Source organism: Streptomyces yerevanensis (assembly GCF_000716805.1).
Lineage (GTDB): Bacteria > Actinomycetota > Actinomycetes > Streptomycetales > Streptomycetaceae > Streptomyces > Streptomyces flaveus.
This window is the reverse complement of the sequence record NZ_JNWJ01000016.1, coordinates 55,939-168,559: the sequence shown is the minus strand read 5'-3', so window position 1 is coordinate 168,559 and position 112,621 is coordinate 55,939. Positions and strand designations below refer to the sequence as shown.

Annotated in this window: 105 protein-coding genes, 8 tRNA genes, 1 other RNA gene and 5 pseudogenes; 52 read left to right on the top strand and 67 right to left on the bottom strand. The window is 68.4% G+C overall.

What is annotated here, in order from left to right; genetic code table 11:
- Positions 1-31: 31 nt before the first annotated feature.
- The 9 genes from OP79_RS19330 (at position 32) to OP79_RS19290 (ending at position 10,848) form a co-directional block, all read left to right on the top strand.
- Complete coding sequence (locus OP79_RS19330) at positions 32-916, top strand: DUF2797 domain-containing protein (protein ID WP_033321516.1); 885 nt, start codon at positions 32-34, stop codon at positions 914-916.
- A gap of 43 nt (positions 917-959) precedes the next feature.
- Positions 960-1,310, top strand: a complete 351-nt coding sequence (locus tag OP79_RS19325; RefSeq protein ID WP_033321481.1) for an antibiotic biosynthesis monooxygenase family protein — start codon at positions 960-962, stop codon at positions 1,308-1,310.
- Positions 1,285-2,262: an amidohydrolase family protein gene (locus OP79_RS19320; protein WP_078491885.1), complete on the top strand. Its 978-nt coding sequence runs from the start codon at positions 1,285-1,287 to the stop codon at positions 2,260-2,262. The genes OP79_RS19325 and OP79_RS19320 overlap by 26 nt, the downstream gene beginning before the upstream one ends.
- 165 nt (positions 2,263-2,427) lie before the next feature.
- The gene (locus tag OP79_RS19315; RefSeq protein ID WP_033321480.1) at positions 2,428-3,168 is read left to right on the top strand and encodes a response regulator transcription factor; all 741 of its coding nucleotides are present in this window, start codon (positions 2,428-2,430) and stop codon (positions 3,166-3,168) included.
- Positions 3,165-4,733 carry a HAMP domain-containing sensor histidine kinase gene (locus OP79_RS19310; RefSeq protein ID WP_051744740.1) on the top strand — a complete coding sequence of 523 codons (1,569 nt, stop codon included), beginning with the start codon at positions 3,165-3,167 and terminating at the stop codon, positions 4,731-4,733. Before OP79_RS19315 ends, OP79_RS19310 begins: the two co-directional genes overlap by 4 nt.
- A 50-nt stretch (positions 4,734-4,783) precedes the next feature.
- Positions 4,784-6,211, top strand: a complete 1,428-nt coding sequence (locus OP79_RS19305; protein WP_033321478.1) for a bifunctional glycosyltransferase family 2/GtrA family protein — start codon at positions 4,784-4,786, stop codon at positions 6,209-6,211.
- Entirely contained in the window at positions 6,208-8,328 is a 2,121-nt protein-coding gene (locus tag OP79_RS19300) for an ArnT family glycosyltransferase (protein WP_033321477.1), read from the top strand. The genes OP79_RS19305 and OP79_RS19300 overlap by 4 nt, the downstream gene beginning before the upstream one ends.
- A 158-nt stretch (positions 8,329-8,486) precedes the next feature.
- Positions 8,487-9,989, top strand: a complete 1,503-nt coding sequence (locus tag OP79_RS19295) for a DHA2 family efflux MFS transporter permease subunit (protein WP_033321514.1) — start codon at positions 8,487-8,489, stop codon at positions 9,987-9,989.
- A gap of 124 nt (positions 9,990-10,113) precedes the next feature.
- A complete protein-coding gene (locus OP79_RS19290) occupies positions 10,114-10,848 on the top strand; it encodes a TetR/AcrR family transcriptional regulator (RefSeq protein WP_078491884.1) in 735 nt (244 codons plus the stop codon).
- A 328-nt stretch (positions 10,849-11,176) separates the two neighbouring features.
- Here OP79_RS19290 and OP79_RS19285 read toward each other — a convergent pair whose 3' ends face one another.
- Positions 11,177-11,647 carry a PPOX class F420-dependent oxidoreductase gene (locus tag OP79_RS19285; RefSeq protein WP_033321476.1) on the bottom strand — a complete coding sequence of 157 codons (471 nt, stop codon included), beginning with the start codon at positions 11,645-11,647 and terminating at the stop codon, positions 11,177-11,179.
- Positions 11,648-11,717: 70 nt separating this feature from the next.
- Here OP79_RS19285 and OP79_RS19280 point away from each other — a divergent pair, with 70 nt between their 5' ends.
- A complete protein-coding gene (locus OP79_RS19280; protein ID WP_051744739.1) occupies positions 11,718-12,107 on the top strand; it encodes a hypothetical protein in 390 nt (129 codons plus the stop codon).
- Between the two features lie 95 nt (positions 12,108-12,202).
- On the opposite strand, the gene OP79_RS19275 is transcribed toward OP79_RS19280, so the two are convergent.
- Together OP79_RS19275 and OP79_RS19270 are read right to left on the bottom strand one after the other, a co-directional pair.
- Positions 12,203-14,614: an MFS transporter gene (locus tag OP79_RS19275; protein ID WP_033321511.1), complete on the bottom strand. Its 2,412-nt coding sequence runs from the start codon at positions 14,612-14,614 to the stop codon at positions 12,203-12,205.
- Between the two features lie 101 nt (positions 14,615-14,715).
- Positions 14,716-15,180, bottom strand: coding sequence for a MarR family winged helix-turn-helix transcriptional regulator (locus OP79_RS19270; RefSeq protein ID WP_033321475.1), 465 nt, complete (start codon positions 15,178-15,180; stop codon positions 14,716-14,718).
- 260 nt (positions 15,181-15,440) lie between these two features.
- Between OP79_RS19270 and OP79_RS19265 the strand changes: the two genes are divergently transcribed.
- Positions 15,441-15,635: a hypothetical protein gene (locus tag OP79_RS19265; protein ID WP_033321474.1), complete on the top strand. Its 195-nt coding sequence runs from the start codon at positions 15,441-15,443 to the stop codon at positions 15,633-15,635.
- 61 nt (positions 15,636-15,696) lie between these two features.
- Here the strand turns inward: OP79_RS19265 and OP79_RS19260 are convergent, their stop codons facing one another.
- On the bottom strand, positions 15,697-16,473 hold the full coding sequence (locus tag OP79_RS19260; protein ID WP_033321473.1) for a hypothetical protein: 777 nt from the start codon (positions 16,471-16,473) through the stop codon (positions 15,697-15,699).
- A 206-nt stretch (positions 16,474-16,679) separates the two neighbouring features.
- On the opposite strand from OP79_RS19260, the gene OP79_RS19255 reads away from it, so the two are divergent.
- On the top strand, positions 16,680-17,582 hold the full coding sequence (locus OP79_RS19255; RefSeq protein WP_033321472.1) for a S1 family serine peptidase: 903 nt from the start codon (positions 16,680-16,682) through the stop codon (positions 17,580-17,582).
- A 162-nt stretch (positions 17,583-17,744) separates the two neighbouring features.
- Here the strand turns inward: OP79_RS19255 and OP79_RS19250 are convergent, their stop codons facing one another.
- From OP79_RS19250 to OP79_RS57060, 7 genes are all read right to left on the bottom strand, one after another.
- Positions 17,745-18,653, bottom strand: a complete 909-nt coding sequence (locus tag OP79_RS19250) for an RNA polymerase sigma factor SigF (RefSeq protein WP_033321471.1) — start codon at positions 18,651-18,653, stop codon at positions 17,745-17,747.
- A 244-nt stretch (positions 18,654-18,897) separates the two neighbouring features.
- The gene (locus tag OP79_RS19245) at positions 18,898-19,749 is read right to left on the bottom strand and encodes an RNA polymerase sigma factor SigF (protein WP_078491883.1); all 852 of its coding nucleotides are present in this window, start codon (positions 19,747-19,749) and stop codon (positions 18,898-18,900) included.
- 200 nt (positions 19,750-19,949) lie between these two features.
- Positions 19,950-20,129 carry a hypothetical protein gene (locus OP79_RS19240; RefSeq protein ID WP_033321470.1) on the bottom strand — a complete coding sequence of 60 codons (180 nt, stop codon included), beginning with the start codon at positions 20,127-20,129 and terminating at the stop codon, positions 19,950-19,952.
- 172 nt (positions 20,130-20,301) lie between these two features.
- Positions 20,302-20,386: transfer RNA gene (locus OP79_RS19235), tRNA-Ser, on the bottom strand.
- 73 nt (positions 20,387-20,459) lie between these two features.
- Positions 20,460-20,891 carry a tRNA adenosine(34) deaminase TadA gene (tadA, locus tag OP79_RS19230; RefSeq protein WP_033321469.1) on the bottom strand — a complete coding sequence of 144 codons (432 nt, stop codon included), beginning with the start codon at positions 20,889-20,891 and terminating at the stop codon, positions 20,460-20,462.
- A gap of 47 nt (positions 20,892-20,938) precedes the next feature.
- The gene (locus tag OP79_RS19225) at positions 20,939-21,487 is read right to left on the bottom strand and encodes a tRNA adenosine deaminase-associated protein (protein ID WP_033321468.1); all 549 of its coding nucleotides are present in this window, start codon (positions 21,485-21,487) and stop codon (positions 20,939-20,941) included.
- A 330-nt stretch (positions 21,488-21,817) separates the two neighbouring features.
- A complete protein-coding gene (locus OP79_RS57060) occupies positions 21,818-22,003 on the bottom strand; it encodes a hypothetical protein (protein ID WP_078491890.1) in 186 nt (61 codons plus the stop codon).
- Positions 22,004-22,573: 570 nt separating this feature from the next.
- Here OP79_RS57060 and upp point away from each other — a divergent pair.
- A complete protein-coding gene (upp, locus tag OP79_RS19220; RefSeq protein ID WP_033321467.1) occupies positions 22,574-23,209 on the top strand; it encodes a uracil phosphoribosyltransferase in 636 nt (211 codons plus the stop codon).
- Between the two features lie 45 nt (positions 23,210-23,254).
- On the opposite strand, the gene OP79_RS19215 is transcribed toward upp, so the two are convergent.
- From OP79_RS19215 to OP79_RS19205, 3 genes are all read right to left on the bottom strand, one after another.
- The gene (locus tag OP79_RS19215) at positions 23,255-23,902 is read right to left on the bottom strand and encodes a LytR C-terminal domain-containing protein (RefSeq protein ID WP_245685374.1); all 648 of its coding nucleotides are present in this window, start codon (positions 23,900-23,902) and stop codon (positions 23,255-23,257) included.
- A gap of 102 nt (positions 23,903-24,004) precedes the next feature.
- A complete protein-coding gene (locus OP79_RS19210; protein ID WP_003999914.1) occupies positions 24,005-24,301 on the bottom strand; it encodes a type II toxin-antitoxin system VapB family antitoxin in 297 nt (98 codons plus the stop codon).
- Positions 24,302-24,498: 197 nt separating this feature from the next.
- Positions 24,499-25,236 (bottom strand): siderophore-interacting protein, encoded by a 738-nt coding sequence (locus tag OP79_RS19205; protein WP_033321465.1) that lies wholly within the window; start codon positions 25,234-25,236, stop codon positions 24,499-24,501.
- 71 nt (positions 25,237-25,307) lie between these two features.
- Between OP79_RS19205 and OP79_RS19200 the strand changes: the two genes are divergently transcribed.
- The 5 genes from OP79_RS19200 (at position 25,308) to OP79_RS19180 (ending at position 31,356) form a co-directional block, all read left to right on the top strand.
- Positions 25,308-27,419 (top strand): penicillin acylase family protein, encoded by a 2,112-nt coding sequence (locus OP79_RS19200; RefSeq protein WP_425428582.1) that lies wholly within the window; start codon positions 25,308-25,310, stop codon positions 27,417-27,419.
- Positions 27,409-28,017 (top strand): GNAT family N-acetyltransferase, encoded by a 609-nt coding sequence (locus OP79_RS19195; RefSeq protein ID WP_033321464.1) that lies wholly within the window; start codon positions 27,409-27,411, stop codon positions 28,015-28,017. Before OP79_RS19200 ends, OP79_RS19195 begins: the two co-directional genes overlap by 11 nt.
- A gap of 87 nt (positions 28,018-28,104) precedes the next feature.
- The gene (locus OP79_RS19190; RefSeq protein ID WP_033321508.1) at positions 28,105-28,584 is read left to right on the top strand and encodes a cupin domain-containing protein; all 480 of its coding nucleotides are present in this window, start codon (positions 28,105-28,107) and stop codon (positions 28,582-28,584) included.
- Positions 28,581-29,360, top strand: coding sequence for an SDR family NAD(P)-dependent oxidoreductase (locus OP79_RS19185; protein ID WP_033321463.1), 780 nt, complete (start codon positions 28,581-28,583; stop codon positions 29,358-29,360). The genes OP79_RS19190 and OP79_RS19185 overlap by 4 nt, the downstream gene beginning before the upstream one ends.
- A 136-nt stretch (positions 29,361-29,496) precedes the next feature.
- Entirely contained in the window at positions 29,497-31,356 is a 1,860-nt protein-coding gene (locus OP79_RS19180; RefSeq protein WP_245685376.1) for a copper resistance CopC/CopD family protein, read from the top strand.
- 35 nt (positions 31,357-31,391) lie between these two features.
- Here OP79_RS19180 and OP79_RS19175 read toward each other — a convergent pair whose 3' ends face one another.
- Positions 31,392-33,686 carry a DNA polymerase III subunit gamma and tau gene (locus OP79_RS19175; RefSeq protein WP_033321506.1) on the bottom strand — a complete coding sequence of 765 codons (2,295 nt, stop codon included), beginning with the start codon at positions 33,684-33,686 and terminating at the stop codon, positions 31,392-31,394.
- Between the two features lie 93 nt (positions 33,687-33,779).
- Positions 33,780-33,878, bottom strand: an RNA gene (ffs, locus tag OP79_RS51035) — signal recognition particle sRNA small type.
- 71 nt (positions 33,879-33,949) lie between these two features.
- Here ffs and OP79_RS19170 point away from each other — a divergent pair.
- Positions 33,950-34,037: transfer RNA gene (locus OP79_RS19170), tRNA-Ser, on the top strand.
- Between the two features lie 304 nt (positions 34,038-34,341).
- Here the strand turns inward: OP79_RS19170 and OP79_RS19165 are convergent.
- The 17 genes and pseudogenes from OP79_RS19165 to OP79_RS49770 all read right to left on the bottom strand — a co-directional run bounded on the left by OP79_RS19165 (position 34,342) and on the right by OP79_RS49770 (position 46,956).
- On the bottom strand, positions 34,342-35,925 hold the full coding sequence (locus tag OP79_RS19165; RefSeq protein ID WP_033321462.1) for a hypothetical protein: 1,584 nt from the start codon (positions 35,923-35,925) through the stop codon (positions 34,342-34,344).
- 467 nt (positions 35,926-36,392) lie between these two features.
- Positions 36,393-37,307 carry a CU044_5270 family protein gene (locus OP79_RS19160; protein ID WP_033321461.1) on the bottom strand — a complete coding sequence of 305 codons (915 nt, stop codon included), beginning with the start codon at positions 37,305-37,307 and terminating at the stop codon, positions 36,393-36,395.
- Complete coding sequence (locus tag OP79_RS19155; RefSeq protein ID WP_051744738.1) at positions 37,304-37,918, bottom strand: RNA polymerase sigma factor; 615 nt, start codon at positions 37,916-37,918, stop codon at positions 37,304-37,306. The genes OP79_RS19160 and OP79_RS19155 overlap by 4 nt, the downstream gene beginning before the upstream one ends.
- Before the next feature lie 149 nt (positions 37,919-38,067).
- Positions 38,068-39,306, bottom strand: a complete 1,239-nt coding sequence (locus tag OP79_RS19150; RefSeq protein ID WP_033321460.1) for a tyrosine-type recombinase/integrase — start codon at positions 39,304-39,306, stop codon at positions 38,068-38,070.
- A 10-nt stretch (positions 39,307-39,316) separates the two neighbouring features.
- Complete coding sequence (locus tag OP79_RS19145) at positions 39,317-39,550, bottom strand: excisionase family DNA-binding protein (RefSeq protein ID WP_033321459.1); 234 nt, start codon at positions 39,548-39,550, stop codon at positions 39,317-39,319.
- Entirely contained in the window at positions 39,543-40,847 is a 1,305-nt protein-coding gene (locus tag OP79_RS19140) for a replication initiator (RefSeq protein ID WP_033321458.1), read from the bottom strand. Before OP79_RS19140 ends, OP79_RS19145 begins: the two co-directional genes overlap by 8 nt.
- A gap of 132 nt (positions 40,848-40,979) precedes the next feature.
- The gene (locus tag OP79_RS19135; RefSeq protein ID WP_033321457.1) at positions 40,980-41,237 is read right to left on the bottom strand and encodes a hypothetical protein; all 258 of its coding nucleotides are present in this window, start codon (positions 41,235-41,237) and stop codon (positions 40,980-40,982) included.
- Between the two features lie 14 nt (positions 41,238-41,251).
- The gene (locus tag OP79_RS19130; protein ID WP_033321456.1) at positions 41,252-41,446 is read right to left on the bottom strand and encodes a hypothetical protein; all 195 of its coding nucleotides are present in this window, start codon (positions 41,444-41,446) and stop codon (positions 41,252-41,254) included.
- 9 nt (positions 41,447-41,455) lie between these two features.
- Entirely contained in the window at positions 41,456-41,647 is a 192-nt protein-coding gene (locus OP79_RS19125; protein WP_033321455.1) for a mobile element transfer protein, read from the bottom strand.
- Positions 41,647-41,856: an RING finger protein gene (locus tag OP79_RS19120; RefSeq protein WP_033321454.1), complete on the bottom strand. Its 210-nt coding sequence runs from the start codon at positions 41,854-41,856 to the stop codon at positions 41,647-41,649. Before OP79_RS19120 ends, OP79_RS19125 begins: the two co-directional genes overlap by 1 nt.
- Positions 41,857-41,874: 18 nt before the next feature.
- Positions 41,875-42,486, bottom strand: coding sequence for a DUF2637 domain-containing protein (locus tag OP79_RS19115; protein ID WP_033321453.1), 612 nt, complete (start codon positions 42,484-42,486; stop codon positions 41,875-41,877).
- Positions 42,486-42,746, bottom strand: coding sequence for a hypothetical protein (locus OP79_RS19110; protein ID WP_033321452.1), 261 nt, complete (start codon positions 42,744-42,746; stop codon positions 42,486-42,488). Before OP79_RS19110 ends, OP79_RS19115 begins: the two co-directional genes overlap by 1 nt.
- Before the next feature lie 81 nt (positions 42,747-42,827).
- Positions 42,828-44,200 (bottom strand): annotated as a pseudogene (locus OP79_RS49775) (FtsK/SpoIIIE domain-containing protein).
- A gap of 5 nt (positions 44,201-44,205) precedes the next feature.
- Positions 44,206-44,556, bottom strand: coding sequence for an SCO3933 family regulatory protein (locus tag OP79_RS19100; protein ID WP_033321451.1), 351 nt, complete (start codon positions 44,554-44,556; stop codon positions 44,206-44,208).
- A gap of 123 nt (positions 44,557-44,679) precedes the next feature.
- Positions 44,680-45,408, bottom strand: coding sequence for a GntR family transcriptional regulator (locus tag OP79_RS19095; RefSeq protein ID WP_033321450.1), 729 nt, complete (start codon positions 45,406-45,408; stop codon positions 44,680-44,682).
- Between the two features lie 62 nt (positions 45,409-45,470).
- Entirely contained in the window at positions 45,471-45,935 is a 465-nt protein-coding gene (locus tag OP79_RS19090; protein WP_033321449.1) for an ATP-binding protein, read from the bottom strand.
- A 280-nt stretch (positions 45,936-46,215) separates the two neighbouring features.
- Positions 46,216-46,956, bottom strand: a pseudogene (locus OP79_RS49770) (GntR family transcriptional regulator).
- An 83-nt stretch (positions 46,957-47,039) separates the two neighbouring features.
- On the opposite strand from OP79_RS49770, the gene OP79_RS19080 reads away from it, so the two are divergent.
- A complete protein-coding gene (locus OP79_RS19080) occupies positions 47,040-48,131 on the top strand; it encodes a DUF1152 domain-containing protein (protein ID WP_078491882.1) in 1,092 nt (363 codons plus the stop codon).
- Between the two features lie 24 nt (positions 48,132-48,155).
- On the opposite strand, the gene OP79_RS53985 is transcribed toward OP79_RS19080, so the two are convergent.
- Positions 48,156-48,707 (bottom strand): RICIN domain-containing protein, encoded by a 552-nt coding sequence (locus tag OP79_RS53985; protein WP_157857331.1) that lies wholly within the window; start codon positions 48,705-48,707, stop codon positions 48,156-48,158.
- A 454-nt stretch (positions 48,708-49,161) separates the two neighbouring features.
- Positions 49,162-49,881: a type II toxin-antitoxin system Phd/YefM family antitoxin gene (locus tag OP79_RS51850; RefSeq protein ID WP_078491881.1), complete on the bottom strand. Its 720-nt coding sequence runs from the start codon at positions 49,879-49,881 to the stop codon at positions 49,162-49,164.
- 955 nt (positions 49,882-50,836) lie between these two features.
- Between OP79_RS51850 and OP79_RS19075 the strand changes: the two genes are divergently transcribed.
- Positions 50,837-51,184, top strand: coding sequence for a hypothetical protein (locus OP79_RS19075; RefSeq protein ID WP_245685373.1), 348 nt, complete (start codon positions 50,837-50,839; stop codon positions 51,182-51,184).
- Between the two features lie 452 nt (positions 51,185-51,636).
- On the opposite strand, the gene OP79_RS19070 is transcribed toward OP79_RS19075, so the two are convergent.
- The 5 genes from OP79_RS19070 to OP79_RS19050 form a co-directional block, all read right to left on the bottom strand.
- Positions 51,637-52,137, bottom strand: a complete 501-nt coding sequence (locus tag OP79_RS19070; RefSeq protein ID WP_033321448.1) for a YfbM family protein — start codon at positions 52,135-52,137, stop codon at positions 51,637-51,639.
- A gap of 389 nt (positions 52,138-52,526) precedes the next feature.
- Positions 52,527-53,441, bottom strand: coding sequence for an LLM class flavin-dependent oxidoreductase (locus OP79_RS19065; RefSeq protein ID WP_033321447.1), 915 nt, complete (start codon positions 53,439-53,441; stop codon positions 52,527-52,529).
- A gap of 46 nt (positions 53,442-53,487) precedes the next feature.
- Positions 53,488-54,480, bottom strand: a complete 993-nt coding sequence (locus OP79_RS19060; protein ID WP_033321446.1) for an aldo/keto reductase — start codon at positions 54,478-54,480, stop codon at positions 53,488-53,490.
- 13 nt (positions 54,481-54,493) lie between these two features.
- Positions 54,494-55,588: an NAD(P)/FAD-dependent oxidoreductase gene (locus OP79_RS19055; protein WP_033321445.1), complete on the bottom strand. Its 1,095-nt coding sequence runs from the start codon at positions 55,586-55,588 to the stop codon at positions 54,494-54,496.
- Positions 55,589-55,692: 104 nt separating this feature from the next.
- Positions 55,693-56,151, bottom strand: a complete 459-nt coding sequence (locus OP79_RS19050) for a MarR family winged helix-turn-helix transcriptional regulator (protein ID WP_033321502.1) — start codon at positions 56,149-56,151, stop codon at positions 55,693-55,695.
- A 191-nt stretch (positions 56,152-56,342) separates the two neighbouring features.
- Here OP79_RS19050 and OP79_RS19045 point away from each other — a divergent pair, with 191 nt between their 5' ends.
- The 3 genes and pseudogenes from OP79_RS19045 to OP79_RS19040 form a co-directional block, all read left to right on the top strand.
- Positions 56,343-56,816, top strand: a complete 474-nt coding sequence (locus OP79_RS19045) for a hypothetical protein (RefSeq protein ID WP_033321444.1) — start codon at positions 56,343-56,345, stop codon at positions 56,814-56,816.
- A complete protein-coding gene (locus OP79_RS58870) occupies positions 56,767-56,868 on the top strand; it encodes a WYL domain-containing protein (protein WP_483855334.1) in 102 nt (33 codons plus the stop codon). The genes OP79_RS19045 and OP79_RS58870 overlap by 50 nt, the downstream gene beginning before the upstream one ends.
- Before the next feature lie 31 nt (positions 56,869-56,899).
- A pseudogene (locus OP79_RS19040) lies at positions 56,900-57,079 on the top strand (ATP-binding protein); the annotation flags it as partial.
- Between the two features lie 123 nt (positions 57,080-57,202).
- Here the strand turns inward: OP79_RS19040 and OP79_RS19035 are convergent.
- Positions 57,203-59,680: a SpoIIE family protein phosphatase gene (locus OP79_RS19035; protein WP_033321442.1), complete on the bottom strand. Its 2,478-nt coding sequence runs from the start codon at positions 59,678-59,680 to the stop codon at positions 57,203-57,205.
- A 768-nt stretch (positions 59,681-60,448) separates the two neighbouring features.
- On the opposite strand from OP79_RS19035, the gene OP79_RS55300 reads away from it, so the two are divergent.
- The 3 genes from OP79_RS55300 (at position 60,449) to OP79_RS19025 (ending at position 64,473) form a co-directional block, all read left to right on the top strand.
- Positions 60,449-61,918: a P-loop ATPase, Sll1717 family gene (locus OP79_RS55300; RefSeq protein ID WP_157857330.1), complete on the top strand. Its 1,470-nt coding sequence runs from the start codon at positions 60,449-60,451 to the stop codon at positions 61,916-61,918.
- Positions 61,919-62,113: 195 nt separating this feature from the next.
- The gene (locus OP79_RS19030) at positions 62,114-63,208 is read left to right on the top strand and encodes a hypothetical protein (protein WP_157857329.1); all 1,095 of its coding nucleotides are present in this window, start codon (positions 62,114-62,116) and stop codon (positions 63,206-63,208) included.
- Positions 63,209-63,561: 353 nt separating this feature from the next.
- Positions 63,562-64,473, top strand: a complete 912-nt coding sequence (locus tag OP79_RS19025; protein ID WP_033321501.1) for an exonuclease domain-containing protein — start codon at positions 63,562-63,564, stop codon at positions 64,471-64,473.
- 550 nt (positions 64,474-65,023) lie between these two features.
- Here OP79_RS19025 and OP79_RS55295 read toward each other — a convergent pair.
- Entirely contained in the window at positions 65,024-65,848 is an 825-nt protein-coding gene (locus OP79_RS55295) for an ATP-binding protein (protein WP_063741947.1), read from the bottom strand.
- 596 nt (positions 65,849-66,444) lie between these two features.
- Here OP79_RS55295 and OP79_RS19015 point away from each other — a divergent pair.
- Together OP79_RS19015 and OP79_RS19010 are read left to right on the top strand one after the other, a co-directional pair.
- A complete protein-coding gene (locus OP79_RS19015; RefSeq protein WP_033321440.1) occupies positions 66,445-67,287 on the top strand; it encodes a helix-turn-helix domain-containing protein in 843 nt (280 codons plus the stop codon).
- A complete protein-coding gene (locus OP79_RS19010; RefSeq protein ID WP_033321439.1) occupies positions 67,284-67,505 on the top strand; it encodes a DUF397 domain-containing protein in 222 nt (73 codons plus the stop codon). The genes OP79_RS19015 and OP79_RS19010 overlap by 4 nt, the downstream gene beginning before the upstream one ends.
- Before the next feature lie 178 nt (positions 67,506-67,683).
- Here OP79_RS19010 and OP79_RS19005 read toward each other — a convergent pair whose 3' ends face one another.
- The 4 genes from OP79_RS19005 to OP79_RS51840 form a co-directional block, all read right to left on the bottom strand.
- Positions 67,684-68,151, bottom strand: coding sequence for a hypothetical protein (locus OP79_RS19005; RefSeq protein ID WP_033321438.1), 468 nt, complete (start codon positions 68,149-68,151; stop codon positions 67,684-67,686).
- 2 nt (positions 68,152-68,153) lie between these two features.
- On the bottom strand, positions 68,154-68,654 hold the full coding sequence (locus OP79_RS19000; RefSeq protein WP_245685372.1) for a hypothetical protein: 501 nt from the start codon (positions 68,652-68,654) through the stop codon (positions 68,154-68,156).
- A 101-nt stretch (positions 68,655-68,755) separates the two neighbouring features.
- A complete protein-coding gene (locus OP79_RS18995; RefSeq protein WP_211270823.1) occupies positions 68,756-69,142 on the bottom strand; it encodes a hypothetical protein in 387 nt (128 codons plus the stop codon).
- A 5-nt stretch (positions 69,143-69,147) separates the two neighbouring features.
- Positions 69,148-69,360, bottom strand: coding sequence for a type II toxin-antitoxin system HicA family toxin (locus tag OP79_RS51840; RefSeq protein ID WP_211270822.1), 213 nt, complete (start codon positions 69,358-69,360; stop codon positions 69,148-69,150).
- A 512-nt stretch (positions 69,361-69,872) separates the two neighbouring features.
- Between OP79_RS51840 and OP79_RS18990 the strand changes: the two genes are divergently transcribed.
- On the top strand, positions 69,873-71,426 hold the full coding sequence (locus tag OP79_RS18990) for a TerD family protein (RefSeq protein ID WP_245685371.1): 1,554 nt from the start codon (positions 69,873-69,875) through the stop codon (positions 71,424-71,426).
- A 96-nt stretch (positions 71,427-71,522) separates the two neighbouring features.
- On the opposite strand, the gene OP79_RS18985 is transcribed toward OP79_RS18990, so the two are convergent.
- Positions 71,523-71,804 carry a type II toxin-antitoxin system RelE family toxin gene (locus OP79_RS18985; protein WP_033321435.1) on the bottom strand — a complete coding sequence of 94 codons (282 nt, stop codon included), beginning with the start codon at positions 71,802-71,804 and terminating at the stop codon, positions 71,523-71,525.
- Positions 71,805-71,807: 3 nt separating this feature from the next.
- Positions 71,808-72,065 carry a type II toxin-antitoxin system Phd/YefM family antitoxin gene (locus OP79_RS18980; protein ID WP_211270827.1) on the bottom strand — a complete coding sequence of 86 codons (258 nt, stop codon included), beginning with the start codon at positions 72,063-72,065 and terminating at the stop codon, positions 71,808-71,810.
- Between the two features lie 367 nt (positions 72,066-72,432).
- On the opposite strand from OP79_RS18980, the gene OP79_RS18975 reads away from it, so the two are divergent.
- Together OP79_RS18975 and OP79_RS18970 are read left to right on the top strand one after the other, a co-directional pair.
- Positions 72,433-73,518, top strand: coding sequence for a hypothetical protein (locus tag OP79_RS18975; protein WP_033321434.1), 1,086 nt, complete (start codon positions 72,433-72,435; stop codon positions 73,516-73,518).
- Between the two features lie 71 nt (positions 73,519-73,589).
- Complete coding sequence (locus OP79_RS18970) at positions 73,590-74,483, top strand: phosphorothioated DNA-binding restriction endonuclease (protein WP_033321433.1); 894 nt, start codon at positions 73,590-73,592, stop codon at positions 74,481-74,483.
- A gap of 95 nt (positions 74,484-74,578) precedes the next feature.
- Here OP79_RS18970 and OP79_RS18965 read toward each other — a convergent pair whose 3' ends face one another.
- Together OP79_RS18965 and OP79_RS18960 are read right to left on the bottom strand one after the other, a co-directional pair.
- On the bottom strand, positions 74,579-75,652 hold the full coding sequence (locus tag OP79_RS18965; RefSeq protein WP_033321432.1) for an esterase-like activity of phytase family protein: 1,074 nt from the start codon (positions 75,650-75,652) through the stop codon (positions 74,579-74,581).
- Positions 75,653-76,003: 351 nt separating this feature from the next.
- Positions 76,004-76,360 (bottom strand): hypothetical protein, encoded by a 357-nt coding sequence (locus OP79_RS18960; RefSeq protein WP_157857327.1) that lies wholly within the window; start codon positions 76,358-76,360, stop codon positions 76,004-76,006.
- A gap of 35 nt (positions 76,361-76,395) precedes the next feature.
- On the opposite strand from OP79_RS18960, the gene OP79_RS18955 reads away from it, so the two are divergent.
- From OP79_RS18955 to OP79_RS18920, 8 genes are all read left to right on the top strand, one after another.
- On the top strand, positions 76,396-78,294 hold the full coding sequence (locus OP79_RS18955; RefSeq protein ID WP_245685370.1) for a tetratricopeptide repeat protein: 1,899 nt from the start codon (positions 76,396-76,398) through the stop codon (positions 78,292-78,294).
- Positions 78,295-78,346: 52 nt separating this feature from the next.
- Positions 78,347-78,760, top strand: coding sequence for a DUF6153 family protein (locus OP79_RS18950; RefSeq protein ID WP_211270821.1), 414 nt, complete (start codon positions 78,347-78,349; stop codon positions 78,758-78,760).
- Between the two features lie 118 nt (positions 78,761-78,878).
- Positions 78,879-79,529, top strand: coding sequence for a DUF305 domain-containing protein (locus OP79_RS18945; protein ID WP_033321430.1), 651 nt, complete (start codon positions 78,879-78,881; stop codon positions 79,527-79,529).
- Positions 79,530-79,782: 253 nt separating this feature from the next.
- Positions 79,783-80,286 (top strand): DUF4396 domain-containing protein, encoded by a 504-nt coding sequence (locus OP79_RS18940; RefSeq protein ID WP_033321495.1) that lies wholly within the window; start codon positions 79,783-79,785, stop codon positions 80,284-80,286.
- Between the two features lie 67 nt (positions 80,287-80,353).
- Positions 80,354-81,607: a phosphoribosylamine--glycine ligase gene (gene purD / locus OP79_RS18935; RefSeq protein ID WP_033321429.1), complete on the top strand. Its 1,254-nt coding sequence runs from the start codon at positions 80,354-80,356 to the stop codon at positions 81,605-81,607.
- 281 nt (positions 81,608-81,888) lie between these two features.
- A complete protein-coding gene (locus OP79_RS18930) occupies positions 81,889-83,808 on the top strand; it encodes a M48 family metalloprotease (protein WP_033321428.1) in 1,920 nt (639 codons plus the stop codon).
- Positions 83,809-84,458: 650 nt separating this feature from the next.
- Positions 84,459-85,985 carry a N,N-dimethylformamidase beta subunit family domain-containing protein gene (locus OP79_RS18925; RefSeq protein ID WP_033321427.1) on the top strand — a complete coding sequence of 509 codons (1,527 nt, stop codon included), beginning with the start codon at positions 84,459-84,461 and terminating at the stop codon, positions 85,983-85,985.
- Positions 85,986-86,115: 130 nt separating this feature from the next.
- Entirely contained in the window at positions 86,116-87,015 is a 900-nt protein-coding gene (locus OP79_RS18920; protein WP_033321426.1) for a phosphoribosylaminoimidazolesuccinocarboxamide synthase, read from the top strand.
- A 60-nt stretch (positions 87,016-87,075) separates the two neighbouring features.
- Here OP79_RS18920 and OP79_RS18915 read toward each other — a convergent pair.
- The 8 genes from OP79_RS18915 to OP79_RS18880 form a co-directional block, all read right to left on the bottom strand.
- Positions 87,076-87,148 (bottom strand) — tRNA-Gly (locus OP79_RS18915).
- 23 nt (positions 87,149-87,171) lie between these two features.
- Entirely contained in the window at positions 87,172-87,792 is a 621-nt protein-coding gene (locus tag OP79_RS18910; protein WP_033321425.1) for a response regulator transcription factor, read from the bottom strand.
- Positions 87,789-89,087 carry a sensor histidine kinase gene (locus OP79_RS18905; RefSeq protein WP_033321494.1) on the bottom strand — a complete coding sequence of 433 codons (1,299 nt, stop codon included), beginning with the start codon at positions 89,085-89,087 and terminating at the stop codon, positions 87,789-87,791. Before OP79_RS18905 ends, OP79_RS18910 begins: the two co-directional genes overlap by 4 nt.
- Before the next feature lie 32 nt (positions 89,088-89,119).
- The gene (locus OP79_RS18900; RefSeq protein WP_051744734.1) at positions 89,120-89,929 is read right to left on the bottom strand and encodes an ABC transporter permease; all 810 of its coding nucleotides are present in this window, start codon (positions 89,927-89,929) and stop codon (positions 89,120-89,122) included.
- Positions 89,926-90,900, bottom strand: a complete 975-nt coding sequence (locus OP79_RS18895; protein ID WP_033321424.1) for an ABC transporter ATP-binding protein — start codon at positions 90,898-90,900, stop codon at positions 89,926-89,928. The genes OP79_RS18900 and OP79_RS18895 overlap by 4 nt, the downstream gene beginning before the upstream one ends.
- 157 nt (positions 90,901-91,057) lie before the next feature.
- A tRNA-Gly gene (locus OP79_RS18890) sits at positions 91,058-91,133 on the bottom strand.
- A gap of 79 nt (positions 91,134-91,212) precedes the next feature.
- Positions 91,213-91,284: transfer RNA gene (locus tag OP79_RS18885), tRNA-Gly, on the bottom strand.
- 157 nt (positions 91,285-91,441) lie between these two features.
- Positions 91,442-91,759, bottom strand: a complete 318-nt coding sequence (locus OP79_RS18880; protein ID WP_033321492.1) for a histone-like nucleoid-structuring protein Lsr2 — start codon at positions 91,757-91,759, stop codon at positions 91,442-91,444.
- Positions 91,760-92,116: 357 nt separating this feature from the next.
- Here OP79_RS18880 and purS point away from each other — a divergent pair, with 357 nt between their 5' ends.
- From purS to purL, 3 genes are read left to right on the top strand one after another with little or no spacing between them, the layout of a single operon-like run.
- Positions 92,117-92,383, top strand: coding sequence for a phosphoribosylformylglycinamidine synthase subunit PurS (gene purS / locus OP79_RS18875; RefSeq protein ID WP_033321423.1), 267 nt, complete (start codon positions 92,117-92,119; stop codon positions 92,381-92,383).
- Entirely contained in the window at positions 92,380-93,060 is a 681-nt protein-coding gene (gene purQ, locus OP79_RS18870) for a phosphoribosylformylglycinamidine synthase subunit PurQ (RefSeq protein ID WP_033321422.1), read from the top strand. Before purS ends, purQ begins: the two co-directional genes overlap by 4 nt.
- Complete coding sequence (purL, locus tag OP79_RS18865; protein WP_033321421.1) at positions 93,057-95,315, top strand: phosphoribosylformylglycinamidine synthase subunit PurL; 2,259 nt, start codon at positions 93,057-93,059, stop codon at positions 95,313-95,315. Before purQ ends, purL begins: the two co-directional genes overlap by 4 nt.
- 54 nt (positions 95,316-95,369) lie before the next feature.
- Here purL and OP79_RS18860 read toward each other — a convergent pair whose 3' ends face one another.
- On the bottom strand, positions 95,370-95,954 hold the full coding sequence (locus OP79_RS18860) for a Uma2 family endonuclease (protein WP_033321420.1): 585 nt from the start codon (positions 95,952-95,954) through the stop codon (positions 95,370-95,372).
- A 69-nt stretch (positions 95,955-96,023) separates the two neighbouring features.
- On the opposite strand from OP79_RS18860, the pseudogene OP79_RS49765 reads away from it, so the two are divergent.
- The 5 genes and pseudogenes from OP79_RS49765 (at position 96,024) to purM (ending at position 101,243) form a co-directional block, all read left to right on the top strand.
- Positions 96,024-96,834, top strand: a pseudogene (locus tag OP79_RS49765) (M23 family metallopeptidase).
- Between the two features lie 10 nt (positions 96,835-96,844).
- Positions 96,845-97,648 (top strand): maleylpyruvate isomerase family mycothiol-dependent enzyme, encoded by an 804-nt coding sequence (locus tag OP79_RS18850; protein WP_033321419.1) that lies wholly within the window; start codon positions 96,845-96,847, stop codon positions 97,646-97,648.
- Positions 97,649-97,722: 74 nt separating this feature from the next.
- The gene (locus OP79_RS18845; protein WP_033321418.1) at positions 97,723-98,538 is read left to right on the top strand and encodes an META domain-containing protein; all 816 of its coding nucleotides are present in this window, start codon (positions 97,723-97,725) and stop codon (positions 98,536-98,538) included.
- 61 nt (positions 98,539-98,599) lie between these two features.
- Positions 98,600-100,126 (top strand): amidophosphoribosyltransferase, encoded by a 1,527-nt coding sequence (gene purF / locus OP79_RS18840; protein WP_033321417.1) that lies wholly within the window; start codon positions 98,600-98,602, stop codon positions 100,124-100,126.
- A gap of 46 nt (positions 100,127-100,172) precedes the next feature.
- Positions 100,173-101,243 (top strand): phosphoribosylformylglycinamidine cyclo-ligase, encoded by a 1,071-nt coding sequence (gene purM, locus OP79_RS18835; protein ID WP_033321416.1) that lies wholly within the window; start codon positions 100,173-100,175, stop codon positions 101,241-101,243.
- A 221-nt stretch (positions 101,244-101,464) separates the two neighbouring features.
- On the opposite strand, the gene OP79_RS18830 is transcribed toward purM, so the two are convergent.
- Both OP79_RS18830 and OP79_RS18825 read right to left on the bottom strand, forming a co-directional pair.
- Positions 101,465-101,719, bottom strand: coding sequence for a DUF3073 domain-containing protein (locus OP79_RS18830; RefSeq protein ID WP_033321415.1), 255 nt, complete (start codon positions 101,717-101,719; stop codon positions 101,465-101,467).
- A gap of 278 nt (positions 101,720-101,997) precedes the next feature.
- The gene (locus tag OP79_RS18825) at positions 101,998-103,080 is read right to left on the bottom strand and encodes a Leu/Phe/Val dehydrogenase (protein ID WP_033321414.1); all 1,083 of its coding nucleotides are present in this window, start codon (positions 103,078-103,080) and stop codon (positions 101,998-102,000) included.
- Positions 103,081-103,313: 233 nt separating this feature from the next.
- Between OP79_RS18825 and OP79_RS18820 the strand changes: the two genes are divergently transcribed.
- Together OP79_RS18820 and bldC are read left to right on the top strand one after the other, a co-directional pair.
- Positions 103,314-104,156, top strand: coding sequence for a DUF8083 family protein (locus tag OP79_RS18820; protein ID WP_033321413.1), 843 nt, complete (start codon positions 103,314-103,316; stop codon positions 104,154-104,156).
- A gap of 445 nt (positions 104,157-104,601) precedes the next feature.
- On the top strand, positions 104,602-104,808 hold the full coding sequence (bldC, locus tag OP79_RS18815; RefSeq protein WP_033321412.1) for a developmental transcriptional regulator BldC: 207 nt from the start codon (positions 104,602-104,604) through the stop codon (positions 104,806-104,808).
- A gap of 428 nt (positions 104,809-105,236) precedes the next feature.
- Here the strand turns inward: bldC and OP79_RS18810 are convergent, their stop codons facing one another.
- The 6 genes from OP79_RS18810 to OP79_RS18785 form a co-directional block, all read right to left on the bottom strand.
- Positions 105,237-105,434 (bottom strand): DUF6274 family protein, encoded by a 198-nt coding sequence (locus OP79_RS18810; protein WP_033321411.1) that lies wholly within the window; start codon positions 105,432-105,434, stop codon positions 105,237-105,239.
- A gap of 681 nt (positions 105,435-106,115) precedes the next feature.
- Positions 106,116-106,190, bottom strand: a tRNA-Asp gene (locus tag OP79_RS18805).
- A gap of 94 nt (positions 106,191-106,284) precedes the next feature.
- Positions 106,285-110,274 carry an ATP-dependent RNA helicase HrpA gene (gene hrpA, locus OP79_RS18800; RefSeq protein WP_033321410.1) on the bottom strand — a complete coding sequence of 1,330 codons (3,990 nt, stop codon included), beginning with the start codon at positions 110,272-110,274 and terminating at the stop codon, positions 106,285-106,287.
- Between the two features lie 76 nt (positions 110,275-110,350).
- Positions 110,351-110,427: transfer RNA gene (locus tag OP79_RS18795), tRNA-Phe, on the bottom strand.
- A gap of 21 nt (positions 110,428-110,448) precedes the next feature.
- Positions 110,449-110,523 (bottom strand) — tRNA-Asp (locus OP79_RS18790).
- A 315-nt stretch (positions 110,524-110,838) separates the two neighbouring features.
- Positions 110,839-111,609 (bottom strand): SDR family NAD(P)-dependent oxidoreductase, encoded by a 771-nt coding sequence (locus OP79_RS18785; RefSeq protein ID WP_033321409.1) that lies wholly within the window; start codon positions 111,607-111,609, stop codon positions 110,839-110,841.
- 137 nt (positions 111,610-111,746) lie between these two features.
- Between OP79_RS18785 and OP79_RS18780 the strand changes: the two genes are divergently transcribed.
- Entirely contained in the window at positions 111,747-112,250 is a 504-nt protein-coding gene (locus OP79_RS18780) for a MarR family winged helix-turn-helix transcriptional regulator (protein WP_078491876.1), read from the top strand.
- 33 nt (positions 112,251-112,283) lie between these two features.
- Positions 112,284-112,490, top strand: a pseudogene (locus OP79_RS51835) (winged helix-turn-helix domain-containing protein); the annotation flags it as partial.
- Positions 112,491-112,621 lie beyond the last annotated feature (131 nt).

Sequence of the window (112,621 nt, the reverse complement as noted above, 5' to 3'; positions counted from 1 at the left end):
CTTGTCAGTGGTGCGCTCTACGCTTTCGGTGATGGCACAGGTGTGGAGATGTACGGGGCTGCGGTGGGGTGTCGACGGGCCTGTGCTCGGGTGGGGTGGTGGGCGGAGGAGTGCGTTGGTGCGGGGGAAGCGGGTGGCGTTCGCGGTGGTCGACGGGGGTGCGCGGACTTGCGTGGGGGCGCGGGGGAACAGTTGTGCGGTGCTGGCTGTCGTGTCGGGGCGGAGTGTTGGGGCGCAGTGTGAGGAGTGTGCGCGGCTGGAGCGGGCGCACTCCGTTGCCGCCGATACCGTCGCCGGTGATCCGCGGCCGTATCACGTGTATCTCGCGTGGTTCGGGAGCGGGATGGTCAAGGTGGGGATCACGGCTGTGGAGAGGGGGGAGGCGAGGCTGCTTGAGCAGGGGGCCGTGGTGTTCAGCTGGCTCGGGCGGGGGCCGCTGATGGCGGCTCGGCGGAGTGAGGAGCTGTTGCGTACGGCGTTGGGGGTGCCGGATCGGATCGCGTACGACGCCAAGCGGGCCGTGCGCAGTGCGTTGCCGGAGGCGGTGGTGCGGGCGGGCGAGGTCGAGGCGCTGCATGCGAAGGCCGTGGGGCTCGGTGGGTGGCCGGAGTCCCTGGAGCGGATGCCGTTCGTGGCTGTCGATCATGCCGGGGTGTTCGGGCTTGAAGGATTGCCGCCGGCGGTGGGGGCGGTCAGCGAGCTCGTGGCGGGAGGCGTCGTGACGGGGGAGCTGGTGGCTGCCGCCGGGCCCGATCTGCATCTGGCCGGCGAGCGTGGGGTTGTCGTGCTGGATACGCGGCTGATGAAGGGGTGGGAGGTGAGTGCCGTCGGTCAGGGTGAAACGGCCGGTGCGGTGACGGTGCCCGTGCGGAGGTTCGGCGGTCTGCAGAACGGGCTGCAGGACGGGCTCTTCTGAAAGGCGCTGGACGTGGGCAGGCCTCAGCCCGAGAGTGGGTGACATGAGCGATCAACCCCTTGCGCCTGTCGCCGCGCATGAACCGCCGTACTACGCCGTCGTGTTCACCTCTGTGCGGACCGAGGGGGACAACGGGTACGGCGAGACAGCCGAGCGGATGGAGGAGCTGGTGAAGGAGATCCCGGGATTTCTCGGGATGGACTCGGCGCGGACACCGGGCGGGCTCGGGATCACCGTCGGGTACTTCCGGGATGCCGAGGCCATCGAGGAGTGGCGCGGCGACATGGAGCACCGGGCGGCGCAGAAGCAGGGGCGGGAGAGCTGGTACGAGAGTTACACCGTCCATGTCGCCAGGGTCGAGCGAAGCCATGGGTTCCGGCGTGGGCAGGGCTGAGGGGGAAGGCGGGACGGCACCGCCTCAACACGGAGGTGCCGAGGCCCGGTCCGCTCCAGACGGTGTTGGTGTCCGTCCGCCTCAAGAAGGCGCCGAAGTCCGGCAGTTCTGGGAAGGGCTCGGACTGCCCGGGCTCGTCGACGTCCACACGCACTTCATGCCCGAGCGTGTCCTGCGCAAGGTCTGGGAGTACTTCGACGCGGTCGGTCCACTGACCGGCCTCGACTGGCCCATCACCTACCGGGGCGAGGAGGGTGAACGGGCCGCCCTGCTCCGGCAGTTCGGCGTGCGTGCGTTCACCGCCATGCTCTACCCGCACAAGCCGGGCATGGCTGAGTGGCTGAATCAGTGGGCCGTCGACTTCGCCCGCCGGACCCCTGACTGTCTGCATACGGCGACCCTGTTCCCGGAGCCGGGCGTGGCGGCGTATGTGCGGAGGGCGGTGGCCGAAGGGGCGCGGGTTTTCAAGGCGCACGTCCAGGTGGGTGCGTACGACCCGGCCGATGAACTCCTCGATGCGGCCTGGGGGTTGCTCGCCGAAGCCGGGATACCCGTCGTGATCCACTGCGGGTCCGGGCCCGCGCCCGGCAAACACACCGGGCCGGAGCCGATCCGGCGGGTGCTCGCCCGGCACCCCCGGCTGCGGCTCGTCGTCGCACACATGGGCATGCCGGAGTACGAGGACTTCCTGGGCCTCGCCGAGCGGTACGGCGAGGTGCGGCTGGACACGACGATGGCGTTCACGGACTTCAGCGAAGGGTTCGCGCCTTTCCCGCGCCGGGCGCTGCCCCGGCTGGATGACCTCGGCGAGCGGATCCTGCTCGGCTCCGACTTCCCGAACATCCCGTACGCGTACGTCCATCAACTCCACGCACTGGAGCGGCTCGGGCTCGGGGACGACTGGCTGAGGGCGGTCTGTTACGGGAACGGGGCGCGGCTCTTCGGGCTGTGAGCGTCGCTTCTCGTCCGGCAGTCCGACTCCATCAGACCCGGGGCACATCACCTCGCGTCCGACAAGATCCGCCCAGGCGTTCCCTGAGTGGCTCCTGTGTGTTTCTCAGGAAATTCACAGGTTCCGCCAAGTGAGTTCTCAGAGGCACCCAGCAATGTGTTGGCTATGACCACGACCTCGCCCCAGGGGCGCACCGAACTGCTGAGGCCGGACGGGAGCCCCGTCCGCGTGCTTGTGGTGGACGACGAGCAGTCGATCACCGAACTGTTGTCCATGGCCCTGCGTTACGAAGGCTGGCAGATCCGCAGCGCGGGTGACGGGACAGGGGCGGTGCAGACCGCCCGGGAGTTCCGGCCCGATGCCGTGGTGCTCGACATGATGCTGCCCGACATGGACGGGCTGGCCGTGCTGGGCCGCCTGCGGCGCGAGCTGCCCGACGTTCCCGTCCTCTTCCTGACGGCGAAGGACGCCCTCGAGGACCGTATCGCCGGGCTGACCGCGGGTGGCGACGACTACGTCACCAAGCCGTTCAGCCTGGAGGAAGTCGTCGCGCGGCTGCGCGGGCTGATCCGCCGCTCCGGTGCCGCCGACCGGCGTTCCGACTCCACGCTCGTCGTCGGGGATCTCACCCTGGACGAGGACAGCCACGAGGTGTCGCGTGCCGGGCAGAACATCCACCTCACCGCCACCGAGTTCGAGCTGCTGCGCTTCCTCATGCGCAACCCGCGCCGGGTGCTCAGCAAGGCGCAGATCCTCGACCGCGTGTGGTCGTACGACTTCGGCGGCCAGGCCAACGTCGTCGAGCTCTACATCTCCTACCTGCGCCGGAAGATAGACGCCGGGCGCGAGCCGATGATCCACACGCGGCGCGGAGCTGGTTACCTGATCAAGCCCGCCGCCTCATGAGCGGACGACGACAGCTGCGGAAGCAGCGGCGCCGACAGCCTCGGACGCTGCGGACGCGGCTTGTCGTCTCCGCGGTGGCGCTCATCGCGGTGGTGGCCGCTGTGATCGGCACGGTGACGACCATCGCGATGGGGCAGCGGCTGAACGACCAGCTGAACGACACGGTCACGGAGGTCGCGAACCGCGCTGGCGGCCCGCCGCAGATGGCCAACGACCCGAACTTCCGTCGGCCCGAGGACCCGCTCGACTTCGTCACGAGAGGCCCGCAGGAACTCGGCACGATCGGCGCCGAGGTCGACGGGAACGGTCAGATCTCGAGTGCGATCCGCAGCGCGGAGTCGACGAACAGCATCGACGGTAAGCCCAAAGCAATTGAGCTCACCGACACGCAGCAGTCCGAGCTCGCCCGCGTTCCGCGCGACGAGAAGAAGCACACGATCACCCTGACTGACCTGGGTGAATACCGCGTGCAGTACACGACGGGGGGCCCGAAGGGCGACTTCTACGTCGCCGTGCCCACCGAGTCCGTCACAGAGACCCTCAACACCCTCATCCTCGTAGAGGTCAGTGTCACCGCCGCCGGCCTTGTCGCCGCTGGCCTCGCCGGATCCGCCCTGGTCACCGTCGCCCTCCGCCCCCTCCGCCGAGTAGCCGCCACCGCCACCCGAGTCTCCGAACTCCCCCTCCACAGCGGCGAGGTGACCCTCAACGAGCGCGTCCCCGAGTCCGAGACCGACCCCCACACGGAGGTCGGGCAGGTCGGCGCCGCCCTCAACCGCATGCTCGACCACGTCCACGGAGCGCTGCACGCGCGCCAGGAGAGCGAGACGCGGGTACGGCAGTTCGTCGCGGACGCCAGCCATGAGCTGCGTACGCCCCTCGCGTCCATCCGTGGATACGCCGAACTCACCAGACGCGGAAGGGAAGAGACCGGCCCCGACACCCGCCACGCGCTCGGCCGGATCGAGTCCGAGGCCGGGCGGATGACCGGACTCGTCGAGGACCTGCTGCTGCTTGCGCGGCTCGACGCCGGACGGCCCCTCTCCTACGAGCACACCGACCTGTCCCCGCTGGTCGTGGACGCCGTGAGCGATGCGCGCGCGGCCGGGCGCGAGCACAACTGGCGGCTCGAGCTGCCGGACGAACCCGCGCTCGTGCAGGCCGACGCCGCCCGTATCCAGCAGGTCATGGTGAACCTCTTCGCGAACGCCCGTACGCACACCCCGCCCGGCACCACGGTGACCGCACGCGTGCACCGGCGGGGTTCCTGGGTGTGTCTGGACGTGCAGGACGACGGGCCCGGCATTCCGCCGGGTCTGCTGCCGCGTGTCTTCGAGCGGTTCGCGCGGGGCGACTCTTCGCGTTCGCGTGCCTCCGGGTCCACCGGTCTCGGGCTCGCCATCGTGCAGGCCGTCGTGGCCGCACACGATGGTGCGGTGACCGTGGACAGCGTGCCGGGACGGACCGTCTTTACCGTGCATCTGCCCGCGCTGGCCGCCGAAGCGCCCCATTCTCATGAGGCCTTCATTTCGGAAACAAATTCGCAAACGTACTCACAGGCGTAGCACAGCACCACCACACGGGTACGACAGGGCGCTTGACGACAGTCGTCGTCATGCGAACCGAACCTTCTCCCGGCTCCTTGCCGGCGCGGGAGCACCTCCCGGCCGGGAATGCCGGTACGCCTGTCCTGGACGTAGTGATCCCCGTCTACAACGAGGAGAAGGACCTCCAGCCGTGCGTGCGCCGACTGCACGAGCATCTCGCGCGCACCTTCCCGTACTCGTTCCGCATCACCATCGCGGACAACGCCTCGACGGACACCACCCCGCTGGTGGCGGCGCGGCTGGAGGCGGAGATCGGAGAGGTCAGGGCCTTCCGCCTGGAGCAGAAGGGCCGCGGCCGGGCCCTGCGGGCCGTGTGGTCCGCCTCGGACGCCCCCGTCCTCGCCTATATGGACGTCGACCTCTCCACCGACCTCAACGCGCTGCTCCCGCTGGTGGCCCCACTGATCTCGGGCCACTCCGACCTCGCGATCGGCTCGCGCCTGGCCCGCTCCTCGCGGGTGGTGCGCGGTGCCAAGCGGGAGTTCATATCCCGTACGTACAACCTGATCCTGCGGGGCTCGCTGCAGGCCCGCTTCTCCGACGCCCAGTGCGGCTTCAAGGCGATCCGGCGGGAAGTGGCTCACGTGCTGCTGCCGCTTGTCGAGGACACCGGCTGGTTCTTCGACACCGAGATGCTGGTGCTTGCCGAGCGGGCAGGACTGCGCATCCACGAGGTGCCGGTCGACTGGGTCGACGACCCGGACTCGACCGTGCACCTCGTGAAGACCGCGACCGACGACCTGTTGGGCGTGTGGCGCGTCGGGCGCGCCCTCGCCACCGGCTCGCTGCCGCTCGACCGGCTCGCCCGGCCGTTCGGTGACGATCCGCGCGACCGCGAACTGACCGGTGTACCGACGGGACTCGCCCGCCAGCTCGTCGGGTTCTGCGTCGTGGGCGCTCTGTCCACGTTGTTCTATCTGCTGCTCTACAGCGGCTTCCGTACGTTCACGGGGTCGCAGTTCGCCAACGCGCTGGCCCTGCTGGTCTCGGCGGTCGCCAACACGGCGGCCAACCGGCGCCTCACCTTCGGCGTCCGCGGCAGCGAGCGGGCGATGCAGCACCAGGCGCAGGGCCTGGTCGTCTTCGGCATCGGCCTCGCCCTGACCAGCGGCTCGCTCGCCGCCCTGAACGCGGCGACGACCGAACCCGCGCACTCCACCGAACTGGCGGTGCTGATCGCAGCCAACCTCGCGGCGACGGTGCTGCGGTTCCTGCTCTTCCGGGCGTGGGTGTTCCCGGACCGGGGCGACGACTCGGCGTCGACGGTCATGGCCTCGCACAACCCGGCCTCGCCCGTCTACGCGACGGCGACTCACGCTCCGTACGACAGCTCTCCGTACGGCAACGCTCCGTACGACAACCGAACCTGGGGGGACGCGACCATGCAGATGCAGCCGGTGCGCCCGAACGATCACGATCCGAGGGACGCACGATGACGACGACTCAGCCAACTGCCGTGCAGGAACCGGTCGTTCCGGTGGAGCCTGCCGCGGCCCCCGAGGACGGCAGCCCCAAGCAGCCCTTCGTACGCCGCCTGTGGCGCGGGCGGCCCGAGGACCACCGCTGGGTGCGGCCCGCGTTCCTCGGCACGCTGCTGCTGATCGGCGCGCTCTACACCTGGAACCTCACGGCCTCCGGGTACGCCAACTCCTTCTACTCCGCGGCAGTTCAGGCGGGCAGCCAGTCCTGGAAGGCGTTCTTCTTCGGCTCGCTCGACTCGGCCAACGCCATCACCGTCGACAAGCCCCCGGCCTCCCTGTGGCCGATGGCGCTGTCGGTGCGGCTGCTGGGCCTGAACTCCTTCGCGATCCTGTTCCCGCAGGTGCTGATGGCCGTCGCCACGGCGGGTGTGCTGTACGGGGCCGTGCGCCGCCGGTTCGGTGCCGTGGCCGGCCTCATCACCATGGCGGTCTTCGCGCTCACGCCCGTCGCCGCGTTGATGTTCCGCTTCAACAACCCGGACGCGATGCTCGCGCTTCTGATGGCCGTCACGGTCTACTGCGTGCTGCGCGCCATGGAGAAGGCGCAGACGAAGTGGCTGGTGTGGGCGGGTGCCGCGGTCGGCCTCGCCTTCCTGGTGAAGACCCTCCAGGCTTTCCTGATCCTCCCGCCCCTCGCGCTGATCTACGTACTCTTCGCACCGACGACCCTGCGCAGGCGCATCGGCCAGGTCCTCATCGCGGGCCTTTCGATGGTCGTCGCGGGCGGCTGGTGGGTCGCGATCGTCGAACTGTGGCCGGCTTCCTCGCGTCCGTACATCGGCGGCTCGCAGAACAACTCCTTCCTTGAACTGACCTTCGGCTACAACGGACTCGGCCGCATCAACGGCGAGGAGACCGGCAGCGTCGGCGGCGGGGGTGGCGGCTGGGGCGAGACCGGCTGGGACCGCATGTTCAGTTCGAACATCGGCGGTCAGATCTCCTGGCTGATCCCGGCGGCGCTGATCCTGTGCGTCGCGGCCGTGGTCCTTCTGCGCAAGGCCGGGCGTACGGACACGGCCCGCGCCGCGTTCCTAGCCTGGGGCGGCTCGCTGCTGATCACCATGGCGATCTTCAGCTTCATGCAGGGCATCTTCCACGAGTACTACACCGTCGCCCTGGCCCCCTACATCGCGCCGCTGATCGGCATGGGCGCGGTCGTGCTCTGGGAGGAGCGCGGCAAGCTGTGGGCCTCGCTCACGCTGGCGGGCGCGATGACGGCGACGGCGGCGTGGGGGTACGTCCTCCTCAACCGTTCCTCCGACTACCTGCCGTGGCTGAAGTGGCTGGTCCTGGTCGGTGGTCTGGCCGCCGCGCTCGGCCTGGTCTTCGTGAACAAGCTCGGTCGCCGACTGGCCATGGGCGTCGTGGGGCTGAGCTTCGTCACCGCGCTCGCGGGCCCGGCGGCGTACAGCCTCAGCACGTTGAACGAGGGGCACTCCGGCTCGATCGTCACGGCCGGTCCGACCGTCGCGGGTGCCCGCGGTGGCCCCGGCGGCGGCATGGGCCGCGGTCCCGGCGGGGGCGGTATGCCCGGCCAGAACCAGCAGGGCCAGCAGAACGGCAACGGTCGGACGGGCCAGCCGCCGACCGGCGGTTTCCCGGGCGGCGGCATGCCCGGCGGCGGCCAGAACCAGCAGGGGCAGCAAGGCATGCCAGGTGGTCAGGGCGACGGCGGAGGCATGGCCGGCGGTGGCGGCATGGGCGGACTGCTCAACGGCGCGACCGTCAGCGACGAGGCCAAGGAGCTGCTGGAGAAGAACTCCGGTGACTACACCTGGGCCGCTGCGGCCATCGGCGCCCAGAACGCCGCGAGCTACCAGCTCTCCACCGGCGACCCGGTGATGGCGATCGGCGGCTTCAACGGCAGCGACCCGTCACCCACGCTGGCCGAGTTCAAGCAGTACGTGGCGGACGGCAAGGTCCACTACTTCATCGCAGGCGGCGGCATGGGCGGCGGCAACGACAGCTCCGGCACCGCGTCGCAGATCAGCGAGTGGGCGCAGGAGAACTTCAAGGAGGTGACGGCGGGTTCGTCCACCTTCTACGACCTGACGCAGCCGACGAGTAGCTGACGATCAGCCGACGAGCAGCTGACGGTCTGAGGAGGTCCCGCGAGGGCGGTGACCGAGGCGAGAGTGTCTCGGTCACCGCCCTTTCGTGTTGTACGGCGTATGGGAGTTGTTCTACGGTGTACAGCGACAACCTCCCGTACGCCGTAGAAGGGGCACCCATGACGGCCGCGACGACCGCCGAGACCGCCCAGGCACCTCCTCAAGGCCACCCCCAGCGTTGGCTGATCCTCACTGTGATCATGCTCGCCCAGCTCACCGTGATCCTCGACAACACCGTCCTGAACGTCGCGATCCCTTCCCTCACGGACGAGTTGGGCGCGAGCACCGCGGACATCCAGTGGATGATCAACGCGTACTCGCTCGTGCAGTCCGGACTGCTGCTGACGGCGGGCAGCGCCGCCGACCGTTACGGCCGCAGGAAGATGCTCGCCGCGGGCCTCGTCCTCTTCGGTACGGGCTCGCTCTGGGCGGCCTTCGCACAGTCGTCCGCGCAGCTCATCGCCGCCCGTGCGGGCATGGGCATCGGTGGCGCGCTGCTGATGACCACGACGCTCGCGGTCGTCGTGCAGATCTTCGACGACACCGAGCGCGTGAAGGCGATCGGCATCTGGTCGACCACCAGCTCCCTCGGTTTTGCGGCCGGTCCGCTGCTCGGCGGATTCATGCTGGACCACTTCTGGTGGGGATCGCTCTTCCTGATCAACATCCCCGTTGCGCTGATCGGCCTCGCCGCGGTCATCAGGCTGGTGCCCGAGTCCAAGAACCCGCAGGGCGACCGCCCCGACCTCCTGGGCGCGCTGCTCTCGACGATCGGTATGGCCTCGGTGGTCTACGGGATCATCTCCGGGCCCGAGCACGGCTGGGCGTCGGCGCAGGTGCTGGTGGCCGCGGCCGTCGGCGTACTGGTCCTCGGCGCGTTCGTGCTCTGGGAGCTGCACATTCCCTACCCCATGCTGGACATGCACTTCTTCCGCAACCAGCGCTTCATCGGCGCCGTGGCGGGCGCGATCCTGGTCGCCTTCGGCCTCAGCGGCTCCCTCTTCCTTCTCACCCAGCACCTCCAGTTCGTCCTCGGTTACGAGCCGTTGGAAGCGGGCCTGCGGCTGGCGCCGCTCGCCGTGACCGTCGTGGCCCTGAACCTCACGGCCGTCGGCGCGAAGCTGCACGCCAAGCTCGGCACACCCGTGACGATCGCGGCCGGTATGAGCATGCTCGCCGGAGGCCTCGCGGTGATCGCGCTGCTGGGCGGCGACGACTACAACGGCATGCTGGCGGGCCTCGTCATCATGGGCGCGGGCATCTCGCTCGCCATGCCCGCCATGGCCAACGCGATCATGAGCGCCATCCCGCCGGAGAAGGCGGGTGTGGGCGCGGGCATCAACGGCACGCTCGCCGAGTTCGGCAACGGCCTCGGCGTCGCGGTCCTCGGCGCGGTCCTCAACGCCCGCTTCGCCGCGCTGATCCCGGTCGCCGCGGCCTCGCTTCCGGCCGCGCTCGCCTCCGCGGAATCGGCGGGCGAGCGGACGCGGATCATGGACGCCTTCTCCTCCGGGCTTGAGACCAGTCAGCTGGTGGGGGCGGTTGCCGTACTCCTCGGAGGGCTGCTGGCGGCCGAGTTGCTGCGGCGCGCTGAGCGAGCGGACTCCGCGGTGGCCGCGTAACGATGTCCCGTGGAGGCACGCATAGCATCAGGGCGACAGCGATACGCGCTGATACGTGCTGTGTATCTCGTACGCGTTGGGTAGCTCGTACGCGCTGTGTATCGAGCTCCGAGGAAGGTGCGCCATGGTGAGGGCAGCCGACCGGGCCGAACGTCCGGCGCGGACCAGCGTCTGGCTTGAGGGCAGGCAGCGGGCGGCCCGGGGCGGTCAGCCGTCCGGGCTCGACCGCGACCGGATCATCCAGATGACGGTGCGGCTCCTCGATGCCGAGGGACTGGCCAAGTTCTCCATGCGCCGGCTGGCCGCCGAGCTGAACGTGACGGCGATGTCGGTGTACTGGTACGTGGACACCAAGGACGACCTGCTCGAACTCGCCCTCGACTCGGTCTACGGCGAACTCGAGCTGCCCGACCCGGAGTCGGGCGAGGACTGGCGCGACCAGCTGCGCGCGCTCGCGAGTGGGTACCGGGTGCTGCTGGTGCGCCACCCCTGGGTGTCGCCGCTCATCGGCAGTTTCCTCAACATCGGCCCGCACTCGATGGAGTTCTCGCTGTGCGTGCAGCATGTGATGCGCAATACGGGGCTGCCGGCGCACGGGCAGATGGGTGCGATCAATGCCGTCTACCAGTTCGTGTACGGGTTCGGGACGATCGAGGGACACTTCGTGCAGCGGTGCGCCGCCGCGGGCATGTCGCAGGACGAGTACTTCCACCAGGCCATGAGCACGATCCGCGCCGTTCCCCGCGCCCCTGGGGTGGGTGGGGGGTGCGGGGTCGTGGGCCGGTGCGTCAGCCCGTCGCAGGGCGGGCATACGACCCTGGCCTGGTACACGGCCCTGGTCCTCCGAGACCGGACCTAAGCGACGGGCATACGACGCACCGGCCCACGCCCCCTCCCGCCGGAGGGAAACTGCGGGAAGTCGGGGGTGCGGGCTTTCCCGGGGCGCGGACTTGCTCAGGGCGCGAACTTTTCTGGGGGCGCGGGCAGTCGCAGGCTTTTCAGGGGCGCGGGGCTGTATCCGATTTGCGGCTCCGCCGCGTGGGCGCGACCAGCCACAACGCACCCGCAGCCGCGACACGACATGTCACCCCACCTCCTGGCGGGGGGCCTGGGGGCGCAGCCCCCCCACGCGGCGGAGCCGCAAATTGATACAGCCGGGAAGGGGCGGGGCTGGGGAAAGAAACCCCCTACTCCTGCGGAGCCAGCCGCGCAGGGAAGCCGCCGGTCGCGACCGGCCCCCACCGCTCCGGGGTGACCCGGATGATGGACTTGCCCTGCTTGAGCATCGCGGAGCGGTACTCGTCCCAGTCCGGGTGCTCGCCCGCGATGTTGCGGTAGTACTCCACGAGGGGCTCGACCGAGTCCGGTGGGTCGATGACCTCGGCTGTGCCGTCGATCTGGACCCAGGGCCCGTTCCAGTCGTCGCTCAGGACGATGAGGCTGACCCGCTCGTCGCGCTTGGCGTTGCGAGTCTTGGCGCGCTCGGGGTAGGTCGAGACGACGATACGGCCCGCGTCGTCGACACCGCAGGTCAGCGGAGAGCCTTGAGGGCTTCCGTCGGTCCGCCGCGTCAGCAGGATGGCGCGGTGGCGGGGGCGTACGAAGTCCAGCAGATCGTCGAGGGAGACGGAGGTGTTCGTCGCTATGTTCGGTGCCATGGGGGCAGCCTAGGGTGAACGGAGGTCGAACGCCTGACGCGTGGGGCGGCAGAGCCCTACCCTGACGGACATGGCAGCCGACGACCTCAACCCCGACGAGCAGTGGCCGCTGCCGCCCGCCTGGATGTGGGACTGCGCCGAGTGCGTCCGGCTTTACGAGGCGATGAAGCACGTCCAGGCGGTCATCGCCGGACTGCACGCCACCGAGGGGTACGACGTCGACTGGGACTTCACGGACAGCGTCGTGGGCACGCAGATCAGCCTCAGCCGGCATCTCGCCGACGCCCACCCGCAGGAGCTTCCCGACTGGGACCCCGCCTGCGCGACCTGTGCGAGCCACCAGCAGGCCCTCGCCAGAACGGACCGCGCGCCCGACCTGCGAGCCGGAACCGTCATGGTGGCCGAGGAACACCGGGCCCGCCACCTGTTCGCCCCACCCCGCATGGTCGGCCTGATGTGACGGGGCTGCGCAGCGCGGTGAACCGGCCCGTGGGGCGCGCCTGAAGCTCAGGATGCGCGCCCCATGGGCCGTGGCTTTCCACCTACTCGTTCGAACTACTCGCCGGGATGGCCGAGTTCGATGTCGTGGTCGTCGACACCGCGCCCGTTCACGGTCAGCGCCGTGGCCACCGGCGGGTAACCCGTCGCGATGACGGTGTACTCCCCGCTGTCCAGATCGGCGAAGGCATACGCCCCGTCCTCCCCGGTCGTGGCGGAGGCGACCACGTTGCCCGCCGCGTCGACGAGCGTGACCCGGGCATCGGCGAGGGGCCCGTGCGGCGCCCGTACGGTGCCCCGCAGCCGGACGCCCGCCGTCAGGTCGACCTCGACACGGGTGACACCCGTGCCGCCGACCTCGACCGGCAGCGCGGCCGGCCGGTGACCCGCCGCGTTCACCGCGACGGTCACGGTGCCCGGGACCAGATCGGCGAAGTCGAACTCGCCCTGCTCGCCGGTGTTTCCGGTGGCCAGCACATCGCCGCGTACGTCCGTGACGACAACCATGGCGTCCTTGACGGGCGTACCGGTCTCGGCGTCCCGCACCACACCGCCGAGCCCGCTCGTACCGCTCACGAGGATGTCGTACGACACCGGCTCGTCGTTCACGACGATCGTCGAGGCCTGCGGCTGGAACCCGTCGGCAGAGGCGATCAGGACGTACGACCCCGACCCCGGCGCGTCCAGCGCATAACCACCGTCCGCGCGCGTGACCGAGCGGCCCAACTGCCGTCCCCCGAGGGAGATCAGCGTGACGGCGGCGCGAGCGACGGGCGCGCTCTCGGCACCGCGTACGTGGCCGCGTACAGAAATGCCGCCAGGAATGCCACCCCCCAAGCCGCCGGACTCCCCGGCGTCGACTGCCGTGGCAACCGGGCTCTCCTGCTTGACCGGAGCCGAAGCCGCGACCTCGCCGGCAGCCGGAACCCCGCCCTTCTCCCCGCCGCCGCCGGCGGCCTGTGCCGGCCCGACCCTGGTCCGCAGCGGGACCTCCTTGATGAAGAGGCAGACGACGAGGGCGAGCAGCGCGACCGGTGAGACGTAGAAGAAGACGTCCGCGATGCCGTGGCCGTAGGCGCTCTCCACGAGCGTGCGGACCGGGCCGGGCAGCGAGTCGACGTCCGGGATGCTGCTGGAGGTGCTGGAACCGGTGAGCGCGGACGCGTACTTCGGGTCGAGGGCGGACGCTCCGTCCTTGATGTAGTCCGTGATCCGGTGGCTCAGGACCGCGCCGAGCGCGGAGACGCCCACCGCACTGCCCAGCGAACGGAAGAAGTTCACCGTGGAGCTGGCGGCGCCGAGGTCGCTGGGTTCCACCTGGTTCTGCGTGCACAGCACCAGGTTCTGCATCATCATGCCGACACCGAGACCCAGCAGAGCCATGAAGACCGACACCCTCCAGTACGGGGTGTCGTACCGGATGGTGCCCAGCAGCCCGAGCCCGGCGGTCAGCAGCACCGCGCCGGCGAGGAGCCAGCCCTTCCACCGGCCGGTCCGGGAGATGAACTGGCCGGAGATGGTCGAAGCGAGAGCGAGACCGGCGATCATCGGGATGGTCATGACGCCGGACATGGTCGGCGACTCGTCGCGGGCCAGCTGGAAATACTGGCTGAAGAAGATCACGCCCACGTACATGGCGATGCCGACGAACAGGGCGGCGATGGAAGCCAGCGTGATGGTGCGGTTGCGGAACAGCCGCAGCGGGATGATCGGCTCGCGCGCCTTCGTCTCGACGAGGACGAAGATCGCCAAGAGCGCGAGCGTGCCGCCGACCATCGCGTACGTCTGCATGGACACCCAGTCGTACTTGTCCCCGGCGAAGGTCACCCAGACCAGCAGCAGGCAGACCGCGGCGGTGATGAAGAAGGCACCGGCCCAGTCGACCTTGGCCTCACGCTTGAGGACCGGAAGGTGCAGGGTCTTCTGCAGCACGATCAGGGCTATCACGGCGAAGGGCACGCCGACGTAGAAGGTCCAGCGCCAGCCGAGCCAGCTGGTGTCGGTGATGACGCCGCCGATCAGCGGGCCGCCGACCATCGCGGTGGCGAAGGTGGCGCCGAGGTAGCCGCTGTAGCGGCCGCGCTCACGCGGGGCGATCATCGCCGCCATGATGATCTGGGCCAGCGAGGTCAGGCCACCCATGCCGATGCCCTGGACCGCGCGCCACGCGATGAGCATGCCCGGGTTCTGCGACAGGCCCGCCGCCGCCGAACCGCCCACGAAGATGACGAGGGCCAGCTGGACCAGCAGTTTCTTGGAGAAGAGATCGGCGAGCTTGCCCCACAGTGGGGTGGACGCCGTCATCGTCAGGAGCGACGCGGTCACGACCCAGGTGTAGGCGCTCTGCCCGCCGCCGAGGTCGTTGATGATGTCGGGCAGGGCGTTGGAGACGATCGTCGACGACAGGATCGCGACGAACATACCGAGCAGCAGCCCGGTCAGCGCCTCCATGATCTGCCGGTGCGTCATCGGAGCGCCGTCGGGGGAGCCGCCTGATGAGTGCTTGGCGTGAGAGCCCCGCACACCGGTCGGTGCGGTCGTAGCCATGGGCTTCCTTTTCTTACGTTTCGTCATGTCACGTCTGGTGCAGGGGTGGACGCGGCCGGCCGGCAGTCGTCGAAGCTCGCACGCAGTCGTCCGAGCAGGGAGTTGAGCTGCTCGACCTCGTCGTCGGACCAGTCCCCCAGGTAGTGGGCGAGCGTCCGTGTGTACCGCTCGGCGATCTCGGCGAGCATGTCCCGCCCCGCGGGAGTGAGCCGCAGGATGCGCGACCGCTTGTCGGCGGGATCGGGGGACCGGTCGATCCACCCGCGTCCCGCGACATGAGCGACGTGCCGACTGGTCACCGACATATCGATGGCCAGCAGCTCCGCCAGCCGGCTCATCCGCATCTCCCCGTGCCGCTCCACCAACGCGAGCACGGCAGCGGCCCCCGCAGGACACTCCTGCGGCAACACCCGCCCGAGCCCCCGCTTCACAGCCCCGATGGCACTGAGCTGCCGGGCCAGCTCCTCGTACTGCTCTTGAGCGGCCATCACACTCTCCTTCGTTGCTCTAGGCAACCATAGAAGTATGTGGTTGCTACAGGCAAATGAAAGAGGGTGGGGCGGCCCTAAAACCTTGGCAAAGCACCTCCAGCCCGTCCGGCGTTTGAGGACGAGGCCGTTCAGGCCGACAGAGGGGGGGCCGGGGGCGAAGCCCCCGTGACGGCGACACCGAGTCAGGGTGACCAGCACCAGCAGACGGCACCCCCAGCACTTGGGCAAGCCGGAGGCATTCGCTAGGGTCCAGGGCCATGGCAAACACCCAGGGCCCCCAGGGCAACAACGACCCCGCGGGCAGCACCCAGATGTTCCGCGCCTTCGTCGACGAGGGTCCGCAGGGCCGCCGCCAGCAGGCAGCCTCGGCAGGCCCCCGTATCGGCGTGATCGTAGGCGTGATCGTGGCCGTCGCGATCGTGGCCGGCGTGGCCTGGCTCGCGTTCATGTAACTCGGGTACGGCGCTGACTCCCGTACGCCAGTAGGTCCCGTAACTCCCGTACGCCGGAGCCCTACTCCCACCGCACGGACACGTCACGCGTTTCGATGTGCATGCCCAGCGGCACGCGCCACGCGTCCACGCACACCGTCCAGGTCTTCTCCTTCCGCGCACCGGCGCCGACCGGTGCGGGAAGCTTCTCGGCCGACTTGATCGTCGCCCAGTCGATGCCGAGCGCGTCGATGATGTGCGTCTCGAAGGTCACCGTGCCCGAACGCACCGCGCTGCCACCGGTGTTGTGGAAGTCGAGGGTGACCTTTTCGCACCAGCGCTTGTCGGTGGGTTCGCGCTCGGGGGCGCTCACGTTCAGCGCCGCGGGCGCATCGGGCGCCGTACCGCTGCCGCCCTCGCCCGCAGACGACGAAGGCGCCGGGCTCTCTTCCGTACGTTCCCCCGCGGGCCCTTCCGTACGACCGGAGCCGCCCTCGTTCCCGGGCGCGCCCCGACCCGCGGAGGCGGAAGGACCAGGCGCCGGTTCCGTGCCCGGCTCCTGAGCTCCACCGGGACCAGTGCCATCGGTCGCACCCTCCGAATTCCCGCCTCCCCCGGCGCCCTCGGAGCCCGGCGCCCTGTCCAGCGGCACCATCGACACCTCCCCCGTGGGATTCGCCGCCGAACCGGAAGCCGGAGGCGAACCACCGGCCGCCCCGACCGCGACGTACCCGTCGTCACCGCTCCCGCCGCCCCCGCACGCGGCGAGCACCCCGCCCAGACACACCACGACCGCCGCCGCGGCACCGGCCACGGCGGCCCGGCGGTCACGTATCCAAGTCACCGTCACCTGACGCATCGCGCCAGTTTGACTGACGGTACGTCAGATAGAAAGAGACGGATGGGCATCGAGTGATCCCGCGAGTGAACCTCCGCCCCGCGTATCCCGTCTGACAGAACGCCATGCCACTTCCGTCGGGTGACTCCCTTGCGGTTCAGGCAAGTTGGGACGCGAGGGAGCGTCCGGCCGGGGTGGTTCGTTCAGCGTTTTGGAGACACCCCCACATGCGTCTTTCCCCCCATTCCCTCACTCGCAGAACAGCGGCCCGCCGCATCACCACCGCCGCACTCGCGGCCGGTGCCGCACTCGGGCTCGCTGTCACGTCCGTCGGAACGGCCCACGCCGCGGATTCGGCGGACCGCGGCCGCCCGGGCACCCGCATCATCGGCGGCACCGAACAGCCCGACGGCAAGCACCCGTTCATGGCGGCACTGCTGCAGAAGGGCACCGGCAACCCCCACGACCGGCAGTTCTGCGGCGGCAGCCTGCTGGAGCCCGGCATCGTGATGACGGCCGCGCACTGCGTCGAGGGTACGAAGCCCAAGGAGATCGAGACCGTCGTCGGCCGGACCGTGCTGTCGAACAAGAACCAGGGCGAGCTGCGGAATGTCGCCGAGATAGTCGTCCACCCCCGCTACGCCAAGGGCGAGGGGGCGTACGACCTGGCGCTTCTGATGCTGGAGGAGCCCGTCGAGGGTGTCGCCCCGGTCAACCTGCCGACCGCGGGCACGGACGCGCTGATCCGTCCGGGCGCCAAGGCCACCGTCATCGGCTGGGGCAACACCAACACCGAGGTGACGAACTATCCGGACCGGTTGCGCGCGGTGGACGTGCCGATCGTGTCGCACATCGAGTGCAAGGCGTCGTACCCGCAGTACGACACGAAGGTCAACATGTGCGCCGGCGTCGAGGGCAAGGACTCCTGCCAGGGCGACAGCGGCGGGCCCATCTTCCGCAAGCTGCAAGGGCGCAAGGGCGTGTTCCAGATCGGCATCACGTCGTACGGCGACGGGTGCGCGGCGCAGGGGGCTCCCGGCGTGTACACGTACACCGGGTCCGCGAAGCTGTGGGACACGCTGGAGGAGTCGGCGGCGGGTAAGCGGGCCATGCGCCTGCTCGGTCGCTGAGAGGACGGGGAATGCGGGTCGTTCGTAGGCTGCGGGCCGTCTGTGGCTGGTCGCGCCCACGCGGCGGAACCGCAAATTGATACAGCCCCGCGCTCCTAAAAGCCGTTCCCCGGTGGCCCCTTTCGAGGGGCCACCGGGGAACGGCCGGGACTTCCAAGCCCTCTAGTCCGAGATGAGCCCCTCGCGCAGCTGCGACAGCGTCCGCGTAAGCAGCCGGGAGACGTGCATCTGCGAGATGCCGACCTCCTCGCCGATCTGCGACTGCGTCATGTTCGCGAAGAAGCGGAGCATGATGATCTGCCGCTCACGGGGCGGGAGTTTGGCGAGCAGGGGCTTGAGGGACTCGCGGTACTCGACACCCTCCAGGGCCGTGTCCTCGTAGCCGAGGCGGTCCGCGAGGGAGCCTTCGCCGCCGTCGTCCTCGGGGGCCGGGGAGTCGAGCGAGGACGCCGTGTACGCGTTGCCGACCGCCAGGCCGTCGACCACGTCCTCCTCGGACACGCCCAGTACGGCGGCGAGTTCGGGCACCGTCGGGGAGCGGTCCAGCTTCTGGGAGAGCTCGTCGCTCGCCTTCGTCAGCGCGAGCCGCAGCTCCTGGAGCCGGCGCGGAACGCGGACCGACCACGAGGTGTCGCGGAAGAAGCGCTTGATCTCGCCCACGACCGTCGGCATCGCGAACGTCGGGAATTCCACGCCCCGTTCGCAGTCGAAGCGGTCGATCGCCTTGATCAGGCCGATGGTGCCGACCTGGACGATGTCCTCCATGGGCTCGTTACGGCTGCGGAAGCGGGCTGCCGCGTAGCGCACGAGCGGGAGGTTGAGCTCGATGAGGGTGTCTCGGACGTAGGCGCGCTCCGGGCTGTTCGCGTCCAGTGCGGCCAGCCGCAGGAACAGGGAGCGGGACAGGGTGCGGGTGTCGATGGCTTCCGAGGTCCTGGGGGCCGGGGCCGGAAGGGCCGGGGGAACCGGCGGCACATCGACAGCCGGTACATCGACACTGTGAAGCACGTCGGGTGCGGACTCGCTCTGCGCGAGTGTGAGCACCTTCGAGCTGCCCTGATCTGCGGACATGCCACCCCCTTTGGGTCGCGGACGGACGCGGCGGACGTTCCCGTCGAAGGAACGCAGCCTCCACCTGAATACCGGAGGCAGAGCTGCGGCAAACGCGCTTCCGGAAGAATGTCACATGTCGGCAACACGCTGTAGTGACTTGTCGACACCGAGGGGGTCAATCGGCCCTGGATAAAGAGGGTATGGCCATTTTTCACCACAGAACTGTCGGGAAATAGCCTTAAGGGTGATTCGCTCCGGCGGGTCACGCCTCGATCCTGTTTGCGGATCGCAGGCGGGCGAAGCTCCGGGCGAGCAGCCTTGACACATGCATCTGGGAGACGCCCAGTTCGTCACTGATCTGCGACTGCGTGAGATTGCTGTAGTAGCGCAACAGCAGGATCCGCTGCTCCCGTTCCGGGAGTTGGACCAGGAGGTGGCGTACGAGATCGCGGTGCTCGACTCCGTCAAGGGCCGGGTCCTCATAGCCGAGCCGGTCGAGCAGGCCCGGCGACCCGTCACCCTCCTGGGCCGCCTCCAGGGAGGTCGCGTGGTACGAGCGTCCGGCCTCGAGACAGGCCAGCACCTCCTCCTCCGCGATCCGCAGCCGCTCGGCGATCTCGGCGGTGGTGGGCGAACGCCCGAAGGCCGTCGTGAGGTCCTCGGTCGCGCTGTTCACCTGCACCCACAGTTCGTGCAGCCGGCGCGGTACGTGCACGGTGCGGACGTTGTCGCGGAAGTACCGCTTGATCTCGCCGACGACGGTCGGCATCGCGAAGGTCGGGAACTGCACGCCCCGGTCCGGGTCGAAGCGGTCGATCGCGTTGATCAGCCCGATCGTGCCCACTTGGACGACGTCCTCCATGGGCTCGTTGCGACTGCGGAAGCGAGCGGCGGCGTAGCGCACGAGCGGCAGATTGGCCTCGATGAGCGCGCTGCGTACGCGGTGGTGCTCGGGCGTGCCCGGCCGCAGCTGCTTCAGCTCGCCGAAGAGCACCTGGGTGAGCGCCCGGGTGTCGGCACTGCGACGTTTCTCGGGGGCGGGAGCAGGCGCCGGGACCTCTTCCTGGGGCGGCGCAGTACTGGCCGACACGGTCAACGCCACCTCTTTGTCCATCAACTCACACAGGTCATGCAACTCTTCCGTCAAAAGCGGTCATAGCATCACAAGACATGTCCAGTGTGTGCAAGCACTGCAAAGGGTGGTGTTGATTGCAGATTGGGCCATAAGGCGCATTTCGGCCCCACACCATTCCGATACGGGGCTGTACGGGGCGTCGTATGGCTGACCTTGGGGCTCAGTTCTCGGCCCCTGGCTCAGTCCTTGGCGCCATTGGCGAGCCACGTCATGAAGTCGCCGACGGCCTGAGCGGCGTTCGAAATGCCCTCGAACCCTATTTGGACATAGTCGGCGGCCTTGCCCGGGTCGGTGATGATCACGTACAGCACGAAGACCACGAGCACATAGATGGCGATCTTCTTCGAATTCACCGCCACCGCGGCCTCCCCTGTTGACCTGCTGCCCCACCGGGCCCCGTGTTTGCCGGCGGTGAGTGTAACTCGGTCACTTGTCCTATCACCGTTCTTGCCTTCGACGCGTCTCCCCACACACCCCGCACGCACTCCGCACACACGAAGGGCCCCGTCACTCGACGGGGCCCTTCCGAAGCGGTAGCGGAGGGATTTGAACCCTCGGTGACTTGCGCCACACTCGCTTTCGAGGCGAGCTCCTTCGGCCGCTCGGACACGCTACCGAGAGAGATCCTAGCCCACATGGGGTCGTGCGCTGAAATCCGTATTCGGCCGCCGGTACGCGGGCGGGCCGGTTCAGCGGTCGCGGAAGAAGTCGGTGAGCAAGCGGGCGCACTCCTCGTCGAGTACGCCGCCGATCACTTCGGGACGGTGGTTGAGGCGCCGGTCGCGTACGACGTCCCAGAGGGAGCCGGTCGCGCCGGCCTTCTCGTCGCGGGCGCCGTAGACCAGGCGGTCCACGCGGGACTGCACGATCGCGCCCGCGCACATCGTGCAGGGTTCGAGGGTCACGACGAGCGTGCAGTCCGTCAGCCGCCACCGGCCGAGCTCGGCGGCGGCGCGGCGGATGGCGAGCACCTCGGCGTGCGCCGTGGGATCGCCGGTGGCCTCGCGTTCGTTGTGTCCGGTGGCGAGCACCGTCGTGCCGTCCGCGGACAGCACGACGGCGCCGACGGGGACGTCCCCGCCCCGGACGGCCAGTTCGGCCTCGTCCAGGGCGAGCCGCATCGCGGCCCGCCAGCGGTCGCGTACGGGGTCGTGCGCCTCCTGAGCGTTCAGCGGACGGTCTCCAGGACCTCCGCCGCGCCCAGGACTTCGGCGATCTCGTTCAGTGCGTCGTTGCTTTCCAGGGCGAGCAGTTCCTTCTCGTCCACGCCCAGGTCGGCGAGGACTTCGCGGTCTCCGATGGGGCCGGCAGGCACGGCCTCGCCCGAAGCGGTGCCGCCGACGTCGTCATCGTCGTCGTCGGAATCGGTCTCGGGATCACCGTCCTCCGTGCCGTCGAGGTCGAGGGAGTCCAGGTCCGGGACGTCGTCGCCGGGCTCCCTTCCGAGCAGTTCGTCCGTGAGCAGGATCTCGCCGTACGAGCTGCGGGCTGCTGCGGCGGCGTCCGAGACGTAGATACGAGGGTCCTCCTCGCCATCCACGCGGACGACGCCGAACCATGCGTCCTCCTGCTCGATGAGCACGAGCACCGTGTCGTCCTCGGTCGAGGCTTCGCGGGCCAGGTCGGCCAGATCCGACAGGGTCTCCACATCGTCGAGCTCTGTGTCGCTCGCTTCCCACCCGTCTTCGGTGCGCGCGAGCAGTGCGGCGAAGTACACCGTGACTCTCCCACTGGTCATAGGCGTGCCGGTTGGGGATCCCCCCGGCGGAGGTTGCGGACGGGGAGTGCTGCGCCGAGCCCCGCCCACTCGGAATCGTGGCAGAAACAGAGCGTTCAGGAGAGGTCTTCGGCTCGCTGTGTCACGGTCGCGTCTTCACGGCCGTACGCGTGGCCCCTCACCTGGGCGCTCGGCGCCCGCCGTCAGCGGGATCGTACGCCGAGGAGAGCTCCGTGACGCAACGCCTGTCCGGTGCCGACCCGTACGCCCCACCAGTGGCGCTCCGTTGTGCTGTGTACGGGCCTGTACGCGTCTGGCGTGGCCCACCGCCTACCAACGGAACGTGCGCATTCGCATGGCGTGTCGCAACCGTGCCGTCTTGGCCCGCCGCGGCTGCACCCGATCCCGCAATTCCCGCGCCTCGGCAAGGTCCCGCAAGAACTGCGCCCGCCGCCGACGCCGCTCGGCATCACTTTCAGCCACGCCGCCCACGCCTTCGGCGGCGCCCGGGTCCAGCGAGCCTCCGGCGACCGTTTCCGGCGAGCCTGGCGGGCCCGTCGGGGAATTTCCGGCGGTGGTGTCGTACGGGTCGCTCCGCGCGGCGGCCCTCCTCGGGGCCCGCTGAGGAGGGCTTCCGGGGCGGGTCCTGCGCGGAGTCTCCTGCGGAGGGCTTGCGGGGCCGGTCCTGCGCGGCGCGGCGGCGGAGGACCCGTCGGCCTTTCGCTGTGCGAGCGCGGGGCCGGCGGTTTCGCGTGGCACGGACGCTTCAGAATTTTTCTGCGGCGTCGGCCAACTGGGGGTTCTGCGCGGGGCGGAGCTGCCCGCCGGCTCTCCCGCGGTTCCCTGACCGGAGGTCTCCCGCAGGGCGGAGCTGCCCGCCGTCCCCGGGGTCCCCCGACCGGAGGCCCCCCGCAGCGCGGCGCTGTTCATGGGCCCCCGGCGTCGGTCGGAGGCCGCCTGGTTCTGTTCCCCGTTTCGCATAGGTCACCATCCCAGTCCGTCCCTGCCACCTTCCCCCTGATGGGCGGTTTGATGCCGGTACGGGTTTGCGGGGGCGTGGGCGTGGGGCCCGGATACCCTGGTCGCATGCGTCTTCACGTCGTCGACCACCCTCTGGTCGCACATAAGCTCACCACGCTGCGCGACAGGCGCACCGACTCCCCGACCTTCCGGCGGCTGGCCGACGAGCTGGTCACTCTGCTCGCCTACGAGGCCACCCGTGACGTGCGTACCGAACAGGTGGACATCGTGACCCCGGTGGCCGGGACCACCGGCGTCAAGCTGTCCCACCCGCGCCCCCTCGTCGTACCGATCCTGCGGGCCGGCCTCGGCATGCTCGACGGCATGGTGCGCCTGCTGCCGACCGCCGAGGTGGGCTTCCTGGGCATGATCCGCAACGAGGAGACGCTCCAGGCGTCCACGTACGCGAACCGCATGCCGGAAGACCTCTCCGGCCGCCAGGTGTACGTACTCGACCCCATGCTCGCCACCGGCGGCACCCTCGTCGCGGCCATCCAGGAACTGATCAAGCGCGGCGCCGACGACGTGACCGCCGTGGTGCTCCTGGCCGCCCCGGAGGGCGTCGAGGTCATGGAACGCGAGCTGGCCGGCACGCCGGTGACCGTCGTGACGGGGTCCATCGACGAGCGGCTCAACGAGCACGGCTACATCGTGCCGGGGCTCGGAGACGCGGGGGACCGGATGTACGGGTCCGCCGAGTAGTGCCGAGTGGCCGAACCGGGCCGAAGGCCCGTTTGACCTGAGCGGCTAACAGCCCTGCTTCGTCTGTGACGGCGTAGGCGTCGGCTTGGCCAGCGTCGTCATGGCCTTGTCGGCGTCCGCCTTCTTCGCCAGCGCCTTGAAGCCGGTGCCGATGATGAGGTCGACCTCGGCGGGCTTCGTACGGGTGTCGGTCTTCAGCTGGGCGCCGGCCAGCTGGGTGCGGAGTACGGGAAGCGCTGCGTCCGTGGCCGCCGCGGCACCGAGCAGCATCCCAGGACCCTTGACCTTCTTGTCGTACTCCTTCGTCGCGTTGCCCACCTCGCCGATCTTGAAGCCGCGCTTCTTGAGTTCGTCCGCGGTGCTCTTGGCGAGGCCGCTGCGGGGCGTGGCGTTGAGGACGTTCACGGTGATCTGGCCGGGCTTGGGGAGGGCTCTGACCGGCTGCTGCGAGGCGGACGGTGACGGCGAGGGCGTGCAGTCCGGTGCCGTGCCGACCGCCCCGGCCTTGTCGCCACCGCCTGTGAACACGTCGATGAGCTGCACTGTCCCCCAGCCGAGCAGACCGAGGGCGGTGGCGGAGCCGACGACCGCGAACACGAGCTTGCGGCGCCCGCGGTTGCTGCGCATCCGCGGGTACTTGTCCCCCGTGATCTTGTACTGGCCGCCCATCCCAGGGGGAGTCAGCATGCTCATGAGCGCAGCGTAGTGCGCCCGGGTGGCTATGCCTACTAGACGATCATTGTCTGGCGCTCAGCCCAACCCGAAAGGCCCAACGGGCGCACAAAGGGGGCGTGCTCAGTCGAGCTCGAGGACGCGGGCGTGCAGCACCTGGCGCTGCTGGAGCGCGGCGCGGACGGCTCTGTGCAGGCCGTCCTCCAGGTACAGATCGCCCTGCCACTTCACGACATGCGCGAAGAGGTCGCCGTAGAACGTCGAGTCCTCGGCGAGCAGCGTTTCCAGGTCGAGCTGGCCCTTGGTCGTCACCAGCTGATCGAGGCGGACCGGGCGCGGCGCGACATCCGCCCACTGCCGGGTGCTTTCCCGGCCGTGGTCGGGGTACGGCCGGCCGTTTCCGATGCGCTTGAAGATCACACGGAAAGCCTACCGGTCATGACCTTCCGGGCGCAGCCAAGGCGCGGTAGTGGAGCACGGAAATTACGCAGCAAAGCAGTACGAAAGGGTAATTCCGCGAGGTCGGCTTGGTGTGTTCCTACCGAGCGGGTCACGGACAAACCAGAAAAACAACGCGTACCGCACGAGGAAGACGGCAGCCCTTCGTCGCCTTACGCTCACCCTTCCCGCCAGTATCCCAACGCGTGCACCCGCTGCTTGGGTACCGACAGCTCCTTGCGGACGTACGCGGCGAGTGAGCGTGTCGTTGCCGTGTCCGAGGCGATCCAGACGTACGTCTCGGCCGGGTCCCGGTCCTTGAGGAGGTCGGGGAGGGACGCGCGTACCCGGGAGACGAGTTCGGCGCCGGAGCCCAGGCGCGGCACCGTGCGCAGGTCGTGGCGGGACGGGTCCAGGCGTAGCGGAAGGCCGTCCAGGGAGTCGTACGGCATCTCGAGCCAGACCGTGGCGGGGGCCGAACCCACCGCGTCCATGAGGGAGTTGAGCGCGGGCAGCGATGCCGGGTCGCCGATCGCGAAGACGTGCGAGGGCGCGGGCTCGGGCCATTGGAAGCCCGTGCCCTGGAGCGTCGCCTCGATGGTGTCCCCGGGCTTCGCCGCCCGCGCCCAGTCACTGGCGCACCCCTCGTGGAGTGCGAACTCGAGGCTGAAGGTGCCTGCCTCCGGATCCGGGTCGACGAGCGTGTAGGCGCGCTGGTGCGGCTTGCCCGCATTGTCGAACCACAGCCGCACCCACATCGTCGGGTGGACGCCGGTCGCGGCGAGCATCCCGCCGTCGGTGAGGTGGAGCCGGCGGTAGTGCTCGGTGACCTGCTCGGCCCCGGTGACCGTGAACACGAAGTCCTTGCCCCGGAACAGCTTGAGGACCGCGCCCTCCCAGCCGTGACCCTGCCCCATGGTGCCCACCCTCCGTACGACTCCGACCAGTCGTAGTTAGGGTAGCCTAACCTAAAAACTGTGGAGGACCTGTGGACGCCGGAGAGCACCTGAGCCCGGGAACGTATCGCGACCCCTGGGGGATCCCGCACCTGCGGGCGGACAGCGCACGCGAACTCGCCTTCGCGCAGGGACGTAACGCCGCCGCCGACCGTGCCTGGCAGCTCGAGGTCGAGCGGCACCGGGCGCAGGGCACCTCGGCCGCGTTCCTCGGCGCCGACGCCCTCCCCTGGGACCGGTTCGCGAGACAGGTCCGGCTCGACGACACCGCGAGGCGCTGTTTCGCGGCCCTGGAGAGACGTGACCCCGAGACGGCCGCCTGGGTCCGGGCGTACGTCGACGGGGTCAACGAGGGCCTGGCCGAAGGGGCGTCCCGGACGCAGGAGTTCACGGCGACCGGCCTCACGCCCGGCCGCTGGGAACCGTGGAGTCCGCTGGGTGTCTGGCTCGCCGTCCACATCCTGTTCGCCGGGTTCCCCGCCAAGCTGTGGCGGGAGGAGGTCGGGCGCCGGCTGGGGACGGAGGCGGTGGGGCTGTTCGCGGCGGACGGGCCCGGTACGTCCGGCAGCAATGGGTGGCTGGTGACGGGCGAGCGCACCGTCGACGGCCGGCCGGTCATCGCGGGCGATCCCCACCGGTTCATCGAAGCGCCCGGTATCTATCAGCAAGTCCATCTGTCCTGCCCGGAGTTCGATGTGGTCGGGCTCGCGGTGCCCGGCGTTCCGGGTATCGCGCATTTCGGGCATACGGGCACGGTGGCGTGGGCGATCACCAATGCGATGGCCGACTATCAGGACCTGTACCGGGAGCGGCTGCGCAGGTCCGGGGAACGGGTGGAGGCGCTCGGTCCGGACGGGGAGTGGCGGGCCGCGTACGGGCATGTGGAGACGGTCGAGGTGGCGGGCGGTGACCCCGTCGAGGTCGAGGTCGTCGAGACCGGGCGCGGGCCCGTCATCATCGGCGACAGTGACAGTCAGGGGCCCGTCAGCCTGCGTTACCCGCCGCGTGTCACCGAGGACCTCGGCTTCAGTGCGCTGCTCCCCCTGCTCCGGGCTCGCCAAGTCGCGGACGTGGACCGGGCGTTCGACGACTGGGCCGAGCCCGTGAACGTCGTGCTGGCCGCCGACACCGAGGGCGGACTGCTGCACCGGGTGGCGGGCCGCGTGCCGCTCAGGGACGAGCGGAACGGGATCCGGATCGTTCCCGCCTGGGAGCCCGGCCATGAGTGGCGCGGCTGGTACGCCCCCATGCCGCGCGGCACGTTCGACGACGGCATCGCCGTGATGGCGAACCAGCGCGGCCCCGCGACGCCGCTCGGCGTCGAGTTCGCCGCCCCGCACCGGGCGGCCCGCCTGCGCCATCTCCTCGAGGAGAGGAAGGACTGGTCGGTCGAGGACATGGGTGCCCTCCACATGGACACCCATCTCGCCTCCGCGAAGGCCCTGTTGGACCACCTCACCGCCCTCGACGACCTCACCCCCGATGCCACCGCCCTCCGTGACCGGCTCCTGCGCTGGGACCTCCACATGGAGTCCGACAGCACGGGGGCGGCGACATACGCGGCCGTGCGCAGCGCCGTCGTACGACGCCTCGCCGCACACCCGGCCCTGGCCTGCCTGACCGGGCTGCCCCCGGCCCACCCCGAGGTCTTCCGCCCCTGGCTCGCCCTCGTCCCGCGCATCGGCTACGCCCTCGAAAGCCTCCTCACCGCACGGGAGTTGTACGGCATCGACCGCGCCGAAGTCGTACGGGCGGCCGTGGAGGAGGTGGCCGCGGACGCCCCGCAGGGCACCTGGGGCGACACTCATCGCCTGGACGCGTGGCGCGCACTTCCGCTGAGCGAGTCGGCGGCGGACGGCGGCGGACCCGCGCTCTCCGGCGATCACGACTGCGTGCTGTGCACCTCCTCGGTCCCCGGGATCACCGACCGTGCGGCCCGTGGTCCCGCCGCCCGTTACGTATGGGACGTCGCCTGCCGTGAGAACAGCCGCTGGGCCGTCCCGTTCGGTGCGTCGGGTGTTCCGGGTTCACCGCACGAGCGTGACCAACTCCCCTTGTGGCTCACGGGAGATCTGGCCCCCGTGATCACCGACTTCGCTCAGCTGACCAAGGAGAGAGATGGATTGGGGAACGATGACGACTGAGGCGTACGGGCATGGCCGCCGGCCCGTTCATGAGCAGACCGTGGACGGACTGGGCACGGTGCGCGTGCTGCGGGTGGAGCCGAAGGCCGACCTCGACGTGATCCATGGCTGGGTGACCGCGGAACGGGCGCGGTTCTGGGGGATGGGCGGGTTCAGCAGGGAGCGGGTGCTTCAGACGTACGAGCTGCTGGACTCGCTCGATACGCATCACGCGTTTCTGGCGGTTCTGGACGGTGCGCCGGCGGCGCTCTTCCAGACGTACGAGCCGACGGCCGACCGGGTCAGTGAGTGCTACGAGGTCGAGCCGGGGGACATCGGTATTCACCTGCTGATAGCTCCCGCTCGTGATGGTGATGGTGACCGGGCGGGGTACTCCTCCGGTCTCATCGGCGTCTTCGCCGCGTATGTGCTGGTCGGGCTCGGGCGGAGGCGGGTCGTGGTCGAGCCCGACGTGCGCAATGTGAAGGTGATCGAGCGGCTGATGCGACAGGGGTTCGAGCTCGGGCCCGAGGTGGTGCTGCCTGAGATCGATCTGCCGGAGGTGTACCTGCCGGAGAAGCGGGCCCGACTCGCCTTTCTCCTGCCAGGGCGCATCTGACGGGGCGCGGGTGAGCCGGGGGCGAGTTGGCGGGTTGGGGATGCGTCGGTAGGGCCTGTGGGGCATGGTCGGTGGGTGGCTCATGACATCACTCCTGAAGACCTTGTCGCTCACTATCAGTTGGAGCCGATCCCCAAGGAGGGCGGGCGGTTCCGGGAGACCTGGGCCGGGCCCGATCGGGGGGACGGGCGGCCCGAGGGGACCGCGATCGTTGTGCTGTTGACCTCGGAGCCGGGGGATTTCTCGGCGCTGCACCGGCTTCCCACCGACGAGGTGTGGCACTTCTATCTCGGTGATCCGCTGGAGATGCTGCTGCTCGACCCGGACGGTACGTCTCGCACGGTCGTGCTCGGTCCCGATGTGCTCGGCGGGCAGTACGTCCAGTTCACCGTGCCCGCGGGGACCTGGATGGGCGCGCGGGTGGTGGCGGGCGGCGCCTGGTCGTTCTTCGGGTGCACGATGGCGCCCGGGTTCACCTACGGCGGGTACGAGCACGGGGACGCGGCCGAGCTGACCGCGCGGTACCCGGCGGAGGCGGTGCGGATCTCCGCGCTGAGCCGGCCGTGAGCGGGCTGCTCGACGGGCAGGTGGCGTTGGTGACCGGGGCCTCGGGCGGCATCGGGCGGGGGATCGCGTTGCGGTTCGCCGAGGCGGGGGCGGCGGTGGCCGTTCACTACCGTACGGACGCGAAGGGGGCCCGCGAGGTCGTCGGGCTCATCAAGGACTCGGGCGGCAGCGCGATCGCCCTGCACGCCGAGCTGACCGTCGAGGCCGGGTGCCACCGTCTGGTGCGCGAGGCCGCGAACTGGGGCGGCGGCACCCTGACGGCACTGGTCGACAACGCGGGCGTACAGCCGGTCCAGGAACTGCCCGGCATGACCGTGACCGACTGGCGGGCGGTGGTCGACGCGAACCTGTCGAGCGTGTTCGCGTGCACACAGGCCGCGGTGGAAGTGATGCGGGAGGGCAACGGCAGGGACGGGAGCGGCGGGAGCATCACCCACATCGCCTCCATCGAGGCCACGCACCCCGCCCCGCTGCACGCCCACTACTCCGCGTCCAAGGCGGCCGTCGTCATGCACGCACGGTCGGCGGCCCTGGAGTACGGTCCGTACGGGATCCGCGTCAACACCGTCTCACCAGGCTTGATCGACCGCGAAGGCCTTGCGGAGGCCTGGCCGGACGGCGTACGGCGCTGGCAACAGGCCGTCCCCACCGGCCGGTTGGGCCGCCCGGAGGACGTCGGTGACGCCTGCGTGTTCCTCGCCTCCCCGATGGCCTCGTGGATCACGGGACACGACCTGGTCGTGGACGGCGGGGTGTCGGCGCGACCGACGTGGTGAGGACGGGCGGGGGCGCGCGGGCGCGGTGTTGAGCACGGTGCTGCGTACATTCGTATCCCCCATCAGGGGCCATCAGGGCTTGATACGCAGCAGGGGGCAAGGGAGAGGAAGAGGCAACGTGGGCCGAATACCGCGGATGGCGGCGCCGCGCCGGGCGGTGGCCCTCGTCCTGATGCTGGGCACCCTGCTCCTGCTGGGCGGTGCCACCACCGCGTCCGCGCACTCCTCCGTGCGCGACACCGACCCCCGCGAGGGCACCGTCCTCAAGACCGCCCCGAAGCAGGTCACCATGACCTTCACCGAGTCGGTCGGTATCTCCGACGACTCGATCCGGGTCCTCAGCCCCGACAACCGGCGCATGAACGCGGGTCCCGCCGAGCACGCCGGGGGCTCCGACACCGTGCGCGTACGGCTCCAGGACGATCTGCCGGACGGTACGTTCACCGTGGCCTGGCGGGTGGTCTCGGCGGACAGCCATCCCATCTCGGGCGCGTTCACGTTCTCCGTCGGCGCACCCTCCGAGACCACCGCGAACGCCTCCGCCGAGCCCGCCGTGAACCCCGCCTCGGGTCTGCTCTACGACATGGCCCGGTACGCCGCGTACACCGCCGTGGCGCTGCTCATCGGCGCGGCCACCTTCGTCCTCGCCTGCCGCCCGCCCGCCGTCGACCCCCTCCGGAGACTCTTCCGCGTCGCCTGGTGGACCCTGCTTCTGTCCACGGTCGCGCTGCTGTTCCTGCGCGGCCCGTACGCCCGCGGCACCGGCCCCGCGACCCTCTTCGACCTCTCCCTCCTTGAGGACACGCTGAGCGGCAGGCCGGGGTGGGCGCTGCTGGCGAGGCTGGTGCTGGTGGGGGTGGCGGGGGTCTTCCTCGTACGAGTGGTGGGGCGTGAGTCACAGGGGGAAGAGCGGCCGAAGCCTGCCGTCCTCGCCTCGGGCGGGGTGCTCGCCGTGGCGCTGACCGTCACCTGGGCCGCCGCCGAGCACGCGTCCGCGGGGATCCAGGTTCCCGTGGCGATCGTCTCCTCCGTACTGCATCTGCTGGCGATGGCGGTCTGGATGGGCGGCCTCGCGGCGCTGCTCACCACGCTGTACCGAGCCGAGACACCGCCCTCGGCGGCGTCGGTGGCGCGCTTCTCGGGGCTCGCGTTCGCGTCCGTGATGGTCCTGGTGGTCACGGGTGTCTACCAGTCCTGGCGGGGGCTCGGCTCCTGGGAGGCGCTCACCGGTACGTCGTACGGGCGGCTCCTGGCCGCCAAGGTGTGCGCGGTGGTGCTGCTGTTGGGGGCGGCGGCGTATTCGCGTCGCTGGACGGCGGGGCTGCTCGCGGCACAAGAGCCGGTGCGGGTGCGGGAGTTGGAGGCTGTGGGGGCGCGTACGGGGGGCGGGGGTGCCGGTGCCTCGACAGGGGCGGCGTCCGACCCCGATGACCCCAGGGGCAATGGGTCAGGGGATTCCGGTGTGCCTGACGGGACCGACGAGCCTGCCGGACCCGACGAGGTCCCGCCCCGTCACCGGGCCCTGCGCCGTTCCGTGCTGGCCGAAGTCGTCGTGGGCGTAGCGGTGTTGCTGCTCACGACGGTTCTCACCGGCACCCAGCCGGGGCGGGCAGCCACCGAGACCCAGAACGCACCGACCGCTCCGACCGGTCAGCCCACCACCTCGATGACCCTGATCCCCTTCGACGTCGGCACCCCGAACGGCAAGGGCAAGGTCCAGATCGTCCTGGAACCGGGTCGGGTCAACGAGAACACGGTCCAGGCGATCGTCATAGGCCCCGACGGCGTCGCCACGGTCCCCGAACTCCGCCTCACCTTCACCCTGGCCGCCGAGAAGATCGGCCCCATCGACGCCGAACTCACCGACCAGGGCGGCTACTGGGGCACCAACTCCCTCAACCTCCCCCTCCCCGGCACCTGGACCATGAACGTCACGGTCCGCACCTCGGACATCGACCAGGTGACGGTGTCGAAGAAGGTGCAGATCTCGCCCTGAGCGGGCGACAGCCTGCGTCTGCCTACTACTCGCTATTACTCGTTCGAGATCTCCTCCACCACCGTGGCCCCCAGCTCCCGCACGATCAGCTCATACCCCGACAACGCCGACTCGTCGAGGTCGGGATCGTCGTCCTCCGGGACGTCGTCCTCCGGGGAGACGGGCGGTGGCTCCGGAGCTGATGGGCGCGATGTCTGCGGAGGTGTCGGTGCGGGCGCCGGAGCAGGGCCGGCCGGAGCCCGGTGGGTGCTGGACCCGGGCGCCGGGGCGGCGGGTTGCTGTGGAGTGGAGGGCCTGGACGCGGGCGGAGGGGCGGCGCTTCCGGAGCCGTAGCCACCACCGCCGATGCCGGGCCCGGCCGATGGTGGAGGCGCCGCCGGACCCCCTGCCGTATCGAGGCTCGCCTCGATCTTCCAGTGCACGTTGAACTGCTCGGCCAACGCCTGGCGCAGCACATCCTCACTGCCGCTGCTCAGGAAGTTGTCGCGCGCCCCCGCGTTGACGAAGCCGAGCTGGAGCGTCGTACCGTCGAAACCCGTGACCTGCGCGTTCTGACTGAGCAGGATCCACGTGAATCGGCGCCGGTTCTTCACCGCGTCAAGGATGTTCGGCCACAGCATGCGGGGGTCGGGCCCACCGCTCGCGGGAGCGGAAGGGGCGGCAGGAGCGGGCGGAGCGGGAGGGCCCGCAGCAGCCGGAGCAGTGGGAGATGGCGATGCGGCCGGAGTCCGCCCTCCGCCCGCGGGCGCCGCCGTGGGCCACCCACCGGGACGGCGACCGCTGCCCGCAGCCGTCGCGGTGGGCCAGGCACCGGGCGCTTCCCCGGCGGCAGGAGCGGGCGGGGATGCGGCCGGGGGAGCTCCCGCCGGCGCCTGAGCGGGCGGCTGCTGCTCAGGGGACGGCGCGACGGGCGCAGCCGGAGGCCGGGCGGCGGCGGCCTGAGCCGGCCCGGCGGAGCCTGCCTGCTGTGCTCCCCCAGCCGCCCCACCAGCACCGGAGCCTGAAGCCCCGGCCCCCCGCACCGCCGCCCGAGCCGCCTCTGCCCCGCTCCCCTGCGGAGCAGAAGGCACCGCCGCCGAGCCGCCCTGCGCACCCCCGTGAACCGCGCCCCCATGCACCTCGGGCCCGGGCACGTACCCCATGGCAGGCCCGGCCCCCGCCCCCGTGAAGTTGACTCCCCGCTCCAACCGGTCGAGCCGAGCCATGACGGACCGCTCATCGCCGTACGCCGCGGGCAGCAGCACCCGTGCGCAGATCAACTCGAGCTGAAGCCGGGGCGCGGTGGCCCCCCTCATCTCCGTAAGCCCGTCATTGACGATGTCGGCGGCCCGGCTCAGCTCGGCCGCGCCGAAGACCCCGGCCTGGGCCTGCATCCGCTCCACGACATCGGCGGGCGCATCGATGAGCCCCTTCTCGGCGGCATCCGGCACCGCCGCCAGAATCACCAGGTCCCTGAGCCGCTCCAGCAGATCGGCGACGAACCGCCGCGGATCGTTACCCCCCTCGATCACCCGGTCCACGACCTCGAAGGCAGCAGCTCCGTCCCCCGCCGCGAAGGCCTCGACGACGGAGTCGAGCAACGACCCGTCCGTATAGCCCAGCAGCGAGGTCGCCATGGCATACGTCACACCGTCCGCACCGACCGCGGCCAGCAGCTGATCCATGACGGACATGGAGTCACGTACGGACCCGGCCCCGGCCCGCACAACAAGCGGAAGGACCCCGTCCTCGACGGGAACCTCCTCACGCCCGCAGACCTCGGCCAGATACTCCCTCAGGGTCCCCGGCGGCACGAGCCGGAACGGGTAGTGGTGCGTCCGCGACCGGATGGTCCCGATGACCTTCTCGGGCTCGGTCGTGGCGAAGATGAACTTGAGGTGCTCCGGCGGCTCCTCGACCACCTTCAGCAGGGCGTTGAAGCCCGCCGAGGTGACCATGTGCGCCTCGTCGATGATGTAGATCTTGTACCGACTGCTGGCCGGCCCGAAGAAGGCCTTCTCCCGCAGGTCACGGGCGTCGTCCACACCGCCGTGCGAGGCGGCGTCGATCTCGATGACGTCGATGGACCCCGGCCCGTTCCTGGCCAGGTCCCGGCAGGACTGGCACTCCCCGCAGGGCGTGGGCGTCGGCCCCTGCTCGCAGTTCAGACAGCGGGCCAGGATGCGCGCGCTGGTCGTCTTTCCGCACCCGCGCGGCCCGCTGAACAGGTACGCGTGATTGACCCGGTTGTTCCGCAGCGCCTGCTGCAGCGGGTCGGTTACATGCTCCTGCCCGATGACCTCGGCGAACGACTCCGGGCGATAACGGCGGTACAGCGCGAGAGACGACACGCATACGAGGTTATAGGCGCCCACTGACAACCCGGACCGCCCGCGGGACAACCCCGTCGCCAGGCCCGTACGTACCCCGGTATGTGTCCCCGGAACGCAAGCGCCCCCCACGCACCCGCCAGAGCCAACCTACCCTTGCTGCCTTCCGGCCCTGGGGGAGTTCAGTCAGATAGCGCCGCGTGAGGGGCTCCGCACAGGGTACAGGATCTGACCGGCACGAACGAGTTCGCGACCACTCCCCGGCGTCCTGTAATGTTTCCGACGGAGGATTCGCCTAGAGGCCTAGGGCGCACGCTTGGAAAGCGTGTTGGGGGCAACCCCTCACGAGTTCGAATCTCGTATCCTCCGCCAGTGCCTCACCGGGCACGATGTCGAAGGGCCCCACCGCTTGCGGTGGGGCCCTTCGACGGTCTCCGTCTCATTTTCCGTCTCAGTTGGCTTTCCGTCTCAGTCGGTCGTCCTCAGCTTGAGTTTTAACCTTCTTCGCGGCGTTGCCTGCCACGAAACGACCGACACTCCCACGTGGGCAGCGCCTGCGCTCGCCCCTCTCCATGAGCGGCATGCGGTTTCGGAACACCGGCGGTGTGAAGCCTCGTTGCGTCGGTGTTTCACAACTCGTTCTTCGCAGAGCGCAGGGGTCAACCAGGAGCTTCCTCTACGCCGGCGGCCTTACCCGTCGGCCGTCCGTCTTCAATAGTTGGCGGATCGTTTCCAAGTCCAGCGCCGGGTTCGCAGCCGCAGCGTGGGCCAGCTCCTCGTCGTCGAGGAGTACTGCCAGCCGGGGTTGCGGAAGATTCGGGTGGCGCGTCGCTGCTGCCCTCACGTCATATTCCGGGTCCTGGGTGAGCCGCTCCACGGCTTCCGGCTCAGTTTCGGGGTCGCGTGTGGCCAAGGCCCGGACCTCAGAGTCCTCGTGGTCGGCGAAGGCGGCCAGTCCGTTGGTCGGGAAGTTCGGCCGGGTGGTGAGGTGGCTGCGCTCGGGGCCGGTGTACTCGAGGAAGCTGCGCAGCAGAAGTGGCGCGGGGGCCTCTGGATGGTTTTGGGCCAGCAGGACGCGTACGCCGAGGTCGTCGTCGGCCGCCAGGCGTGCGACGAGGTCCGGTGGCAGCAGGTGGTCCCTGGCTGCCTGCCGACGCAGCAGTGGGTGGTTGGAGAGTGCGTTTCGGCGGACGGTCTTGGGATCCCGGAGCACCTCGAGCGCAGGGTGGAAGACGAAGGGCTGGTCCATGGGGACCTGGTAGTCGATCTGGGCCCGTTCCTCCTCGCTCAGCGCGGGGTGGACGGACACGGCCAGCCGGACGCCGGGGTGGGGGTCCGTCGCCAGCGCGCGGCGCTCGGCTGGTCCCAGGTCCGCGCGGTACGCAACCTTCGTGCGCACACCCGGGTCCGGATCGGCGACGAGTGCGCGGCGCTCGGCGGATCCGAGGTCTGCGCGGTGCGCGATCAGGCCCCGTATTTGCGGAACCGGGTCGGCGGCCAGGAGGCCCACTACGTCGCGAGGGAGGGAGGGGTTGACGGCGATCATCGCCTTGTCCTCCTTGCCGACGGACCTGGCAAGGACGCCGTCTACTACAGCTCTGCTGAGGGCGTGGTGGAGCAGCGTGTCGGTACGGGCGTGGCACGGTCGGTCAGGGAGCGCGCTCTCCACCCACGCCGGATCCTCATAGCGCGCATGCCGCTGCGCTGTCTCCCGGACCCCGTCGTCGGGGTCTGTGAGCAGTGCGGCTCGCATGTCTGTGGACAGTGATGCCCAGCTGCCGACTCCCCAACGGCGGACCTTCGCGATCGGATGTGTGGGCATGGATCGGCGCAGCCTGGTGGAGACCTGCTGGTAAAAGAGACCGCCCAGGAGTTCGTCGTCATACGTGCTGATCATGTGGACGACGGCCTCGTCGGGCAGGGGCCTGGGCTGGGCGGGGGCCGCCACCCGCGGTCCCTCGGCGAGGTGGGCGCGGACGAACCACTCGGGATCGTCCAGCAGTCGAACTCGCTGGGCCGGATCGACATGGGGGTTACGGGCGAAGAAGCTGCGGGTGTAGGTGTCCGGGTGCTCGATCACCGCGTCGACGACTGCGTCGGGCAGGATCCGATCCCGGCACAGCACCATCCGTACGGCAAGCGGAGCGTCAGAGAGCAGCCGCAGGAGGATGCTCTCCGGCACGGACGGGTTGAGAGCCAGCCCGGCGAGCCGACGGGTGGGGAGATCGGCGTCCGCCCAGATCTGCTCAGGCGTAGGCATGCTTTGTACCCCAAAGTGTCAACCGGCCTAGTGAAGACTTGGTCCACGACCCTACCCGCCTTGCACAGCGACGGGCCGAGCGTTGGGTAGCGCCGTCCGGGGCCCGCCCAGACGGTCGCGCGCTGGCGAGGCGGGCTTCCCGAGTCCGCCGCGGATGGAATGCATGCCATGCGAACTGCAGAGTTCACCTCAAGTGGGCCTGGTCGGCGCCGAACCGTAGTCGCCGAGGTTAAAACTCAAGCTCAGAACCTGTTTCTGAACCCTTCGTAGATCAGTCTGTGGCCGGGGCCGTCGGGTTGGCATGTGAGGCGTTCGGCCACCGAACGCGTTGGGCCCCAGCCGCCTCCTGCCCGGCGAGGACCCAACGGTGTCTTTCGTCAAGCCGCTGTCACCGGGCTTCACGTTCCTGACGTGGCGATGGCTTCGGTGTTACCTCCAGCCTGCCCGGTCGAGGGTTTCGTGCCTTCCTAGGGACGCTGCCCCGGCTTGTCGACGACAGCTCGCTCGGTGATCGCGCTGGACCCGGTGAGTTCGCCCTTCTTCTGCCCGTCCGGGAGGTCTTCAACGGCGACGACGCGCTCTCCCAGGAATTGCTTCGTCTTCTTGTCGAAGAGCAGCTCTTGGCGCTCTCCGTCGTTGACGCGTGCGACGGCCACGCCGTGGCGCCCCGCCGCGTCGACCGCGTCCGGGATGACGACAACCCCGGGAATCCTGGCTGCCGCCCGGTAGAGAGCCGCGCTCTGAGCGGGCGGCATCAAGGTCTCGAACGAAAGATCACCGACCTGCATGAAGGCGTTCTGGTCCGCGCTCTCGCCGCTGTCGCCCCCGTCACTGACCCGGTGGAGCCACTTCAGCATCTTGTCGGGGTCGGTCGGCAGGGTTTGCAGGTTCCGGTAGTTGGTGGCGGCCTCGTCCGGTGGCTCGGGCTTCAGGGTCTCCTCGTGGTCAAGCTCGCGGAGCAGTCCCGTGTGCAAGCCATCCACCGAAAGCCAGATCTCCCGGTCGTGAATGGGAGCCAGCTTCGCCTTCTTGCCGTCCTCGTGCCTGGTGTAGGCCACCCTGCTCTCGACGTACACGAATTGATCGTCACGGATGTTGCCGGGAACCTTCTCACCCTCGGCCGCCAATGCGATGTCCTCCAGCAACGCCACGGCCTCCTTTGTCGGCGATTGCGCGCTCGCGCCCCCGCCGGATGGCGGGAGGAACGCGAAGGTGACAGCGGCCGCGGTGGCGACGGCCGCCGCTGCGAACGCGGGCCGCAGCCACTTCTTGCGTACAGAAGCCTGCTCGGGCGTCTCGCTCTGCCGGATCTCGGTCATCAGATGCTCCTTGAGGAGTTCGTGACGGCCCGGCGGAAGGCTTTTCTCGGGAAGCTCAGTCATCGGTTCCCCTCCTTGATGGGCCTGACCGCAGTGGTGCGGTCATCTCTCATCTGTCCGCGCCCGGCAGGCGGTTCCATATATTTCGCGAGTTTTGTTCTTGCTCGGGAGAGCCGCGACCGTACGGTTCCGACAGGCACCCCGAGCGCCTCGGCCGCCGCCGCGTAGTCGAGCCCCGCCCAGACGCAGATGGCCAGAACTTCCCGATCGGCCCTGCGTAGCTCGGACAGCGCGGTCCGTACGAGAGCCAGCTGAGCCGAGTCGTCGAGGCGCCCGGCGATCTCGTCGGCGAAGTCCCGCTCGACCTCACCCCGGGGCAGTCGTGCGACGGCGGCCGCGTGCCGTCGCGCCGCCCGGCGCGTGTTGCGCGTGACGTTGGTGGCGATCCCGAGCAGCCAGGGCCGCAGCGAGCCACCTTCCTCATTGACCTTCTCGCGCAGGCGCCAGGCGTCCAGGAAGGTCAGCGACACGACATCTTCAGCCTGCGCCCAGTTCCCCGTAAGCCGGAACGCGTGGTTGTAGACGGAACGTGCGTACGCGTCGAAGAGCTCGCCGAAAGCGCCTTGGTCCCCCGTGCTGATGCGTTTCCGCAGAGTCGTATCCACACCTTCCATCTGTCCGTACGACGAAAGCCGGTTCCAGTGACTCACGTCACAGGGGGTCGGTTTTCACCGTCATACCTCGTGGAGATCAGAGCGGTATGCAGGTCGGTGCCGAACTCAAGCAGCCGGCGCAGGTGGGAAAGATGCTGAGTGCCAGGCACTCAGTCAGCCGTCGGCGGCTCCCAGAGCGCGTCTCCGACTTGCTGTGCGACCTTCCGGAGCATCGGGCCGGTGATGTGCATGTACCGGGCGCGCATCCTTGCCGCTCCCCCAGGCTCCCAGCCCATGATCGAGTCGACCACGACGTCCGGAACGCCGAGGAGGAGAAGGACGGTCGCTGCGGTGTGGCGAGCGTCATGGAGACGGCCGTCCCGTACGCCCGCGTCCCGAAGCAGCTGCTTCCAGACGTGATAGTCGGTGTTGGGGCTCAGTGGCCCGCCCGTCGGCGAGGCAAAGACGTATCCCTTGCCCTCCCAGTCGGCACCAGCCGCGATCCGTTCCTTCTCCTGCTCCTCCTGGTGCTGACGGAGGAGCTTGATCAGCGGATCGGGCAGACCAATCGTCCGCCGTCCGGCGCGGGACTTGGTCGACTTGTGCTCTCGGCGGACCTGCTCACGCTTGGGGCAGTAGCCAGCCTTCCGCCCGCAGGGGTCGTCTCCACAGCCGTGCGCGTACTTTGGCCGGAGCCGGTTCTTGCGGATGCGGACGTACCCCGCATCCAGATCGGTGTCCTCCCAGTGCAGCCCCAGCGCCTCCCCTTGCCGCAGACCGAGGGCAAGGGCGACGACCCAGCGCGCGCTGTTGCGGAGCTTGGCCGCCTCGACGAGGACGCTCTGAACCTCCTCGATCGTGTACGGCTCAATGTCCTCCTCTTCGAGGCGCGGAGCCTTGGCGATCTCGGCGACGTTGGTCGGGACGTGCCCGCGCCGTACCGCCTCACCGAGGGCGACCCGGACAGTGCGGTGGACATGGTGAGCGGTGCCGGCCGAACTGCCCGCCTTCTGCATCCGCTGGTAGAAGCGCTCCAGGTGCTCGGGCTCCAGCCGCTCAAGCCGGTGGGCGCCCAGGCCGGGCACGATGTGAACCCGTACGTCTACCTCGTATCCGTCGTACGTGTTCTCGGAGACGTACGGCTTGGCGATGTTCTCCACCCAGTGCTCAAGCCAGCTCTGGACCGTCCAGCCCTTGCCCGGCTTCCGCAGTTTCTTGGCATCCCGCGCCCGTTCCATCTCACGGACGGCCTTGGTCACTTCGGCCTTGGTCTTCCGCTCGATGTGACGGCGGTCCGGCTTGCCGTCATCACGAACGCCGACCGTCACCCGACCGTGCCATTTCCCGTCCTTGCCGAGGTAGATGGACGAGGCCCCGTTGGGTTGGCGAGTGCGTTTCTCCTCTGTCATGGCCGCCCCCTCAGGCCGCTTCGGTGGGACGAGAGCGGAGCTTGGTGACGTACGAGCGCAGCGCCTCAAGAGGAACGCGGCGAAGACGACCGACTGTCACCGACTCGATCTCGCCCGCGAGGACGAGCTTGAAGCACGTCGTACGGCCGATGCGGAGCCGTCGGGCAGCTTCTTCGACGGTCAGGAGCACCGAGGAAGGGTCGGCAGTCTCCACGACAGGGGAGGCGGCTCGCGGTTCAGCCATGGGTCGGTTCTCCTTCCGTTCCGGGGGCGGATTCGAGGGAGGCGGCGAGCCAGGATTCGCCTGCGCTGAGGCCCGTTCCGGCGAAGACCCAGTGGGCGAGGACGAGCGTGGTTTCGCCGTCCTGCGGTGCAGCCGGGGCAACCTGGGCGCGGCGCCATTCGGCGCGGGCGTCGCGGAGGGCGCCGAGGGTGGTGGAGTAGCGGCGGGACTTGGTGGAAAAGTGGCCGCGGAATCCGAGCATGTGGGCCCAGGCGCGGAGCCGGAGGTCTGCCAGCTCGGGGCGTGCGCCGAGGTCCCAGGCAGTGCGGATCATGCGACGGGCATGGTCGGTGATCCGGGCTTGCGCCAGCTCGGCGAGGAAGCGGATCGGCCGGTCCAGGGTGCCGGTCGCCGTCTCGGCGCCCTTGGTGGCGTACTTGGCGATGTACGCGGCCACCGCCCGTTCGGTCAGCTCCTGGCCGTCGTCGAAGTCGGCGGAGCGGATCGGGCGGACGTCGAGTTGACGGCCGAAGGCGAAGGTGTGCGCCCGGCTGTCGATCACTGGCCCGTCCACGCGCGCGGCGATGGCGGCGGCGCGGATGGCGTCGGTCAGCAGCTCGGCGGTGGCCCAGGCCGGGGGTGAGGTGTCGCCACCTTCTGGGCCGTCGATGCGGATGACCGCGTGGAAGTGAACGGCGCCGCGTTTCTGGTACTCGGCCACCTTGGCGAAGGAGATGCGCGAGTGCTCGCGGAAGGCACGTTGGGTGAGCCCTGCGCGCTTGGCAACCTCACGGCGGAGGTAGATGGAGAAGCGGCGCCACAGGGCCCCGGCGTGTGCGTTCCAGAGCACGGCGGCTTCGTAGTCGTACGTGTCGGGGTCGAGGGGTGTGCCGAGAGCCGCATCCTCCTGGTCGTGGTGGACGCCGCAGCGGCAGCCGCGCCCGCCGGAGGGGCGGTTGTGGACGGGGCCGAAGCCGGGGGCGGTGAAGGTGGCGAACACGCGCGGGTGGGTGCCGACTTGTTCGGGAGTGCCTTTGCCGCCGCGCAGTCCGGCGGTGATCAGGTGGTAGGTGTCTCGGCGGTACGTTTCGGCGCAGGCCGCACAGCGGGTGGCGCGGCGGTTGTTGCAGCGGACGAGGAGGTGACCGGCCGGGAGGGTGGCCGAGTCCAGGTGGTGCAGGACGCGGCCGATCTCGCCGGTTGCCGTGTTGACCTCGTACTCCGTGCGGTGGCCGTCGAGGCGTACGGGGCGGGTGCAGCCGCCCAGGCCGGAGAGTTGGCTGGCCAGCTCGGGCATGGTGCCGAGGGAGGCCAGCATGGAGAGTTCCGCCAGCGGGGGCGGAGTCTGCCGGGTGATGATGGGAATTCCTTTCGGCTGTTTCGGCGGTTGGGAGGGACGGCCCCGGGGCGGCGGGATGCTTGGCGGCGTTGTTGCCGCCCCGGCGGCCGGTCAGCGGTGGTTCGTGCTGCTGACGAGCGAGCGCAGTACGACGGCGGCGATGGCCACGGAGATGGCCGTGACGGCGACGGCCGCCAGGAGCGCGGTGAGTACGACGCTGACGACGACCACGGCGGCGACCGCGCCGACACCGACGCCCACGTACGGCGCGACCGGACGGCCGGCAGGAGCAGCCGGGGCGTGGTCCTGCTGAGTGGTGGTGATGGTCGTCGGCATGGGCGGGGCGTCGGGCAGCTTGGGACGGAACACGGCGGGACTCCTTGTCAGTCGTGGTTGCCGTTGACGACGTCGACACCGCTGCGGGTGCCGGACTCGATCGCGGGGGCGAGGAAGGTGTGCGAGAGCCAGAAGCCGAACAGCGCGATCACGACGGCGACCCAGAGGCGGACGCCGAGGAACTTGATCGCGGCCCAGGCGACGACGCCCAGGACGAAGACGAGCGGCAGCGATACGGTCACGGGATCTCCTCAGCGGACGCGGCAGCGGTGGGTGCGGGCGGCCAGTTCGGCGGCGGCGCGGCTGTCGTAGTCCGTCGAGAAACCGCACCGTGGAGCCGTACAGGCGGCGGTGTGCTTCTCGCGGCCCCGGCCGTCGTAGTAGGTGGCGACCTGGACAGGGCCGATGCGGACGACCCTGCGGAAGCGGGGATTGGCGGGCATCAGAGGGCCCCCTTCTGGTCGTTGTGGTGGTCGTGGGGTTTGCCGGTGAAGTCGGTGACGTGGTCGGCCAGCCAGCGCAAGATCTCGTTGCCCTCGTAGGTGTCGGCGGCGAGGATGACCGGCTCGGCGATCAGCACGGCTTCGGTGAGGCGGTTCTGTCGGGTCAGCTCGGCGGCGCGCTTGAGCGTGCGGAGCGTGGACGGACGCAACGGGTTGTCTCCTACGGGTCAGGTGAGTTGAGCGGCGATGGCTTCTGCGAGCGGCATCGGGACGCCGAGCCGGGCGCGAAGCGTCGGGGTGTCGATGGCGGTTCCGGTCCGGGCGTGGTGTTCGTCGGCGACCTTGCGGGCGTGGGCGACGAGCGCGGGCGGGACGGGAGTTGGGGAGGGCGGAGCCGATTCCGGCTTTACGGTGGGCAGTTCGGGTGCCGCAGCGTTCACGGCGGGCTCTGGTTCCGCCGCTGGGACCTCTGTTGGTGTCGGAGCACCGTGGGCCAGCAGGGTTCCGCCGAGGAATGCGACGGCGGGCCATCCGGCGACGAGGATGCGTAGCCAGGCCGGTACAGCGCCGAGGTCGAGCAGTCCGGCGGTGGCGACGTTGGCGCCGAGCGATGCGGTCAGTGCGACGAGGAACCAGCACCATCCGGCCGCTTTCGGCCCGCCGGAGCTGAGCCGCCGCCAGGCCGCCACCAACAGCAGGTCGACGGAGACCGGATAGGCCCACGCCTTCCAGCCCTGCTGTCCAGCGGCATAGGCCAGGTCGTGCAGGTGGGCGAAGGACAGCGCGGCGGCGATCACCGCTTGGACGAGTACGGCGTCAACGCGGATGGGCAGCCGCATCACCGCTCCTCGTCCGGTTCCTGGTCACCGCCGGTCAGGGCGGCGGCGTAGGTCTCCAGTGCCTTGACGTAGTCGGTGCAGGCGGCGGCCAGGTCGCGGGCGAAGGCCAGGTGATCGGCGATGGGAACCCGGTCGAAAACCGAGACGGTCAGGGAGTGGCCCTCTCCGTTGAGGGTGAGGATCGGGGTTCGTCGAGAGCCGTACTGGCTGAGGTGGACGTTGGTACCGGCGTCCGCATAGAAGGACATTGAGGCGGTCACGAGGTTTCCTCTCGGTTTTCAGGCATGGCGGGGTAGGGACTTGGCGCGGGACGGCCGCGCCGGCAGTTGGAGCGGGTGCGCTTACTCGGTGACGGGGCGAGGGGCGGCCACGGGCCCGGATTCCTTCACGGGCACGGGCGGGACGTAGGGCCGGAAGGGTGTGAGCGCCGGTACGTCAGGCGCGAGATCGGCCGTCTCGCGGCAGGTGGCCGCAGCATCGACGAGGGACAGGTACGGGGTTCGGATGCGGGACCAGCCGCCGGACGTGTCGCCGACGACGGCCAGGCCGGGCAGTTCGGCGGCGATGGCGCAGGCAGCGCCTACGGCTTCCGGGGCGATGTCGCCGAGCGCCATCTTGGCGGAGGCTTCGTCGTTCACGCGGTGGCAGACACGACCGGTGAGCTGAGCGCGGAGCATGGTGGCGCCCTTGCCCAGCTCGGCGCCGAAACGCTGCCCGCAGACCTCCAGGTAGATTCCGGCGGCCCGGCCGAGCTGAGCGAGCCGGATGAGCTGGGTGACCATCTCGTCCCGCCGCTCCTCCTCCTTTCGCGTGGCGACGAGGAAGAGTTCCGCCACCTCGTCGATGAACAGCACGACGGGAGCGGGGCGTTCGCTCTCGGGCAGGCCCCAGATGTCCGAGGTGATCTCCTCGTCCGGTGTGCCGGGGGCGATGCCCTGGCGGGCCTTGATCAGGTCGTAGCGGTCCTCCATTTCCTTCACGAGCACGGGCAGCAGCTCGGCGGCCTGGTCAGGGTCAGTCGCGAGCGCCGAGAGCCGGGCGGCGAACGGCGCCAGCTCCACGCTCCGCTTGCAGTCGATGCCGACCAGGACCACCGGCTGAGCGGCCAGCTCGGCGAGCAGGTTCCGCAGGTACATGGACTTGCCCGAGAGCGTGGCGCCGAGGACGAGTTCATGCGGTACGGCGCGGTAGTCGCGTACGAACGCGGTCGCGTCCTCCCGCAGCGCCACCGGCACGCGGAGCAACCCGCGGTCGATCCGGCGAGGCATCCGTACCTTCCGCAGGACGTCGAAGCCGACGAGCCGCAGTTCAACGACTCCGGGCTTGATGTCCCGGACGTACACGGCGTGAACGCCCCAGGCGTGCCGCAGCCGTTCGGCCGAGGCCGCGACGTCCGCAGGTTCCTGGCCGGGAGCCAGCCGCAGCCGAAGCCGCAGGCCGGTCGTGGTCGGGCGGATCATGCCCCGCCGAGGGGGCACAGGCCGGATCTCACGGCGGGTGGTCGCTTTGACGGCCAGTGCCCGCCACCGGGACGGCTCGACCGTCAGGCCGCACGCGTCCATGGTCGAGGAGTACGAGGCCAGCAGCCGGGCGACCGAGACCGGCAGCCCGACCGTGGACCAGTACGCCGCCGGTAGGCGTGGCGGGCGTAGGCCGCGCCGCCTATCGCAGCGAGCGACCCGCCCAGCTCGGCCCACGTCACCAGGTCCGTCACGGCGATCAGCCCGCCTCAGCGGCCGGGAAGGCGCCCGGAGCAATGGCGGTGGCCCGGTAGGCGATGCCGTGCCGCTGCTGGCCGTTGAACACGCTCTCCCACGGCCGCGCCACCAGACCCGGCAGCGCGACCGGAGCTCCGAGCGTCAGTCCCTCGGAGACACCGCTCTCAGGAACCGTGACCTTGATCAGCGACGATTCCCCCTCCTCGATGTAGACGACGCCGACCGTCATCAGTGCCTCACCGCTCACGGTGTCCTTGGCGATCTCACCGGTCTGCCGGTCGCGCACCTTCGGCGACGGCGCTTCGGTGAGCAGGATCGTGGCGGTCGAGGCGTCAATGCGGATCACACGCACAGAGATTTCTCCTTCTGAGTCGATCAACCTGCCACCTGACAAGTTGACTTAGCAAGTTCGAAGGTAGAGATGCCAGGTTGACTTGTCGAGTCGTTGTCGAGCGGAACCCGCCCTGCTCCAGGATCAGTTCAGGCGGTAGGTGTCTTCCAGTTCCTGCCGATCGGCAGGTAGCAGCACGTCAGAGACTTGCAGCGCCTGCCCGGAAGCGTCGCACGCGATGACCAGGACGCTCAGGACGGGCACGCCATCTGGCAAGCCCAGTAGCTCAGCCTCACCGCTCTCAGGCAGTCGAGCCGAGACCCGTTCCGTCACGTGGTCGAAGCGGGCTTTCTTCCGCGCTTCCAAGTGCTTGCGGACACTGCCGCTCAGGGCTTCGGAGCTCCCCAGCTCGGTGTCCTCAGCCAGGCCGGCGGGGAAGTATGACGAGACCAACTCGACCGCTTCGCCGTCCTCTTCGACCAGGAACCGGCGCATGAGCACCTTGGCCCGCTTCGGCAGCCCGAGCGCCGAGGCGACCCGCGCCGGAACGGGGACTTCACCGACCTCAACCAGACGTCCCGAGGTCTGCGACTCGTCACGTTCCAGCGCCTCGCGGCCCCGCCGGTCCTTCTGCTCAACGACTTCCGGACGACCCCGAACGATCGTGCCGAACCCCTGCCGGGACTCCAGCCAGCCATCCCGCTTCAGCAGCTCAAGCGCCCGCACGACGGTCGGACGGGACATCCCGAAAGCCTGCACCAGCTGGTTCTCACTGGGCACCCGCGTACCGGGCGGGTACGTGCCGTCCTCGATGCGACGCTGAATCGTCTGCGCGAGGCGCACGTACTTCGGTGGCTCCACTTCATACGCCATGAATGCCGCCCGTCGGGATTGGCCAAGTCAACTGGTCAACCAGACTAGCGACAACTGGACCGTCAGAACAGGATCGGTCCGAAGCCCTCATTGGACGGCCACGCGTCGGCAACGATGAAGGAGACGACCGTCCCGCCGAAGCGACTGGGACCGGAGTGCCACGACTCGGCGATGGAGTCGACGAGGAGCAACCCCCGCCCGTGAGCATCGTTGGCCTCCGGTTGCCGCATGCGCACACTCGCCGGGAACCCCGGATTGTGCACCTCGATTCGAAGCGACGTCTCCACCCGATACCACTCAACGCGCACCACCCAGGTCTCATCCGCCCGCCCGTAACGAATGGCGTTGGTGACCAGCTCCGAGATCATCAATACGCAGTCGTCGATCGAGCAGGCCGGGTTGTACGGGGCGATGAACTTCCGGAACCACCGCCGGGCCCGAGGCACAGACTCCGCGACGGGGTGCAAGGTCATGGCACCGAGTCGCGGTGAGTCCTCAGAGGGAAAGCGGTCGATCGTATAGGCCATCCGCACTCACTCCTTGCCGCTGCCGTCGCAGTCGAGGCAGCGCCGTTTCGATGTGGCACGGACGCGGTCGTTGGCCGTGGAGAGCGCCAGAGCCGTACGGGAGTCGACGCGCTTCCAACCGCGCCCCCGGCATCCCCGGCAAATTGAACGCGCGCCGCTCTCGTTCGGCCGCAGAGTCGTCACGTCGTGCCCCCTTCCAGACAAGTGGCCTTAGCCACTTCCTGGATAGTGGCATTGGCCACTTGGAGTGCGCAAGCGGTTCGGCGCAACTGCCGGACCATCAGGTGAGCGGGTAACCCTGCTCGAAGGCCCAACGATGCGGGGGATAGGTGGCTTCGGCGAACTCCAGCGGCCGGTCCTGGAGGTCGAAGACGACGTGATGGACAATCAAGACGGCGGAGTTCGTCTCAAGTTGGAGATCGGCTGCCTCCTCGTCCGTCGCACTGCGAGCTCACATACGGTCCTCCGCATAGCTGCCCTGACGTCCCGTCATCTTCTCGACATACATGAGGGTCCCCTCCTGAATCCGCTCGGGATCCACGAGCTTCGGCGCACGCTGGCCGACATCCGGAGCGAACCACGAGGTAGACAGATTGATCGGACCGTCCTGGTTGTTGGTCACCCGACGCCGATGCACAGCCCGGCGGTCCTTCACCAGCCCCAAGGCCTCAGCGACGTGATCTGGCGCCTCAATCCAACCGGCCGAGGTGATCACCGCGTACTCACCGGGCGTGTAGATCTTCCCGGTCTGCCGGGCCCGCCCGTACAGCTCACGCGCCCGCCTGTTGACCTCCAGGCTGCGCACGTACGTGCCCGATCCCTGGCGCTTCTCGACGAGCCCTTGATGGCTCAGCGCTTCCAACGACCGTGCGGCAGTGGGCCGGGAAACCTTCCAGTCCGCCGCCAACTGCCGCTCTGAGGGCACCTCGTCCCCCGGCCGCAGGTCTCCCCGAAGGATCTGATCGCGGATGTAGTTCGCGATCTGGAGATACTTCGGCTGAGCCTCCTCGATCTGCGGCATCTGCCCTCCTCGGTCCAAAGTGGCTATGGCCTCTAGCCACTATAGGATGAGTGGTCAACCCTTGACCCCGTAGGCTGAACCGCATGAAGCGGTTGATCGTCGCAGCAGGAGGAGGGGGCGACGCAGTCGCCGCCGCCATGCTTCACGCCGCCCTCTACGGCGACGAGGACCAGGCGGTGATCCTCACGTACGCGTGGGACCGCCTCTTGATCGACCCGGTACCGGGCCCCCGCGGACCGGACAACTTCACCGGCCTCGAACCGATGACTCCGGCCGTGTGGGCAGTGCCGGCCAAAGCCCGCCCGATCGCTCCGGCAGGCTCCACCCTCCCCCGCCTTGCGGCAGAGCTCCCGCACACGTTCGCGCTGATCGACCCGCACCACGGCACCGAGGGCATCACCCGCCAACTCGAAGAACTCGTCAGCCACTTGTCACCGGCGTCGATCGATCTCCTGGATGTGGGAGGCGACATCCTCGCGCGTGGCGATGAGCCGACGCTGAAGAGCCCGCTTGCCGATGCCGTCACGCTCGCCGCCTGCTGCCAGGTGAACGCACCCATCCGCCTCCTGGTGGCGGGTCCTGGTCTGGACGGCGAACTCTCGCTCGATGACCTACGCGGCACGCTCGGCTCCCTCGTCTACACGTTCACGGCGAAGGACGTGGAGCCGATCAGCCCGGTCCTGGAATGGCACCCCTCCGAGGCAACCGGGATGCTCGCGGCAACGGCCCGAGGCGTACGCGGCACCTGCGAAATGCGGGACGCCGGACTCCCCGTTCCCCTCACCGACCAAGGCCCCACGATCCATGAGGTTGACCTGGACGACGCATTGAGCCGCAACCAACTGGCCCGCGCCGTCATGGCGACGAACACGCTGGACGAAGTGGAGGCGCACAGCCGCGAAGTCTGCGGCTACTCGGAGATCGACTACGAACGCAACAAGGCCGCCTGGCTCAAGGAACAGCCACCGGTCAAGCTCGACCCCGAGACCGTGCTGTCCCAACTCGACCAGTTCGAGGCCGAGGCCCGAAGCCGCGGAGTCACCCACACGACGTTCCGCCACCTCACCGAAGCCCTCAGCCTCCCTGGCACCCAGCGACAGGCCCTCAGGTCCCTCCTCATCGAGACCCGCCCGCAGCAGTACGAAGGCCCCCTCTGGTCCGTCGCAGGGAGCTAACCCGGCCAGCCTGCCTCGGCAATTTCAGGAGCCGTCTTCTGGTATCACGAATGGCATGGCCAGCAGCCACTGCTGGTTCTCGCCGTCATGTGGCTCCCAGAACACGGGCATCGTCCTTGCCTCAGCCTCGTGAGGGCTGTCCAGGGCGAGGCCTGTTCCTGCGTTAATAATGCGATGCGCCCGAAGCCCGGGAGCGGGAAAGACATGCCACCGTTGCCAAGCAGCATCGTTGCCACTGCGTCCCCGCATACGGGGATGATCAAGGGCTGCTGCCGCATGACCATCGAGCAGCAAGTTGTTGCTTTCAGAGATGATGTGCACCCCACTGCCATGGCCAGACGCCTCCAGGTACCACAACTGATGCGGTTGGCCATGCGGCCCCCAAAGATGCGGCTGGCTGCCATCAGAGTTGCGAAGACACGTGTCGAGCGCCAACCCGCTGCTCACCGATATGAGCAAGAAGGGTCCGCTCGGCTGACGCTCACGACGTTTGAAGAACGCACCCACATCGTTCGTTCCGATCTTCAGGAACGGAAGACCTATCTCGGCACTGACCTGACGGTTTCTCGGCAGCATGGCCGCCATCCTAGGATGGCGGACTACCTCCAAGTGTGGTGTTTGCAGCTTCGGAATGGTTCGTGAGATCGCACGGCAGAAGTGTCTAGTCCCAGGTGATGCTGAGTTACAACTTTCTCTACGGGTTCAAGGCCCGCGCACGGCGCGGGCGCGCGCCGCCTCTGCGGCGCGGCCTGCCTCCTGTCTGCGCCCCGGCTGGCCGCGCCCGGCGGCGCGCTGCGTGCAGCGGGCAGCGCAGAGAGAAACCCTCTGTGGCTGAGGCCGGTCGGCTCCGCGACTTTAGCCAGCCACTTTGGCGCGAGCCTCGAAGATCATGGCCCCAACGTCGTGCTTTAACGGGCAGGTCCACTGACTGCCCGACGCGCCGGAAGCTTACGGGGCCATGATCACTCGCGCCAAAGCAGCTCCCGGCCAAAGTCGCTACGCCAACCTCAGCGAAATTCTGCGGCAACGATCAACGATCAGCCCAAAAATCATCCCTCAGCCATTCATCCGAACGATACATGATTTCTTGGGCAGCCCCATCACCTAAAATTGTATTCGTAAAATCCGCGAGAAGAATTGTTGCGGAGATCCATGTCATCAACTCATCCCCACTAATCGGGACATCTATGGAATTGCGCCACCCATGGAGGTCCTCCCCCATTTTCAGAGCCCATAGACCGCCAGCGACAATCGGGATCCCTTCACCGGTGTAGAGTTCACTCCCATGTCGCTCCCTGAATAACCTTGGCATGATCAATTCCTCAAGGGAAATTCGGCGCTCCGCTTCATCATCCCCATTATTCATGGGGAATACAAAGACATCTCCGTCGGTCGAGAGCTGCCCAAATGGGGCATACAGGACCGTTATCAGGATCGCGAGTTCCCCAACCAGGTCGCCTCTACGTTCTCCTAGCTCCTCCAATATGTCAGGCATGAGTTCAGAATTGGATGTCAACATAGCTTCAACCAGGCCAATCGCCTTTCGTGTGCTCCGCGGAACCCAAATCTTTGGACTGTCTGTACGTGGCTCGAAAGAAGGTGCGACCAGGGCTGCAGCGCGCCGTCCGTTTCGAGTCAAGTACACGACGGCGCCATCCCGCTCCACCTGGTCGATTAGGTCCCTCAGGGTGGCGCGTGCCTCACGAATCCCAACCTCAAGATCGGGTTTATCGTCGCGGTCCTCAGTCATGGAGGGAGCGTAACGTATCAATCACGATCCCGCATACGTCCGAGCAAAAGGGTGTGTACGCATGTGTACACACCGACTTTTGCCCTCTACCTACGCGCTTCGGCATCCTGTTCCTGAAACGCCAAGGCGATGCGAAATCGCCTCACTCAGAGAAGGTGTCGAATCCTGTAGGGGGTACCGTAATGCCTGAATCCGATAGCTCCTCTGCGCCGCGGAAGTGGTGGATGCACCACACCATTCCTTTGTCATTGGCGATCATTCAGGGAGTCCTGAATTTGTCCTACCCGGCTGTAGGACATGCCGTTTCGGCAAGTGTTGTTATCTACCTTGCTGTGGTAGATGCGACTCAGCGCAAGAGGGGCAGTCTCGTGGGAGGGCAAGTTCCTGAGACGTCGCCCCAACCGACAGAAATTTGCCGAGCCGAGTGAGGTCTCTCGCAGCGTGCCTGTCCGGCCCCATCAGTGCCAGGCCACCCCGCCAAGGTCAGCTCTAGCTTGAGCTCCTAGAGCGGTGGTCTACGGATCATGGACTATCTGTGGACAGGTCCGATGTAGCCCGATGCCCACGAGGCTCTGACTACCAGCTTTCGCTAGGACCGAAAGGCCCTCCGGAGCCGTGTGCGCAGGTTCGAACCCTGCTGGGGCATACCGCATGAGGGTGCCGAGGGCCCCGTCACCAGCGGACGGGTGAGGGCAGGTCCTCGTACCAGCGCGGTTGCAGTCGGTTCTAACTGGCGTTCCACAGCGGCCAATTAGGCCATAATCGGGATATGCCGGTGAGCACTCCCCTCTCCCTCCCGATACCTCCTCTCGTGCCTCTGCCTGTACCGCCGCGCAGGGTGGTTCTGATCAAGGAACCTCGCACAGTCGCTCGCCGACTAATGCGCAGCGCTGGGGACGGGCCCTTGCCCGTCCTGGCGCTGCGCGTACAGGACCGAGCCCGAGAGGAGGTCCGGGTGTTCCTCAGCGAAGACGGATTCCGTGAGCATCGCCTCTATGTCCTGGAAATCGCCGGCAGCCACCCTCACATCAAGATCGGCTATAGCTCCGATCCGTGGGGTCGGCTGACCCAGCACATCGGGGAGATGAACCGCTGGTATCACACGTTGATCAGGGCCCATGTCTCCGAGCCACTGATTGACAAGCACAGCGGAAGGCAGGCCGAGGACCGAGCACACAGCTTTATGCGCAAGCTCTACCCTGTGGCGGCACCAAGTTCCCGTGAGACGTTTATGGGCACAGACTTCAACGCCGGCACGGCCTGCGTGGACGTCGCTGTCTCCCTGACGAAGTACTCCGCCTGAGCCAAGGACGCGGTGGGCCGGTAGGCGCCTCGCTGGCGCCTACCCTCACCAAGCCCAAGGAGGTCCTGGGCGACAGCCAGCCCGGCACCCAGGTAAGCCGCAACGTCCTCGCCGATGCTCGTAACGCCAGCGCACTGTTCAGCAGAGAAGTACCGCAACCTCGTCGACCGCAGCAGCCCTCTACGCCCGACTGACCAGACCTCAATGGCCTTGCAGCCTAAGGCACAGGTTTCCAAGGCCAATATCCCCAGGGCGCTTCGGGACAAAGGAGGGGAGGCCATGCCATTGGCGTGCCAGATCCTACGGGGACTCACGGGGACTCACGGGGAATAGCGGGGACTCGGCTGCGCATCCGAGAGACTGGAGCACCGTTTCGACGCAGGTCAACACAGTGATCGCCGTCAGAAGACCCGAGCTTCCCAAGCTCAGCGTCCCCCGGCTGGGGGCCTCTGTCAGTCGAGCCAGACAAGCAGTGCGTCATCCGCTGCGGCGGCGGCCTCGAAGAACTCCGTCAAGCCCTCGTACCAGTGGCGCCCCCACTCAAGCGCGCCAGGCTCGTCCCACCCCAGGGGATACACCTCAGCCCTCGTGAGTTCGGCAGGATTCACGCCGTCGATGAGCTGGTCGTAAGTGGCGGTGCGAAGAGCCTGCGCCGCGAGCCGAACACGTTCAGGCTTCAGATATCGCGGAGGCCCGTACCCCCAGTCCTCATCGTCGGCAAACGGCTCCTCACCATGGATCACGTTCACCGAGAACTCGACGCGCGACAGCAGGAAGCGGAGCATGTCCCAGGCCTTGTACGTACTAAAGTGCCGTGCTTCAGCTGGCGCAGGCTCCGACTCCTCCTCGGCGTCCTGGACCTCTTCGACGAAGTCCAGGGCCCAGTCCGGGTCTTGGATCGCTCGGTCAAGCTCAGCAGCCGTGACACGCAAGTACTCGCCGATCATGCTCATGGCCGGAGACTAGGCGAGGCCACTGACAACGGCCGCCGCGCCCGTCTCACTTTCCGTCTCATTCAGCCCGGTTCACCGACGTTCAGCCAAGACCGGGAGTTGATCCCATCCTGTGGCCAGCCGTCCATGAACCCAGGTGAACGGCCCCGAACGACACCCAACACCCCACCACCACAGTTGGAAAGCGTGTTGGGGGCAACCCCTCACGAGTTCGAATCTCGTATCCTCCGCCAGTGCCTCACCGGGCACGATGTCGAAGGGCCCCACCGTTCGCGGTGGGGCCCTTCGACGTGTCGCAGCACCAAGTGTCGCGCGACAGCCTGACCCCGCCTGGAACGTTTGGATATCCCGCTGGGTCAGCACTTGTTCGCAGCCATCCTCAGCAGGCTTCAGCCGTTCTCCTTTGCGGTCGCTTCACGTACGGCCGGGACGATCTCGCCGGCCCAGCGGCCGAGTGAGGCGGTGCTCTGCGTGCCGTGGTCGGCCGAGAAGAGGGTGAAGCCCGACGCTCCGTGCTCGAGTACGGCGTCGGTCAGTTCCTCGACCCACTGGTCGACAGAGCCGCCGATCCAGCGGCCGTCGGTGTCGCGCGTGGCAGGCAGCGGCCGGTCGGTGATGCGCCCGGGGAAGTTGAAGACCGTGCGGATCTCGCGCGGATCACGGCCCGCGGCCGCCGCCGCTTCGTCGATGACCGGCCGCGACGTCCGGTAGCGCTCGCTGAGCCAGTCCGCCGCGTGGCCCGGGATCCATCCGTCGGCCACCCGCCCGGTGACGGCCAGGGACTTGCGGCCGACCGAGCCGGTCCACACCGGAGGTGCGGCCACCGGAGACGGCTCGATCTCGTGCACCTGGTAGTGGCGGCCCTGGAAGGTGACCGGTGGGCCGCCGCCCGACAGCCTCTTGATCAGGACGATCGCCTCCTCGAAGGCGTCCACGGCAGCGCCGGGTGAGAGCCGCTCCACGCCCATGTCGGAGATCCGGTCCCACAGCCCGCCCGCGCCCATGCCGAGCACGACGCGGCCGCCGGAGAGCGCCGACAGCGAGGTCACCGTGCGCGCCAGGAGGGGAGCGGGCCGGGTCGGCAGGTTGGTCACGTTGGCGAAGCCCGCGATGCGCTGCGTACGCCCGAGGAGGAATCCGATGGTGGCGTAGGCGTCCAGGCGCTCGCCGATGTAGGGGTGGTCCGACAGCGAGAAGTGGTCGAGCCCGTCACGGTCGGCCTGCTGGACCATGCGCAGCAGCTCCGGCCCGTCGTCGATGCCGCTGTGTGCGCCGAAACCGAAGACGATTTCTTGAACAGACACTGCTCTGCCTTTCGTTCGATTCATTCGATGGGCCGCCGGTGCGTGATCACCAGGCGTACGCCTCGGGCGCGGGCTTGGCTCCGTTCGGTCCCGGCGGCGGGAACAGCTTGTCCAGCTCGGCCAGGGTGCCGTCGTCGAGGGTGATCTGAAGTGCGCGCAGCGACCCATCGAGCTGCTCAGCCGTCCTCGGGCCGACGACCGGCCCGGTCACGCCGTCCTGCGCGAGCAGCCAGGCCAGTCCGACATGGGCCGGGTCCTCGCCGAGATCGGCGCACAGCTTCTCGTACGCCTCGATGGTGTCCCGGTGCTCGGCGAGCGTGCTCGCCGAACGTCCTGTGCTTCCGCGGGAGGAGCCGCCCTCTTTCTGCTTGCGCAGGACTCCGCCGAGCACTCCACCGGCCAGCGGGCCCCACGGGATCACACCGAGTCCGTACGCCCGTGCCGCGGGCAGCACTTCCAGCTCGACCCAGCGGTTCAGGAGGTTGTAGATGGACTGTTCGGAGACGAGGCCGAGGAAGTGCCGTGACCGAGCGGCCTCCTGAGCCTGTGCGATGTGCCAGCCGGCGAAGTTGGACGAGCCGAAGTAGAGGACTTTTCCTTGCTGGCGAAGGACGGTGAACGCCTCCCAGATCTCCTCCCACGGCGTGTTCCGGTCGATGTGGTGCATTTGGTAGACATCGATGTGGTCAGTCCGCAGTCGTTTGAGTGACGCCTCGCAGGAGCGCCGGATCTGCAGGGCGGACAGGAACCGTTCATTGGGCCGATCGCCCGTCGGCAGGTAGGTCTTGGTGGCAAGGACGGTCTTCTCCCGCCGGCCGCCGCCCGCGGCGAACCACCGGCCGATGATCTCTTCGGTGCTGCTCTCGCCCTGCCTCGTGCCGTACACGTTGGCCGTGTCGAAGAAGTTGATGCCGTGCTCATGTGCACGGTCCATGATCGTGCGACTGTCCTCTTCGGAAGTTTCCGTCCCGAAGTTCATGGTGCCGAGCACGAGCCGGGACACGGTGAGGCCGCTGCGGCCCAGGTGGGTGTACTCCATGAGTTCCAGCCCTTCAGGCGGTGGGGCCGAACTGGCCGATGAAGCGGCCGGTGAACAGGTCCGCTCCCTTGTACTCGGCCACCATCTCGGGCGACGCGACGAACGGGCCGTCGGGAGAGGGCAGTTGGCCGACGCCGCTCTTCGGGCCGAGCGGGAGCAGGATCATGGGGAAGGGCAGCGGCTGGTACGTGGCCGTGGGCTGCTCGCCCTTCAGCTGGGCGTTGATGTTCTTGGCGACCACCTCGGCGTGCTGCATCGCGTAGCCGGCCATCTTGGCCTCCGCGACATCGGTGATGTCGCCGACCGCGTACACGTTTTCGTGTCCCTTGACGTTGAGGAGTTCGGTCACGGGAACCTGGCCCTGCGGCGTACGGGTGGTGAGCTTGCCGTCCGCGAGGTAGTCGCTGTTGGTGCGCGTCCCGTAAGCGCGGAACCAGATGTCGGCGGGGATCTCGTCGCCGCCGCTGGTGGTGACGGTGAAGCCGCCGGCCAGTCCGGGCTCGGTGCCCGGCGACGCCGTCAGGGTGGTTGAGAGGCGTAAGTCGACGCCGAGTACGTCGAGTTGGGCCCGCAGGTCCTCGACCACCTCCGGTTTGAACCCGGGGAGCAGTTCCCCGGCCGGGTCGGCGATCGTCACGTGCTTGTCGGGCCAGACTTCCTTGATTTCCCCGGCCAGTTCGAGCCCGACCGGGCCCGCGCCGAGAATCAGCACCTTGTCGGCCTGGCGCAGTTCTTTGTGCGTCCGGCGCAGGTCGTCAAGCGCCTCACTGACGGAGTCGGACGTGGGCTTGGCGGGGTAGGCGTAGCTGGAGCCGGTGGCCAACACCACGTAGTCCGCGGCGACATGCTCACCGGAGGCCAGGGTGACACCGCCGGGGTCCACCGAGACCGCGCGGTCGCGTATCACCTCGCCCCGCGGGAGCAGCGTCTCGAAGGGGAAGAACATGCTGCCCGCCCAGTCGGGCCGGGTCAGCGCCCGCAGTGACGCGGCCGCGTTGACGAACGCGTCACGGGGGTCGATCAGAACGACATCGGCCTCGGACTCCAGCGCCTTGGCGACCGCGGCGCCCCCATAGCCTCCACCGATGACCGCGACGGTACGACTCATAATGAGAATCTCCATAGAGAGAAAGGGTTGCAGTTCGTGACACGAACAGTATTAGTTCGTACTACGAACTGCAACCCTCTTTCATGGAACAAGGCATCGCAGCCTCAGCGCGTGCGGTCGGCGGGGGCTACCTCCTCCGGTGCTGCGAAGACCACCGGAACCTCGTTGTCCAGCACGACGCGGCCCAGCAGGCCGGCGAGCACGTCCCGCTCTGCCGGGTCCAGGCCTGCGGGCAGCTCCTCGATTCGCCTGCAGGTCTCGTCGTAGAACTCCCTTGCCAGCTTGGCTCCTTGGGTGGTGAGTGTGACCCGCACCGCACGCGTGTCCCGCGGGTCCGCCTCGCGCCGGACCAGGCCGTTGCGCTCGGTGCGGTCCACCAGGCCGGTGAGGCTCGACTTGGCCAGCCGCAGCGTCGCCCCCAACTCGCCCATACCGTACGGCCTTGCCATCAGCACGCACAGCAACTGCCCCTGCTGTGCGGTCACTCCGTACTCCCGGCCGGACTCGGCGTACACCGCGTTCACCAGGAACGAGCACCGCACCAGCGCGGCCACAATCCCGATTTGGTCACTATCACGCTTATCCACCCGGCCAGGGTAGCACCGAATGTCCCGATAGTTCGTGCAGCGAACTACGGGTCAGAGGGGGTACGGCAGGGCCAGGCAGAGCGCTTGCAGGGCGGCCTCGAAGGCATGGTCGGGTGGGGTGCCGTAGCCGATGACGAGGCCGTCCCGGCGTGGATGGTGCTGTCGGGGTGGCAGTAGGGAGTGAGGCCGCCGAGGGCGAGGCCGTCGAGGGCACGGTCCGCGTCGAAAAGGCCCGGCCTCGGTGGGCCACCGCTCCCGTTCCGGTTCCGGTTCCGGTTCCGCGCGGCACCAGCGCGAAGGGCAGCGGCCGGATCGCTGCCACGCGCGCGGCGAAGGCATCCGCCGCCATCGACTGCAACACCCTGGTGGCCCAGCTGCTGGCCGCCCCGCCCACGATTCCCGATCCGGCGCCGTTCGACGGAGGAGCGCCCTTCGCCACGGACACCGAGGAGATCGTCGCCGGGTGGGCGAAGCGCCTGCCGTACGGCGACGTCTGCCAGCTCGCCCACGCCATCGATACCGGTCAGGCCATCACCGTCGAGTACGTCGCCACCTCCGGCAACCAGACCGTACGTACCCTGAGCCTGCCTCATGCTCGACCCGCCCTACCTCGAAGCCTGGTGCCACCTCAGGGACGCTGAACGGGTCTTCACCCTTTCCCGCATCCACAGCGTCATGAGCGTGCCCGAGTGAGAGGGGAGATGGTATCGATCGAGATACTGTCTCGATCGATACCATCTTCTGCCGGCGCGGCCGGGAAATGGTCGTGGGGCCGCTGAACCCGGCCGACATCGGCGAGATGCTCGACCTGTCGCCGGCGGCCGCGAGCCGGGAAGTGCTGCGGGCCATCGGAAGCGGGGAGCGAACGTTCACCAACATCGCGCGCGCCGCAGGCGGCATCGCAGGACCGGCGCAGAGGGCCGCCGCAGCGTGGGCAGGTCGGGGATGAGCCTTCCCGGTGCGATGTGATGCGTTTCCGGTTCGGGGTTCAGGGTTCAGGGTTCAGGGTTCAGAAGGGGTTCAGGGTTCAGGGGGAGTGGTCGGGCGGGGTCGGCTCAAGGGTCTGTTCCGCCCAGATGGTCTTGCCCTTGGTGGTCTGGCGGGTGCCCCAGTGCTGGGTCAGCTGGGCGACGAGGAGGAGGCCGCGGCCGCCCTCGTCGTACGTGCGGGCGCGGCGGAGGTGGGGAGCCGTGCTGCCGCCGTCGGAGACCTCGCAGATGAGGGTGTTTTCGTGGATCAGGCGGAGCTGGATGGGAGGCTCGGCGTGGCGGATGGCGTTCGTCACGAGTTCGCTGACGACCAGCTCGGTGACGAAGGCGGCGTCGCCCAGCCCCCAGGCCTCGATCTGTGCCACCGCGTCCTTGCGGGTCTGGGCGACGGCGGAGGGGTCGGCGGGTACGTCCCAGGTGGCGACCTGGGAGGCGTCGAGTGCGCGGGTGCGGGCGAGGAGGAGCGCGACGTCGTCGGCCGGGCGCTGGGGCAGGAGGTCGGCGAGCACCGTGTCGCACAGGGCATCCAGGGAGGGCGCCTGCCGGGTGAGCAGTTGGCCGAGCCGGTGGACGCCCTCGTCGATGTCGCGGTCACGGGATTCGACCAGGCCGTCTGTGTAGAGGGCGAGCAGGCTGCCCTCGGCCAGGTCGATCTCGGCCGCTTCGAAGGGCAGGCCGCCCAGGCCCAGCGGAGGGCCCGCCGGGAGGTCGACGAGTTCGGCGGTGCCGTCGGGGCTCACCACGAGCGGTACCGGGTGTCCCGCCCGGGCGAGTGAGCAGCGGCGGGAGATCGGGTCGTACACGGCGTACAGGCAGGTCGCGCCGACCTCGCCGCCGGTCTCCGGGTATCGGCCGGCCTGCTGGTCGCTCTCCAGCTCGGTGGAGAGGCGGGCGACCAGGTCGTCGAGGTGGGTGAGCAGTTCGTCGGGGGGCAGGTCGATGTCGGCGAGGGTGCGTACGGCCGTACGCAGGCGGCCCATGGTCGCGGAGGCGTGGAGGCCGTGGCCGACGATGTCGCCGACGACCAGTGCCACCCGCGCCCCGGACAGCGGGATCACGTCGAACCAGTCGCCGCCCACGCCTGCGTGCGCGCCGGCCGGGAGGTAGCGGGAGGCGACCTGCACCGCCGCCTGCTCGGGCAGCCGCTGGGGCAGCAGGCTGCGCTGCAGCATCACCGCCGTACCGCGTTCGCGGGTGTAGCGGCGGGCGTTGTCGATGCAGACGGCCGCCCGGGCCACCAGCTCCTCGGCTAGCACCAGGTCGTCCCGCTGGAAGATCTCGGGATGCCGGTAGCGCACGAAGACGGCGACGCCCAGAGTGGTTCCGCGTGCCGACAGGGGCACCGTCATCACCGAGTGGATCCCGAGTTCGCGGACCCGGGCGGCCCGGACCGGGTCGCGGGCGGTCACCTCGGCGATCTCGGCGTCGGTCATCTCGCGCAGCGTGGCCCGTCCCGACCGGAGACTCTCGACCGGTGCGGAACCCTCCGGGTACTCGTCCACGTCGCCCTGGGCGACGACCGTCTCCGGGACGCCCGGAGTCAGGGACCGGTGGGCGACGCGCCGCAGCAGGACAGGGCCGACCGTCGTCACGCCTTCCGGGGGCGGCTCATGCAGATCGTCGAGGGAGGTGTCGAGGGTGGTCAGGAGGTCGACGCTGGCGAAGTCGGCGAGTTCCGGGACCATCACGTCCGTCAGCTCCTGCGCCGTACGCATCACATCGAGGGTGCTGCCGATGCGCCGGCCCGCTTCGGCGATCAGCTGGAGCCGCTTGCGGGCCCAGTGCTGTTCCGTCATGTCGTGGGCAGAGAGACAGACACCGCGCACCTCGCCCGCCTCGTCCCGCAGCGGCGACATGAAGACCGACCAGGCGTGCTCGCGCGTCTCACCGGCGACGCGCAGAAAGTTCTCGTCGTACTGCGGCTCACCGGTCTCCAGTACCCGCGTCATGCTCTGTTCCGCCGCCTCGCCGGCCGGGTTGTCCACGATCTCGTTGACACGCAGTCCGCGCATGTCGTCCTCGGTGAGGGCCACGGACCGTTCCATGTCCTCGTTGGCCCGCCGCAGCCGGAGCCTGGTGTCGTAGAGCGCCAGTGCGCAGCAAGGGGACTGGGTGAAGCTCCAGCTCACGAGGGCTTCGTCATCCGGCAGGGGCTTCTGCCCGGTCAGTGGGGAGACCAGGAACCACTCGCGGGTGCCGGTCTCCGGTGTCCTGTGGTGCGCCAGGACCTTGATCTCGAGGCGTCGGCCGTCGCGGTGCCGGACAGAGACCTTCCCGTGCCATCTCGGCAGGTCCGCGAAAGGTGGCAGATTCTCCGCGGGGATCGCCTCCGCCAGCAGATCGGCCGCCGGTCGTCCCAGGATCTGTGCGGCCGAGTACCCGAGCAACTGCTCGGCCCCCGCGTTCCACCCGGTCACCGCGCCGCCTTCATCGACGGTGACGCGCGCCGTGAGCGCCTCGCCGACCACATCTCCGAGCGGGCGCGTCGCCCGGTCGGCGGCGATGCGCTGGTCCATGATCGCTCATCTCGCTCTCGCGGAGGTCCACCGGTCTGCGGTCCGCGGTCCGCTCTCCTCGGGCCGCCGCTCCCAGGACGTAAGCCATTATCGCCGTATCCTGCGGCTCGACGCCGGGTGGAACGGCGGATGCCGTGTCACCGCAAGCACAGCCCGGTATCTCTGCTCGACAACCGACAACTCCACCAGCGCCAATCCCGGCCTCCCCACACACGCCGCAACGACGCGCACAGCAAAGCCGAACACGGCCACTGTCAACCATCAGCTGGGACCGAAGTGTCAAGCATCTCCTGGGACCGGACACACCCCTATACCAGCGACTGAGTTACAACTCTCTCTACGGGTTCAAGGCCCGCGCACGGCGCGGGCGCGCGCCGCCTCTGCGGCGCGGCCTGCCTCCTGTCTCCGCCCCGGCTGGCCGCGCCCGGCGGCGCGCTCGCGGCTGCGGGAATGAGGTGGGAGACACCCTCTGTGGCTGGGGCGGTCGGCTCCACGACTTTAGACAGCCACCATGGGGCGAGCCTCGAAGATCATGGCCCCAACGTCGTGCTTTACCGGGCAGGTCCACAGACTGCCCGACTCGCCGGAAGCTTACGGGGCCATGATCACTCGCCCCATGGCAGCTCCCGCCCAAAGCCGCTCCACCGACCTGATCGCGCAAGGGCCAGGCCACGGCCATTGTGTGAGGAGCAGGCATGAACGGGCTGCGCCGAGCTTCTAGTCATGAAAGACTTTCCTTATCCTTAGCGACCCTCGGGGGAGTCTCATATGACTATCGACATCACCCGCCTCTACTTCGGCAAGGCAGCTGCCGAATCTGAAGCACCGGCAAACCCAGAGCGTTTCTTGAGGACTTATCTAGACAGGTGGAACCTCTCGGAGGAGATCGAAGAGCACGAGAAGTTCCTCATCCTTGGACCAAAAGGATCAGGAAAAAGCGCTGCCGCCTATTACGTTAAATATGACTGGGAGCGCAGGTTCGGCAAGGAGTCCGTGTTCTTCCAGCTTGTCGACTTCGATGAGCTGAATCGAACCCAGAGCCCTCTTCCATCTATCGACAAAAAATTGGTCTCCGATGAAGTTTCTGCCCTCACTGACGCCGCCTGGAAACTCTTCATCGGAATCCGACTCCTAGACTCCCTGATCGGCGACAACTCATGTTCGCTAAGCAGAGATCCTCAAGTCGTCAAATTCGTATCTGATCTGCGCGACGCAGGATTGGCCTCAGATGACTATCCGCAGGTTCTCAGGAGGGTTAGGGAGCGAAGAGGCGGGGTCAAAATCCCAGTCGCCTACCTTGATGTCACATCGAGAGACTCTGACCTAGTTAGCCCGGGACAGCTGGGTGATGCGATCATCGATTTGATCTCTCGGGCCAAGACAGGGAACCGGCACCTCCTGGCCATCGATGGCCTCGACAAAGCGATTGGAGAAAATGACGCCTACTGGCGCACCTTGGCCGCTCTGATTCGCGTTGGGGAAAAAATCTCGCGAAAGATGCTCACCTCAGGGAATCGCAATGTATACCTCATGGTCATGTGTAGGAGCGACGTATTTCGACGTGTAGATTTTGCCGACGCTCCTAAGATTGCAGCCGACAGTGGCATCAATATGGAGTGGGGGGCTGAGCTTCAGGACTTTCGCAACGTTCTCCTCTGGGAGTATCTTGCGCGCAAAGCGGAAATCAGCACCGAGCAGTTGCTCGATCTCCTCCCTCCTTTCGTGGAGGTGGCCCATGGAGGGAGGAGGATCTCAACACCTCGGTACATTCTAGACTTCACTAGGTACACGCCGCGCGACATGACTGAGCTCTTCAGGTCCATTAAGTCGCGGGCTAGCACATATCGACCTCTAGCGGGCGATCAAGTGCGGGCTGGCGCCGATAACTTTGCACAGAATCACCTCCTGCATGAGATCAAGTCCGAATCGGTTGGCCTTCTTCCTTCAGCTGTCACCAAAAGGTTGGAGCAGGTATTGGCCTCTCTCCCGTCGAGAATCTTCGACAAAGTCACACTTGAGCAAGCAATGGAAGAAGCCAAGATCTCTGACGTGATCTCGTTGGGGGACTTTGGGGAGTACCTGTTCTTGCAGGGGGCGATTGGAAATTATCGGGCAAGCAGCGGCTATGTCCAGTTTTACCATCGAAGGAATACTGCAGCGTTTGACCGGCGTGGTCCTTGGATCCTGCACACTGGCCTTACTTACGCGCTGAATATCCCGTTCTCTGAGTCTACTTAGGGGCTAATACGCCGCTCTGAGCAAGAAGAGCGGATACATAGGGCCTCGGCATCGGCGACACTGTCTCGCCCTGTCTGCCCCCTGATCGGTCAGCCCCGTTGCAGGGGGTAATGCCGTGGCTGACAGTTCCTCACTCGGCGTACGATGCAGGATCGTTCGACTGGATCAATCAAGATCGGATAAGGTATGTCAGTCTTGGCGGCGCAGCTCGATGATGGTCAGCTTGCCCTGTTGACTGCCATGGCTGGGCCTTACTTGAAGTCCGGGCAGTGGCCGGTCTGGCACTACGTTGAACACGCCCTCGACGGCCAGGGCTTCGAGGCCAGGACGGTGCTTAAGTCCCTCCCGGTAGTGGGAAGTCCGGGCCCTGGAGGCCGCTCATACGGATTGGTGTGGTACGACCGTAATTATCTGGCGGACGACAGTTGTCCTGCTCTCACGGTTGCGGCTGGTCTCCACGTTCCCCAGCTGGAGCATGTCTTCGGTGACAACTTCCTCGTCGTCTTGGACTACTTGGTCGGCAAGCAGCTGGCCACTCGACCGTCACCGGAGAAGGTCGAGAAGGCCTTTGTAACCTCGATGGATCTGCGGCGGAATTTCCCTGGAGCAACGCGAGAGTTCTTGCGGGCGTTGCCTGGAATCTTGTCGCACGAGCCGACGCTCCGACGCGGCCTCCAAGAGCACTGGGGGACCAGTTCGGACGTGTGGCGATACGAGCTTGATCGCGAACTGTTTCGGTTCAAGGGCGTCAGTACGCTCGGGCACTACGTTGCGCGAGTTTCCGAGATCCTTATCGAGGAACGCCTGCTCAATGACGCTGAGCTGTCTGCAGCTGAGGGCACGCACAGCGTGGTTGCACAGTTCACTCCAGCAGTGACGGCAACGCCAGCCAGTACGCGGCCGGTCTACGTGAACGAACGGCTCATCGGTGAGATAGAGCAGAAGCAGTCCCGCACCTCTTGGAGCTTGGACAAGCTCCTGGGGCTGCTTAACGAGTTGAATGAGTGCTACGCAGGTGATCACGTCTATGCCTGCCACGCGCTACTGCGAGCTGTTATTGACCATTTGCCCCCGATCCTGGGCCACAGAAGCTTTGATCAAGTAGCTAGCAACTACCCGTGGTCCCAGACCGACAAGAAGTACGTCAAGAAGCTGTTGGAGTTCAAGAACCAGGGACATGACGTACTGCACCGGCCGATCCGTACGAGCGAGGACGTCATCACCATGAACGACCTGCCGTTGCCCGCGAACTTGAACGCTCTGCTCCGTGAGTGCGCCGACAAGCTCTGATTGAGTTCGTCCGGCCGTTGCAGTACAGCAACAAAGTACAGCAACCCCAGCAACCACCCACGTCCGGTAGCGTCCCCCCAAGGCCATAGTGCGACCGGTATGACCGCCAGCGACCGATCCGCATAGAGCTACGGAACAGGTGCTCACCGCGGCCAGCCACAGGCCGGTAGACCGAGGCTTCTCACTCTCTCACGCGTGTCTCACGACATCTTCGTGCTGCCGAGCGCGGCCACCCTCGTTCAGCCCCTCAAGGGAGTGCTTTGACCACGGCTTGCTGAGGTGCGCCAACACGGCATACCGAATTGTGACTTTGGGCCATGGTGGCGCACGGCGGTCACCTTGACACTGTCTTCATGACTTCCTGGGTGGCAATTGACTTTGAGACGGCGAACGAGCACCGCGGCAGCCCGTGCTCCGTCGGTATGGCAGCGGTCGAGCAGGGGCGCGTCGTGCGCTCATGGAGCACGCTCATCCAGCCGCCGACTGAGCTCCGTCATTTCAACCCGTACAACGTGCGGGTCCACGGCATCACTGCGAACGATGTCGCCACCGCGCCAAGGTGGAAAGCGGTACTGGCCGACATCCTCTCGTTCGCGGACGGGCGTCCGCTGGTTGCCCACAACGCAGGCTTCGATCTGAGTGTCATCCGGGCCGCCTGCGACGCCGAGGGAATCGCCTGGCCGGAGCTTCGGTACTCCTGCTCTCAGGTGGTCGCCCGACGCACCTGGAAGCTTCTCACCTACGGCCTTCCGCACTGTATGGACGCCGCCGGGCTCGATTTCACCGATCACCACAACGCCGAAGCAGATGCCCGCGCATCAGCCGAAGTCATGCTCGCGGCGATGCAGGAGGCGAGTATCTCTTCCCTCGACAACCTGCTCGCCAAGCACCGGATCCGGTGGGGCTCCATGACCCCTGACCGACAGTGGCGGGGCAGTCAGTACGGACGAGAGCGCAAGCCGGTCCCCGGGGCCAATCCCGATGCCGACCCCGAAGGCGCACTGTACGGACTGACGGTCTGCCTCACCGGCACACTGGCGTCGATGAAACGGGAGGAGGCATTCGCCCGCCTCGCCGACGCCGGCGCCCAGCCGACGAAGAGCATGACCAAGAAGACCAACATCCTGGTCTCCGCGGAACAAACGCAGCTCAAGCCTGGCGGTGTCCTGAGCGGCAAGAGCAAGCAGGCGCAGGCCCTGCTCGATGCCGGGCAGGACATCGAAATCCTGGACGAGGACGAGTTCCTCCGCCGCCTCGGTCCATGACATCACGCATGGATGCCCGATCAGGAGGCTCGGGATCCAGCGGTACTCCGTTCGAGAGGAAGGGTTCGTGTAGCGCCACGGCGACAGTGGCGGCGGTTTGATGCCGTCTGGCTATCGTTCAGTCTCAACGGCAGTTTCATCCGTGGAAGTTCGCGCTCGTTCACGACCATGCCAGCAAACGGCGACACACAGGATCTGAACGGGCCTGAACTACGAGGAACGGCAACCAGCAGAGTTTGAAAGCGTGTTGGGGGCAACCCATCACGAGTTCGAATCTCGTATCCTCCGCCAGTGCCTCACCGGGCACGATGTCGAAGGGCCCCACCATTCGCGGTGGGGCCCTTCGTCGTGCTTCTCAGCCCTCGTTGTCCTGGTTTTTGTCCACAGGGGGTGCCCCAAGTGGCGTGAAGTGAGCAGCCCCCGGCTGGGGGCGGTGTGCGCGCCGACTGGTGGCCGCTGCCGCTGCGGGTGCCCCATGCGCTTGGCGCCGTGGGTCACGTCCATGGACGTGACCGGCCGGAACCTCCGCCGACGGTCGGCTCAGCGGTCATCACTCCTCGACCACAGCCCACACGGTCAGACCTCTGCCCACCCGTCGCTGCCCCCACCGGGTGGCCAGCACCTCGGTGATCAGCAGTCCGCGCCCGTATTCCTGGTCCGGCGGCGGGCTGGTCGGCTCGGGTACTGGCCGGTGGCCCCGGCAGCCTCGGCCCTCGTCGGTCACGCTGACGACGGCCGCCCCGGCCATGCGGGCGAGCGCGACCGTGACGGTGTGGCTGTCGCTGTGTTCCAGGGCGTTCGCCGTCAGCTCGCCGGTGACCGTTTCGAGGTCGTCCACCATGCCTTTGGGTAGTCCCCAGGCGCTGGCGGTGTCCCGGACGTAGTGCCGGGCGGCACTCGCGGAGGTCAGGTCGCGGCCAGGGAACGAGCGCAGCCCGAGCGCATGGGGTACGGCGGAGCGGTACGCCAGGAGGTCGTGGACAGCCTCGATGAGCGGTGGCGCGGCATGAGACCCCTCCGGGAGGCCCGGTGAGCCTTGGTCGAGGCAAAGCGCGCGGAACTCTCCAGCACTGAACCGCTCCCCACCACTGGGCCGGGCGTCTCGGTTGTCGGCGATGAGCAGCGCGTCACGGAGGCCGTCGGTCAACTGCTCCACCAGTGTCCGGAGTTCCCCGGTGCGCGCTTCCGGTGCCGCGGCCGCCTCCCGTGCCCTGTCCAGCAGCCGTTCCACGAGGCCGAGTTGTGCGGCCTCGATCCGGTCCGCGTGCCGTGACAGCACTCCGGTGCCGGTGCCGTCGGTGAGGAGGAGGCACGGTTTGTCGTCGTCGCCGGTCCAGGGCAGGAGTCGTACGCGGGGACGGTCGTCGGAAGTCATGCCGCCTCCAGGCATGCGTGGATGTCGCGGGTGTCGAGGTCGATCCCGTACGTGGCACACCACAGGGTGTCGCGGCGCAGCCGCTGGAGCCGGGCCTTCTCCTCGTGTTCGTACGCCGTGAGGTAGGGGCGGACGAGGGGGGGTGGCGGTGCCGTCGAGGGGCTCGTACCAGTGGCGGACCGTGGGGGCGACGAGGCGGGGCCGCGGAGTTGGAGGCGATGGCCTCGGCGGGCACGGCATCGGTGCCTGCTCGATCCGATGGTGTCCGATCGGAGCGATGAACACCCTTGCCCAGTAGGCGAGTTGCTTGACCAGTCGTCGCATGTTGCTTCCTTTGGTGTGGCGGCGTGGTGGCACGCAGCGGGAAGCCTCGAGCGCTCGATGTGCTCATTGAGAATCGTGGCATTGAATTTCAATGGTTGATACTCGCTTAGCTCAACTCTCCCTCGATACGGTGAACTTCACGGAGATACCGCAGGCCCGACAGCTGCGTACGCTCTGCATGCCGGCTCCGAGAGCAAGAGATCCCTGACGACAGTGGCTGAGTTGGAGATGAGACGGTGACCGTACGAGGATCAGCGGGACCCGCTGGTCGCATGCAGATCGCCCGCGGGCTCAAGGCACTTCGCGCCAGAGCGAACCTCACACAGTCCGAGGTCGCCAAGCGCGCAGGGGTGTCTGTCGGGACCGTGAACCGGTACGAGACATGGCAGGACCGTGCCAAGCTTCGAGTACCCACCGTGCGGGCGCTGGCCGACTCGTGTGACGCCGCGGCTGAGGAACGAGACGCGCTGATCCAGCTCGTTCGGAACCTGGACAACGGCTGGTGGATGGACCATCCAGCCGTGCCGGAGGTCATGGACCCGCTGATGTCCTTCGAGGACATCGCCACGTACGAGCACGTCTTCGCGAACGCGCTGGTGCCCGGCCTGCTCCAGACTCCGCGCTACGCCCTCGCGCTGCATGAGGCGCAGGACGTCCGTACCGAAGCGGAGGTGATCGCGAGCAAGGTGGACGCTCGCATCAAGCGCCAGTCGATCCTGGACCGCTCACCCTCGCTCCACCTGTGGGCGGTGCTCGACGACGCGGTGCTCCGGCGGCTCGTCGGCGGTGCGGATGTGATGGTCGAGCAGATCGATCATCTGCGCGCCATGGCTCAACGCCCCAACGTCGATATCCAAGTGCTCCCCTTCACCACGGGCGCACACGCGGCCGGCTCGGGCGGCCATTTCCTGATTCTTGGCCGAGACAGCGAGAGCGACCCGATGAGCAGCATGAACGTGGTCTATCTCGAACTCCACAAGCGTGGCCTCTATCTCGACGCCCCTTCCGAAGTCCAGAACTACAAGCTCATGTTTGACTACCTGCGTTCACAAGCGGCCGACACGTCGGCCAGTCTTGACCTACTGGCCGCAGCACGGCAGGAGTTCGCCCGATGAGTAACACACCGATCGCCGAACGGCTCGCGGCAGCAGCCTGGTTCAAGAGCGGCTACAGCGCTGCGGACAACGAGTGCGTCGAGGTCACCTACATTGAGCCGTGGGTCGGGGTCCGTGACTCCAAGGCACCGAGCCAGGGTGCACTCACCATAGGTGCCGACACTTTCGCCCTGTTCATCAGCGGTGTAAGGGCCGAACTCGGAGCCATCGCCCGCTGATCGTCCTTGCGGGTCAGGGGCTCTCCCCGCACAGCGGCTCTTACATCACAGTGGTGAACTGCGGCAGTTTGCCATGTGCCATCACCACCCGGTCTGCCTGTAGGCGAGTGGTGTGGACCGGTCACTGAGCAAAGTTCAGTAGCCCGGAGTCCTCCCCGTCCTGTGGATCACCGGCCGGTCACCACCTGAACAGCACTCCGTGCCAGGTCCATCCCGCGCCGAGGACTTCGTTCCGCAGGGGATCCTTCATGTCCCGCGTGTCGAAGCGGAACGTCTCGACCTTGTGCCGACGGCCGTCGGGCCCCTGCTTGACTTCCCACTGCCGGTACACCTTGGTCCCCTGACCACGGCCGTACCGTCCACCGGAGTGCTCGGGTGACGACGCTTCCCAGCGTTCGTCGAGGGTACGTATCTCGCGGTTCTCCGGGATCAGGCGCATCCGGGTTTTGAGGGTCACGCCCAGCTCCCGGATCCGGCACTCCGCCACCAGGTCGGCACGTTCTTTCGGGGTGCCATTGCGCACGACGAACGGGACGTCTGGCCCGTTAAGCGCGAGCAGCGCGGCCCGGACCTCCATGGCCGACAGCGGCGAGACGCCGCTGTCCGGGTACTTGGTGCCATTCATCTTGTCCCAAAGGCGACCCATCGCTAAGCCTCCGTTCCAGTGTCCGGGCGAACTGTGCGGACGAAGTCCTGGAAGTCTTTCAGGACTTCGTCGTACTGGGCCGCGGTGGCGGTCAGGGTCAGCCGGATCACCGCGCTCTTGTGCGGATCCGCCATGTCCAGCAGGGCCAAGTACACCTGCGACTGGACGAGGTCGCGGCGCGCGTCACTGGCGATGGCCGAGAAGGTCACCCGCTGCGTCAAGGCGGGCGCGTCCTCGGAACCAATCTCGCGGCGGTCGGTCGCCACCACCGACTCGCCGGCCCGGCGCAGTTGCTCCACCGACTCATCTACGAGGTCGGCCAGCGTCACCGCCTCCGGCGGGAACTCGCCATCGATGGTGATGTTGGCGCTGAACCCGGCGTCGCCCTGGGATGTGCGGACCCAGGTCGACGCCGCCTCGATCGCGCAGACACCCAGCTTGGCTGCGACCGATTTCATCGCGGCCCACTCGGTCGGGTAGTTCGGACGGATCTCCGCAACCATGGGCACCGCACCCTCACGGAGCTCGGGCGGGTAGGGGGCGGACGTGCCATGACTCGATCCTCTCAGGGAATCGCGCCTCCATCAGACCCGGAGTCAGCGGTTCACACGCGGCGAGCCCCGCTTTTACCCAGGAGCTGGGAAACCCGTTGCGGACTGACCTTGAGCACAGCAGCGATTTCCCGGCCGGACAGTCCCAGCGAGTCCAAGCGGCGAGCCACCTTCCGACGTTGCGCGGCAGCACGCTCCTGCGCGGCCTCCGCCTCCCGATCGGCATCACGCAGCCCGACGAGCTCACCGTCCACTCCGGCCCCGATCTCCGGCGTGACCTTCACATCAAAGGAGTCCTCTGGGACATCCAGCAGCAGGGCAACATAGTCGCGGACCATGGGCTCCGCGTCGAGCAGCGTCCTGGACTGGGTAACGCCGACTCCCTCGATGTGGAGTTCCCAGCCGTGCTTCCAGCGCTTGGCGACGGTCTCGTATGTCATGCGGGTCATTTCATCCACCCCTCCGGCAGGCATTCGAGCTTCGCTTTCGCATCATCGATGACGCCGGGCGAGATATCGCGGTGTCGGGGGATCGGCACTATGTGCTTCCCACAGGGGCAGGTCCACTTGCTGTGCGGGCCCTTGTCGGGGGTCTTCTTGACGCAGCCTGCGGCGCGGAGCTTGCGCTCCAGGTCCCGACGCTTCATCGATGCTGTCACAGCGTAAATCTACCCCCTCTTTACGTCAACATCTATCCACCCTTTACCTATCAGGGTGGTGTCGCTGGCTGGCGCGGCGTCAGGGCTCGCTGTGCGGTCGGCCTCATGTGCGGGTCTTCGTGTCCCAAAAACTGACGAATGCTGCAATCCTCCTGTATCGGCTCCTGGGCGGTGAGAGACTCCTTCCTCGCAGGGGAAGGGGAGACATCATGGGCTTCGGCTTTCGCGTGGGTGTGCCGGGGATGAGCGTGCGCGTTTCGACGCGAGGGGTACGGACTTCCGTCGGCCCCCGGGCGGCACGGATCAGCATGGGCAGCGGGGGTACCCGGATCTCGTCCGGTCTGGGCCCGTTCTACGCTTCCAGCTCACTCGGCGGAGGGCGTCGCAGCATCAGCACGAGCCGCACCACGCGTTCCCGGGCCGTCGCCCCGTCCGCGGCGCAACTGGACCGTGTTCGGCGCCAAGCTGAACGGGCCCAGCAAGAAGCTGAACGGGATGCCGCGATCGCTCAGTTGCGGGAACTGCGGCAGCAGACGACCAGCGTGCACATGCAGACCTTCCCGCCGGTCCATCCGCCTGCGGTGCCAGGGCCTCCCCAACTCGGCCTGCCCTGGGCACTGTCAGAAGCCCAGCCCTTCCACCTCACCGGTCTCGGCGTGTTCGCACGTGCCGAGCGAGCAGCCGCCAAACGAAAGGCTGAAGAAGACGCGCCGGCTTACCTGACTTCGGAGCAGGCTCGCCTCCGTACCGTCCACGGACAGCTCGCCGCCGAGGCCGATCAGTGGTGGCGAGCCCTCATGGCGAACGACGAAGAGACCGTCTGTGAAGCGGTCAACTACGCCTTCTCCGACAACCCGGCCGCAGGTTGCGCCGTAGGAGTCGACAGCTCAGTGCTGTCGGTGGTCATGCGGCACCAGGACATCGATTCGCTGCCCGGCCAGACACCAGGCGTCGCCCCCAGCGGACGCCCCACCCTCAAGACCCTCACCAAACGAGACCGCACCCTGTGGTGGCTGACCTCCATGGGCTCCAACATCATCGCCACGCTCAAGGAGGGCTTCGCCATCGCGCCGGCGATCACCGCCATCGACCTGGTCGTACTCACGCGGCTGCCCGACACCCAACGGCTTGGGTTCGTGGCGTACGGCCGATGGACGCGCCAGGCGATCGAATCAGTCCCATGGCGGGAAACGGAAGACGCACTGCGCTTCCTCGACCTCGGCCAGGACGTCGCCTGCTCGGTCACCACAACGGCTTCCGGGAACCCGTCGGGCACCATCAAAGCCCTGGATACCAGTCGACTGCCCGGCCTGCAGAACCTGCTCGACCACGCTCAGGACGACAGCGTTTCCGGCGACACCACGCTGGCCGACCTGGACAACAACCTCCGTGCCAACGTCCCGGCCGCCCACGGCGAACCGACTCTGAACCACTACCAGATCCGGCCCTTCGCAGAGTGGAGGAGCGAAGCCGCCCCACCACAGCCGCCGGCGGCTGTGGCACCCGTCCCGATGCCGGGCATCCCGCCCACGACCCTCGTCCCAGGGCAGACACTCACTCTCCCCGAGGAAGCCTGGCACGGGTTGCTCATCGCCTTCACCTTCGCAGGCGCCGACGCAGACCTCACCCTGTTCCTCACCGATGGCCAAAGCCGGGTGACCTCCGACGACGACTTCGTCTTCTACAACCAACCCTCCGTCGCCCAGGGCGCCGCCCGCCTTCTGGGTAAGCAAGCCGAGGGCCGGCACACCGTCGAACGAGCCGCCGTACACCTCGCTGCCATGCCCGCACATATTCATCGCATCGCGGTCGCGATCAACATGGACGTCGACATCGGCCTGACCTGCGGAGCCCTCACGTACGCATCGCTGTCCATGGGCTGTGCCACCGGAGCCGCCTGGACCTTCCAGCCACCCTCCGACCCCAGCGTTCGCGCCATGGTCATCGCCGAGCTCTACCGGCACATCACGAACGGCCGGCCCACATGGAAGATGCGGGCGATCGGCCAAGGTTGGGCTGATGGACTCGACGGGCTGGCCCGCGCTTATGGAGTCGACGTGGCGTGACCTCCGCATCAAGCCGCTGACCTGGGTAAACGGGGCAACTCTTGGTTGCAGTTTTGGGTGCGTTTACAAGTGGCATCAGCCTGCACTGCGGAGGGCCTACGGAACTTGGCGGTAGATGTCGCGGCGGTTGCCGACGGCCAGGACCCACACAATCAACTGACCGTCCTCAACGGTGTAGACGACGTGGCAGTCGCCGACCCTGAGCCGCCAGCGGGCACTGTGCCCCTGGAGGGCCTTGATGTCGAACGACGCGGTGTCTTCCGTATCCATCGCCTTCTGGAGTTCGGCGAGGCGGTGCAGAATCCGCAAGGCGTCAGGGCGCGGGACCTTGAGCATGTCCCGCTGAGCGTGCGGCGTGAAGCGCGTGACGTAGCCCATGGGTCAGCCCTGGTGAGCGCGCAGCAAGGCGGCCATCTCTTCGAGCGAGATCGACCCTTCCGTGCCCTCGGACTCGGCTTCGTCGGCCAGTTGGTTGAGCCACGCCTCTTCGGCGTTCTCCGCGATCTCGCGCAGGCGCTGGTACTCCTGGATGTCGATCACGACCGCTTCCTGCTTGCCACGCCGAGTGATGATCGTCGGGGTTTCCTCCCGACGGGCGCGATCGATGACGTCGGCGAGGTGGCTGCGGACCTCGGCCATGGATTCGATCACCGGATCACTCATGTCACAAATGTAGCGGATGTACATGAGATCCGTTGTCTGGAATGCCATGGCGACATCGATCTCCGCGACAGCCCCATCCGGGAGCGGCAGGCGCCGCACCACCTTCAGCGCGCTGGCGAGACAGCAGTACACGCCGTATCAGCGGCCGGGGTTTTCGGTGTGCGCTCGTCTCGACGACGTCAGCACCGGAGCAGCCAGATGAACGCCGTCAAATGCCGGTTCCCGGCAACAAGAAGGGCGCGGAGAGTGCGCGTATCGCCCATGTCCTGTTCTGCCGTCGGCATCGAAGAATGCTCGCGTGACTCTGGCGAAGACTGACAGCCCGCTCCCAAGGAACCGTGCGGTGACCCGGGCCGCCGCGGTGATCGGCTCCCTGGGTGTGCTGGTGGCGGCGTGGTTGTTGCTGGTCAGCATGAACGGTGCGCTCGACGACGAGCGGGCCTTCAGGGGCGCGGTCGGCTGTGCGTCCGGCAGCGGCGAGGCGGATCGTCGTGACGGCGACTGTCTGTGGACTGTCGCGGCGCGCATCGAGCGGACCGAGGAGGAAACGGGACGGAAGACGTCCTCGTACTGGCTGTACGTCACCGAGGCCGACGGGACGTCCAGCCGTACCCGTATCACGGGCAGTGCGCAGGAGCACCCAATCGCGCGGGCGAAAGCGCGCGTGGAGGTCACGTACTGGCGGGGGCAGATCCGGTACGTCGACTTCGATTCCGGGCGGCGGTACACGACCGCGGACCCGCGCGGTGACTACAAGCTCTTCTGCGCCTGGGGCCTCGCCGTCGGTTTCCACGGGCTGCTCTACCTCTGGCTCTGGTATTGGAACGCCCGGCTTTCCGCCGGCCCGCCCAGGACCGCCGGATGGCAGGCCGGTGTCCCGGTCACGGGTGGGTTCTGCCTCACCGCGGTCGGGGCGTTCGCGCCGTGGCCCACCGACAGCCCCGCGGCGGCATTCCGGCTCGTCGGAGTGTGTGCCCTGGTGGTCGTGGCCGTCTGTTCGGCGGCCGCGCTGGTTCTGTGGTGGCGCCGACGCGGTGACGACACCGTTGCCGTGACGCCGGTTGTGCCTGCCGCGGAGCAGGTCTTCCCGGGCCGGATCCTGGGCGAGATGCCGTACGCATCCGGCACATCTCGCAAGGGATATCTGGTGGTCGGCCCCGCCCGTCTGGCGGCGACCCCTGACCGGACCGGCGCCGCTGACCGTCGGCATGTGCCGCCCACCCTGACTCCGGTCCGCGTCCGCCCGCCGTACTGGACGGATCCGGCGCGCGCCGGAAACGCCCTGCGGTCCCTGGTCCTGGAGTGCGAGGACGACGGCGTACGGGTGCTCATCGTCACCCGCGGAAAGCACATGCCCTGGGTCCTGGGAGCCCTTCAGCCGACACCCTGCGCGAACAGTTCCGGACGTCGGAACACGGACGTCTCCTGACCTGGAACAGCAGACCTGGAACAGCCCCCGAACGGGCAGGAGTTCGACGCATCGCACTACGATCACCGCCCATGGACTGGCTGGAGCGCACCGCGAAGCTGCGGCAGTGGAGCAGAAGCGGGGCACGCGCTCCCCACAAGCCGTTGCTGTTCCTGTACGCCCTCGGCCGGTTCCAGCAGTCCGGTGACGGTGAGCTGCAGTACAGCGCGGTGGAGAAGGACCTGCGGCAACTGCTGGCCGAGTACGGTCCGCCCAACAAGACGACGCCGGCCTACCCGTTCCACCACCTGGTGAGCGACGGGGTGTGGGAGGTGCGTACCGATCGCGGACCGGGCAGCCCCGGCAGCGGGGTGCGGGAGCTGCGAGCCACGGGTGCCGCCGGGCGGCTGGTGCCGGAACTGCGTGTGGCGCTGAGACGGGAGCCGTCGCTGCTCGGCCGGATGGCGCGGGTCCTGCTCGACCTGAACTTCCCGCCCTCGCTCCACGGTGAACTGTGCGAGTCCGTCGGCCTGGAGCTGGAGCCGGCGGAGACCGAACAGCTCGCGACTGCGCGGAGGCGGCGGGATCCGCGTATGCGGGAGTTGGTTCTGACGGCGTACGAGTACCAGTGTGCCTTCTGCGGCTACGACGGCAGGATCGGAGCGGTTCCGGTCGGGCTGGAGGCCGCGCATGTGCGCTGGTGGGCGTTCGACGGCCCGGACGACGTCGACAACGGACTGTGCCTGTGCTCGCTGCACCACAAGCTCTTCGACAAGGGCGTCCTCGGCATAGGCGACGGCCACCACATTCTGGTCTCGCAGCAGTTCGTCGGCCGCAGCCCCGCCGCCCGCGAGCACGTCATCGCGCTCGCGGGCCGCCCGCTCATCGGCCCTCAGCCGGGCGCCCGCCCCGTAGCGGCGGCTCACCGTTCCTGGCACACGAGCCAGGTCTTCCACGGCAGCCCACGACCCGTCACGGCGGCCTGATTATGGTCTGTTGTATGGCGACGACGCGGTGGTGGCGGTGTTCCTCTCGGTAGCCGCCCGGAGACCGGAACGCCTCCGGGTGGCTACCGGGTTGTTCAGCGCGGCAGTCGGACGTCGAGGGAGTACAGGCGGGTGATCTGGGTGTCCCGCTCGTTGTCGTCGCTGACCAGCAGGATCTTCACGCGTCCGGTGGTGGTGCGGCCGGTCACGGCGAGTCCTTCGATGTTGTCCAGCAGGGGATTGGGCTGGGGCTGTTCGGCCGTGGCGCCGAGGGTCGGGCAGTCGGCGAGGTCGGCCAGCAGGGTCTTGGAGGCCAGGCGGGCCGCGCCGCCCGAGGTGAGGTTCTCGGTGCCGCTCACGTCGTCGGCCCGGCGTGGGTCGGCCAGATAGAGGCGGACGGTGTTGCCGACACCGGCGGTGAAGCCGCGTTCGAGGACGAGCAGCCGGCCGTCTCCGGCCGGGGCGAGCTCGACGACTCCCAGGCCCTGGTCGGCCTGGTAGCCGTACTGGGCACCGGTCTTGAAGGGTTTGCCCAGACCGGCGCGATGCCAGGTCTGCAGCCGCACCACGCCCGTCTCGTCGCCGGAAAGCGAGCCCTCCATCGAGGCGAGCAGGGTGCGTCCGCCGGTCTGGAGCGTCAGGCCCTCGAAGGTCTGGTTGCGTAGGGCCCGCCCTGCCGGGGCGACGGCGAGGGCGGCCGGTACGGGCAGCGCCTCGACCGCCTTGCCGTCGCGGTCGTAGCGGGTGACGGACGGTTCGGTCTCGGAGCTGATCAGCCGGCTGCCGTCGCGGTCGACGGCCAGACCCTCGGAGTCCGGCGCCGCGCCGTTCAGATCGGTCAGCGGGGCCACGGCCACCGCCTCGGCTCTCAGTGTGCGCCCCGTCTCGCGCACCTTGAGCGAATAGAGGTACGACTCGTCCGACACCGCGGTGATCCGGCCGCCCCGGTCGACGGCGAGGGCGGACATGTTGCCGACGAAAACGCCGTCCAGCGTCTTCTTGTCGAGGTCGTCGGAGAAGGCCCGTATGCGGACCAGGTCGGAACAGTCACGCGACGCGGCGGACGAGGCCGGGACGTCGGCGGTGGTGGCGCCCTGGGCCAGAGCGGCACCCATGGTCATGGCCACACTGATAGCCGCTACAGCAGTGATCGACGTACGCAAGCGCATGCGCATACTCCTTGGGCGCCAGAACGAAGAGGAGGGGTTGTCCGGTGCGGGTCTGCGCACGTTGGGCGTCCTCGGCCAACATCCGCGGTGGCACATGCGCCTGGGCATCACAGCATGGCGGCGCAGAAAGGGGTGGCTGCGCGACCACGAAGGGCAGGGCGAACGGCCGAACACCGCGCGGGTTCAACAAAATGTCAACCTACAGCGCGAAGGCCTGGATGTCTCTACTCGCCCAGCAAGTACACATTGAGTAACTTGTGCCCCAGAGGCCCCTGGGCCCACCGGACGGGTCCGCGCCCCGGGCGGTCGGCCTGGTGTTCGTCGGCTCCCTGCTTCCGGTCAACTGGTCCCTTACCCACTGGGTTCCGGGAGCTGCGTACGCACGCCGGCGCCAGCGTCCACGATGCTGTGCCCGGTCCGGCGCTCCGCGCGCAGCACGGCGCGGGCCGCCGCGAGGCTCTCCTCGTCCGCCCCCACCTCGGCGGCCGTCAGGACCTGGAGCAGCCGGGTCCGCCATACGTCGGGGTCCGTCTCGTACGCGTCCAGCACCCGTACGCCGTAGCCGCCGCCCACCCCCACGCCGTTGCCGCCGCTCCCGGCCAGCCGTCGGCGGACCGCCCCTCTCAGCGCGGCGTAGAGATCGTGGACGGCTCCGCGCCCGGAGCCCGTGAGCCCGGGCGCCGCCCCTGCGGCCAACGCAGTAGCCACCAGCTCCACTTCGGTTACTGGGACTTCCTTCAGTTGTGGGGCTTGTGCGATGTCTTGTCCGTCACCATGGCCGGCTGTGCGGCAGCCTTCCGCTGGCGCTGCGCGTGGCCGCGGCCCGGCTGGCGGGCGATCCGGGCCTGCGCCTGGCCGACCTGGTCACCGAGATGTCCGAGGGCAACCGGCTTCAGGCGCTGGAGCCGGACGGTGAGGACAACTCCCCCTTGCGTACGGCCTTTTCCGCGTCGTATCGCGTTCTCGCCTTTGCCGCGCGCCGGTTGTTCCGCCTGCTCGGCCTGTTTCCCGGGCCGGAGTTCACCGCCGAGGTCGCGGCGGCCCTCCTGGACGTACCACTGCCGCAGGCCCGACGTCTGCTCGGTGCGTTGGCCGCCGCCCACCTGGTCGAACCGGTGACGGTGGGCCGTTATCGGTTCCATGATCTTCTTCGGGAGTACGCGCGGGAGTGTGGGGTGGTGGAGGAGACGGCGGCGGATCGTGACGCCGCGTTGCGGCGCGTCCTGATCTGGTACGTGCACGCCGCTCGCGCCGCCTCGGGAACCTGGCTCTTTCCGGAGCTGCCGCCCGAGCTCCGGGCCTACGACCAGCAGGGCATGCCGTCCGCTGCCGAGGCCAGCCAGTGGCTGGAGGCCGAGCGGGCCAATCTCCTCGCCGTCATCAACCATGCCGCCCGGCACGGTCCGCGCCCGGTCACCTGGCACCTCACCTCCGCACTCTTCGGCCACTTCTGGATCCATCTGCCTCGGGCGACCTGGCTGGCCACTGCGCAGACGGCACTGGACGCGGCCACGGCCGAGGGTGATCTGTACGGCCAGGCAGCCATGCATCACAGCCTTGGAGTGATCCGGTGGGACTGGGGGCACGCCGGGCAGGCGGCGGATCATCACGCACGCGCACTGGACATCAGTCGGGAGCTCGGTTGGGCGGTGGGCGAGGCAGTGGCTCTCGGCGGCAGAGGCTTCGTGGAATGGAGCATGGCGCGCCTCGACAGTGCGCACGAGCGCTTCGCCGCCGGCCTGCGGATCGCCCGTGGAGTCGGGAATCGTCACGTCGAAGCGTTCGAGTTGGTCGGCCTCGGTCTGATCTGCCGAGATCTGGGCCGACTGCGCGAGGCTGCCGCTCACCTCGAACTGGCCATCAGCCGCAGTGCGGAGCTCAGTTGGTGGGACAACAGCCCGGCTCTGCGCAGTCTGGGTTGGGTGTACTGGGAACTCGGCCGTCTCGTCGACGGCTTTGACGTCCTAGGCCCCTGGGTGACCCCCGACGGGAGGCGCGGATACCGCAACGCCCGCGCCATGATGGTCGGCGCCGTCGCGAGGATCGACATCGAGCTCGGCCGCCACGAGGAGGGACTGGAGCAGGCCGAGCGTGCCTTTGCCATGGTCAAGGACACGGGACGACCCTGGATCCAGTCCAGCATCCTCAACACGGTCGCGGCTGCCCACCGGAATCTGGCCCACTTCGACCGAGCCCTTCAGGCTGACACACACGCCCTCACTCTGGCCCGGAAGGCGAGATTCAGACGAGCCGAGGCGGACAGCATCCTCGGGCTGTCTCGCACGCACCAGCAGTTCGGCCACCACGACGAGGCCCGCCGCCACGCCGAGCAGGCGCTGAGCCTGGCCCGTGAGTACGGCTTCCGAGTAGTGGAGGGCCAGGCCCTGACCGTCCTCTGCAACACAGCGGAGTCCGAGTCGGCGTATGCCACAGCCGTCGCCCTCGGCCGTGAGGCACTGGCCGTACACGGTGAGACCGGCCACCGACTCGGCGAAGCCCGCACCCTCGTGACACTCGCCCGCGCCCTCCACAAGACCGACGAGACCGACGGCGCTGCCGCTGAACTCATGAGGCAGCAGGCGCTGGACATCTTCGCGGACGTGGGCGTTCCGGCGGAGGCGTACAAAGACCTCAATTGGTGACGTTTGCAGATCGGTGAGCGGTGCTCCGGCCCGTTCTCCTAGCATGAGCGCTGTGACAGCCCGTGCACAGCTCCATCGCGCGCCATCGCCACTGACGTGGTGGCCGACGCTGCTGGTGCTCGGGCTGCTGGCCGGGCTGTTCGGCATGCACGGCCTCGCCCCGGGTGGGGCGACCGCCGTCGGGGGCCATCACTCCCAAGCCGCCAGGCATGCGGACATGGCGATGGCGAGCCTGAGCACCGAATCCGTCTGCCATGGCGACGGTCACGGCAACGGTCATGCGCAACATGCCGATCCGGTGTGCGCCTCGGGCGCCGTCGGCGCGGGACCGGCTCTTCCGGTACTGGTGCCCGACCCGGCCGGTCAGGCAGGGCCGTCGACCGACGACCGGCGCCCCATGGCTGCCGAACCAGAGGGCGGTCGTGCGCCTCCCTCACTTGCCGAGCTGCAACTTCTGCGGATCTAGGACAAGGCCTGGCCGTACCCGCCGCTGCCGAATGTGTCGCGGTCGTCGGGCGTACGGCCCTCAGCCATGTCCCGCGCCACCGGCGCACTCTTCCTCGCGACACCGCAGGAGTTCACGCATGACCAACACCCGTTCCCTCGTCCGTCGTGCCGCGCTTGCCGCGACGGCCGTTGCCGCCGCCTTCGTCCTCGCCGCTTGCGGCGGTGACGACGGCTCCGGTTCCGGCTCCGGTTCCGGAAGCGACGCGCAGACGTCGGCCTCGGCGGGCGCCGAGAACACCGCCGACGCCCCCGCCGACGCCCACAACGACCAGGACGTGTCCTTCGCGCAGGGCATGATCCCTCACCACCAGCAGGCCATTGAGATGGCCGGGATGGCCGCCGAACAGGCGTCTTCCGCCGAGGTCAAGGACCTGGCGTCCCGCATCGAGAAGGCTCAGGACCCGGAGATCAAGACGATGACCGGGTGGCTGAAGTCCTGGGGCGAGGATGTGCCCTCCGCCATGCCCGGCATGGACCACTCCGCCCACGGCGGCATGCCCGGGATGATGGACCAGAAGGACATGGACGAGCTGATGAAGGCGTCCGGCAAGGACTTCGACACGAAGTTCCTGACCCTGATGGTCGAGCATCACGAGGGCGCCGTGGAGATGGCCACCACCGAGAAGGAAAAGGGCCAGTACGGGTCGGCCACGAAGATGGCCGACGACATCATCACTGCTCAGAACGCCGAGATCGAGGAGATGAACAAGCTCCTCGGCAAGGGCTAAGGACTGACGACACCCGCGCGAGGGCTCTGGACTGCGTCATCGCAGGCCAGAGCTCCTGGTGTAGCTGTCCTGCGCGGAACTTGACTCCATGGTGCGGGGGTGCCCGCTCTGGCTCGACGCCCGGTTCAACGCCCGGTTCAACGCCCGGTTCAACGCCTGGACCGCATACCCCACCGGGGTATAACTTAGTGACTGTGAAGACGGCCTTGGTACGGGCCGCACCGGACGGAAATCGGGAATGGGGATGAAGGTCATGGACCACAGCACTCATCACACCGACACCACACACGACCACACGGCGACGCACCCCGGCACTCACCCAGGGGCCTCCTGGTCCATGGCGGTGAAGGCCACGCTGCACTGCCTGACCGGATGCGCCATCGGCGAGATCCTCGGCATGGTCATCGGCACCGCGCTGCTGTGGGGCAACGTTCCCACCATGATCCTGGCGATCGCGCTGGCGTTCCTCTTCGGCTACTCGTTCACGCTGTTCGCGGTTCTCCGGGCCGGCCTGGACCTCAAGTCCGCGATCAAGGTCGCGCTGGCCGCCGACACCGTCTCCATCGCTGTGATGGAGTTCGTCGACAACGCCATCATCGCCCTCACCCCGGGCGCGATGGACGCCCACCTGTCCGACGGGCTGTTCTGGTCGGCACTGCTGGGCGGGTTCGGAGTCGCGTTCCTGGTCACCACCCCGATCAACAAGTGGATGATCGGCCGCGGCAAGGGCCACGCCGTCGTACATGCCCACCACTGAACCCCGTATCCGAACCCCTGCATCGGCTCCTGCCCACCCGCCGCAGGCAGCCCGTTAGGCTGACCCCGTGAAGCTCCTCGTCATCGGCAGCGGTGCCCGCGAACATGCCCTGTGCCGCTCCCTCTCCCTCGACCCCGACGTCACCGCCCTGCATTGCGCCCCTGGCAATGCGGGCATCGCCGAGGTGGCCGAGCTGCACCAGGTCGACGCCCTCGACGGCAAGGCCGTGGCCGCGCTGGCCACGGAGCTCGACGCCGATCTGGTCGTCGTAGGCCCGGAGGCGCCGCTCGTCGCGGGGGTCGCCGACGCCGTGCGTGAGGCGGGCATCCCGGCGTTCGGCCCCTCCAAGGAGGCCGCTCAGCTCGAGGGCTCCAAGGCCTTCGCCAAGGAGGTGATGGCGGCCGCGGGCGTCCCGACCGCCCGCTCCTACGTCTGTACGACTCCCGAGGAGGTCGACGAGGCGCTCGACGCCTTCGGCGCCCCGTACGTCGTGAAGGACGATGGCCTCGCGGCCGGCAAGGGCGTCGTCGTGACCGGCGACCTGGAGAAGGCGACGGCACACGCCAACGCCTGCGACCGCGTGGTCATCGAGGAGTTCCTCGACGGCCCCGAGGTCTCCCTCTTCGCGATCACGGACGGCACCACCGTCGTCCCGTTGCAGCCCGCCCAGGACTTCAAGCGGGCCCTGGACGGCGACGAGGGTCCCAACACCGGCGGCATGGGCGCGTACTCCCCCCTCCCGTGGGCGGAAGCCGACCTGGTCGAGGAGGTCATGAACACCGTCCTCCAGCCGACCGTCGACGAGCTGCGCCGCCGCGGCACCCCGTTCTCCGGCCTCCTCTATGCGGGCCTGGCGATCACCAGCAGGGGCGTACGGGTCATCGAGTTCAACGCCCGTTTCGGCGACCCCGAGACCCAGGTCGTCCTGGCCCGCCTGAAGACCCCGCTCGCGGGTGTACTCATGGCCGCCGCGCAGGGCACCCTCGCCGACTTCCCGGATCTGCGCTGGAGCGAGGACGCGGCCGTCACCGTCGTCATCGCCTCGCACAACTACCCCGCCACCCCGCGCACCGGCGACCCCATCGAGGGCCTCGACGAGGTGGCCGCACAGGACGCCCCGTATGCGTACGTCCTGCATGCCGGCACCAGGCGCGAAGGCGACGCGATCGTCAGCGCGGGGGGCCGCGTGCTCTCCGTCACGGCGAGCGGTACGGACCTGGCCAGGGCCCGCGAACGCGCATACGCGGCCGTCGACCGCATCCGCCTCGACGGCTCGCATCACCGCACGGACATCGCGGCCAAGGCGGCGGCCGGGTCGTAACCCTCCTTCTCACCCTTCCCATCAGGTCTTTCTCACCCCTCCTGTCAGCCACCTCTCCCCAAAGCCATTCCATCGAGTGACCGATCCTCTATCCGGCTGACGTGGGCCGGAGCCCCAACTAGGGTGCGGCGCAAGCGTTCCGGCACTTGGCCCACCGGCATTGCGATGTCAGTCCCGGGTGCCACAGTGGGGGAGTGAGCAACGCCATGGACGTCCGCCGGCAGTGGCTGGGTATGCACGTGCCGGGCGGGCAGTAGGGGGTGACACCGGTCGTGTCCGGTATGGGTGTGGAGGGTGGCGCGCAGAGCGCGCGCTCCCGGGCTCTCGCCGTGCTGCGTATCCGCAGCAGGGCGCTGGCCGTCGCCCTGCTGCCTGCGGCCGTCGCCGTCGTCCTGCTCGTCGCCGGTGCCATGGACCATGTCGACGGCGCGGGCTGGCGGCTCGCGAGCTGGATCCTGGCCGCCGTCGCGCTCCTGGCCCTCCTCGCCGCCGCGGGTATCGCCCTGGTCGTCGCCCGCTCCCGGCCCGCCGTGAGCCCCACGGTCCCGATCCCGGAGGAGTCCGCGCCCGATCTGTACCGCATGGTGCGGGATCTGGCCGAGCGTCTGGAGGTGCCCCCGCCCTCCGCGATAGCACTCACACCGGACTGCGACAGCTGGCTGGAGGACCGCACCCACCCGGCCCACGGCCCACCCCGGCCGGAGCCCCGGGACGAGATAGCAGACGTACGCGGCCTCCAGCCCCGTACGCCCGCCTCGCCCGTCCTCGTCATCGGCTCGCCCTTCCTGTGGTGGATGCGCGTCGCTGAGCTGCGCGCGGTCCTCGCACCGGTCGTCGCGGGTACGGGACCGTCGGCGCATCCCGACATAGCCGCGGCCCGCCGTTTCGTACGGGGCCTGGACGCGGCGGTGGCGGTGACGTCCGTCCGCACGCGTGGACCCGTCGCCCATGTGGCCCTCGCCGGCGTCGGCTGGGTCGCGCGTCTGCTCCTGCGCAGCTGCCGCGGCCATGCGGCGGAGATGGAGCGGGGCGTGGCGGCGGCGGCAGCCGACCGTGCACAGGCTGTGGACTACGGTCTGCGGATCGTCGCGCAGGAGCAGGTGGGGCTCGCGTATGCGGGCTGGGACCGGCTGCTGACCCGCGTCGCGCTGCCTGCCTGGCGCATGGGCCGCTGGCCGTCCCGTCTGGACGCGGGTGTCGTCGCGGCCCTCACCGAGCTGTCCCGCCGCGACCGCCTCGCCGAGGGTTTCGCCTCCCGCCTGGGCGAGCGCCCGGCCTGCGACCTCCTCGAAGAGCCCGGCGTGATCGACGAGGCCGCCTCCCTCCTCGCCGCCCGCCTCTTCCACGGCGGCCCCGCCGAACCCGGCCCCGACTGGGCACCGGTGGACTGGGCCGAGTACCCCGACGAGGTCGTCGACCGCAAATGGCGCACGGACGCGGCGCGGCTCCACCGCGTACTGGACGCGCAGGGCGTCAGCCACTCCTCCGATCCGACGGCCTTGGCCCCCGGCGGACCGACACTGGCACGGGTGATGGACCACCTCACGGGAGCGAGGGCCTCCGGCGGTTCGGGAGGCGGGGAACGGGACGACGGGGGCGGTGATACGGCACGGGCCCCCCAGGAGACGGCCCCGGCCGCCCCGCCGGGCGCTCCGCGCGACGCCCCCGATTCCAACGCAGCCCGAGCCGCCCCCTCGCCGCATACGCCCCCCAAGTCCCCTGACGAGTCCCATGCGGCGCATGCGTACGAGGACGACGACGGAGGCGACGTCGCCAACGCGCGGACCGCCGCGCTGGCAGCAGGCCTCAGCGCGGAGCTCGCCCGCGAGGAGACAGCAGCGTCGGCGATAAGTACCGCGCCACCGCCGACCGGCGGCCCCGCCGCCGGCCAGGGCGGCCCGGACGCCGCCCTCTGGGACGACGGAACGCTGCCGCTCTTCCCCCTCCAACAGCCGCCGACCGCGCGCGAACTCCTCACCGACCACGTCACGGCGATGGTCTGCTGCGCCGCGATGGACACGGCCGGCGCGACTCCCGGCCTCGACTGGCTGGACGGCCCCTCCCTCCTCATCAACGGCGAACGCTCCGCCGACCTCACCCCCCGAGTCCTCACCCTCATAGAGGAGGGCGACCCCACACCCCTCCGGAACTGGCTCCTCCACGTCGGCATCCGCGCGGAGAAGCCGGTTCGACTGGTCTGAGTTCGTTGTCGCCTACGGGTTGCCTCCGGCGGTTGGGCAGGGGCGCCTACCGGGAGGGTGGGTTCGGTTCATGGGCGACTGCGGGTCCATCGTGGCTGGTCGCGCAGTTCCCCGCGCCCCTGAAAAGCCTGCGACTGCCCGAGCCCCAAAAAGCCAAAGCCCGCGCCTTCCTCGCCGCGAGGAGCCGGGGCCCCGAACAAGCCCGGGCCCCGGGAAAGCCCGCACCCCCGACTGCCCGTCACTTGCCCGCCGGCGGGAGGGGTCGTGGGCCGGTGCGTCGTATGCCCGTCGCTTAGGTCCGGTCTCGGAGGACCAGGGCCGTGTACCAGGCCAGGGTCGTATGCCCGGCCTGCGACGGGCTGACGCACCGGCCCACGGCCCCGCACCCCCCACCCACCTAAGGGGCGCGGGGAACGGCGCGACCAGCCACCCACCAACCCGCACCCGCCAAACGCACCTAACCCACCACCCCCGTAGGCGCCCCGCCCAACCGCCGGAGGCACCCCCACCCCCTCGTGGGGGTCCGGGGCACAGCCCTGGAGACAAACGATAACAACGAAACGTAACCCTCCGGCTCCGTAATGTGATGTGCTGATACCGCGTCATTCGCATAGCAAGGGCTTACGGGGGCACGAGGGAGGGGACAACGCATGGGCTCGGAGCACATCCGTCGCTGGGAGTCGGGCGCGCTGGCGCACGCCGTGACGGACCCCTTCGGACAGGGCCCCGTCCCCTGGCTGCGCGGCAGCGAGCACTACTTCGACGACACCGGCCAGGTAGTCCCCTGGTACGTGGACGTGGACGTGGACCCCGCCCCGCCCGCCGCCCCCCACGCCACAACCCGGACAGCGACTCGTACGCCCCGGATCCCCACCCCCCGAACCGCCGGAGGCCCCCGCTCGGCAGACGACGTCCACCGCCAGATCAAGGGCTTCACCTCCACCGGTGCGGCAGCGCCGGGCGAGGCCATCGACTTCCACATCACCGTCGACCCGCCCCAGCAGTTCAGCGTGGACATCTACCGCATCGGCCACTACGCGGGTGTAGGCGCCAGCAAGATCGCCACCAGCCCCCGCCTCCCCGGCATCGTGCAACCACCCCCGCTCACCGCCGACCGCACGGTCTCCTGCCACCACTGGTGGCTCTCCTGGCGCCTCCAGATCCCGAGCTACTGGAGCATCGGCGCATACGTCGCCGTCCTCACCACCGTCGACGGCTACCGCTCCCACGTCCCCTTCACGGTCCGCGACACCCACCCCGCCGACCTGCTGCTTCTGCTCCCGGACGTCACCTGGCAGGCGTACAACCTGTACCCGGAGGACGGCCGCACCGGCGCGAGTCTCTACCACGCCTGGGACGAGAACGGCCGGTTGCTCGGCGAGGCGGACGCCGCGACGACGGTCTCGTTCGACCGCCCGTACGCGGGCGCGGGCCTGCCGCTGCACGTCGGCCACGCGTATGACTTCATCCGCTGGGCGGAGCGCTACGGCTACGACCTCGCCTACGCCGACGCCCGCGACCTGCACGCAGGCCGCGTCGACCCCACCCGCTACCGCGGCCTCGTCTTCCCCGGCCACGACGAGTACTGGTCGGTGCCGATGCGCCGCACCACCGAACTCGCCCGCGAACACGGCACCTCGCTCGTCTTCCTCTCCGCCAACACCATGTACTGGCAGGCGGAGCTGAGCCCCTCCCCGTCCGGTGTCCCCGACCGCCTCCTCACCTGCCGAAAACGCCGTGGCCCCGGAAAACCGGTCCTCTGGCGCGACGTCGACCGCCCGGAGCAGGAGCTCCTGGGCATTCAGTACGCGGGCCGGGTCCCCGAACCACACCCCATGGTCGTCCGCAACGCCGACCACTGGCTGTGGGAGGCCACCGGCGCACACGAGGGCGACGAACTGAAGGGCCTGGTCGCAGGCGAGGCCGACCGCTACTTCCCGCGCACCCCGCTCCCCGAACACCAGCGCCGTATCCTCCTGTCCCACTCCCCGTACCGCGACGCCGAGGGCGCCCTCCGCCACCAGGAGACGTCCCTGTACCGCGCCCCCTCCGGCGCCCTCGTCTTCGCCTCCGGCACCTTCGCCTGGTCCCCGGCCCTGGACCGCCCCGGCCACGTCGACGAGCGCATCCAGCGAGCCACGGCCAACCTCCTGGACCGCATCTGCAAACGCGACTGACCGCCTCCTGACGAGCCCAGGCGACCCTCCTGACGAGCCCCGGAGCCCCCTCCTGACGAGCCCCGACGCGAAAAAGGTCCCCCGCATACGGGAGAATCGACCCACTTGCACGTCACCGCGGGGAGGAACCGTGTCCGGATTCGTCGAAAAGCCCGAGCCGATCGAGGTCCCGGGCCTGGTGCATCTGCACACCGGCAAGGTGCGCGAGCTGTACCAGAACGAGGCCGGCGACCTCGTGATGGTCGCCAGCGACCGCATCTCCGCCTACGACTGGGTGCTCCCCACCGAGATCCCCGACAAGGGCCGCATCCTCACCCAGCTCTCCCTGTGGTGGTTCGACCAGATCGCCGACCTGGTCCCCCACCACATCCTGAGCACCGACCTTCCGTCCGGCGCCCCCGCCGACTGGCAGGGTCGCACCGTCGTCTGCAAGTCCCTGCGGATGATCCCCGTCGAGTGCGTCGCCCGCGGCTATCTCACCGGCTCCGGCCTCGCCGAGTACAACGAGACCCGCACTGTCTGCGGCCTCGCCCTCCCCGAGGGCCTGACCGACGGCTCGGAACTGCCCGCGCCGATCTTCACACCCGCGACGAAGGCGGAGGTCGGCGAGCACGACGAGAACGTCTCGTACGAAGAAGTGGCCCGGCAGGTCGGAGCCGAGACCGCCGCGCAACTGCGCCAGGCGACCCTCGCCGTCTACAGCCGAGGCCGCGACATCGCGCGCGACCGCGGGATCATCCTCGCGGACACGAAGTTCGAGTTCGGCTTCGACGGCGAGAGCCTCGTCATCGCCGACGAGGTGCTGACCCCGGACTCCTCCCGCTTCTGGCCCGCCGACCAGTGGCAGCCGGGGCGCCCGCAGCCCTCGTACGACAAGCAGTTCGTGCGCGACTGGCTGACCTCCGCCGAGTCCGGCTGGGACCGCAAGAGCGAGCAGCCCCCGCCGCCCCTGCCCGAGCAGGTTGTGGATGCGACCCGCGCCAAGTACGTGGAAGCGTACGAGCACCTGACCGGCACGAGCTGGTCGTAACTGGTCGTAAGAACGAGAAAGCCCCCGGTCACGATGACCGGGGGCTTCCCTCTTCCTCTGAGCGGACGACCAGGTTCGAACTGGCGACCTCAACCTTGGCAAGGTTGCGCTCTACCAACTGAGCTACGTCCGCACTGCGCCGTGGCGCGACAGCCACTATACCCAACCTCGCTCACGTGCGAGCCGTACCGCCGTGTGCCGGTTTTCGGCTCCGAGCTTCGAGGCGGCCGACGACAGATAGTTCCGCACCGTCCCCTGCGACAGCGCGGCCCGCTCCGCGATCTCCGCGACGGGCGCCCCGTCGGCCGCGTACTCCAGCACCTCGGCCTCACGCTCGGTCAACGGCGAATCCCCGGCGGCGATCGCGTCGGCAGCCAACTCCGGATCGACATAACGGTTCCCGGCATGCACCGTACGGATGATCTCCGCGAGCCGCTGCGCGCTGACCGTCTTCGGGACGAACCCGCGCGCGCCCGCCCCAAGCGCCCGCTTCAAGTGCCCCGGCCGCCCGTGACTCGTCACGATCAGCACCCGGCACGCGGGCAGCTCGGCCCGCAACGATGTGGCCACCTTCACACCGTCCGCGCCGGGCATCTGAAGATCCAGTACGGCCACGTCGGGCGCGTGAGCCTGAGCCATCGCCAGGGCCTCCGGACCGGTCGCCGCCTCCGCCACCACGAGCAGATCGTCCTCCAGCGCGAGCAGCGCGGCCAGCGCCCCACGGATGAGGTGCTCGTCATCGGCGAGCAGCAGCCGGATGGGGCGTACGGACGTCATGAGGTGACCTCTTCGCTCAAGGGACGTGGAACGGACGACGGCGAGGAAGCCGAGGAAGGTGACGAAGCCGAGGAAGGTGACGAAGACAGCGGAATCTCGGCCACGAGCCGGAAGAGATCACCGTCGACCGGCCCCGCCTCCAGCGTCCCGCCCACTGCCGTCAGCCGCTCCCGCAGCCCGGCGAGACCGGATCCGCCGTCCTTGCGCGGACCCGGCACCCCGCCCGACTCCACCCCGTCGTTCTCCACGGTCAGGACAACGCGAGCCCCCACCACGTCCAGCGACACAGAACACCGCCTCGCGTCCCCGTGCCGCAGCACGTTCGTGGTCGCCTCCCGTACCACCCACCCCAGCGCCGACTGCACCGCCGCGGGCAGCCCCGCCGCGGAACCGGTCACCGTGCACTCGACCCCGGCCGCGGTCAACACGCCCTGCGCGCCGACGAGTTCGGTGCCGAGCTCGGCCTCGCGATACCCGCGCACGACTTCCCGCACCTCCCTCTGCGACTCCCGCGCTATCCGCTGCACCTCGATCATCTGCTCCACGGCTTCGGGCCGCTCACGCCGCGCCAGCTGCACGGCGAGCTCGCTCTTCAGGGCGATCACCGCGAGGTTGCGGCCCATCACGTCGTGCAGGTCGCGCCCGAAACGCAGCCGTTCCTCGGCGACGGCGAGGCGGGTGCGGGTCTCGCGGGCCGCGTCGAGCTCGTACACGGCGTTGAGCAGCCACACCGAGAAGACCGCGGTGAAGGCGAAAAACATACCGGTGACCAGTACCGCGACAGTCGTCGCCAGCGCGGTGGCTCCGGGAGCCCCGATCGCGAACGCCACGACCCCGGTACCCGCGGCGAAGCCGCCCACGAGCGCCGCCACGCGCCGCCAGTTGCGCACCCCGAGCGTCATAGTGCCGACCCCGAAGGCCAGCACCACCACGGTGAACGTGCCCGCCAAGGTGTCGATGTCCTCGCCACGCGGCCCGTGCCTGGAGACGAGGAGGGCGCCGGTCCCGAGCAGCGCGCTGACGGCACCGAGCGCCCAGAGCAGACGTACGGGCTGCTCACGACGGCCCCGCGTCCAGTCGAGCGCCCGGGACGCGGTCACCGCGCTCAGCAGGGCGTGCCCGCACAGCAGCGGCAGGACCACCAAGAGAGCGAGCGGCACCCCCACCTGCCCGAAGGCCGGCAGCCCGACCGCGGTCACCTGAATCAGCGCGAAGAAGTGGAAGGACCAGCGGGTGTACGTCTCGACCTTCGCCGGCGTGCTCTTCCCGTGCCACCAAGCCTTCGGCCCGCGCATACCCGCCCCCATCTCTCTGCCGTCCCCGTCGCTCAGCGTCGCGGCTCCCAGCGGAACCACCGCCGTACAGCAAACACCGCGAGCACGGTCCAGGCCACCGCCGTCGCGACGGTGCCCAGGGCGTCGTACGCGGAGAGGTTCCCGCTCCAGCCGCCCCGCAACAGTGTGATCGCCGGTGACAGCGGCAGCAGTTCGCAGATGGAGGCGAGGCGGTCGGGCATGAGTTCCAGCGGGACGGAGACGCCCGAGCCCAGCAGCGACAGGAACAGGAACGGCAGGCTCGTCACCTGGGCGCTCTCGGTGGTTCTGCTGAAGCTCGCGGTGACCGCACCCGCCGCGGCGCACAACACGATCCCCAACAGCAGCCCCACCACGGCGAGATGAGGCGCTTCGGGCATCCCGACATCGAGGAGTACGGTGCAGCCGATCGCCAGCAGCACGCACTGCGCGAGCCCGAGGAACACGGCCGGCATCGCCGCCCCGACGAGAATCTCCTCGTCCCGCAGCTCGCCGGTACGCAGCCGCTTCAGGACGAGTTCCTCACGACGGGCCACATAGGTCGCGGTCAGGGCCGTGTACACGGCGAAGAGCAGCGAGAAACCGAAGGCGGCGGGCAGCATCACCTCGCCCACCGTGAGCCCCACCTCCTTCAGTTCCGCCTCGTCGAAGGCCGAGCGCACGCTGACCGGCAGCACCAACGGTATGAACGCGGCCGTGAACAGCGTGCCCTTGCTCCGCCCGAGCAACGTCATCTCGGCCCGCGCGAGCGAGGCCATCCGCCCCGCCCTGGTCACGGTCGTACGCCCCGCCGTCGACGTCTCCGCCACAGTCCCCGTACTCATGCCACGCTCTCCTTCTCCGAGTTCTCCGCAGCGGTCCCCGAATCCGTCGCCGACACCTCACGAGCGATCCGCAGAAACGCCTCCTCCAGCGACCCCGACCGCACGTCGAGCCGTCGCAGCTCGACACCGGTCCGCTCGGCCCACACCAGGAGCCCGGTGGTGGCGCGTTGCAGCTCGTTCGTACGCAGCCGGATCATCCGCCCCTCGATCTCGTGCCCGGTGACGCCAAGTTCGGGAAGCGGCGGCAGATCACCGGGGAAGAAGCCCTCGGGCAGCTCGAAGGAGATCCGGGACGGCTGGGAGGCGGTCACCTCGGCCGGAGTCCCCGAGACCGCGATCCGCCCGGCATGCAGAATCGCGAGCCGGTCGGCGAGCCCCTCCGCCTCCTCCAGATAGTGCGTGGTCAGCAGCACCGTCGTACCCGCCGCGCGCAACTCGCGCACCAACTCCCAGGTCTCCTGGCGCCCCTCGGCATCGAGCCCGGTCGTCGGCTCGTCCAGGAACAGAACCTCGGGCCGGCCCAGCAGCGCGAGCGCCAGGTCCAGGCGCCGCTTCTCACCCCCGGACAACTGCTTCACCCGTACACCGGCCCGCCGCGCAAGACCGACCAGCGCCAGCGCCTCCCCCTCCGGCCGCGCCCCGCTCGTACAGCCCGCCCACATCCGTACGGTCTCCGCGACGGTCAGCTCGGACGGAAAGCCGCCCTCCTGGAGCATGACGCCGATACGCGGGCGTACCGCGGCGCGCTCCGTGTACGGGTCGTGGCCGAGAACCCGCACCTGTCCACCGGCCGGCGGCGCGAGTCCCTCGAGCAGCTCGACGGTGGAGGTCTTGCCCGCACCGTTGGTACCGAGCAGCGCGAACAGCTCCCCGCGGCCGACGTCGAAGGTCACCCCCCGGACCGCCTCGAACTCTCCCCCGTACACGCGTCGCAGATCAGTGACCTCAATCACGCGCTCGTTCGTCTTCATGAGACCAGCCTCCCTGCCGTCGGCCGACCGCGGCAGTGCACCCTGTCATCGCTGCACATGACAAATGTCAGAAGCCCCGAGACGAGCCCACAGGAGACGAGAGCAACAGATAGGCGCACGAAAAAGACCCCGGTCACGAGGACCAGGGCCTTTCTTCTGGAGCGGACGACCAGGTTCGAACTGGCGACCTCAACCTTGGCAAGGTTGCGCTCTACCAACTGAGCTACGTCCGCATTGCCTCCGATCGGCTCTCACCGATCGGCGCGAACACCACCTTACCTGATCCAAAAGGATGCCCGGCAAGGGATGCAGAGCGGGTGACAGGAATTGCACACTGCGCCTTCCCCCTGGAAGGGGGATGTTCTGCTACTGAACTACACCCGCGTAACTCCGGGAGCTGGGACCTTTCGGCCTTGCCCCTCGGCGTGCTCCAGACTCTAACTGACCAGCGGGGGTGCTGCGCAAGTCGGTTGCCTCCAGAGTCCGCCGGCGGACCCTGGACAACGAACCGAACCGAGCTCCCCGGCCGGAGGCCGGACCCTCATTGAGCCGCCGTGAACGCCTCGTACACCTTCTTCGGGATCCGCCCCCGCGCAGGCACGTCCATCTTGTTGGACTGAGCCCAGGCGCGGACGGCCGCCGGGGCCGGGGCCACCGCCGTCTGTGTGTAGGCCTTGCCGGAGCGCGACCGCTTGCGGCCGGCCTCCACGAACGGCTCGAGCGCCTTGCGCAGTTGCTTGGCGTTGGCTTGATTGAGGTCGATCTCGTACGACTTGCCGTCCAGACCGAAGGCGATCGTTTCCGCCGCTTCCGAGCCGTCGATGTCGTCGAAGAGAGTGACTACGACACGCTGCGCCACGAATATCGGTCCCTTCATGCGGCACCTCCACGGCGACGTGCGATGACGTGGGGAGATGCCGACTGGTCGGCTGATTTATAGAGAGATTGGGGCGACTGGGCAAAGTATCGGCTATTGCCAATTCATTTGTACAGTGCTTGGCATTGCAATGTGAAGCTCGACTTAATCGGTCCGCGTGTCCCACCGCAATAGGGTTCCGGATGTTGATCCGGATCTTTCCCTGGATTTTCCGTGAAGGAGGCCTGTCGATGCGGAATCGTGATGGCCGTCACGTAGATTCCTACCAATCTACTCGCGTAGAAATCTGAGCCGGGTAGTCTGAAGGAACCTGCTCAGCACCACACACCGGGAGTGCCAGTGGCACGCGTCGTAGTCGACGTCATGCTCAAGCCGGAGATCCTCGACCCCCAGGGCCAGGCGGTGCAGCGTGCACTGCCGCGCCTCGGTTTCCAGGGCATCTCCGACGTACGTCAGGGAAAGCGCTTCGAGCTCGAGGTGGACGGGCCGGTCGACGACACCGCGCTGGCCCGCATCCATGAACTCGCCGAATCCTTCCTCGCCAACACCGTGATCGAGGACTTCACCGTCAAGGTGGAGGAAGTGAAGGCGGAGGCGGGAAAGTGACCGCTCGTATTGGCGTCGTCACCTTTCCTGGCAGCCTCGACGACCGGGACACACAGCGTGCGATCCGGCTCGCGGGTGCCGAGCCCGTGGCGCTGTGGCACAAGGACAAGGACCTCAAGCAGGTCGACGCCGTGGTGTTGTGCGGTGGTTTCTCCTACGGCGACTATCTGCGCGCCGGTGCCATCGCGCGCTTCTCGCCGGTGATGGAGACGATCATTGAGCAGGCGAAATCGGGAATGCCGGTACTGGGCATCTGCAACGGTTTCCAGATCCTCACCGAGGCCCATCTCCTCCCAGGCGGGATGCTTGGAAACGATCACCTGCACTTCATCTGCCGTGACCAGAAGCTGCGGGTGGAAAACGCGAACACGGCCTGGACCGTCGACTACGACGCGGGCCAGGAGATCAACATCCCGCTGAAGAACATGGACGGGCGGTACGTCGCCGACGAGCGCACCCTCGACATGCTGGAGGCGGAGGGCCGGGTCGCGTTCCGCTACCTCGACTTCAACCCCAACGGCTCGCTGCGCGACATCGCCGGCATCACCAACGAGGCGGGCAACGTCGTAGGCCTGATGCCGCACCCGGAGCACGCCGTGGAGCCCCTCATCGGGACCGGCCGCACCGACGGCCTCCCCTTCTTCACCTCGATCCTCAAGAAGCTGGTCAACGTATGAGCCGCACTCCTCTGGACACGGTCGAGCACGCGGCCGCGACCCCGGACGTCGAGCTGCCCTGGGCCGAACTGGGCCTGAAGAAGGATGAGTACGAGCGCGTCGTGGAGATCCTCGGCCGCCGGCCCACCGGTGCCGAGCTCGCCATGTACTCGGTCATGTGGTCCGAGCACTGCTCGTACAAGTCGTCGAAGGTGCACCTGCGCCAGTTCGGCGAGAAGGCGCCCCAGTCGGACGCTCTTCTCGTCGGCATCGGCGAGAACGCCGGCGTCGTCGACGTCGGTCAGGGTTACGCGGTCACCTTCAAGGTCGAGTCGCACAACCACCCCTCGTACGTCGAGCCCTACCAGGGTGCGGCCACGGGCATCGGCGGCATCGTGCGCGACATCATCGCGATGGGTGCGCGGCCGGTCGCCGTGGTCGACCCCCTCCGCTTCGGTGCGGCCGATCACCCCGACACCAAGCGCGTACTCCCCGGTGTCGTCGCCGGCATCGGCGGTTACGGCAACTGCCTGGGCCTGCCGAACATCGGCGGCGAGGTCGTCTTCGACGCCTGTTACCAGGGCAACCCGCTGGTCAACGCCGGTGCCATCGGCGTCATGCGGCACGAGGACATCCACCTTGCGAAGGCGTCCGGCCCGGGCAACAAGGTCATCCTGTACGGGGCCCGTACGGGCGGCGACGGCATCGGCGGCGCATCCATCCTCGCCTCCGAGACCTTCGACGACGCCAAGCCCTCGAAGCGTCCCGCCGTCCAGGTCGGTGACCCCTTCCAGGAGAAGCTCCTCATCGAGTGCACCTTGGAAGCCTTCGCCGAGAAGCTGGTCGTCGGCATCCAGGACCTGGGGGCGGCGGGCCTGTCCTGCGCGACGTCCGAGCTGGCGTCCAACGGTTCCGGCGGCATGCGCGTGACCCTGGATGACGTACCGCTGCGTGACTCGACCCTCTCGCCCGAGGAAATCCTCATGAGCGAGTCGCAGGAACGCATGTGCGCGGTCGTCGAGCCGGAGAAGGTCGACCGGTTCCTGGAGATCTGCGACAAGTGGGACGTCATCGCGACCGTCATCGGTGAGGTGACGGACGGCGACCGGCTCGAGATCTACTGGCACGGCGGCAAGATCGTCGACGTCGACCCGCGCACGGTCGCGCATGAGGGCCCGGTCTACGAGCGCCCGTACGCCCGTCCTTCCTGGCAGGACGCCCTCCAGGCGGACGACGCCAACAAGCTTGCGCGACCGGCCACTTCGGAGGAGCTGAAGGACCAGGTCCTGAAGCTGGTGGCCTCTCCCAACCAGGCCTCCAAGTCCTGGATCACCTCCCAGTACGACCACTTCGTGCAGGGCAACACGGTGCTGGCGCAGCCCGAGGACTCGGGCATGATCCGTATCGACGAGGCGTCGGGTCTCGGCGTCGCGATCGCCACGGACGGCAACGGGCGGTACGCGAAGCTCGACCCGTACGCGGGTGCGCAGTTGGCGCTCTCGGAGGCGTACCGCAATGTCGCCACCACCGGCGCCAAGCCGCTCGCCGTCTCCGACTGCCTGAACTTCGGCTCGCCCGAAGACCCGGCGGTGATGTGGCAGTTCGCGGAGGCCATCCGCGGACTGGCCGACGCCTGCCAGCAGTTGGGCACTCCGGTGACGGGCGGCAACGTCTCGCTCTACAACCAGACGGGCGAGGCGGCCATCCATCCGACGCCGGTCGTGGCCGTGCTCGGTGTGATCGACGATGTCGCCCGCCGTACGCCGGTCGCCTTCCAGGAGGAGGGTCAGCTGCTGTACCTCCTCGGCGACACGCGTGAGGAGTTCGGCGGTTCGGCCTGGTCACAGGTGGTACACGATCACCTCGGCGGCCTTCCGCCCCAGGTGGACCTGGAGCGCGAGCGGCTGCTGGCCGAGATCCTGATCTCCGCCTCCCGCGACGGAATGATCGACTCCGCGCATGACCTGTCCGACGGCGGTCTGATCCAGGCGGTCGTCGAGTCGGCGCTGCTCGGCGGTCTCGGCGCGCGCCTGATCGTCCCGGACGGGCTGGACGCGTTCACCTTCCTCCTCTCGGAGTCGGCGGGGCGTGCGGTCGTCGCCGTACCGCGCTCGGAGGAGCTCCGCTTCAACGACATGTGCGGCGCGCGTGGGCTGCCGGTCACTCGCATCGGCGTCGTGGACGGTGACGTGGTCGAGGTCCAGGGCGAGTTCACGCTCACGCTGGCCGAGCTGCGCGAGGCGCACGAGGGCACGATCCCGGCGATTCTGGCCTGATATCCCGTACGCCCCTGAAGGCCCCGCCCGGACTCCGGGTGGGGCCTCTTCGGCTCATCGGACGTAGTTCTTGAGGATCTCCGTGTCGAGCTCGATGCCAATCGGACCGGGGACGAACACCTTCTCACCGAACTTGGCGGTGTGGATGTCCCGGTAACCACCGACCTTCCGGTCCGGGGTGCTGTGCACCGTGACGGTGCAGGAGTCCCGGTCGATCAGGAGGTACAAGGGGATCCCGGACTGGCCGTATGCGGCCGGTTTCTCGTGCCGGTCCCGTCGGTCGGTGTCCGAGTCGTACGAGGTGACCTCGACGACCATGAGTGTCCCCTCCGGGTCGGCCCACTCGCCGTGCCCCGCGAAGTGGGCCTCCGGTGCGAGCACCGCATCCGGTTTCGCCCTGCCCTCCCGATACGCATCGACCCGGAGCCCTTGGCCCTGATACAGGTCCAGATCGGGCCTGGTCTGCATACATCGCCGGGCCAGCCAGGACACGATGGTGCTGTGGTCCCCGTCCGTCACCCTCTTGACCCCGATCCGTCCGTTGATGAACTCCAACGTGACGGTCTCGGGAGCGGCGGAGGCGATCGTTTCGAACTCCTTCACCGACATCTGAGACGTGCGCTCGGCCATAACCGTCATGTTGCACCCCCTTCCAGGCGAAGGCCAGTGTTGTCCAGGCCGGGCGGTGCGGCCTGGCTTTCGCAGCCGATCACACTCACGGGTGACCGCCTCCTCTTCTTCGGCCTGGTGATCGCCCACATCTGGTTCGACTTCGGATACCCGATCTTGTGGAACCTACTGGTGCTGGTCCTGGCGTACGTTCTCGTCACCGTGGTGAACCGGTCGGGCGGCGGCGCCCCGGACGACAAGCGCGTGATCCGGGAGGCTGTAGAGGTCGCTCCACCCGTCACCGGCCGCTGGTCCGCGCTGAACAGCCCGGCCGACCGCACGCCGAGCCATGGCACCCACGCCTACGGCCAGACGTTCGCCATCGGCATAGTCGCCGAGCCCGAGTCGGGCGCCCGCCCCGGTTTCCGCCCTGTGGCCGCTCGCCCGCCGCGCCACGGACTTCCCGGCCTTCGGCGCCCCGAGCCTGGCGGTCGCCGACGCCACAGTCGTACGGGCCACGGACGGGCAGCGCGACCACCTGAGCCGTACGTCGTGGCCGGCACTGCTGTACCTGATGCTCGTCGAAGGCTCGGTGCGCGAGCTGTTCGGGGTCCACCGCATCTTCGGCAACCACGTCGTCCTGGACCTCGGCAACGGCACGTACGCCGCGTACGCCCACCTGCGGCGCGGCTCCCTCACCGTCCGCGAGGGCGACCGGGTGCGTGCCGGACAACTGATCGCCCGCTGCGGCAACTCCGGCAACTCCAGCGAGCCGCACCTCCACTTCCAGCTGATGGACGGCCCCGACCCGGACACCGCCCGAGGGCTCCCCTTCCGCTGGCACGGCATCGGCGTGCCCCGCAACCGGGAGGTCTTCGAGGCACCGTCCGCTGCGGACGCCCACGCCTAGGCTGATCTCCATGCCACCGGCCAAGAAGCGCACTCGTACATACGACCCGGCCAAGATCCGAGCCGCCGTACTGGCCCAGCTCGGGAACGTACGGGCAGCCGTCCGCACCCTCACCTCCGAGCAGCTCACGCAGCCCACCCGCCTCGGCGACTGGACCGCACGAGAACTGGCCGCACATATCGCCGCGGCGATCGAGAGCGTCAGCCGAACCATCGACCTGGAACCACCGGCGAAGCCCGAACTCGCCCTGGTGGACTGGCCGTCCGCGACCATCGCCCCCGCGCTCGCCGCCGCCAACGCCGACCGCACCCGCGACTTCGCCCGCGAGCACCCGGACCTCGACGCGCTGTACGCCCGCACCGAGCAGCGGCTGTCCGAGCGGCTGGCCGCCACCCCGGGCGAGCGGCTGCTCGCCACCCGTCCCGGCTTCATGACCCTCGCCGACTACCTGGTCACCCGCACCATCGAACTCGTCGTCCACACCGACGACCTGAACGCCGCCGTGCCCGGCCTCGACATCCCGTACGACCGTCAGGCCCTCGCCGCCTGCACCCGCCTGCTCGCCGACGCGCTCGCCGTGAAGGCGCCCGGTGCCTCCACGGAGATCCGCGTTCCGCCGTTCGCGGTCGTGCAGTGCGTCGAGGGGCCGCGGCACACCCGCGGAACCCCGCCGAACGTAGTGGAGACCGACCCGCTGACCTGGATCCGGCTCGCGACCGGGCGTACGGAATGGCGTACGGCCCTCGCCGATGCCAAGGTCAGCGCGAGCGGTGAGCGGGCCGACCTGGGCGGGCTGCTTCCCCTGATGGGCTGAGTCGCCGGGGAGGGACGAGAAGTTGAGCGAAACTGGAAGGGAACCAACCACCCCACCCGTCCCGTCACAGCGACATGCGAACGCAACGGCTTACTCTCAGCGTCCTGGCGGTCACCGGCCTGCTCGCCACAGCGGCCTGCGGCACGGAGAAGGGTGACGACGGATCCGCGTCCGTCGGCGCCGGGCAGCAGACGAAGATCACCGGCAAGCACTGGCAAGTGGACAGCATGAACGTCGGTGGCACGACGTACGAGGCCCCGGCCGACGCCCACATCGAGTTCGGCGAGGACGGCAAGGTGGGCGGCAACTACGGCTGCAACCACTTCGGGGCCACCGCCGAGATGCAGGGCGACACGATGAAGGTCGGCTCCGACACCCTGCAGACCAAGATGGCCTGCGGTGAGAAGCCGATGGAGTTCGAGTCCAAGATGGCCGAGACGCTCTCCGAGAGCACGATCACGACCAAGGTCGACGGCGACAAGCTGACGCTCACCACCCAGGACGGGAACACGGTGAAGCTCACGGCCCAGAAGCCGGCCAAGCTCCAGGGCACGAAGTGGAACGTCACCGGCAGCACCAACAAGGGCGGCACGGTCACCTCGCTGGCCTCCGAGGCCGAGGGCAAGGTCCACCTCACCTTCGACGGCAAGGGCACCGTCCACGGTCAGCTCGGCTGCAACAAGGTGTCGGCGAAGGCGACGGTCGGTGACGGACAGATCACCCTGGGATCCCCGTCCACCACCCGCATGATGTGCTCCCCCTCACTCATGGACACCGAAAAAGCCCTGCTGAAGCTCTTCAACGGCAAGGCCACGTACGAGCTCAAGCACCGCACCCTCACCCTGACCAGCGAAAACGGCAGCGGCTTCGAAGCCGTCGCTGCCAAGTGATCCACAACGAGCCCGAATCCTCCATTCGGACCAGCGGCCGACCTCGCCTACACTCGGTGGCGTGCCACGTGGTGACGGTCGACTCAGTCATGATCTGCTCCCCGGCGAGAAAGGACCCCAGGACGCTTGCGGCGTCTTCGGAGTCTGGGCTCCCGGCGAAGAGGTCGCCAAGCTCACTTACTTCGGGCTCTACGCTCTCCAGCATCGGGGCCAGGAATCCGCGGGAATCGCGGTCAGCAACGGCTCCAAGATCCTCGTCTTCAAGGACATGGGCCTGGTCTCCCAGGTCTTCGACGAGGCCTCCCTCGGTTCGCTCCTCGGTCATATCGCGGTCGGTCACGCCCGCTACTCGACCACCGGTGCGTCCACCTGGGAGAACGCCCAGCCCACCTTCCGTGCCACGGCGCACGGTTCCATCGCGCTCGGCCACAACGGCAACCTGGTCAACACGGCCCAGCTCGCCGAGATGGTCGCCGACCTGCCCAAGCAGGAGGGCCGCACGCCACGCGTCGCGGCCACCAACGACACCGACCTGCTCACGGCGCTCCTCGCCGCCCAGGTCGACGAATTCGGCAAGCCGCTGACCATCGAGGAGGCCTCGGCCAAGGTCCTCCCGCAGATCAAGGGTGCCTTCAGCCTCACCTTCATGGACGAGCACACGCTGTACGCGGCGCGTGACCCGCAGGGCATCCGCCCGCTGGTCCTGGGCCGCCTGGAGCGTGGCTGGGTGGTCGCCTCCGAGTCCGCCGCCCTGGACATCTGCGGCGCCAGCTTCGTACGCGAGATCGAGCCGGGCGAGTTCGTCGCCATCGACGAGAACGGTCTGCGGTCGTCGCGATTCGCGGAAGCGAAGCCCAAGGGCTGTGTCTTCGAGTACGTGTATCTGGCCCGCCCTGACACCGACATAGCCGGCCGGAACGTGTACCTCTCGCGCGTCGAGATGGGCCGCAGGCTCGCCAAGGAAGCCCCCGCCGACGCCGACCTCGTCATAGCGACCCCGGAGTCCGGCACGCCCGCCGCGATCGGTTACGCGGAAGCCTCCGGCATCCCGTTCGGCGCCGGCCTGGTGAAGAACGCGTACGTCGGCCGGACCTTCATCCAGCCTTCACAGACCATCCGCCAGCTGGGCATCCGACTGAAACTGAATCCCCTCAAGGAAGTCATCAAGGGCAAGCGCCTGATCGTCGTGGACGACTCGATCGTGCGCGGCAACACCCAGCGCGCGCTCGTGCGGATGCTGCGCGAGGCGGGCGCGGCCGAGGTCCACATCCGGATCTCGTCACCTCCGGTGAAGTGGCCCTGCTTCTTCGGCATCGACTTCGCCACGCGCGCCGAGCTGATTGCCAACGGCATGACGGTCGAGGAGATCGGCAAGTCCCTGGGCGCCGACTCCCTGGCGTACATCTCCATCGACGGCATGATCGACGCGACCACCATCGCCAAGCCGAACCTCTGCCGCGCCTGCTTCGACGGCGAGTACCCGATGGACCTCCCGGACCCCGAACTGCTCGGCAAGCAGCTCCTGGAGACCGAGCTGGCCTCGGGCCCGGCGGCCACGGCCGCGGCCGACGCGATCCGTCGCCCGTAAGACACCGCAGCACACCCAGCGGTACGACACGAAAGCTCTCAAAGTCATGACTACTGAGACCTCAGGTGCCAGTTACGCGGCCGCCGGCGTCGACATCGAAGCGGGCGACCGCGCCGTGGAGCTCATGAAGGAGTGGGTGAAGAAGACGCAGCGCCCCGAGGTCCTCGGCGGCCTCGGCGGCTTCGCCGGTCTCTTCGACGCCTCCGCCCTCAAGCGCTACGAGCGCCCGCTGCTGGCCTCCGCCACGGACGGCGTCGGTACGAAGGTCGACCTCGCCCGGCAGCTCGGCGTGTACGACAGCATCGGCCACGACCTGGTCGCGATGGTCATGGACGACATCGTGGTGTGCGGTGCCGAGCCGCTCTTCATGACCGACTACATCTGCGTCGGCAAGGTCCACCCCGAGCGCGTCGCCGCCATCGTGAAGGGCATCGCCGAGGGCTGCGTCCTCGCGGGCTGCGCCCTGGTCGGCGGCGAGACGGCCGAGCACCCCGGGCTCCTCGGCCCGGACGACTTCGACGTCGCGGGCGCCGGCACCGGGGTGGTCGAAGCCGACCAGCTCCTTGGCGCCGATCGCATCCGTAAGGGGGACGCGGTCATCGCCATGGCGTCCTCAGGCCTTCACTCGAACGGGTACTCACTCGTCCGCCACGTCCTCTTCGACCGCGCCGGGCTCAGCCTCGACCAGCACATCGAGGACTTCGGCCGCACCCTCGGCGAGGAGCTCCTGGAGCCCACCAAGATCTACTCCCTGGACTGCCTGGCCCTGACCCGCACGACCGAGGTGCACGCTTTCTCGCACGTCACCGGCGGCGGCCTCGCGGCCAACCTGGCCCGAGTGATCCCCGACACCCTGCACGCGAGGGTCGACCGCACCACCTGGACCCCGGCCCCGGTCTTCGACCTGGTCGGCACGACCGGTCAGGTCGACCGCCTGGAGCTGGAAAAGACCCTGAACATGGGCGTGGGCATGATCGCGATCGTCCCCGAGGAATCCACGGACGTGGCCCTCGCCACACTGGCCGACCGCGGCGTGGAGGCCTGGGTAGCAGGCGAGATCACGGACCGTGGCGACCAGGAGACGGGCGCGGAGCTGACGGGGGATTACGCCGCGTAACCGCGCCCCTAAAGGGGCGCGGGGCTGTTTCGATATGCGGCTCCGCCGCGTGGGCGCGACCAGCCACGACGGACCCGCAGATCACGACGACCGCAGGTCACGTCGGCTCGCGGGCCAAGACGAACCCACAGCTTAAACCGCCGAACCCAGCGGAGCGCCATGCACAAAACCCGGTCCGGTGCGTTAACCGCTCCGGACCGGGTGAAGCGCTGCTAAGACAGTCAAGCGCCGCGACGCTGCTGTTGCGACGACGGACCGGACTCATCGTCCTCGTCCTCATCGTCGTTGTAGAGATCCGCGTACTGGGCGTACGGGTCATCGTCTTCGTCATCTTCGAACGGCTCGCCATTCGGCGGTTGGCTCGAAGTCGAAGCGCCCAGCTCGCTGGCCAGACGCGACAGATCAGTCCCGCCGCTGTTGTACTTCAGCTGGCGGGCGACCTTCGTCTGCTTGGCCTTGGCCCGGCCGCGCCCCATGGCTCGACCCCCTCGGTGACGGGGCTCGACGGCCCCAGAGTCTTGACACGCGTTCATGATCTGGAACGGGCTCTCCGTGGAGAGACCGGTCCGTAGGGCTTCCACGGTACCTGAGCCCACGCCCATACGGTACGTCGCCCGCAGGACGTGGCGCCGCCCAGAACCCTCGGGGAGCCCTGTCCCCGCTGGTCAACCGCGATTTTAACCTCTTATCGGCGCACGACCCGCCGACAAAGTGAGAGTTCTCTCCAACACCCCGTCGGCGGGTACCCCACGCCTCAGCGGCGCCGCGCCTCCGCCATCCGCTGCTCGGCGATCCGGTCCGCCGCCGCGGCCGGCGGAATCCCGTCTTCCTTCGCACGTGCGAAGATCGCCAACGTGGTGTCGTAGATCTTCGCGGCCTTCGCCTTGCACCGCTCGAAGTCGAAGCCGTGGAGCTCGTCGGCGACCTGGATGACACCGCCGGCGTTCACGACGTAGTCCGGCGCGTACAGGATCGTGCGGTCGGCGAGGTCCTTCTCGACGCCCGGGTGCGCGAGCTGGTTGTTGGCGGCGCCGCACACGATCCTCGCGGTGAGGACCGGCACGGAGTCGTCGTCGAGCGCCCCGCCCAGCGCGCAGGGGGCGTAGATGTCGAGGCCGTCGACGCGGATCAGTTCGTCGGTGTCCTTGACGGCCACCACGTCCGGGTGCCGTTCGGTGATCTGCCGTACGGCATCCTCGCGCACGTCCGTGACGAAGACCTCGGCGCGCTCCGCCACGAGGTGCTCCACCAGGTGGTGGCCGACCTTGCCGACGCCGGCGATGCCGATCCGGCGGGCCCGCAGCGAGGGATCGCCCCACAGGTGCTGGGCCGAGGCCCGCATGCCCTGGTAGACGCCGTACGCGGTCAGCACGGAGGAGTCGCCGGCCCCGCCCTTCTCGGGCGAGCGGCCGGTGGTCCAGCGGCAGGCGCGGGCGACGACGTCCATGTCGGCCACGTACGTGCCGACGTCGCACGCCGTGACGTACCGCCCGCCGAGCGAGGCCACGAACCGGCCGTACGCGAGCAGCAGCTCCTCGGTCTTGATCTTCTCGGGGTCCCCGATGATCACGGCTTTGCCGCCGCCGTGGTCGAGCCCGGCCATGGCGTTCTTGTACGACATCCCGCGCGACAGGTTCAGCGCGTCGGCGACGGCCTCTTCCTCGCTCGCGTACGGGTAGAAGCGCGTGCCGCCGAGGGCGGGGCCCAGGGCGGTCGAGTGGATGGCGATGACGGCCTTGAGGCCACTGGCGCGGTCCTGGCAGAGCACGACTTGCTCATGACCCCCCTGATCCGAGTGGAACAGGGTGTGCAGGACGCCGTTGGTTACGTCGGTCACGGTGGTGACTCCTGGGTAAGTAGCGGCGGTTCTGGGGCGGTGCCCGTAAGGGTGGCGGGTTCCGTGACATTGAGATTAGAGCTTCCGCGTACCCGCCACTGGCGCGGTGCTCAGGATCACCTTCTCGCGGAGTACGGTCACGTTGTGGCATCGGACGCCGAGCAGTGTGTCCCCGCGCCCCCGCGCGGGGGTTTCGAGGGTTTTCCGTCAGATCCGCGGGGGAGGGAGCAAGCGTGCCCAAGGTGTCCTCGGTGATCGTCCCGTACGCGTCCTACCTGCGCGTGTACGAACCGCTGGCCGCCTTCCCGGAACCGGAGCGCGGCCACTGGGCGCGGTACGCGCGCCGCCCCGGTCGGCCCTCGTCCCAGGACGAACTGCGACGCTCCCTGACCGACTTGCTGCCCACACCGCCGATCCCGGTGCCCGTGCACGAGAGCAGCGACGCTTTCGTCGCGGACGTGGACGGCGTGCTGTGCGTGTGCCCCTGGCGCACCCGGCTGCGCGGCTGGCAGGCCCTGGGTGAGCTGGCCGAGGAACTGCCGGGGCCGGTCCTGGACGCTGTGCTGCCTCCGGTCGTACGCCGCCAGGCCGCCCAGGACTACGAGCGCTGGCTGAGCCGCAACCCGGACGCCCGCCCCTGGATCCGCACCTCGACCTGGCACGTACCGCTGAACTGGTTCGTGCTGGTCGCCGACGAGGAACGCGAGTACGACAAGGGCTCGGAGAAGGACGCCCCCGTACTGCGCTACCGGACGCCCATGGTGCAGGCGCGGCGGCGGGTGGCGCGGGGGCTGAAGGCGCTCAAGGACGCCATCGACGAGGGGCCGCTGATCGACGGCCTTGTGGACGTGGGGCGCTGGCTGGAGGAGTTCCATCCGCGCTCGCTGGTGGAGCTGGACTACGGCGGCCTGGTGCACGTCCTGCCCGCCGAGCAGCTCGACAGCGACCATTCGGCGGCGGATGTGGCCGAGGGGATCGAGGCGCTGCGTACGGGCGACGGGGTCGGGGCCGGGGAGGCGTACGGTCGGCTGGTCGAACGCTGGCGGGCGGTCCGGGATCGCCGTTCGGCGAACTGACGGGACGTAAGTCACCATAAGGACTTTGCGGGTAAGGGTGACGGACAGCACTAACGCGGACCTTGCACCAGACACCCCTCCTCATGTCAAAATAGGACAAGGAGTCCGGTGAGGGCTCCATCTGCCCATGTATGGGTGGAATCTCAGCATTGCGCGCTATGGGGGGTCTCGTGACTCCCGATCACCCCTGTGACTGATCGTCACAGGGGCGTGACTGTCCGCTATGGCATGGTCCATCGGCTTCCGTCGCTGATGAACACCTGAGAGGGCAATTCCATCGGTTTGGCCGACGCGGCTGGACAGATGGTGTAGTTGTAGTGCCGAGGACAAGCCGTTCGTCCTATAACCGACTCGACCCGCGTCCGCCATTTCGGGCAACGCGGGTCAAGGTGCAGAATTTAGAGGAATGAACCGAGAACGTTCGGTTCCCCCGAGGAGGCCGCTCATGACCGCTCGCACCCCTGATGCCGAGCCGCTGCTGACCCCCGCTGAGGTCGCCACGATGTTCCGCGTTGACCCAAAGACGGTCACGCGGTGGGCGAAGGCAGGCAAGCTCACGTCGATCCGCACGCTCGGCGGGCATCGCCGCTACCGCGAAGCTGAGGTCCGCGCTCTGCTCGCGGGCATCCCGCAGCAGCGTACCGAAGCCTGAACAACTGCATAGCAGGGCATTTCGGCAGGTTCCCCCAACGTGCCGGACTGCTCGAACCAAAGCTCCAAACGACGCGGGTTCTGCCCCAACAGAGCCCACGCCCGAGCCAGAACCTCAAGCAACAAGGGTGCGTCGTCGATCGCGCTGGACTCCGCCGGGTCCAGCGCGATCTTTTTTGTGCGCGCTCTCTGACGGGGTGTGAGCGGTCGTGGGGAGTCCGGGTGGTCCCTGAGCGGTCTGGAGTGCCGCTTGGGGCGGGTTTGGATCCGGTTGTGGGGCTGACCCCGGGGTGGGGTGCAATTGCACATATTAAATTGAGCGGCTGTAAGTGACCGGTAAGTACCGCCGATTTGAAAACCTATGCAGTGACTCCCGTCACATGCCGGGGGCCTTGCTGAGGGTGTGTTACCTGCGGTAAAGGGGGGAGCTCATGCCGTTGCGGGGCTTTCGTCCTCCGCTGCACCCTCGGGACCGTCCGCGTCGTCCGGAGTCAACTCCATGGCCATGGCCAGGTTCTGGAGGCGGTGGCAGATCGGGCAGTGCCGGGTCAGGTGCCGGTACCCGGAGGCGGCCTGCAGATGGGCGCGCAACAGTGCCCGCGTCTCGTGCCGGGCGAACGCGGTCATACGCCACCTCCAACGGGTTGGTTGGCCTTGGTGTTTGAGTACCGGGGGAATGTGACGGCGTCAACACCTGCCGCCGGCGGTTGAGCAGTTGGGTCCGTTGGCGGCTGCGGGTGCGTGGTGGCTGGTCGCGCCGTTCCCCGCGGGGTGCCTCCGGCGGTTGGGCGGCTGCGGGTGCGTTGTGGTTGCTCGCGCCGTTCCCCGCGCCCCTGGGGTGGGTGGGGGGTGCGGGGCCGTGGGCCGGTGCGTCAGCCCGTCGCAGGCCGGGCATACGGCCCGGTGTTGGTACACGGTGCGGGTTCTCCGAGACCGGACCTAAGCGACGGGCATACGACGCACCGGCCCACGACCCCTCCCGCCGGAGGGCAAGTGACGGGCAGTCGAGGGTGCGGGCTCGCCCGGGGCGCGGACTTGCTCAGGGCGCGAACTTTTCTGGGGGCGCGGGCAGCCGCAGGCTTTTGCCTTTAGGGGCGCGGGGCTGTGTCAATTTGCGGCTCCGCCGCGTGGGCGCGACCAGCCACGACGCACCCGCAGCCGCGACACGACTGTCACCCCCACCCCCTGGCGGGGGGCCTGGGGCGCAGCCCTCAGTTTCGGGAAGGGGCGGGGCTGGGGGAAAGGAACCGCCTGTACGCCGAAGGGGCCCGCATCCTTGGCGGATGCGGGCCCCTTCGATGTGCGCTGCGGTCCTGACGGGATTTGAACCCGCGGCCTCCACCTTGACAGGGTGGCGAGCACTCCAAACTGCTCCACAGGACCTGGTTTCGCAGGGCGATTGTCGCGTTGCGCTGCGAGAAGAGACTGTACAGGAGGGGACGCCCGAGGGGCGAACTCACCCAACGTACAGACGCAGTTACGGAACAGCCGCATCGATCGCCTTCACGATGCGCTTGTCGGAGACGGGATACGCCGTGCCCAACGCGTGAGCGAAGTAGCTGACCCGGAGCTCCTCGATCATCCACCGGATGTCCAGGACCTGTTGGGGAACGGGACGGCCCTGCGGCATCTGCTCAAGGAGCCAGGCGTACTCGTCCTGCATCTCATGGACCTTTGCCATCCGAGTCGTGTCCCGCTGGACGTTCGTCGGCATCTGCTGGAGGCGCCGGTCCGCGGCCACCAGATAGCGCATCAGATCCGGAAGGCGACGAAGGCCCGCCTCCGTGACGAAGCCCGGCTTCACGAGGGCGTCCAGCTGCGCCCGTACGTCCGTGAGGTTCGCGAGGAGCGCTGGGCTCCGTACGGACTTCAGACGCCGCTCACAAGCCTGCCAGGCGGCAAGGACCTGCTGGACCTGGTCGACCGTACGGACCGTCATGTCCACGATCTCGGCGCGCACCTTGTCGTACAGCTTCCGATACGACTCCTCGTCCCAGGCCGGCCCTCCGAAGTCCCCGATCAGCCTGTCGGCGGCAGCCATCGCGCAGTCGTCGAACAGCGCCTGGATCGATCCGTGGGGATTGGCCGAGAGGGCGAGCTTCTGCGGGTTGGTGAGTTTCTCCGAGGCGAACTTGGCCGGGTTCACCGGGATGCCCAGCAGGATCAGCCGCCGCGTGCCCTTCCACATCGCCTGCTGCTGCTCGGCCTCGGTGTCGAAGAGGCGTACGGAGACGGTGTCGCCGTCGTCGACCAGCGCCGGGTACGCCTTCACCGGCTGGCCGGCGCGACGCGTCTCGAAGACGCGGGTGAGCGAGCCGATCGTCCAGTCCGTGAGGCCCTTGCGCTCCAGGGACTCTCCGCCCGTGCGTTCGGCCGTGGCCGCTGCCGCCTGTGAGATCGCCTGCCGCGCCTTCGGCTTCAGTCGGAGCTTGAGCGCCTCCAGGTCCTTGTCCTCGGCCAGCTTGCGGCGCCGCTCGTCGACGATCCGGAAGGTGATGCGGAGATGGTCGGGGACCTTCGTCCAGTCGAAGTCGTCGGCGGTGAGGGGCACGCCGACCATGCGCTTCAGTTCGCGGGCCATCGTCGTCGTCAGCGGCTCCTGCTGTGACATTGTGCGGCCAGAGGCCGACGGCACCGCCCGCTCCAGGAACTTCTGGGCGAAGTTGGGGGCCGGGACGTAGTTCCGGCGGATCGGCTTCGGGAGGGAGCGGATCAGCTCCGTGACGACCTGCTCCCTCAGCCCCGGGATCTGCCAGTCGAAGCCCTCGTCCGTGACCTGGTTGAGGACCTGGAGCGGGATGTGGACGGTCACGCCGTCGGCGTCGGCTCCCGGCTCGAACTGGTACGTCACACGGAACTTGAGCCGTCCCTGACGCCACGCGTCCGGATAGTCGTCCTTGCTGACATCCCCCGCCCGCTCGTTGATGAGCATCGACCGCTCGAAATCGAGCAGTTCGGGTTCCTCATGCCGCTTGTGCTTCCACCAGGAGTCGAAGTGTGCGCCCGACACGACGTGTTCGGGCACCCGCTGGTCGTAGAAGTCGAAGAGCGTGTCGTCGTCGACCAGGATGTCCCGGCGTCGGGCGCGATGCTCCAACTCCTCGACCTCGGTGAGGAGTTTGCGGTTGTCGGCGAAGAACTTGTGGTGCGTACGCCAGTCGCCTTCGACGAGCGCGTTGCGAATGAAAAGTTCGCGGGACGTCTCCGGATCGATCCGCCCGTAGTTGACTTTGCGCTGCGCGATGATCGGTACGCCGTACAGAGTGACCTTCTCGTACGCCATCACCGCCGCCTGGTCCTTCTCCCAGTGCGGTTCGGAGTACGTCCGCTTCAACAGGTGTCCGGCGAGGGGCTCGACCCACTCGGGCTCGATCTTCGCGTTCACGCGCGCCCAGAGACGGGACGTCTCGACGAGCTCGGCGGACATCACGAAACGCGGGGGCTTCTTGAAGAGGGCAGAGCCCGGGAAGATCGCGAACTTGGCGTTCCGGGCGCCCAGATACTCGTTCTTCGCGCCCTCCTTCACGTCCTTCATGCCCACGTGGGAGAGGAGCCCGGCGAGGAGCGAGACGTGGATCTGCTGGTCGGGAGCGTCGTCCTCGTTGAGATGGATGCCCATCTGCTTGGCGACCGTGCGGAGTTGGGAGTAGATGTCCTGCCACTCCCGGATCCGCAGGAAGTTCAGGTATTCCTGCTTGCACATCCGGCGGAAGGACGACGAGCCCCGTTCCTTCTGCTGCTCGCGGATGTACCGCCAGAGGTTGAGGAAGGCGAGGAAGTCGCTGGTCTCGTCCTTGAAGCGGGCGTGCTGCTGGTCCGCCTGGGTCTGCTTCTCGGCCGGACGTTCGCGCGGGTCCTGGATGGAGAGCGCGGCGGCGAGCACCATGACCTCGCGCACACAGCCGTTCTTGTCGGCCTCCAGGACCATCCGGGCCAGACGGGGGTCGACGGGCAGCTGGGCCAGCTTGCGGCCGGTCTCGGTGAGGCGGTTGCGTACGTCCTTCTGCTTGGGGTCCAGCGCGCCGAGCTCTTGGAGGAGTTGGACGCCGTCACGGATGTTGCGGTGGTCCGGCGGATCGATGAAGGGGAACTTCTCTATGTCCCCAAGACCCGCGGCGGTCATCTGGAGGATGACGGAGGCCAGGTTCGTACGGAGGATCTCGGCGTCCGTGAACTCCGGCCGGGCGGTGAAGTCCTCTTCGCTGTAGAGACGGATACAGATGCCGTCGCTGGTCCGTCCGCAGCGGCCCTTGCGCTGGTTGGCGCTGGCCTGCGAGATCGCCTCGATGGGGAGGCGCTGGACCTTCGTACGGTGGCTGTATCTGGAGATGCGGGCGGTGCCCGGATCGATGACGTACTTGATGCCCGGGACCGTCAGCGACGTCTCGGCGACGTTGGTCGCCAGCACGATCCTGCGGCCGGTGTGGGGCTGGAAGACGCGGTGCTGCTCGGCGTGCGAGAGGCGGGCGTAGAGGGGGAGTACTTCGGTGAACCGGTAGTTCTTCTTGGTGAGGGCATCGGCGGTGTCCCGGATCTCCCTCTCTCCGGAGAGGAAGACGAGGATGTCGCCCTTGCCTTCGGCCTGGAGCTCCTCGACGGCATCGCAGATCGCAGTGATCTGGTCCCGGTCCCCTTCTTCACCTTCGGCGGACTCGCTGTCCTCCTCGAGGAGCGGGCGATAACGGACCTCGACGGGGTACGTACGACCGCTGACCTCGACGATCGGGGCGTCGCCGAAGTGACGGGAGAAGCGCTGGGGATCGATGGTCGCCGAGGTGATGACGACCTTCAGATCCGGCCGCTTGGGCAGCAGCTGAGCCAGATACCCCAGCAGGAAGTCGATGTTCAGCGACCGCTCGTGCGCCTCGTCGATGATGATCGTGTCGTACGCGCGCAGCTCACGGTCCGTCTGGATCTCGGCGAGGAGGATGCCGTCCGTCATGAGCTTGATGAACGTCGAGTCCTGGTTCACCTGATCGGTGAACCGGACCTTCCAGCCCACGGCCTCACCCAGCGGGGTGTCCAGCTCCTCGGCGACCCGCTCGGCGACCGTACGGGCGGCGATGCGACGGGGCTGCGTATGCCCGATCATGCCGCGGAGACCGCGCCCCAGCTCGACACAGATCTTGGGGATCTGCGTCGTCTTCCCGGACCCCGTCTCACCGGCGACGATCACGACCTGGTGATCACGGATGGCCGCCGCGATCTCGTCCTTCTTCTGGCTGACAGGCAGCTGCTCGGGATACGAAACGGCCGGCACACGCGCCGTCCGCTCAGCCATACGTGCCTCGGCCCTGGCCACCTCCGCCTCGATCTCGGCAATGACGGCGGCCCGAGCCTCGGGCTTACGAATCCGGCGCGCCCCTTCAAGCCTGCGCCCAAGCCGATGCGCGTCGCGCAGAGACAGCTCGGTCAGACGGGGGGCGAGATCGCCGAGAGCAGGGGCGGGGGCAGGGTGCGTAGACATACGGGGTCCAGGATCGCACCTCGGGAAAAGAGGTGGCCAATGATTAAGGCCCCGATCCGAAGATCGGGGCCTTGGGTGGTGGCTGGGGCCGGGGTCGAACCGGCGACCTATCGCTTTTCAGGCGATCGCTCGTACCAACTGAGCTACCCAGCCGCGCAACCCTTGAGGTTGCAGCGGTCCTGACGGGATTTGAACCCGCGGCCTCCACCTTGACAGGGTGGCGAGCACTCCAAACTGCTCCACAGGACCAAGCTGTTGCGTGCGAACAGTCTCGCACACGGGGTGGCGTGCTCCCAACGGGATTTGTGACCAAGGGTTCACGCTGCGGCGGCTCGATGTCGCTGGATCAGCGTATCAGACCGGGGACGGTGGCCCCGCACGTCTGACCTGCGGGGCCACGGCTTCCCAGCTCTGCGTCTGTTCGTGCTCGTCGCGTACTCGTCCGGCTGCTCGTCGAAGGTGACGGCCGCCTTTTCGGTCGCTCCGAGCATCCGTGTGAGGTCCGGGGCGGCGGGACCCGTACGGAGCCGGCGGCGGCCTGGGAGTTCGTACGGCCCCGTCGGGTCAGGTGGCGGACCAGCCGTTGTCGACGGGGAGGACGGCGCCGTTGATGTAGCTCGCGGCGTCGGAGGCGAGGAAGACGATGGCGGCGGCCTGTTCCTCGGCGGCGGCGAGCTTGTCGCCGACACCGACGCCGAGGTAGGGGCCGAGTACGGCGGGGCCGTGGGCGTCCGGACGTAGGTCGGGGCGGAGGTTGGTGGCGGTGCCGCCGGGGGCGATGGCGTTGGCCCTGAGGCCGGACTTGCGGTACATCACGGCGAGGGATTTGGTCAGGCCGACGAGGCCGTGCTTGGAGGCGGTGTAGGCGGCTCCGGCGGCGCTGCCGCGGAGGGCGGCTTCGGAGGCGGTGAAGACGATCGCGCCGCTGCCTGCGGCGAGCAGGTGCGGCAGGGCGGCCCGGGTCAGGCGGAAGGGTGCGGTGAGGTTGATCCCGATGACGTTGTCCCACTCGTCGTCTTCGGTTTCGCCGACGGCCGACATGTGGTCCATGATTCCAGCGTTGTTGACGAGGACGTTCAGGCCACCGAAGGCCTGAACGGCGGTGTCGACGATCTCGTCGATGACCTGCTGGTCGCGGAGGTCGCCGATGACGGCCTTGGCTGTGCCGCCCGCTTCTTCGATCGTCTTGACGGTCTGCTCGGCACCTTCCTGGTTCACGTCCGCGACCAGGACGCTCGCGCCCTCCTCGGCGAACTTCACGGCTGTGGCCCGGCCGATGCCGGAGCCTGCTCCGGTGACGATGACGCTGCGTCCCTGAAGGCCGGTGCTGCTCATGGGTTGCTCCTCTGGTGGGTGGAACGTGAGGCGCACCTTACTTGAGTTAGGCAAGCATGCGAGGGTTACTTGAGGCAAGCAAATTCCAATGAATTCGGCTTGCTTGAGTTAGGCAATTAGCTGTTAAAGTGAAGCGCATGACCCCACGACCCTCGGCGGCAGTCTCCGTCTCGCCAGACGTGATGAAGATCGAGCGCGCCCTCACCCGTGCCACGTACCTGTCCGGCAGGGCCCGGCAGCATGAGCGCCTCATGTCTCTCGCCGGACTGCCGCTGGACCGTGCCGCCGTGGCGGTCCTGCGGCAGCTCGCCGAGAGCGAGCCGCTGCGGCTCGGAGAGCTGGCGGCCCGGTTGTCGGTGGAGGCCTCCCACGTCACGCGCCAGGTGCAGCACCTGGAGAGGACCGGCTATGCGACCCGCATCCCCGATCCCGACGACCGCCGGGCCCAGCGCATCCAGCTCACCCCGACCGGCCGGGAAGCGTTCGCCCGTGTCCGTGAGGCCAGCGTCCGGGGTATGCAGGCGGCCCTGGCCGACTGGTCGCCCGAGGATTTGGAGCAGCTCGCCTCGCTCATCGACCGGATGGTCGACGACTTCGTCGAGCGGGCCGAAGCGAAGATTGACGTTCCGCCTGATGCCTGATGCCTGATGGCGGGTACGGGGGCCGAGGCCGCGTTGCTGGTCGCGGAGTACCGGCTGCTGCGGCATCTGCTGGTCAATCCGGAACGTGTGCTGTCGAAGGAGCAGATCAGCCGGCACGTCTGGGGCGAGTTCCGGGTCGGCAACGCGATCGAGCAGTTCGTCTCCCGGCTTCGGCGCAAGGTGGATCAGGAGGAACCCGCGCTTATCCATACCCGGCGGGGTTTCGGGTACTGGCTGGGGTGCTCGAGCCGTTTACCTGGTCCGGTTGCGGTTCGCTTGCAGTCGCTGGGTGCTCAACCCCTCAGATGGTGCTTTTCTGGGGGGTGTGACGTGGTTTCGCCGGGCTGCCCCGAGGTACCGCAGCGCGGTGA

Bases quoted from the DNA above. Each gene is read 5' to 3' on its own strand.
- OP79_RS19070 (WP_033321448.1), bottom strand. From the start codon at position 52,137: ATGAGCATGATCGGCGAGTACTTGCGTGTCACGGCTGCTGAGCTTGAC.
- OP79_RS18930 (WP_033321428.1), top strand. From the start codon at position 81,889: ATGGGTGTGGAGGGTGGCGCGCAGAGCGCGCGCTCCCGGGCTCTCGCC.
- OP79_RS19125 (WP_033321455.1), bottom strand. From the start codon at position 41,647: ATGCCCGCCAATCCCCGCTTCCGCAGGGTCGTCCGCATCGGCCCTGTC.
- OP79_RS19250 (WP_033321471.1), bottom strand. From the start codon at position 18,653: ATGTCCGCAGATCAGGGCAGCTCGAAGGTGCTCACACTCGCGCAGAGC.
- OP79_RS18830 (WP_033321415.1), bottom strand. From the start codon at position 101,719: ATGGGGCGCGGCCGGGCCAAGGCCAAGCAGACGAAGGTCGCCCGCCAG.
- OP79_RS19150 (WP_033321460.1), bottom strand. From the start codon at position 39,306: ATGACAGAGGAGAAACGCACTCGCCAACCCAACGGGGCCTCGTCCATC.
- OP79_RS19285 (WP_033321476.1), bottom strand. From the start codon at position 11,647: ATGGCACCGAACATAGCGACGAACACCTCCGTCTCCCTCGACGATCTG.
- OP79_RS58870 (WP_483855334.1), top strand. From the start codon at position 56,767: ATGCTCGACCCGCCCTACCTCGAAGCCTGGTGCCACCTCAGGGACGCT.
- OP79_RS18980 (WP_211270827.1), bottom strand. From the start codon at position 72,065: ATGGCCGAGGTCCGCAGCCACCTCGCCGACGTCATCGATCGCGCCCGT.
- OP79_RS19320 (WP_078491885.1), top strand. From the start codon at position 1,285: ATGGGTTCCGGCGTGGGCAGGGCTGAGGGGGAAGGCGGGACGGCACCG.
- OP79_RS19015 (WP_033321440.1), top strand. From the start codon at position 66,445: ATGCAGATCGCCCGCGGGCTCAAGGCACTTCGCGCCAGAGCGAACCTC.
- OP79_RS19195 (WP_033321464.1), top strand. From the start codon at position 27,409: ATGACGACTGAGGCGTACGGGCATGGCCGCCGGCCCGTTCATGAGCAG.
- OP79_RS53985 (WP_157857331.1), bottom strand. From the start codon at position 48,707: ATGCTGCCGAGAAACCGTCAGGTCAGTGCCGAGATAGGTCTTCCGTTC.
- OP79_RS19260 (WP_033321473.1), bottom strand. From the start codon at position 16,473: ATGCGTCAGGTGACGGTGACTTGGATACGTGACCGCCGGGCCGCCGTG.
- OP79_RS19080 (WP_078491882.1), top strand. From the start codon at position 47,040: ATGAAGCGGTTGATCGTCGCAGCAGGAGGAGGGGGCGACGCAGTCGCC.
- OP79_RS19095 (WP_033321450.1), bottom strand. From the start codon at position 45,408: ATGGCGTATGAAGTGGAGCCACCGAAGTACGTGCGCCTCGCGCAGACG.
- OP79_RS19245 (WP_078491883.1), bottom strand. From the start codon at position 19,749: ATGGACAAAGAGGTGGCGTTGACCGTGTCGGCCAGTACTGCGCCGCCC.
- OP79_RS19115 (WP_033321453.1), bottom strand. From the start codon at position 42,486: ATGCGGCTGCCCATCCGCGTTGACGCCGTACTCGTCCAAGCGGTGATC.
- OP79_RS19305 (WP_033321478.1), top strand. From the start codon at position 4,784: ATGCGAACCGAACCTTCTCCCGGCTCCTTGCCGGCGCGGGAGCACCTC.
- OP79_RS19140 (WP_033321458.1), bottom strand. From the start codon at position 40,847: ATGCTGGCCTCCCTCGGCACCATGCCCGAGCTGGCCAGCCAACTCTCC.
- OP79_RS19270 (WP_033321475.1), bottom strand. From the start codon at position 15,180: ATGGCCGCTCAAGAGCAGTACGAGGAGCTGGCCCGGCAGCTCAGTGCC.
- tadA (WP_033321469.1), bottom strand. From the start codon at position 20,891: ATGCGGCTCGCCCTGGACGAGGCCGAACTGGCCGTCCGGGGCGGGGAC.
- OP79_RS19160 (WP_033321461.1), bottom strand. From the start codon at position 37,307: ATGACTGAGCTTCCCGAGAAAAGCCTTCCGCCGGGCCGTCACGAACTC.
- upp (WP_033321467.1), top strand. From the start codon at position 22,574: ATGCGTCTTCACGTCGTCGACCACCCTCTGGTCGCACATAAGCTCACC.
- OP79_RS19215 (WP_245685374.1), bottom strand. From the start codon at position 23,902: ATGAGCATGCTGACTCCCCCTGGGATGGGCGGCCAGTACAAGATCACG.
- OP79_RS18850 (WP_033321419.1), top strand. From the start codon at position 96,845: ATGCCACCGGCCAAGAAGCGCACTCGTACATACGACCCGGCCAAGATC.
- purM (WP_033321416.1), top strand. From the start codon at position 100,173: ATGACTACTGAGACCTCAGGTGCCAGTTACGCGGCCGCCGGCGTCGAC.
- OP79_RS18995 (WP_211270823.1), bottom strand. From the start codon at position 69,142: ATGACATACGAGACCGTCGCCAAGCGCTGGAAGCACGGCTGGGAACTC.
- OP79_RS18965 (WP_033321432.1), bottom strand. From the start codon at position 75,652: ATGCGCTTGCGTACGTCGATCACTGCTGTAGCGGCTATCAGTGTGGCC.
- purL (WP_033321421.1), top strand. From the start codon at position 93,057: ATGAGCCGCACTCCTCTGGACACGGTCGAGCACGCGGCCGCGACCCCG.
- OP79_RS18925 (WP_033321427.1), top strand. From the start codon at position 84,459: ATGGGCTCGGAGCACATCCGTCGCTGGGAGTCGGGCGCGCTGGCGCAC.
- OP79_RS19025 (WP_033321501.1), top strand. From the start codon at position 63,562: ATGACTTCCTGGGTGGCAATTGACTTTGAGACGGCGAACGAGCACCGC.
- OP79_RS19165 (WP_033321462.1), bottom strand. From the start codon at position 35,925: ATGCCTACGCCTGAGCAGATCTGGGCGGACGCCGATCTCCCCACCCGT.
- OP79_RS19300 (WP_033321477.1), top strand. From the start codon at position 6,208: ATGACGACGACTCAGCCAACTGCCGTGCAGGAACCGGTCGTTCCGGTG.
- OP79_RS18895 (WP_033321424.1), bottom strand. From the start codon at position 90,900: ATGAAGACGAACGAGCGCGTGATTGAGGTCACTGATCTGCGACGCGTG.
- OP79_RS18810 (WP_033321411.1), bottom strand. From the start codon at position 105,434: ATGACCGCGTTCGCCCGGCACGAGACGCGGGCACTGTTGCGCGCCCAT.
- OP79_RS19180 (WP_245685376.1), top strand. From the start codon at position 29,497: ATGGCGGCGCCGCGCCGGGCGGTGGCCCTCGTCCTGATGCTGGGCACC.
- OP79_RS19325 (WP_033321481.1), top strand. From the start codon at position 960: ATGAGCGATCAACCCCTTGCGCCTGTCGCCGCGCATGAACCGCCGTAC.
- OP79_RS18940 (WP_033321495.1), top strand. From the start codon at position 79,783: ATGGACCACAGCACTCATCACACCGACACCACACACGACCACACGGCG.
- OP79_RS18785 (WP_033321409.1), bottom strand. From the start codon at position 111,609: ATGAGCAGCACCGGCCTTCAGGGACGCAGCGTCATCGTCACCGGAGCA.
- OP79_RS19265 (WP_033321474.1), top strand. From the start codon at position 15,441: ATGGCAAACACCCAGGGCCCCCAGGGCAACAACGACCCCGCGGGCAGC.
- OP79_RS19280 (WP_051744739.1), top strand. From the start codon at position 11,718: ATGGCAGCCGACGACCTCAACCCCGACGAGCAGTGGCCGCTGCCGCCC.
- OP79_RS19155 (WP_051744738.1), bottom strand. From the start codon at position 37,918: ATGGAAGGTGTGGATACGACTCTGCGGAAACGCATCAGCACGGGGGAC.
- OP79_RS19315 (WP_033321480.1), top strand. From the start codon at position 2,428: ATGACCACGACCTCGCCCCAGGGGCGCACCGAACTGCTGAGGCCGGAC.
- OP79_RS19010 (WP_033321439.1), top strand. From the start codon at position 67,284: ATGAGTAACACACCGATCGCCGAACGGCTCGCGGCAGCAGCCTGGTTC.
- hrpA (WP_033321410.1), bottom strand. From the start codon at position 110,274: ATGTCTACGCACCCTGCCCCCGCCCCTGCTCTCGGCGATCTCGCCCCC.
- bldC (WP_033321412.1), top strand. From the start codon at position 104,602: ATGACCGCTCGCACCCCTGATGCCGAGCCGCTGCTGACCCCCGCTGAG.
- OP79_RS55300 (WP_157857330.1), top strand. From the start codon at position 60,449: ATGACTATCGACATCACCCGCCTCTACTTCGGCAAGGCAGCTGCCGAA.
- OP79_RS18780 (WP_078491876.1), top strand. From the start codon at position 111,747: ATGACCCCACGACCCTCGGCGGCAGTCTCCGTCTCGCCAGACGTGATG.
- OP79_RS19000 (WP_245685372.1), bottom strand. From the start codon at position 68,654: ATGGTTGCGGAGATCCGTCCGAACTACCCGACCGAGTGGGCCGCGATG.
- OP79_RS19290 (WP_078491884.1), top strand. From the start codon at position 10,114: ATGGTGAGGGCAGCCGACCGGGCCGAACGTCCGGCGCGGACCAGCGTC.
- OP79_RS51850 (WP_078491881.1), bottom strand. From the start codon at position 49,881: ATGACTGAGGACCGCGACGATAAACCCGATCTTGAGGTTGGGATTCGT.
- OP79_RS18845 (WP_033321418.1), top strand. From the start codon at position 97,723: ATGCGAACGCAACGGCTTACTCTCAGCGTCCTGGCGGTCACCGGCCTG.
- OP79_RS19005 (WP_033321438.1), bottom strand. From the start codon at position 68,151: ATGGGTCGCCTTTGGGACAAGATGAATGGCACCAAGTACCCGGACAGC.
- OP79_RS55295 (WP_063741947.1), bottom strand. From the start codon at position 65,848: ATGACTTCCGACGACCGTCCCCGCGTACGACTCCTGCCCTGGACCGGC.
- OP79_RS19145 (WP_033321459.1), bottom strand. From the start codon at position 39,550: ATGGCTGAACCGCGAGCCGCCTCCCCTGTCGTGGAGACTGCCGACCCT.
- OP79_RS19205 (WP_033321465.1), bottom strand. From the start codon at position 25,236: ATGGGGCAGGGTCACGGCTGGGAGGGCGCGGTCCTCAAGCTGTTCCGG.
- OP79_RS18945 (WP_033321430.1), top strand. From the start codon at position 78,879: ATGACCAACACCCGTTCCCTCGTCCGTCGTGCCGCGCTTGCCGCGACG.
- OP79_RS19090 (WP_033321449.1), bottom strand. From the start codon at position 45,935: ATGGCCTATACGATCGACCGCTTTCCCTCTGAGGACTCACCGCGACTC.
- OP79_RS18985 (WP_033321435.1), bottom strand. From the start codon at position 71,804: ATGGGCTACGTCACGCGCTTCACGCCGCACGCTCAGCGGGACATGCTC.
- OP79_RS19255 (WP_033321472.1), top strand. From the start codon at position 16,680: ATGCGTCTTTCCCCCCATTCCCTCACTCGCAGAACAGCGGCCCGCCGC.
- OP79_RS19310 (WP_051744740.1), top strand. From the start codon at position 3,165: ATGAGCGGACGACGACAGCTGCGGAAGCAGCGGCGCCGACAGCCTCGG.
- OP79_RS19035 (WP_033321442.1), bottom strand. From the start codon at position 59,680: ATGGACCAGCGCATCGCCGCCGACCGGGCGACGCGCCCGCTCGGAGAT.
- OP79_RS18900 (WP_051744734.1), bottom strand. From the start codon at position 89,929: ATGAGTACGGGGACTGTGGCGGAGACGTCGACGGCGGGGCGTACGACC.
- OP79_RS19060 (WP_033321446.1), bottom strand. From the start codon at position 54,480: ATGGAGTACACCCACCTGGGCCGCAGCGGCCTCACCGTGTCCCGGCTC.
- OP79_RS19055 (WP_033321445.1), bottom strand. From the start codon at position 55,588: ATGAGTCGTACCGTCGCGGTCATCGGTGGAGGCTATGGGGGCGCCGCG.
- OP79_RS19275 (WP_033321511.1), bottom strand. From the start codon at position 14,614: ATGACGCACCGGCAGATCATGGAGGCGCTGACCGGGCTGCTGCTCGGT.
- OP79_RS18970 (WP_033321433.1), top strand. From the start codon at position 73,590: ATGGACTGGCTGGAGCGCACCGCGAAGCTGCGGCAGTGGAGCAGAAGC.
- OP79_RS18910 (WP_033321425.1), bottom strand. From the start codon at position 87,792: ATGACGTCCGTACGCCCCATCCGGCTGCTGCTCGCCGATGACGAGCAC.
- OP79_RS18905 (WP_033321494.1), bottom strand. From the start codon at position 89,087: ATGCGCGGGCCGAAGGCTTGGTGGCACGGGAAGAGCACGCCGGCGAAG.
- OP79_RS19330 (WP_033321516.1), top strand. From the start codon at position 32: ATGGCACAGGTGTGGAGATGTACGGGGCTGCGGTGGGGTGTCGACGGG.
- OP79_RS19295 (WP_033321514.1), top strand. From the start codon at position 8,487: ATGACGGCCGCGACGACCGCCGAGACCGCCCAGGCACCTCCTCAAGGC.
- OP79_RS18860 (WP_033321420.1), bottom strand. From the start codon at position 95,954: ATGACGGTTATGGCCGAGCGCACGTCTCAGATGTCGGTGAAGGAGTTC.